111 protein-coding genes, 2 tRNA genes and 1 pseudogene (1 of these 114 cut by a window edge) are annotated in these 109004 nt (G+C 70.9%); 58 read left to right on the top strand and 56 right to left on the bottom strand.

The annotated features are described in order from the left end of the window. Positions 1 to 716 (top strand): hypothetical protein (locus BLR02_RS10930; protein ID WP_456303796.1); only part of this gene is annotated, 716 nt, incomplete at its 5' end. Between the two features lie 12 nt (positions 717 to 728). On the opposite strand, the gene BLR02_RS10935 is transcribed toward BLR02_RS10930, so the two are convergent. Both BLR02_RS10935 and BLR02_RS29435 read right to left on the bottom strand, forming a co-directional pair. Then, positions 729 to 2207, bottom strand: coding sequence for a protein adenylyltransferase SelO (locus BLR02_RS10935; RefSeq protein WP_090663056.1), 1479 nt, complete (start codon positions 2205 to 2207; stop codon positions 729 to 731). A gap of 99 nt (positions 2208 to 2306) precedes the next feature. Next, complete coding sequence (locus BLR02_RS29435) at positions 2307 to 3677, bottom strand: NYN domain-containing protein (protein ID WP_218127914.1); 1371 nt, start codon at positions 3675 to 3677, stop codon at positions 2307 to 2309. Positions 3678 to 3822: 145 nt separating this feature from the next. On the opposite strand from BLR02_RS29435, the gene thrS reads away from it, so the two are divergent. Continuing rightward, entirely contained in the window at positions 3823 to 5781 is a 1959-nt protein-coding gene (gene thrS / locus BLR02_RS10945; protein ID WP_090663057.1) for a threonine--tRNA ligase, read from the top strand. Positions 5782 to 5834: 53 nt separating this feature from the next. Further along, positions 5835 to 6374 carry a translation initiation factor IF-3 gene (gene infC / locus BLR02_RS10950; protein WP_090663059.1) on the top strand — a complete coding sequence of 180 codons (540 nt, stop codon included), beginning with the start codon at positions 5835 to 5837 and terminating at the stop codon, positions 6372 to 6374. Positions 6375 to 6469: 95 nt separating this feature from the next. On the opposite strand, the gene BLR02_RS28575 is transcribed toward infC, so the two are convergent. Next, positions 6470 to 7282 (bottom strand): hypothetical protein, encoded by an 813-nt coding sequence (locus BLR02_RS28575; RefSeq protein ID WP_143018101.1) that lies wholly within the window; start codon positions 7280 to 7282, stop codon positions 6470 to 6472. Between the two features lie 358 nt (positions 7283 to 7640). On the opposite strand from BLR02_RS28575, the gene ffh reads away from it, so the two are divergent. The 9 genes from ffh to BLR02_RS10995 all read left to right on the top strand — a co-directional run bounded on the left by ffh (position 7641) and on the right by BLR02_RS10995 (position 14480). After that, positions 7641 to 9038: a signal recognition particle protein gene (gene ffh / locus BLR02_RS10955; RefSeq protein WP_090663062.1), complete on the top strand. Its 1398-nt coding sequence runs from the start codon at positions 7641 to 7643 to the stop codon at positions 9036 to 9038. A gap of 27 nt (positions 9039 to 9065) precedes the next feature. After that, positions 9066 to 9398: a 30S ribosomal protein S16 gene (rpsP, locus tag BLR02_RS10960; RefSeq protein ID WP_090567960.1), complete on the top strand. Its 333-nt coding sequence runs from the start codon at positions 9066 to 9068 to the stop codon at positions 9396 to 9398. A 13-nt stretch (positions 9399 to 9411) separates the two neighbouring features. After that, the gene (rimM, locus tag BLR02_RS10965) at positions 9412 to 9924 is read left to right on the top strand and encodes a ribosome maturation factor RimM (protein WP_090567963.1); all 513 of its coding nucleotides are present in this window, start codon (positions 9412 to 9414) and stop codon (positions 9922 to 9924) included. After that, positions 9921 to 10676 (top strand): tRNA (guanosine(37)-N1)-methyltransferase TrmD, encoded by a 756-nt coding sequence (gene trmD, locus BLR02_RS10970; protein ID WP_090567966.1) that lies wholly within the window; start codon positions 9921 to 9923, stop codon positions 10674 to 10676. Before rimM ends, trmD begins: the two co-directional genes overlap by 4 nt. A gap of 27 nt (positions 10677 to 10703) precedes the next feature. Further along, positions 10704 to 11090, top strand: a complete 387-nt coding sequence (gene rplS / locus BLR02_RS10975) for a 50S ribosomal protein L19 (RefSeq protein ID WP_090567969.1) — start codon at positions 10704 to 10706, stop codon at positions 11088 to 11090. Positions 11091 to 11151: 61 nt separating this feature from the next. After that, a complete protein-coding gene (leuC, locus tag BLR02_RS10980) occupies positions 11152 to 12582 on the top strand; it encodes a 3-isopropylmalate dehydratase large subunit (RefSeq protein WP_090567972.1) in 1431 nt (476 codons plus the stop codon). Continuing rightward, positions 12582 to 13193, top strand: coding sequence for a 3-isopropylmalate dehydratase small subunit (gene leuD / locus BLR02_RS10985; protein ID WP_090567976.1), 612 nt, complete (start codon positions 12582 to 12584; stop codon positions 13191 to 13193). The genes leuC and leuD overlap by 1 nt, the downstream gene beginning before the upstream one ends. A 24-nt stretch (positions 13194 to 13217) precedes the next feature. After that, entirely contained in the window at positions 13218 to 14333 is a 1116-nt protein-coding gene (leuB, locus tag BLR02_RS10990) for a 3-isopropylmalate dehydrogenase (RefSeq protein ID WP_090663065.1), read from the top strand. A 70-nt stretch (positions 14334 to 14403) separates the two neighbouring features. Next, positions 14404 to 14480 (top strand) — tRNA-Arg (locus BLR02_RS10995). Between the two features lie 66 nt (positions 14481 to 14546). Here the strand turns inward: BLR02_RS10995 and BLR02_RS11000 are convergent. Continuing rightward, complete coding sequence (locus BLR02_RS11000; RefSeq protein ID WP_143018102.1) at positions 14547 to 14828, bottom strand: hypothetical protein; 282 nt, start codon at positions 14826 to 14828, stop codon at positions 14547 to 14549. Between the two features lie 306 nt (positions 14829 to 15134). Between BLR02_RS11000 and dctP the strand changes: the two genes are divergently transcribed. Further along, on the top strand, positions 15135 to 16178 hold the full coding sequence (gene dctP, locus BLR02_RS11005) for a TRAP transporter substrate-binding protein DctP (protein ID WP_176849503.1): 1044 nt from the start codon (positions 15135 to 15137) through the stop codon (positions 16176 to 16178). Positions 16179 to 16197: 19 nt separating this feature from the next. Here the strand turns inward: dctP and BLR02_RS11010 are convergent, their stop codons facing one another. Next, complete coding sequence (locus BLR02_RS11010; protein WP_176849504.1) at positions 16198 to 16671, bottom strand: Lrp/AsnC family transcriptional regulator; 474 nt, start codon at positions 16669 to 16671, stop codon at positions 16198 to 16200. Between the two features lie 119 nt (positions 16672 to 16790). Between BLR02_RS11010 and BLR02_RS11015 the strand changes: the two genes are divergently transcribed. Both BLR02_RS11015 and BLR02_RS11020 read left to right on the top strand, forming a co-directional pair. After that, a complete protein-coding gene (locus tag BLR02_RS11015; protein WP_090567987.1) occupies positions 16791 to 17036 on the top strand; it encodes a DUF6356 family protein in 246 nt (81 codons plus the stop codon). A 33-nt stretch (positions 17037 to 17069) separates the two neighbouring features. Next, the gene (locus BLR02_RS11020; RefSeq protein WP_090663071.1) at positions 17070 to 18509 is read left to right on the top strand and encodes an NAD(P)-binding domain-containing protein; all 1440 of its coding nucleotides are present in this window, start codon (positions 17070 to 17072) and stop codon (positions 18507 to 18509) included. On the opposite strand, the gene BLR02_RS11025 is transcribed toward BLR02_RS11020, so the two are convergent. The 7 genes from BLR02_RS11025 to BLR02_RS11055 all read right to left on the bottom strand — a co-directional run bounded on the left by BLR02_RS11025 (position 18506) and on the right by BLR02_RS11055 (position 24085). Further along, positions 18506 to 18703: a DUF2934 domain-containing protein gene (locus BLR02_RS11025; RefSeq protein ID WP_090663072.1), complete on the bottom strand. Its 198-nt coding sequence runs from the start codon at positions 18701 to 18703 to the stop codon at positions 18506 to 18508. The genes BLR02_RS11020 and BLR02_RS11025 overlap by 4 nt on opposite strands. Before the next feature lie 26 nt (positions 18704 to 18729). Then, positions 18730 to 19578 carry a metallophosphoesterase family protein gene (locus BLR02_RS11030; protein WP_245704736.1) on the bottom strand — a complete coding sequence of 283 codons (849 nt, stop codon included), beginning with the start codon at positions 19576 to 19578 and terminating at the stop codon, positions 18730 to 18732. After that, positions 19578 to 20228 carry a phosphonate ABC transporter ATP-binding protein gene (locus tag BLR02_RS11035; RefSeq protein ID WP_090663075.1) on the bottom strand — a complete coding sequence of 217 codons (651 nt, stop codon included), beginning with the start codon at positions 20226 to 20228 and terminating at the stop codon, positions 19578 to 19580. Before BLR02_RS11035 ends, BLR02_RS11030 begins: the two co-directional genes overlap by 1 nt. Then, positions 20228 to 20974 (bottom strand): phosphonate ABC transporter, permease protein PhnE, encoded by a 747-nt coding sequence (gene phnE, locus BLR02_RS11040; RefSeq protein ID WP_090568001.1) that lies wholly within the window; start codon positions 20972 to 20974, stop codon positions 20228 to 20230. The genes BLR02_RS11035 and phnE overlap by 1 nt, the downstream gene beginning before the upstream one ends. Beyond that, entirely contained in the window at positions 20971 to 21840 is an 870-nt protein-coding gene (locus BLR02_RS11045; protein WP_090663077.1) for a phosphate/phosphite/phosphonate ABC transporter substrate-binding protein, read from the bottom strand. Before BLR02_RS11045 ends, phnE begins: the two co-directional genes overlap by 4 nt. Before the next feature lie 87 nt (positions 21841 to 21927). Then, positions 21928 to 23109, bottom strand: a complete 1182-nt coding sequence (locus tag BLR02_RS11050; RefSeq protein WP_090568006.1) for an acyl-CoA dehydrogenase family protein — start codon at positions 23107 to 23109, stop codon at positions 21928 to 21930. Between the two features lie 79 nt (positions 23110 to 23188). Beyond that, positions 23189 to 24085, bottom strand: coding sequence for a LysR substrate-binding domain-containing protein (locus BLR02_RS11055; RefSeq protein WP_090568009.1), 897 nt, complete (start codon positions 24083 to 24085; stop codon positions 23189 to 23191). 220 nt (positions 24086 to 24305) lie between these two features. On the opposite strand from BLR02_RS11055, the gene katG reads away from it, so the two are divergent. Beyond that, positions 24306 to 26546 carry a catalase/peroxidase HPI gene (gene katG, locus BLR02_RS11060; protein WP_143018103.1) on the top strand — a complete coding sequence of 747 codons (2241 nt, stop codon included), beginning with the start codon at positions 24306 to 24308 and terminating at the stop codon, positions 26544 to 26546. Positions 26547 to 26591: 45 nt separating this feature from the next. Here katG and BLR02_RS11065 read toward each other — a convergent pair whose 3' ends face one another. Genes BLR02_RS11065 through BLR02_RS11080 form a run of 4 tightly spaced genes read right to left on the bottom strand, consistent with a single transcriptional unit; the run spans position 26592 to position 29633 of the window. Next, the gene (locus BLR02_RS11065) at positions 26592 to 27518 is read right to left on the bottom strand and encodes an ABC transporter ATP-binding protein (protein ID WP_090663080.1); all 927 of its coding nucleotides are present in this window, start codon (positions 27516 to 27518) and stop codon (positions 26592 to 26594) included. Continuing rightward, positions 27515 to 28141, bottom strand: coding sequence for an ABC transporter permease (locus BLR02_RS11070; RefSeq protein ID WP_090568019.1), 627 nt, complete (start codon positions 28139 to 28141; stop codon positions 27515 to 27517). The genes BLR02_RS11065 and BLR02_RS11070 overlap by 4 nt, the downstream gene beginning before the upstream one ends. After that, positions 28141 to 28758 carry an ABC transporter permease gene (locus BLR02_RS11075; protein ID WP_090663082.1) on the bottom strand — a complete coding sequence of 206 codons (618 nt, stop codon included), beginning with the start codon at positions 28756 to 28758 and terminating at the stop codon, positions 28141 to 28143. Before BLR02_RS11075 ends, BLR02_RS11070 begins: the two co-directional genes overlap by 1 nt. After that, on the bottom strand, positions 28758 to 29633 hold the full coding sequence (locus BLR02_RS11080) for a glycine betaine ABC transporter substrate-binding protein (RefSeq protein WP_090568025.1): 876 nt from the start codon (positions 29631 to 29633) through the stop codon (positions 28758 to 28760). The genes BLR02_RS11075 and BLR02_RS11080 overlap by 1 nt, the downstream gene beginning before the upstream one ends. 64 nt (positions 29634 to 29697) lie before the next feature. Here BLR02_RS11080 and BLR02_RS11085 point away from each other — a divergent pair, with 64 nt between their 5' ends. Both BLR02_RS11085 and BLR02_RS11090 read left to right on the top strand, forming a co-directional pair. Further along, the gene (locus BLR02_RS11085) at positions 29698 to 30501 is read left to right on the top strand and encodes a class II glutamine amidotransferase (protein WP_090568028.1); all 804 of its coding nucleotides are present in this window, start codon (positions 29698 to 29700) and stop codon (positions 30499 to 30501) included. Further along, positions 30498 to 31346 carry a uroporphyrinogen-III synthase gene (locus BLR02_RS11090; protein WP_090663085.1) on the top strand — a complete coding sequence of 283 codons (849 nt, stop codon included), beginning with the start codon at positions 30498 to 30500 and terminating at the stop codon, positions 31344 to 31346. The genes BLR02_RS11085 and BLR02_RS11090 overlap by 4 nt, the downstream gene beginning before the upstream one ends. On the opposite strand, the gene BLR02_RS11095 is transcribed toward BLR02_RS11090, so the two are convergent. The 4 genes from BLR02_RS11095 to BLR02_RS11105 all read right to left on the bottom strand — a co-directional run bounded on the left by BLR02_RS11095 (position 31329) and on the right by BLR02_RS11105 (position 34563). After that, complete coding sequence (locus tag BLR02_RS11095) at positions 31329 to 32267, bottom strand: peptidoglycan-binding protein (RefSeq protein WP_176849505.1); 939 nt, start codon at positions 32265 to 32267, stop codon at positions 31329 to 31331. The genes BLR02_RS11090 and BLR02_RS11095 overlap by 18 nt on opposite strands. After that, positions 32264 to 32824, bottom strand: a complete 561-nt coding sequence (locus BLR02_RS29440; RefSeq protein WP_176849506.1) for a hypothetical protein — start codon at positions 32822 to 32824, stop codon at positions 32264 to 32266. Before BLR02_RS29440 ends, BLR02_RS11095 begins: the two co-directional genes overlap by 4 nt. Next, the gene (locus tag BLR02_RS11100) at positions 32821 to 34059 is read right to left on the bottom strand and encodes a hypothetical protein (RefSeq protein ID WP_090663088.1); all 1239 of its coding nucleotides are present in this window, start codon (positions 34057 to 34059) and stop codon (positions 32821 to 32823) included. Before BLR02_RS11100 ends, BLR02_RS29440 begins: the two co-directional genes overlap by 4 nt. Before the next feature lie 132 nt (positions 34060 to 34191). Beyond that, positions 34192 to 34563, bottom strand: coding sequence for a hypothetical protein (locus BLR02_RS11105; RefSeq protein ID WP_090568039.1), 372 nt, complete (start codon positions 34561 to 34563; stop codon positions 34192 to 34194). 133 nt (positions 34564 to 34696) lie between these two features. Between BLR02_RS11105 and BLR02_RS11110 the strand changes: the two genes are divergently transcribed. The 3 genes from BLR02_RS11110 (at position 34697) to BLR02_RS11120 (ending at position 37530) form a co-directional block, all read left to right on the top strand. Further along, positions 34697 to 35824: a patatin-like phospholipase family protein gene (locus tag BLR02_RS11110; protein ID WP_090663090.1), complete on the top strand. Its 1128-nt coding sequence runs from the start codon at positions 34697 to 34699 to the stop codon at positions 35822 to 35824. A 79-nt stretch (positions 35825 to 35903) separates the two neighbouring features. After that, positions 35904 to 36878, top strand: coding sequence for a cyclase family protein (locus tag BLR02_RS11115; RefSeq protein WP_090663092.1), 975 nt, complete (start codon positions 35904 to 35906; stop codon positions 36876 to 36878). 67 nt (positions 36879 to 36945) lie between these two features. Further along, positions 36946 to 37530, top strand: coding sequence for a DNA/RNA non-specific endonuclease (locus BLR02_RS11120; protein WP_090663095.1), 585 nt, complete (start codon positions 36946 to 36948; stop codon positions 37528 to 37530). Positions 37531 to 37740: 210 nt separating this feature from the next. On the opposite strand, the gene rsgA is transcribed toward BLR02_RS11120, so the two are convergent. From rsgA to BLR02_RS11135, 4 genes are all read right to left on the bottom strand, one after another. Continuing rightward, complete coding sequence (gene rsgA / locus BLR02_RS11125) at positions 37741 to 38823, bottom strand: ribosome small subunit-dependent GTPase A (protein ID WP_218127915.1); 1083 nt, start codon at positions 38821 to 38823, stop codon at positions 37741 to 37743. A 329-nt stretch (positions 38824 to 39152) separates the two neighbouring features. Beyond that, positions 39153 to 39293, bottom strand: coding sequence for a hypothetical protein (locus BLR02_RS29445; protein WP_176849507.1), 141 nt, complete (start codon positions 39291 to 39293; stop codon positions 39153 to 39155). Positions 39294 to 39520: 227 nt separating this feature from the next. Beyond that, positions 39521 to 40120 carry a DedA family protein gene (locus BLR02_RS11130; protein WP_090568055.1) on the bottom strand — a complete coding sequence of 200 codons (600 nt, stop codon included), beginning with the start codon at positions 40118 to 40120 and terminating at the stop codon, positions 39521 to 39523. Continuing rightward, positions 40117 to 41805, bottom strand: a complete 1689-nt coding sequence (locus BLR02_RS11135) for an ArnT family glycosyltransferase (protein WP_090663099.1) — start codon at positions 41803 to 41805, stop codon at positions 40117 to 40119. Before BLR02_RS11135 ends, BLR02_RS11130 begins: the two co-directional genes overlap by 4 nt. A 48-nt stretch (positions 41806 to 41853) precedes the next feature. On the opposite strand from BLR02_RS11135, the gene BLR02_RS11140 reads away from it, so the two are divergent. The 9 genes from BLR02_RS11140 (at position 41854) to BLR02_RS11180 (ending at position 49582) form a co-directional block, all read left to right on the top strand. Continuing rightward, positions 41854 to 43098 carry an RsmB/NOP family class I SAM-dependent RNA methyltransferase gene (locus BLR02_RS11140; RefSeq protein ID WP_090663101.1) on the top strand — a complete coding sequence of 415 codons (1245 nt, stop codon included), beginning with the start codon at positions 41854 to 41856 and terminating at the stop codon, positions 43096 to 43098. A gap of 121 nt (positions 43099 to 43219) precedes the next feature. Continuing rightward, positions 43220 to 43900: a ribulose-phosphate 3-epimerase gene (rpe, locus tag BLR02_RS11145; protein ID WP_090568064.1), complete on the top strand. Its 681-nt coding sequence runs from the start codon at positions 43220 to 43222 to the stop codon at positions 43898 to 43900. After that, the gene (locus BLR02_RS11150; protein WP_176849508.1) at positions 43900 to 45555 is read left to right on the top strand and encodes a heparinase II/III family protein; all 1656 of its coding nucleotides are present in this window, start codon (positions 43900 to 43902) and stop codon (positions 45553 to 45555) included. The genes rpe and BLR02_RS11150 overlap by 1 nt, the downstream gene beginning before the upstream one ends. Before the next feature lie 21 nt (positions 45556 to 45576). Continuing rightward, positions 45577 to 46686 (top strand): glycosyltransferase family 4 protein, encoded by a 1110-nt coding sequence (locus tag BLR02_RS11155; protein ID WP_090663103.1) that lies wholly within the window; start codon positions 45577 to 45579, stop codon positions 46684 to 46686. A gap of 39 nt (positions 46687 to 46725) precedes the next feature. Beyond that, the gene (locus BLR02_RS11160) at positions 46726 to 47205 is read left to right on the top strand and encodes a YcgN family cysteine cluster protein (protein WP_176849509.1); all 480 of its coding nucleotides are present in this window, start codon (positions 46726 to 46728) and stop codon (positions 47203 to 47205) included. Next, a complete protein-coding gene (locus BLR02_RS11165) occupies positions 47202 to 48140 on the top strand; it encodes a dihydrodipicolinate synthase family protein (protein WP_176849510.1) in 939 nt (312 codons plus the stop codon). Before BLR02_RS11160 ends, BLR02_RS11165 begins: the two co-directional genes overlap by 4 nt. Positions 48141 to 48148: 8 nt before the next feature. Then, positions 48149 to 48451 carry a cupin domain-containing protein gene (locus tag BLR02_RS11170; RefSeq protein ID WP_245704738.1) on the top strand — a complete coding sequence of 101 codons (303 nt, stop codon included), beginning with the start codon at positions 48149 to 48151 and terminating at the stop codon, positions 48449 to 48451. Positions 48452 to 48506: 55 nt separating this feature from the next. Continuing rightward, positions 48507 to 49205, top strand: coding sequence for a M48 family metallopeptidase (locus BLR02_RS11175; RefSeq protein ID WP_090568335.1), 699 nt, complete (start codon positions 48507 to 48509; stop codon positions 49203 to 49205). Between the two features lie 26 nt (positions 49206 to 49231). Further along, on the top strand, positions 49232 to 49582 hold the full coding sequence (locus tag BLR02_RS11180; RefSeq protein WP_090663105.1) for a DUF952 domain-containing protein: 351 nt from the start codon (positions 49232 to 49234) through the stop codon (positions 49580 to 49582). Here BLR02_RS11180 and BLR02_RS11185 read toward each other — a convergent pair. Continuing rightward, a complete protein-coding gene (locus tag BLR02_RS11185; RefSeq protein WP_176849511.1) occupies positions 49489 to 50451 on the bottom strand; it encodes a DMT family transporter in 963 nt (320 codons plus the stop codon). The genes BLR02_RS11180 and BLR02_RS11185 overlap by 94 nt on opposite strands. Before the next feature lie 102 nt (positions 50452 to 50553). Here BLR02_RS11185 and BLR02_RS11190 point away from each other — a divergent pair, with 102 nt between their 5' ends. From BLR02_RS11190 to BLR02_RS11200, 3 genes are read left to right on the top strand one after another with little or no spacing between them, the layout of a single operon-like run. Then, a complete protein-coding gene (locus BLR02_RS11190) occupies positions 50554 to 51597 on the top strand; it encodes a quinone-dependent dihydroorotate dehydrogenase (RefSeq protein ID WP_090663107.1) in 1044 nt (347 codons plus the stop codon). A 13-nt stretch (positions 51598 to 51610) separates the two neighbouring features. Then, positions 51611 to 52471, top strand: coding sequence for a TIGR01459 family HAD-type hydrolase (locus BLR02_RS11195; protein WP_090663109.1), 861 nt, complete (start codon positions 51611 to 51613; stop codon positions 52469 to 52471). 53 nt (positions 52472 to 52524) lie between these two features. Beyond that, complete coding sequence (locus BLR02_RS11200) at positions 52525 to 54108, top strand: ABC transporter substrate-binding protein (protein WP_090663114.1); 1584 nt, start codon at positions 52525 to 52527, stop codon at positions 54106 to 54108. Positions 54109 to 54204: 96 nt separating this feature from the next. On the opposite strand, the gene BLR02_RS11205 is transcribed toward BLR02_RS11200, so the two are convergent. Both BLR02_RS11205 and BLR02_RS11210 read right to left on the bottom strand, forming a co-directional pair. Further along, positions 54205 to 55623: an amidase family protein gene (locus tag BLR02_RS11205; protein ID WP_090568090.1), complete on the bottom strand. Its 1419-nt coding sequence runs from the start codon at positions 55621 to 55623 to the stop codon at positions 54205 to 54207. Beyond that, on the bottom strand, positions 55598 to 56323 hold the full coding sequence (locus BLR02_RS11210; protein ID WP_090568094.1) for a pyridoxamine 5'-phosphate oxidase family protein: 726 nt from the start codon (positions 56321 to 56323) through the stop codon (positions 55598 to 55600). The genes BLR02_RS11205 and BLR02_RS11210 overlap by 26 nt, the downstream gene beginning before the upstream one ends. A gap of 95 nt (positions 56324 to 56418) precedes the next feature. Here BLR02_RS11210 and pdxR point away from each other — a divergent pair, with 95 nt between their 5' ends. Then, a complete protein-coding gene (gene pdxR, locus BLR02_RS11215; protein ID WP_090663116.1) occupies positions 56419 to 57831 on the top strand; it encodes a MocR-like pyridoxine biosynthesis transcription factor PdxR in 1413 nt (470 codons plus the stop codon). A gap of 52 nt (positions 57832 to 57883) precedes the next feature. Continuing rightward, positions 57884 to 59116 (top strand): multidrug effflux MFS transporter, encoded by a 1233-nt coding sequence (locus BLR02_RS11220; protein ID WP_090568099.1) that lies wholly within the window; start codon positions 57884 to 57886, stop codon positions 59114 to 59116. Positions 59117 to 59156: 40 nt separating this feature from the next. On the opposite strand, the gene BLR02_RS11225 is transcribed toward BLR02_RS11220, so the two are convergent. Then, positions 59157 to 59759 carry a YqgE/AlgH family protein gene (locus BLR02_RS11225; RefSeq protein ID WP_090568340.1) on the bottom strand — a complete coding sequence of 201 codons (603 nt, stop codon included), beginning with the start codon at positions 59757 to 59759 and terminating at the stop codon, positions 59157 to 59159. Between the two features lie 167 nt (positions 59760 to 59926). Between BLR02_RS11225 and BLR02_RS11230 the strand changes: the two genes are divergently transcribed. Both BLR02_RS11230 and BLR02_RS11235 read left to right on the top strand, forming a co-directional pair. Continuing rightward, entirely contained in the window at positions 59927 to 60409 is a 483-nt protein-coding gene (locus BLR02_RS11230; RefSeq protein WP_090568102.1) for a peroxiredoxin, read from the top strand. Positions 60410 to 60425: 16 nt separating this feature from the next. Beyond that, a complete protein-coding gene (locus BLR02_RS11235; protein WP_090568105.1) occupies positions 60426 to 60692 on the top strand; it encodes a hypothetical protein in 267 nt (88 codons plus the stop codon). Here BLR02_RS11235 and BLR02_RS11240 read toward each other — a convergent pair. From BLR02_RS11240 to BLR02_RS11250, 3 genes are all read right to left on the bottom strand, one after another. Further along, the gene (locus BLR02_RS11240; protein ID WP_176849512.1) at positions 60679 to 61890 is read right to left on the bottom strand and encodes an MFS transporter; all 1212 of its coding nucleotides are present in this window, start codon (positions 61888 to 61890) and stop codon (positions 60679 to 60681) included. The genes BLR02_RS11235 and BLR02_RS11240 overlap by 14 nt on opposite strands. Beyond that, the gene (locus BLR02_RS11245) at positions 61887 to 62744 is read right to left on the bottom strand and encodes an MBL fold metallo-hydrolase (protein ID WP_090663121.1); all 858 of its coding nucleotides are present in this window, start codon (positions 62742 to 62744) and stop codon (positions 61887 to 61889) included. Before BLR02_RS11245 ends, BLR02_RS11240 begins: the two co-directional genes overlap by 4 nt. Positions 62745 to 62813: 69 nt before the next feature. Then, positions 62814 to 63026 (bottom strand): DUF2934 domain-containing protein, encoded by a 213-nt coding sequence (locus BLR02_RS11250; RefSeq protein WP_090568111.1) that lies wholly within the window; start codon positions 63024 to 63026, stop codon positions 62814 to 62816. 140 nt (positions 63027 to 63166) lie between these two features. Between BLR02_RS11250 and BLR02_RS11255 the strand changes: the two genes are divergently transcribed. Genes BLR02_RS11255 through BLR02_RS11265 form a run of 3 tightly spaced genes read left to right on the top strand, consistent with a single transcriptional unit; the run spans position 63167 to position 64694 of the window. Next, on the top strand, positions 63167 to 63424 hold the full coding sequence (locus tag BLR02_RS11255) for a hypothetical protein (protein ID WP_090568114.1): 258 nt from the start codon (positions 63167 to 63169) through the stop codon (positions 63422 to 63424). A gap of 36 nt (positions 63425 to 63460) precedes the next feature. Then, the gene (locus tag BLR02_RS11260) at positions 63461 to 64018 is read left to right on the top strand and encodes a nucleoside 2-deoxyribosyltransferase (RefSeq protein ID WP_090663123.1); all 558 of its coding nucleotides are present in this window, start codon (positions 63461 to 63463) and stop codon (positions 64016 to 64018) included. Between the two features lie 25 nt (positions 64019 to 64043). Then, positions 64044 to 64694, top strand: a complete 651-nt coding sequence (locus BLR02_RS11265) for a hypothetical protein (protein WP_245704739.1) — start codon at positions 64044 to 64046, stop codon at positions 64692 to 64694. A 6-nt stretch (positions 64695 to 64700) separates the two neighbouring features. Here BLR02_RS11265 and rnd read toward each other — a convergent pair whose 3' ends face one another. Next, positions 64701 to 65885, bottom strand: a complete 1185-nt coding sequence (gene rnd / locus BLR02_RS11270; RefSeq protein WP_090663125.1) for a ribonuclease D — start codon at positions 65883 to 65885, stop codon at positions 64701 to 64703. A 111-nt stretch (positions 65886 to 65996) separates the two neighbouring features. On the opposite strand from rnd, the gene aspS reads away from it, so the two are divergent. Further along, on the top strand, positions 65997 to 67799 hold the full coding sequence (gene aspS, locus BLR02_RS11275; protein WP_090663126.1) for an aspartate--tRNA ligase: 1803 nt from the start codon (positions 65997 to 65999) through the stop codon (positions 67797 to 67799). 29 nt (positions 67800 to 67828) lie between these two features. Continuing rightward, positions 67829 to 68641 carry an EipB family protein gene (locus tag BLR02_RS11280; protein WP_090568124.1) on the top strand — a complete coding sequence of 271 codons (813 nt, stop codon included), beginning with the start codon at positions 67829 to 67831 and terminating at the stop codon, positions 68639 to 68641. A gap of 3 nt (positions 68642 to 68644) precedes the next feature. On the opposite strand, the gene BLR02_RS11285 is transcribed toward BLR02_RS11280, so the two are convergent. Both BLR02_RS11285 and BLR02_RS11290 read right to left on the bottom strand, forming a co-directional pair. Next, positions 68645 to 70228 carry an ABC transporter substrate-binding protein gene (locus BLR02_RS11285; protein ID WP_090663127.1) on the bottom strand — a complete coding sequence of 528 codons (1584 nt, stop codon included), beginning with the start codon at positions 70226 to 70228 and terminating at the stop codon, positions 68645 to 68647. A gap of 53 nt (positions 70229 to 70281) precedes the next feature. After that, complete coding sequence (locus BLR02_RS11290) at positions 70282 to 71892, bottom strand: hypothetical protein (RefSeq protein WP_090663129.1); 1611 nt, start codon at positions 71890 to 71892, stop codon at positions 70282 to 70284. Positions 71893 to 72135: 243 nt separating this feature from the next. On the opposite strand from BLR02_RS11290, the gene BLR02_RS11295 reads away from it, so the two are divergent. Further along, a complete protein-coding gene (locus tag BLR02_RS11295) occupies positions 72136 to 72990 on the top strand; it encodes a TauD/TfdA dioxygenase family protein (RefSeq protein WP_176849513.1) in 855 nt (284 codons plus the stop codon). Here the strand turns inward: BLR02_RS11295 and dut are convergent. Then, a complete protein-coding gene (dut, locus tag BLR02_RS11300) occupies positions 72987 to 73454 on the bottom strand; it encodes a dUTP diphosphatase (RefSeq protein ID WP_090663133.1) in 468 nt (155 codons plus the stop codon). The genes BLR02_RS11295 and dut overlap by 4 nt on opposite strands. Positions 73455 to 73632: 178 nt before the next feature. Between dut and BLR02_RS29450 the strand changes: the two genes are divergently transcribed. The 3 genes and pseudogenes from BLR02_RS29450 to BLR02_RS30395 form a co-directional block, all read left to right on the top strand. Further along, the gene (locus BLR02_RS29450; RefSeq protein ID WP_176849514.1) at positions 73633 to 73917 is read left to right on the top strand and encodes a hypothetical protein; all 285 of its coding nucleotides are present in this window, start codon (positions 73633 to 73635) and stop codon (positions 73915 to 73917) included. A gap of 68 nt (positions 73918 to 73985) precedes the next feature. After that, positions 73986 to 74330, top strand: coding sequence for an Hpt domain-containing protein (locus tag BLR02_RS30390; protein ID WP_245704740.1), 345 nt, complete (start codon positions 73986 to 73988; stop codon positions 74328 to 74330). A gap of 49 nt (positions 74331 to 74379) precedes the next feature. Continuing rightward, positions 74380 to 74592 (top strand): annotated as a pseudogene (locus tag BLR02_RS30395) (sigma 54-interacting transcriptional regulator); the annotation flags it as partial. A 99-nt stretch (positions 74593 to 74691) separates the two neighbouring features. Here the strand turns inward: BLR02_RS30395 and BLR02_RS11315 are convergent. Beyond that, on the bottom strand, positions 74692 to 75564 hold the full coding sequence (locus BLR02_RS11315) for a LysR substrate-binding domain-containing protein (protein ID WP_090663140.1): 873 nt from the start codon (positions 75562 to 75564) through the stop codon (positions 74692 to 74694). A 104-nt stretch (positions 75565 to 75668) separates the two neighbouring features. On the opposite strand from BLR02_RS11315, the gene BLR02_RS11320 reads away from it, so the two are divergent. Further along, positions 75669 to 76289 (top strand): pyridoxamine 5'-phosphate oxidase family protein, encoded by a 621-nt coding sequence (locus tag BLR02_RS11320; protein ID WP_090663142.1) that lies wholly within the window; start codon positions 75669 to 75671, stop codon positions 76287 to 76289. Between the two features lie 13 nt (positions 76290 to 76302). On the opposite strand, the gene BLR02_RS11325 is transcribed toward BLR02_RS11320, so the two are convergent. Together BLR02_RS11325 and BLR02_RS11330 are read right to left on the bottom strand one after the other, a co-directional pair. Continuing rightward, a complete protein-coding gene (locus BLR02_RS11325) occupies positions 76303 to 77292 on the bottom strand; it encodes an MORN repeat-containing protein (RefSeq protein ID WP_090663144.1) in 990 nt (329 codons plus the stop codon). Next, positions 77289 to 79070, bottom strand: a complete 1782-nt coding sequence (locus BLR02_RS11330; RefSeq protein ID WP_176849515.1) for a serine/threonine-protein kinase — start codon at positions 79068 to 79070, stop codon at positions 77289 to 77291. The genes BLR02_RS11325 and BLR02_RS11330 overlap by 4 nt, the downstream gene beginning before the upstream one ends. A gap of 373 nt (positions 79071 to 79443) precedes the next feature. On the opposite strand from BLR02_RS11330, the gene BLR02_RS11335 reads away from it, so the two are divergent. Next, positions 79444 to 80493, top strand: coding sequence for a glycosyltransferase family 2 protein (locus BLR02_RS11335; RefSeq protein ID WP_176849516.1), 1050 nt, complete (start codon positions 79444 to 79446; stop codon positions 80491 to 80493). 10 nt (positions 80494 to 80503) lie between these two features. On the opposite strand, the gene BLR02_RS11340 is transcribed toward BLR02_RS11335, so the two are convergent. The 12 genes from BLR02_RS11340 to BLR02_RS11395 all read right to left on the bottom strand — a co-directional run bounded on the left by BLR02_RS11340 (position 80504) and on the right by BLR02_RS11395 (position 93231). Next, positions 80504 to 81610, bottom strand: a complete 1107-nt coding sequence (locus BLR02_RS11340) for a glycosyltransferase family 2 protein (protein WP_176849517.1) — start codon at positions 81608 to 81610, stop codon at positions 80504 to 80506. Beyond that, the gene (locus BLR02_RS11345) at positions 81597 to 82301 is read right to left on the bottom strand and encodes a GNAT family N-acetyltransferase (RefSeq protein ID WP_090663150.1); all 705 of its coding nucleotides are present in this window, start codon (positions 82299 to 82301) and stop codon (positions 81597 to 81599) included. Before BLR02_RS11345 ends, BLR02_RS11340 begins: the two co-directional genes overlap by 14 nt. After that, positions 82298 to 83470 carry an acyltransferase family protein gene (locus BLR02_RS11350; RefSeq protein WP_090663152.1) on the bottom strand — a complete coding sequence of 391 codons (1173 nt, stop codon included), beginning with the start codon at positions 83468 to 83470 and terminating at the stop codon, positions 82298 to 82300. Before BLR02_RS11350 ends, BLR02_RS11345 begins: the two co-directional genes overlap by 4 nt. Positions 83471 to 83494: 24 nt before the next feature. After that, entirely contained in the window at positions 83495 to 85198 is a 1704-nt protein-coding gene (locus tag BLR02_RS11355; protein ID WP_090663154.1) for an alpha/beta fold hydrolase, read from the bottom strand. A 19-nt stretch (positions 85199 to 85217) separates the two neighbouring features. Beyond that, entirely contained in the window at positions 85218 to 86156 is a 939-nt protein-coding gene (locus BLR02_RS11360; RefSeq protein ID WP_090663156.1) for an amino acid--[acyl-carrier-protein] ligase, read from the bottom strand. After that, complete coding sequence (locus tag BLR02_RS11365; RefSeq protein ID WP_245704741.1) at positions 86153 to 86467, bottom strand: acyl carrier protein; 315 nt, start codon at positions 86465 to 86467, stop codon at positions 86153 to 86155. Before BLR02_RS11365 ends, BLR02_RS11360 begins: the two co-directional genes overlap by 4 nt. Positions 86468 to 86658: 191 nt before the next feature. After that, positions 86659 to 87726 (bottom strand): hypothetical protein, encoded by a 1068-nt coding sequence (locus BLR02_RS11370; protein WP_090568171.1) that lies wholly within the window; start codon positions 87724 to 87726, stop codon positions 86659 to 86661. A gap of 4 nt (positions 87727 to 87730) precedes the next feature. Continuing rightward, entirely contained in the window at positions 87731 to 87979 is a 249-nt protein-coding gene (locus BLR02_RS11375; RefSeq protein ID WP_090568173.1) for an acyl carrier protein, read from the bottom strand. Beyond that, the gene (locus BLR02_RS11380) at positions 87976 to 89889 is read right to left on the bottom strand and encodes an HAD-IIIC family phosphatase (RefSeq protein WP_090663159.1); all 1914 of its coding nucleotides are present in this window, start codon (positions 89887 to 89889) and stop codon (positions 87976 to 87978) included. The genes BLR02_RS11375 and BLR02_RS11380 overlap by 4 nt, the downstream gene beginning before the upstream one ends. A 7-nt stretch (positions 89890 to 89896) precedes the next feature. Beyond that, complete coding sequence (locus BLR02_RS11385; RefSeq protein ID WP_218127916.1) at positions 89897 to 91420, bottom strand: MBOAT family O-acyltransferase; 1524 nt, start codon at positions 91418 to 91420, stop codon at positions 89897 to 89899. Positions 91421 to 91671: 251 nt separating this feature from the next. After that, positions 91672 to 92658, bottom strand: a complete 987-nt coding sequence (locus tag BLR02_RS11390; protein WP_090663161.1) for a hypothetical protein — start codon at positions 92656 to 92658, stop codon at positions 91672 to 91674. 36 nt (positions 92659 to 92694) lie between these two features. Then, complete coding sequence (locus tag BLR02_RS11395; protein WP_090568183.1) at positions 92695 to 93231, bottom strand: adenine phosphoribosyltransferase; 537 nt, start codon at positions 93229 to 93231, stop codon at positions 92695 to 92697. Between the two features lie 132 nt (positions 93232 to 93363). Between BLR02_RS11395 and BLR02_RS11400 the strand changes: the two genes are divergently transcribed. Then, positions 93364 to 93555, top strand: coding sequence for a DUF2842 domain-containing protein (locus BLR02_RS11400; RefSeq protein WP_143018106.1), 192 nt, complete (start codon positions 93364 to 93366; stop codon positions 93553 to 93555). Between the two features lie 49 nt (positions 93556 to 93604). Here the strand turns inward: BLR02_RS11400 and BLR02_RS11405 are convergent. After that, positions 93605 to 93681 (bottom strand) — tRNA-Pro (locus BLR02_RS11405). A 65-nt stretch (positions 93682 to 93746) separates the two neighbouring features. After that, positions 93747 to 94334, bottom strand: a complete 588-nt coding sequence (locus BLR02_RS11410; RefSeq protein WP_090568189.1) for an LOG family protein — start codon at positions 94332 to 94334, stop codon at positions 93747 to 93749. 150 nt (positions 94335 to 94484) lie between these two features. Here BLR02_RS11410 and BLR02_RS11415 point away from each other — a divergent pair, with 150 nt between their 5' ends. The 8 genes from BLR02_RS11415 (at position 94485) to BLR02_RS11445 (ending at position 102170) form a co-directional block, all read left to right on the top strand. Then, positions 94485 to 94907: a c-type cytochrome gene (locus BLR02_RS11415; RefSeq protein ID WP_176849518.1), complete on the top strand. Its 423-nt coding sequence runs from the start codon at positions 94485 to 94487 to the stop codon at positions 94905 to 94907. A 35-nt stretch (positions 94908 to 94942) separates the two neighbouring features. Beyond that, a complete protein-coding gene (locus tag BLR02_RS30850) occupies positions 94943 to 95068 on the top strand; it encodes a hypothetical protein (protein ID WP_281201047.1) in 126 nt (41 codons plus the stop codon). A 71-nt stretch (positions 95069 to 95139) separates the two neighbouring features. After that, on the top strand, positions 95140 to 96495 hold the full coding sequence (lysA, locus tag BLR02_RS11420; RefSeq protein ID WP_090663163.1) for a diaminopimelate decarboxylase: 1356 nt from the start codon (positions 95140 to 95142) through the stop codon (positions 96493 to 96495). A 23-nt stretch (positions 96496 to 96518) separates the two neighbouring features. Further along, positions 96519 to 99086, top strand: coding sequence for a DUF4175 domain-containing protein (locus BLR02_RS11425; RefSeq protein WP_342670575.1), 2568 nt, complete (start codon positions 96519 to 96521; stop codon positions 99084 to 99086). Beyond that, on the top strand, positions 99086 to 100048 hold the full coding sequence (locus BLR02_RS11430; protein WP_090663167.1) for a cation diffusion facilitator family transporter: 963 nt from the start codon (positions 99086 to 99088) through the stop codon (positions 100046 to 100048). The genes BLR02_RS11425 and BLR02_RS11430 overlap by 1 nt, the downstream gene beginning before the upstream one ends. A gap of 84 nt (positions 100049 to 100132) precedes the next feature. After that, entirely contained in the window at positions 100133 to 101302 is a 1170-nt protein-coding gene (locus BLR02_RS11435; RefSeq protein WP_090568204.1) for a zinc-dependent alcohol dehydrogenase, read from the top strand. Further along, entirely contained in the window at positions 101299 to 101823 is a 525-nt protein-coding gene (locus BLR02_RS11440) for a hypothetical protein (RefSeq protein WP_090663169.1), read from the top strand. The genes BLR02_RS11435 and BLR02_RS11440 overlap by 4 nt, the downstream gene beginning before the upstream one ends. An 86-nt stretch (positions 101824 to 101909) precedes the next feature. Beyond that, complete coding sequence (locus tag BLR02_RS11445) at positions 101910 to 102170, top strand: hypothetical protein (RefSeq protein WP_090568210.1); 261 nt, start codon at positions 101910 to 101912, stop codon at positions 102168 to 102170. A gap of 73 nt (positions 102171 to 102243) precedes the next feature. On the opposite strand, the gene BLR02_RS11450 is transcribed toward BLR02_RS11445, so the two are convergent. From BLR02_RS11450 to BLR02_RS11465, 4 genes are all read right to left on the bottom strand, one after another. Then, positions 102244 to 102660 (bottom strand): tellurite resistance TerB family protein, encoded by a 417-nt coding sequence (locus tag BLR02_RS11450; protein WP_090568213.1) that lies wholly within the window; start codon positions 102658 to 102660, stop codon positions 102244 to 102246. Between the two features lie 63 nt (positions 102661 to 102723). After that, entirely contained in the window at positions 102724 to 105516 is a 2793-nt protein-coding gene (locus BLR02_RS11455; protein WP_090663171.1) for an ATP-dependent DNA helicase, read from the bottom strand. Positions 105517 to 105693: 177 nt separating this feature from the next. Continuing rightward, complete coding sequence (gene cuyA, locus BLR02_RS11460; protein WP_090663173.1) at positions 105694 to 106710, bottom strand: D-cysteate sulfo-lyase; 1017 nt, start codon at positions 106708 to 106710, stop codon at positions 105694 to 105696. An 81-nt stretch (positions 106711 to 106791) separates the two neighbouring features. Next, the gene (locus BLR02_RS11465; protein ID WP_090663175.1) at positions 106792 to 107793 is read right to left on the bottom strand and encodes an aspartate-semialdehyde dehydrogenase; all 1002 of its coding nucleotides are present in this window, start codon (positions 107791 to 107793) and stop codon (positions 106792 to 106794) included. Between the two features lie 151 nt (positions 107794 to 107944). Here BLR02_RS11465 and BLR02_RS11470 point away from each other — a divergent pair, with 151 nt between their 5' ends. Further along, positions 107945 to 109004: the 5' portion of a lysine--tRNA ligase gene (locus BLR02_RS11470; RefSeq protein WP_090663266.1), read on the top strand. 533 nt of this gene lie beyond the right edge of the window; 1060 of the gene's 1593 nt are visible here — the first part of the coding sequence; the start codon lies at positions 107945 to 107947; its stop codon lies beyond the right edge, outside the window.

The following is a 109004-nucleotide window of genomic DNA, read 5'->3' on the forward strand; positions in this document are numbered from 1 at the left end:
CGCCTGGGCCAGCCAAGGGTCCGGAGGATCACGCCGCCTCGGGCGGGGCTGGCGGCAACGGGAATGCGCCGGTCGATAGGCCCGTGCCGGGCAAAGCCGTTGATGTGGCGGCACCGAGCCCGGTTTCGGGCAAGGCCGGCAGCGCTCCGCATCTCCCGGCTGTCGGCGACATCGTCGACCAGGTGACGCCGGGCGCGGCGACGGAAGCGACGGAGGTTGCGGCCTCAGGTCAGGCGGAGGCTGGCAGCCAGCCGAAGGGCGCGGACCCGACCGGGACCGGCGCGGCTGACTCAGCGCCGGTGGTGGCCGATCGCACCGATGCGCCGGAGCCGGTGAAGGCGGGCGCGGATCACGCGGCGGGCGGGCCGGGCAGCGGCAGCCAGGCTGTGGTGGAGAAGCCCCTGGCCGTGCCCGTAGCGGCCGAGGAGGCGGGCTTGGCCAAGGCGGCGCCCGCCGAGGGGGGCGGCGAGCTGGTGATGCCGGCCGTGGCCGATCATCACGGCCCTGCCAAGGCCGCCGATGCCGATGCGTCCTCGCTGCCGGACCTGTTCATCTTTGGGGACATGGCGCCGCAGGAGCCCGGCCCGCACGTCACCGACATGCCGCTGATGATGCCGGCTGCCATGGAGCCGATGCCGGGCCATGACCTGCTGCCCGCGCATGAGCCGCTGCCGGAGCACCTCCTCCTGCCGGATGCCCATTTGATGCTGCTGTAGCGGCCTGCCTGATCAGGTGCCGCAGAAGGTCTGCAGCACCCGCTGCTCCGGCTCCGGCGGGGCGGCGTAGCGGGCCTGGCCGGGCTGGTCCTCGAAGGGGCGGGCCAGCACGGCCAGCAGCGCCTCGAAGGGGGCGAAATCCTCGCCTTCCGTCGCTGCGGCGAGCGCGGCCTCGACCTGGTGGTTGCGCGGGATGAAGGCGGGGTTCACGGCGCGCATGGCCGTGGCGCGGGCGGTGGGGGCGAGGGATTCGGCCTCCAGGCGCTGGCGCCATTGGGCGGCCCAGGGGGCATAGCCGCCGGTCTTCTCGAACAGGGCCGCGAGGGAGGCGTCGGCGCCAGGGTCGGCCGCCGCCTCGGCGAGCAGGCGGAAGGTCAGGGTGAAGTCGGCACCGGCTTCCTGCATCGCCCCGAGCAGGCCGCCGATCAGGGCGGCGTCCCCGTCCTCCGCCGTGGCCAGGCCGATCTTGCGGCGCATGCCCTCCAGCCAGGCGGCCTGGAAGAGCGGGACGAAGCCGCCCAGTGCCTCCTGCGCGATCTCGACGGCCTTCTGCTCGTCCTCGGCCAGCAGGGGCAGCAGCGCCTCGGCCAGGCGGGCGAGGTTCCACTGCATGATGCGCGGCTGGTTGCCATAGGCGTAGCGGCCGGCATGGTCGATGGAGCTGAAGACGGTCGCCGGGTCGTAATGGTCCATGAAGGCGCAGGGGCCGTAGTCGATCGTCTCGCCGGAGATGGTGGTGTTGTCGGTGTTCATCACGCCATGGATGAAGCCGACCAGCATCCACTGCGCGACGAGGGCGGCCTGGCGGGCGATGACGCCCTCGAGCAGGCGGAGATAGGGCGCGTCGGCGCCGGCCACCTCCGGGTAGTGGCGGGCGATGACATGGTCGGCAAGCAGGCGCACCGCCTCCTCGTCGCCGCGGGCGGCGAAGAACTGGAATGTGCCGACGCGGATATGGCTGGCGGCGATGCGGGTCAGCACCGCGCCGGGCAGGGCGGCCTCGCGGAAGACCTGCTCGCCGGTCAGCACCGCGGCGAGCGAGCGGGTGGTCGGGATGCCGAGGGCGAACATCGCCTCGCTGATGATGTATTCCCGCAGGACCGGACCGATGGCGGCACGGCCGTCGCCGCCGCGCGAGAAGGGCGTGCGGCCTGAGCCCTTGAGCTGGATGTCGCGCCGCTGGCCGTCCCGCCCCACCACCTCGCCGAGCAGGATAGCGCGGCCATCGCCGAGCTGCGGGTTGAAATGGCCGAACTGGTGCCCGGCATAGGCCTGGGCGATGAAGTCCGAGCCCTCGGCGATGCGGTTGCCGGCGAGGATCTCGACACCCTCGGGGCTGGCGAGGACCTCAGGGTCGAGGCCGAGGCCCTCGGCCAGGGGGAGGTTCAGCTTGACGAGGCGGGGTGCCGCGACCGGCTTCGGCTCCATGCGATGGAAGAAGCGGTCGGGGAGCCGGGCATAGGTCGTGTCGAAGGGAATCTGGACGGGCATCGGGGGCGGGCTCCTCGGCCATGCCGGCCTGTGCAGGACCGCTGGCCATGGTCTCCGTGATCGGGTCGTCGCGCGATTCGGGTTCAACGCCGGGTGGGCTCAGGGTTCCTCGGCGGGGCGCGCGGGGGCGAGGCCGACCCAGCCGCGCAGCGCGGCGAGCGTCGCCGGGGGAAGCCGCGTCCCGGCCGCGGCGGCCTGGCGGGTGAGCTCGGCATAGAAGGCGCGGGCGAGCCGGGCGGCGCTGTCCTCCGGCGCGGCGGCGGGCTGCCAGTCGACGCGGGCGCGCACCAGCCATTGCACGAGCTGGTCCACCGCGCGGGCGGACAGGTCGAAGCCGGCGGCCTCCGCCTCGGCCAGCAGCGCGGCGCGGGCCTCGGCGCCGGGCGGGCCGGGCAGCGGCAGCAGCCGGGCGAGGTGGCGCAGCAGGAATTCCAGCGCCTCGGCCCCCAGGGGCGGCAGGTCGAGCCCCTCGCCGAGCGCGGCCCGCAGCTCGGGCGGCGCGCCTGGTTCCGGCTCCGGGTCGGGGGGGAGGTCGGGCTGGTTGAACGAGGGGGGCGCATGGCGGCGCGGGTCGTAGAGCCAGCCGCCGCCGGGGCCGGCTTCCAGCACCAGGTCCTCGGTGCCCTCGATGAGGCGGGCGAGGGTGCCGGCGCCGCCGAAGCGGCTGCGGCGCACCCAGCCGCCCAGCTCGTGATGGATGCGCTTACCGAGCGCCGGCAGGTGCAGCGGCGTGGCGGAGGCGGCGACCAGCCGGCGCAGGGCATCGAGGATGGCGTCACGCTGCGCCGAGGGTTCGACCGGGTCGGCCACGGCATCGCCGGCGGTGGCGGCCGGCTCCTGCATCGGTGCGGGGCCGGGTCCAGGGCCGGACCCGGCGTCGGGCGCGGTGTCGGCCTCGGCCTCGGCGGGCGGCAGGCAGGCCGTGGCGAAGTCGGTGAGGGGGATGGTGCGGTCGGCGGCGGCGCGCAGGGCGGCGGTGGCGCTGTCCGGGGCGATGACCAGGATGCGCCGGTCATGCTCGCGCAGCCGGTGCAGCAGGGGGGTGAAGTCGCTGTCGCCGGAGAGGATGACCATCTCCTCGAAGCGGGTCGGGTGGGCGAGGGCATCGAGGATGTCGAGCGCCATCACGATGTCGGCGGCGTTCTTCAGCCGGGCGAGGCGTGGGCAATCGACCACCGAGAAACCGGCGCGGACGAAATCCGGGCGGAAGCGGCTGTAATAGAGGCGCGGCCGGCCGAGCCAGGTGGCGAGGTCGCCGCCCGGGTCGGGCTCCGACCAGCCGGCGGGGTTCAGGTAGCAGCGGCGGACCAGCAGCCGGCGCGGGCCACCCGGGGCGGCCTCGGCCAGCCAGTTGAGCCAGCGGGCGGGGTGGGTGGCGAAATTCCAGGCGGCCCATTCGTCGATGGCGGCAAGGCCGGCGAAGACATTGTCGAAGTCGACATAGAGCGCCGCACGGCGCGGTTCGGTCACGAGGCGCCACTCCTCCCCCTGGATTGGCGGACTAAATGGGACAAGGGCGTGCCGCGGGCAAGCGTGGCGCTTGACGAGCGCGGGCGAGGCTGCCCATGGTCCGCCCCCTTTCCTGCCCCCTTTCCTGAAGGACACAGCCAGAGCCATGCCTGCGATCACCCTGCCCGACGGTTCCGTCCGCGCCTTCGATGGGCCGGTGACGGGGACTACCGTGGCGGCGGCGATCGGCCCTGGCCTCGCCAAGGCGGCGCTCGCCATGCAGGTGGATGGGGTCACGCGGGACCTCGCCATGCTGATCGAGCATGATGCGAGCCTGCGCTTCATCACCCGGCGCGACCCCGAGGCGCTGGAGATGATCCGGCACGATGCGGCGCATGTGCTGGCCGAGGCGGTGCAGGCGCTCTATCCCGGCACGCAGGTGACGATCGGGCCGTCGATCGAGAACGGCTTCTACTACGACTTCGCCCGCAACGAGCCCTTCACACCGGAGGATTTCGGCGCGATCGAGGCGAAGATGCGCGAGATCGTGGCGCGCAACGCGCCCTTCGTGCGATCCGTCATGCCGCGCGAGGAGGCGATCGCCTTCTTCGAGGCGCGGGGCGAGAAGTACAAGGCGCAGCTGATCCGCGACCTGCCGGAGACGGAGGAGATCAGCCTCTACTCCCAGGGCGACTGGATCGACCTCTGCCGCGGCCCGCATATGCGCGGCACGGGCGATGTCGGCACCGCCTTCAAGCTGACCAAGGTGGCCGGGGCCTATTGGCGGGGCGACCACCGCAACGCCATGCTGAGCCGCATCTACGGCACCGCCTGGCGGGACCAGAAGGAGCTCGACGCCTATCTCCATCAGGTGGAGGAGGCGGAGAAGCGCGACCACCGCAAGATCGGCCGCGAGATGCACCTCTTCCACCTGCAGGAGGAGGCGACGGGGAGCATCTTCTGGCACCCCAAGGGCTGGAAGCTGTACCGGGTGCTCGAGGACTACATGCGCCGGCGGCTGGACGGGACGGCCTATCAGGAGGTGCGGACGCCGCAGCTGCTGGACCGGAAGCTCTGGGAGGCCTCGGGCCACTGGGAGAAGTTCCGCGAGGCGATGTTCATCGCGCGCGTCGAGGACGAGTCGGAGAAGGACCGCGTCCTCGCGCTGAAGCCGATGAACTGCCCCTGCCATGTGCAGATCTTCAACCAGGGTCTCCGCAGCTACCGCGAGCTGCCGCTGCGCATGGCGGAGTTCGGCAGCTGCCACCGCTATGAGCCGTCAGGCGCCCTGCACGGCATCATGCGGGTGCGTGCCTTCACCCAGGATGATGCGCATATCTTCTGCACCGAGGAGCAGATCGCCGCCGAGACGGTGGAGTTCGTGGCGCTGCTCTCCTCGGTCTACCGCGATCTCGGCTTCCCCGAATTCCGGGTGAAGTTCAGCGACCGGCCGGCGATGCGGGCGGGCACGGACGAGGTCTGGGACCAGGCGGAGGGGGCGCTGCGCGAGGCCTGCCGGACGGCCGGCGTCGAGTACACGCTGAACCCGGGGGAGGGCGCCTTCTACGGGCCGAAGCTGGAATTCGTCCTCCGCGACGCGATCGGCCGGGACTGGCAGTGCGGCACGCTGCAGGTGGATTTCGTTCTGCCGGAGCGGCTGGGGGCCGAATATGTGGCGGAGGATGGCAGCCGCCGCCGGCCGGTGATGCTGCACCGGGCCATCCTCGGCTCCTTCGAGCGTTTCATCGGCATCCTGATCGAGCAGCATGCCGGGCGCTTCCCGCTCTGGCTGGCGCCGGTCCAGGTGGTGGTGACGACCATCGTCTCCGATGCGGACGACTATGCGCGGGAGGCGGCGGCGGCGCTGGCCAGGGCCGGCATCCGCGTCGACCTCGATCTGCGGAACGAGAAGATCAACCGCAAGGTGGTGGACCATATCGACCAGCGCGTGCCGGTGCTGGCCGTGGTCGGGCGGCGCGAGGCGGAGGAGCGGACGCTCGTGCTGCGCCGCCTGCCGGGCCGCGAGCAGCAGGCGATGCCGCTGGAAGAGGCGGTCCGCTCACTGGCCGCCGAGGCTTTGCCGCCGGATCGTGCAGGGGCCGCTCCGATGGTTGCAGCGGCGTGAGGCAAGCCCCATAAAGTAACGCTCCACCCCTTTCACAACGACAGGAGACGACCATAGCCAGAGGCCCCGTTTCGAATCAGCCGCCGACCCGCGATGGCCCACGGGTCAACGAGGATATTCGCGTTCCCCAGGTGCGGCTCATCGACCAGGATGGCGAGATGATCGGCGTCATGTCCGCGCGCGATGCGCTGCTGCGGGCTTATGACGCCGGGCTTGACCTGCTCGAGATCAGCCCGAATGCCGTGCCGCCGGTGTGCAAGATCACCGATTACGGCAAGTTCAAGTACGAGCAGCAGAAGAAGGCGAACGAAGCCCGCAAGCGGCAGAAGGTCGTCGAGATCAAGGAAGTCAAGGTCCGCCCGAACATCGATGACCATGACTACGAGGTCAAGATGCGCCAGATGAAGGGCTTCATCGGCGAAGGCGACAAGGTGAAGGTCACGCTCCGCTTCCGCGGTCGCGAGATGGCTCACCAGGATCTCGGCATCAAGGTACTGGAGCGGATCCGCGTGGAACTTGGCGAGACCATCAAGGTCGAGCAGATGCCGCGTCTGGAAAACCGCCAGATGATCATGGTGCTGGCGCCGAAATAGTTACTTTCCAACTTTCGCGAAGTGCAACAGCTCAGGCTGTTGCAGCTTCACGGTCTGTAGTTTTGGTAGTTTTTGCCTCGAGTTAAGTGTTAATTTCAGTGGGGTCTGTTACGAGTTCGGGCTCTTGGCTGTGCTGCGTCTGCGTTGAGCGTGGCACGACCCAAAACCTCCCCCGAGGGTTGATGATAGAGAAGAATGTGGGTTGGGACCACAGCAAGCAGAATCGATGTAGAAACAAACTCATGAGGATGGTTGAGGCTGGGTCGATAGGAGCGACTTGGACCTTGAATTACCCCGATTTCTAAATCTAATTTGCAAAAAATCAGAAAACGTAGTCCTGCAGCCAGCTGCATAGCGCGATTAAGATCAATAACAACGGGAGGGGTCTTGTGTGTCTTACATGGTGGTCGTACCGGGCCAAGTCCGGTCCAAGGCCTTGAAAAATATTGCCGATCCATTCGTTCTCGGTCAGCATCACTCTTGTCTCTGGCAACACAAACTAATATACTAAGTATGTTCTCTTCGGTTCGCCTAATGAGAACCTCAGTGCCAAGAAAATTTTGTCCTACATAAAATGACTCTCGTGTTGTTTTTTGCCAATCAAAATATGAAATTGTTGTATACTGACGTCCGTTTAATCTAATTGCCGGTTCGCTGCTGTCTCTTTCCTTCTCGGCTACTGGAGACCAGTTTGGGAAATCAAAAGCCCTACGGTCAGCATCATACCTTGGGCCGTTGATGCGAAAAACAAAGGTCGCGTCACGGTCCAGTCCTGGAGCTAAAGGGGCTGAATTAAGGCTTCTCTTACGTTCGTTGAAAGCTTCAGTTGTTTCAAATTCGCCTTTTTGAAGGTTTTCGACTCTGCGCTGCCAATTTCGCACTAATTTCTGTATCTCCTCTAAATCCATACCGTCATAATGTGGCGGCAAAGCGTTGCTGTTAGTTGGCGGAGGAGGGGCGAGATTGGGCGCGCTTAGCCCGACGCGTGGCCCCAAGTTTAAGATTAAACCACAAAGAAGCAGGACTGTGTATTTTCTCATATCGTAATGGTACGCTGCTGGACTTGCTGTGGTAAAGCTCCTTAAGGCCGGCGAAGCCCAGGTTGGTTCCGCTTGACAGGGCGAGCAAACAGTCTTACTTGGCTGTCTCCTCTTAAGGTCTCTTGCTAGTCAAGAGGCTCCGTCGCTCCGCGAAGTCTCGCGCAGCGACGCAATGTCACTTGGAAATACGTGAATTTTCGCCAAACCGTGGAGGCATGCAGGTCAAGTGTTCGAGGCATTGTCCAGCAAGCTGAACGGGGTCTTCGACCGGCTGCGCCGCCGTGGCGCGCTGTCGGAGGCTGACGTGAACGAGGCGCTGCGCGAGGTGCGCGTGGCGTTGCTGGAGGCCGATGTCGCCCTGCCGGTGGTCAAGGACCTCACGGCCAAGGTCCGGGAACGGGCGGTCGGCGTCGAGGTGCTGAAGAGCGTCTCGCCGGCCCAGCAGGTCATCAAGATCGTCAACGACGCGCTGGTCGAGGCGCTGGGCGGGGGCGAGGGCGATACCGGCGCGCGGGGGCTCGACCTCAACGCGCCGTCGCCGGTGCCGATCCTGATGGTCGGGCTCCAGGGCTCGGGCAAGACCACGACCTCGGGCAAGATCGCGCTGCGGCTGAAGAACCGCGACAAGAAGAAGGTGCTGCTCGCCTCGCTCGACGTGCACCGTCCGGCGGCGCAGCTGCAGCTGGAGACGCTGGCGCGGCAGGTGGGCGTCGCCAGCCTGCCGATCGTCGCCGGGGAGACGCCGCTGCAGATCGCGGCCCGCGCCATGGATCTCGGGCGGCGCGAGCTGTTCGACGTGGTGGTGCTGGATACCGCCGGGCGCCTCGCCATCGACGAGGCGTTGATGGACGAGGTCGCGCAGGTCAAGGCGGCGACGCGGCCGCATGAGACGCTGCTCGTCGTCGATGCGATGACCGGCCAGGACGCCGTCAACACGGCACGGGCCTTCCAGGACAAGGTCGGCGTCAGCGGCATCGTCATGACGCGAATCGACGGCGATGCGCGGGGTGGCGCGGCGCTGTCCATGCGGGCCGTCACCGGCGCGCCGATCAAGCTGCTGGGCGCGGGCGAGAAGCTCGACGCGCTGGAGGATTTCCACCCCGACCGCATCGCCGGGCGCATCCTCGGCATGGGCGACATCGTCTCGCTCGTCGAGCGGGCCGCCGAGACCATCGACCAGGCGGAAGCCGAGAAGATGGCGGCCCGGATGCAGAAGGGCCAGTTCAATCTGGAAGACTATGCCAATCAGCTGAAGCAGATCGGCAAGATGGGCTCGCTCTCGGGCATTCTCGGCATGCTGCCGGGCATCGGCAAGATGAAGCAGCAGATCGAGGGCGCCAATCTCGACCAGACCATCCTCAAGCGCCAGGCCGCCATTATCGGCAGCATGACGCCGAAGGAGCGGCGGGCGCCCGACATCATCAAGGCCTCCCGCAAGCGGCGCATCGCCGCCGGCAGCGGGGCCACGGTGCAGGAGGTCAACCGCCTCCTCAAGCAGTTCGACGAGATGTCCGCGATGATGAAGCGGATGAACAAGCTCGGCCAGAAGGGGCTGATGCGGGGTGGCCTCGGCGCCCTGCTCCCCAAGGGGATGAACCTCCCCGGTGGCCGGAAGCCTTTCTAGAACCCAGTACGGAGTAGAACCAGGACCATGGGTCTCAAGATTCGCCTCGCCCGCGCCGGCGCCAAGAAGCGTCCCTACTACCACATCGTCGTGGCCGACAGCCGCAGCCCGCGCGATGGCCGCTTCATCGAGAAGGTGGGCAGCTACAACCCGATGCTGCCCTCCGACCATGCCGACCGCATCCGGCTGCTCGATGAGCGGATCAAGCATTGGCTGGGCGAGGGCGCCGTCGCCACCGACCGCGTCGCGAAGTTCCTCGGCCGCGCCGACCTGGCGCCGATGCCGGAGTTCCGCGAGCAGCCGAAGCAGTCCGCGCCGAAGAAGAAGGCGCAGGAACGCGCCGCGGCCGCGGCTGGCTGATAGGGGGTAGCCCGTGGCCGGCAAGCGCATCCTGGTGGGGGAGATCGGCAGGCCGCACGGTGTGCGCGGCCTGGTGAAGCTGCGCAGCTTCACCGCCGACCCCGCCGCGATCGCCGGCTATGGCCCGCTGACCGACGAGGCCGGCACGCGGCACTTCGCCCTCACCCTGCTGTCCGAAGGGCTGGCGCGGGTCGAGGGCGTCGGCGACCGGGATGCCGCCGCGCGGCTGACGGGCACCCTGCTCTATGCCGAGCGGGACAGGCTGCCGCCGGCCGAGGAGGAGGAATACTACCTCGCCGACCTGATCGGCCTCAGGGCCGAGACGGAGGCGGGGGAGAGCCTCGGCGCCGTGCGCGCGGTGGAAGACCATGGCGCCGGTGCCTTCCTGGTGCTGGAGGGGCCGCCCGAGCGGCTGCTGCCCTTCACCCGGGCGGTGGTGCCGGTGATCGACCTCGCCGCGGGACGGCTCACCATTGTCCTGCCGGAGGAGGTGGTGGTGCCGCCGGGTGCGGAGGACGCTGCATGACAGCCGCCTCTCCCCCTCCCTCTCCCTGGCAGGCCTCCGTCCTTACCCTCTTCCCCGAGATGTTTCCCGGACCGCTCGGCCAGTCCCTGGCCGGCCGGGCGCTGCGCGAGGGGCGCTGGGGGCTGGATGCCATCGATATCCGCGGCTTCGCCACGGACCGCCATCGCAGCGTGGATGACACGCCCTGCGGCGGCGGGGCCGGGATGGTGCTGCGGCCGGATGTGGTGGATGCGGCCTGCGCCGCGGCGCTGGCGGCGGGGCCGGACCGGCCGCTCGTCGTCCTGACCCCGCGGGGCGTGCCGCTCGACCAGCGGATGGTCCGCGGCTTCGCCGAGGGGCCGGGGGTCGTCCTGCTCTGCGGGCGGTTCGAGGGCATCGACCAGCGCGTCATCGAGGCGCGGGGGATGCTCGAGGTCTCGATCGGCGACTACGTCCTCTCGGGCGGGGAGCCGGCGGCGCTGGTCCTGCTCGATGCCTGCGTGCGGTTGCTGCCCGGCGTCATGGGCGCCGCCGCGAGCGGGGAGGAGGAGAGCTTCTCGGCAGGCCTCCTCGAATACCCGCACTATACCCGCCCGACCCAATGGAACGGCCTCGCCGTGCCGCCCGTGCTGCTCTCCGGCAACCATGCCGAGGTGGCGCGCTGGCGGCGGGAGCAGGCCGAGATGCTCACCCGGACCCGCCGCCCCGACCTGTGGGCACGGCATGGCTCCGCCACCCCACACGCGCTGGACGGCCAGGTCAACGCCGCCTAGACATCGGACTGTAAAGGACAACGCACCATGAACCTGCTTCAGCAATTCGAGGCGGACCAGCTCGCCCGCCTTTCCGCCCTTCGCGGCGTGCCGCAATTCGGCCCGGGCGACACCGTGCGCGTCATGGTGCGGGTGGTCGAGGGCGAGCGCGTCCGCAGCCAGGCCTATGAGGGCGTGGTGATCGCCCGCAGCAACAAGGGCGTGAACAGCAACTTCACCGTCCGCAAGCTCTCCTATGGCGAGGGCGTGGAGCGCGTCTTCCCGCTCTACTCCCCCTCCGTGACGGAGATCGCGGTGGTCCGCCGTGGCAAGGTGCGGCGCGCGAAGCTCTATTACCTCCGTGGCCGGACCGGCAAGGCCGCCCGCATCGAGGAGAAGCGCGAGGTCCGTCCGACGGCCGAGGCGCAAGGCTGAACCTATGGCGTCCCCGGGCCGGCCTGGCCCGGGGCGCCAGTCAGAGAGTTTGGGGAACGTCATGTCAGCGCAGAAACCGCGCACGCTGTTCGACAAGATCTGGGATGCCCATGTCGTCGAGACCCTGCCCGACGGCACCGCGCTTCTCTACATCGACCTCCACCTCACCCATGAGGTGACGACGCCCCAGGCCTTCGACGGGCTTCGCGCCGCCGGCCGCCAGGTGCGGCGCCCGGATGCGACGCTTGCGGTCATCGACCACAACATCGCCACCGATGCCAGCCGCTACACCGGGATCGTCGATCCCGAGAGCCGGCTGCAGGTCGAGACGCTCGAGAAGAACGTCGCCGAATTCGGCGTGCCCTTCATCCCGCTGCTCGACCAGCGCCAGGGCATCGTGCATGTGATCGGGCCGGAGCTCGGCCGCTCGCTGCCGGGCATGACCATCGTCTGTGGCGACAGCCACACCTCGACGCATGGCGCCATGGGCGCGCTCGCCTTCGGCATCGGCACCTCCGAGGTGGAGCATGTGCTGGCGACGCAGACGCTGCTGCAGAAGCCGGCGAAGAACATGCAGGTCCTGGTCGAGGGCAACCTCGCCGTCGGCTGCTCGGCGAAGGACATCACCCTCGCCATCATCGGCCGGATCGGCACCGCGGGCGGCACCGGCCATGTGATCGAGTATGCGGGCGACGCCATCCGCGCGCTCGACATGGCCGGGCGGATGACGCTCTGCAACATGTCGATCGAGGGCGGGGCGCGGGCCGGCATGGTGGCGCCGGACCAGACCACCTTCGACTACATCGCCCGCACGCCGAACGGCCCGAAGGGCGCGGCGCTGGAGCGTGCGATCGAGTGGTGGCGGACGCTGCCGACCGACCAGGGTGCGCATTTCGACCGCATCGTGACGCTCGCCGCGCATGAGATCGCGCCGCAGATCACCTGGGGGACGAGCCCCGAGGACGTGCTGCCGGTGACCGGCACCGTGCCCGACCCGGAGGCGCAGGAGGATGAGGCGCGGCGCGCCCAGTTCCGCCGCAAGATCGAGTATATGGGCCTGACGCCGGGGCAGAAGCTGCAGGACCTGCCGGTCGATGTCGTCTTCATCGGCTCCTGCACCAACAGCCGGATCGAGGATATCCGCGTCGCCGCCAGCATCGCCCGTGGCCGCAAGGTGGCCGATGGGGTGCGGGCGCTGGTGGTGCCGGGCTCCGGCCTGGTGAAGCGGCAGGCGGAGGAGGAGGGGCTCGACCGCATCCTGCAGGAAGCGGGCTTCGAGTGGCGCGAGGCGGGCTGCTCCATGTGCCTCGGCATGAACCCCGACAAGCTGAAGCCGGGCCAGCGCTCGGCCTCCACCTCGAACCGCAATTTCGAGGGGCGGCAGGGGCCGGGCGGGCGGACGCATCTCGTCTCGCCGGCGACGGCGGCGGCGAGTGCCCTGGCCGGGCATCTGGCCGATGTGCGGGACTACCAGCCGAAGGATGCCGTCTGATGGAAGCCTTCACGACGCTCACCGGCATCGCGGCGCCGATGCCGAAGGCCAATGTGGACACCGACCAGATCATCCCGGCGCGGTTCCTCAAGAGCATCAGCCGGACGGGCTTCGGCAAGAACCTCTTCGCCAATTTCCGCTACCGGGAGGACGGGTCGGAGAACCCCGACTTCGTCCTCAACCAGGAGCCGTACCGCAAGGCCGAGATCCTCATCGCTTTCGAGAATTTCGGCTGCGGCTCCTCCCGCGAGCATGCGCCCTGGGCGCTGCTCGACTTCGGCATCCGCTGCGTCATCGCCCCCGATTTCGCCGACATCTTCCACAACAACAGCTTCAAGAATGGCGTGCTGCCGGTGAAGCTGCCGCGCGAGGTCTGCGCGCAGCTGATGGAAGACGCGAAGATGGGCGGCAATGCGCGCATCACCGTCGACCTGGAGCGGCAGGTGGTGGTGCGGCCGACAGGCGAGGAGATTCCCTTCCAGATCGACCCGCTGCGCCGGCACCTGCTGCTGAACGGCCTCGACGATATCGGCCAGACCATGCAGCACGCGGGCGCGATCGACGGGTTCGAGGCGAAGCAGAAGGCGGCGCAGCCCTGGCTCTACGGCTGACGGCGCAAGCGGAGAGAGAAGTCGATGGCTGCGAACAAGACGCTGCTGGTGCTGCCGGGTGACGGCATCGGCCCCGAGGTCATGCGCGAGGTTCACCGCGTCATCGACTGGATGGACCGCCGCCGGAGCGTGACCTTCCGGATCGAGGAAGGGATGGTTGGCGGCGCGGCGATCGATGCCGTCGGCTCGCCCTGCCCGGATGAGACGGTGGCGAAGGCGCGCTCGGCGGATGCGGTGCTGTTCGGCAGCGTCGGCGGGCCGAAATGGGACAGCCTGCCCTTCGACCAGCGGCCGGAACTCGGCATCCTGCGGCTGCGCAAGGACCTTGGCCTCTTCGCCAACCTGCGCCCGGCGCTGGTGATGGAGCCGCTGGTCGAGGCCTCCTCGCTGAAGGCCGACATCGTCCGTGGCGTCGACATCATGGTGGTGCGGGAGACGGTGGGCGGCGTCTATTTCGGCGAGCCGCGCGGCGTCGAGACGCTGCCGGACGGCAAGCGCCGTGGCTTCGACACCGATGTCTACCATGAGGACGAGATCGCCCGCGTGGCGCGCGTCGCCTTCGACCTGGCACGCAAGCGCCGGAACAAGGTGACCAGCGTCGAGAAGGCCAATGTCATGCAGTCCGGCCGGCTCTGGCGGGCTGTGGTCGGCGAGGTGCAGCGGGCCGAGTACCCGGATGTCGAGCTCGAGAACATGTATGCCGACAACTGCGCCATGCAGCTCTGCAGCCGGCCGAAGCAGTTCGACGTCATCCTCGGCAGCAACCTCTTCGGCGACGTGCTGAGCGACCTGGCGGCGGCGCTGACCGGCTCGCTCGGCATGCTGCCCTCGGCGACGCTCGGCGCCGTCGATCCCACCAGCGGCAAGCGCTACGCGCTGTACGAGCCCATCCACGGCTCGGCACCGGATATCGCCGGGCGCGGCATCGCCAACCCATGTGCGCAGATCCTGTCCTTCGCCATGCTGCTGCGCTGGTCCTTCGGCATGGAGGAGGATGCGGCGCTGGTCGAATCGGCGGTCGAGAAGGTGCTCGCCGGTGGCCTCCGCACCGCCGACATCATGCAGCCCGGCATGGCGCGGGTCGGCACCAGCGTCATGGGCGAGGCGGTGGTGCGGGAGTTGGAAAAGCTCTCGCTCTAGATGCCGGATTGGGGGTTGCGCCGCGGCGCAGCCTCCGCTATTTCGCCCACCTCGCCGCTTCGGTGGCTGCGCGCCCGTAGCTCAGCTGGATAGAGCACCAGACTACGAATCTGGGGGTCAGGAGTTCGAATCTCTTCGGGCGCGCCATTTCTTCCTCATTGCTTCCGATACCGGTGTTGTACGGCGCAGCAGGCGCCGGTTACATGGCACCGCTCATGAGCGTGTCGCCGTTGCGGCTTGGCCGGCCGATATGCCGGTGCCGCCGATGAACTCGAAGCCGGCCTCATCGCCCCGCTGCCAGCGGCAGCGCGCGGTGTGGATGACGCCATCGGGCAGATGCGGCGCCATCATCCCCGGCAAGTCGATGCCGCAGGGAAGGGCGATGCCGGCGCCTGGCGCCGACAGGTTCAGCGGCACGCCACCAGGTCGCATCCGCCCGAACAGGACATCCTCCGGCGGTAACAGGCCCTGCCTCGGCTTGCTGCGCCGCTTCATCCGCGTCTCCAAGGATTGCCCCGTCGCCCGGGCCTGCGGCTTCCGGTTGCCGACCGCCAATGAAAAGACACTGCTTCCGTTACAAGGTCGTGGACGCCGGCCCGACCTGGCGCGGACTCAGCGAGCCAGCCAACCGGGTGGAACTCGAGGGCCTGCCATTGCCATCGCGCCATGCAGCCTTGCGGCCAGGGTCGCTGCGGCGCCCCGCTCTCGAAAACGTGAAATTACTGGACGCCCAGGCAGGTCCGGCGTCTATGGTCCGCTATGAATGCCAGGGCAGGCGGCAGAGGTATGGTGAGGCTTTCCGTGCGGCTTCTGGTCATCCTGCTGGCACTGCTCTGCGGGCCGGCCGGTGATGCCTGGGCCGAACAAACCGCCACGATCCGCGTGCGGGTGATCGGCGGTTTCGCCAGGACCCGGCAGTTCGACCAGATCGAAGTCCCCTTCTGGACGCAGCGCGTGCCGAGCCTCACCGGCGGGCAGATGCTGGCCACCATCCAACCCTTTGCCCAGGCCGGCGTCGAGCCGGGGCAGATGCTCAGCGTGATGCGCAGCGGCGTGGTGATGTTCGGCACGCTGGAGGCGAATGCCGTGGCGCTGGCCGAGCCGGAACTCGCTGCCGCCGACCTGCCCCTGCTGTCGAGCGATCTCGGGGAGCTGCGCCGTTTCATCAGGGTCTGGGAGCCGAGGGTCCGTGAAATCCTCTCGGAGCAATACGGGGCGGAGTTGCTGGCGACCCTCGTGCGCCCGCCGCAGCTCCTCTTCTGTCGCCAGGCCTTCACCGGGTTGCGGGACCTGAAGGGGCGGCGCATCCGCGTCGCCTCGGTCAACCAGTCGGATCTGCTGCTTGCCCTTGGGGCGCAGCCGGTGGTGCTGGAATTCAGGCGCGTCCAGGCCGTCCTGCAGGATGGTACGGTCGATTGCGCGGTGACCGGCGGCCTGCCGGGTCATGCGATCGGCCTGCACCGGATCGCCACCCACCTGTCCACCCTGCCGCTCGGCTGGGCGATGTCCTTCCTCACCGCGCATCAGAGGAGCTGGCAGGCGCTGCCGGCCGCGATGCGGGACAGCCTGCAGGAGGGCTTCGCCGCCCTGCAGGCCGACATATGGCAGGCGGCGGAGGAGGACCGGGACCAGGGCGAGGCCTGCAATTTCGGCGAGCCGCGCTGCAGGGTGGCCGATCGCGGGCGGCTGGTACCGGTGCGGGAGGATCCGGCGAGCCTCGCGGCCATCCGGGCCCTGTTCAGCTCGGCGGTGCTGCCGGGCTGGGCGCAGCGCTGCGGGCTGTCCTGCGCCGAGAACTGGAATGCGGTGGTGGGCCCCTCGCTCGGTACTTTCGCTCGCTGGTAGCGCCTCGTGGCGCATGACCTCAGGGCGCGTAGTCGGTCGGCAGGGCGGTGGTGTACTTGATCCGCTCCATCGAGAAGCTCGAGCTCACATCGAGCAGGTCGCCGACCGCGATCAGCCGCTTGTAGATCGCGTCATAGGCCGCGATGTCGGGCACCACGACGCGCAGCAGGTAGTCCACCGTGCCGCTCATGCGGTGGAACTCCACCACCTCCGGAATGGCGGAGACGGCGCGGCAGAAGCGCTCAGCCCAGGCGGCATTGTGCTGGCTGGTGCGGATGCTGACGAAGACGGTGACGCCGACGCGGAGCTTCTCGGCATCCAGCAGGGCGACCCGGCGGCGGATGACGCCCTCCTCCTCCAGCCGGCGGATGCGCCGCCAGCAGGGCGAGGCGGAGATGCCGGCGCGCTCCGCCACCTCGGCGACGGAGAGTGTCGCATCCTCCTGCAGGCTGGACAGGATGCTGCGGTCTATCCGGTCCAATTGGAATCCCATGCCTCGAAACCCAGCTTGACTGGTATGGCCTTGCCGAAGTCTTTCGTTGGCGGGCTGAATTTGCAAGCCACAACCAGCATGGGCGGGCGATGATCTCCCGGTTTCGAGAGGAAGCTTCCATGGCCCGCTGGTCCTTCACCCACCACCCCGCTTCGGTCAACGAGACCTATCTCGAGCATATGGCCACGGCGGCGAGCTTCGGCTGGCGGATGCTGACCGCCTCGCTCGCCTGCTTCCTGCATGCGCTGCTGCCCTTCGCCTTCGAGAAGACCGGCTCCACCGCCATCCGCGAATTGCACGACCGCATGGTGGCCAACCGCATCCGCCACGCGCCGCCGGCCGCCGAGGCGCAACGGGCGGGCTGACCGCGGGCGCCGCCGGGTTTATGCTGCGGCGCAATGGACAGCCTTCCTCCCCCGCCTGACCAGCTGGCCGCGCATGAGCGCGGCGTGGCCCGCGACCTCGAGCTGCTCGGCTTGCCGCCGGCGAACTGGCCGGCGACGGTCACAGGGCCGGATGGGGCGGCGGTGCTCGACGTGCTGGTGGTGGGCGCCGGGATGTATGGCGTGGCCGCCGCCGGGGCGCTGCGGCTGAAGGGCATCGGCAACATCCAGGTGATCGACGCCGCGCCGGAGGGGCTGGAAGGCCCCTGGGTGACCTATGCGCGGATGGAGACGCTGCGCAGCCCGAAGCACCTGCCGGGCATCGCGCTCGGCATCCCGAGCCTCACCTTCCGCGCCTGGTACGAGGCGCGCTTCGGCGAGGCGGCCTGGGCGGCGCTCTACAAGATCCGCAATGCCGAGTGGCAGGACTACATCCTCTGGGTGCGGCGGATGCTGGGCCTGCCGGTGCGGAACGGGGTGGCGCTGCGGGCGCTGCGGCCGGGCCCGGCGATGGTGGAGGCGGTGCTCTCGACCGGCGAGACGCTGCTGGCCCGGCGCGTGGTGCTGGCGACCGGGCGGCCGGGCACCGGCGGCTTCGCCCTGCCGCCGGGGATCGACCCCGCGCTCTGGCCCGACCGCGCGGCGCATACCGGGGAAGCGATCGAGTTCAGCCGGCTCGCCGGGCGGCATGTGGCGGTGATCGGGGCCGGCGCCTCGGCCTGGGACAATGCGGCGACGGCGCTGGAGCGCGGCGCGGCGCGGGTCGACATGCATGTGCGGCGGGAGAGCCTGCCGCAGATCAACAAGGGGCGGGGCTCGGCCAACCCCGGCTTCTTCGAGGGCTGGGCGGGCCTGCCGCCGGCCGAGAAATGGAGCCTGCTGGTCTATCTGGACCTGGTGAAGGCGCCGCCGCCGCATGAGACGGTGCTGCGGACGCTGCGGAACCCGGGCTTCCACATCCATTTCAGCAGCCGCGTCGGGACGGCGCGGCGAGGCACGGATGCGGTGGCGCTGACCTTCGAGGATGGGCGGGAGGAACGGGTGGATTTCCTCATCCTCGGCACTGGCTTCGCCATGCGGCTGGAGGGGATGGCGGAGCTGGCGGGGCTGGTGCCGGCCATTGCGACCTGGGGCGACCGCTATGTGCCGCCGCCCGGGGAGGCGAATGCGGGCCTGGCGGGCTTCCCCTGGCTCGGCGAGGGGTTCGAGCTGGAGGAGCGGGCGACGGGTGCATGCCCGGGCCTGTCGCGCATCCACCTCTTCAACCATGCGGCGGCGGCCAGCATCGGGTCGGTCGCCTCTGACATCCCCGGCGCCTCGGTCGGGGCGGAGCGGCTGGCGCATCGCATCGCGGCGCATATCTTCCGCGAGGATTTCCCGGTGATGCGCGCCCGGCTGGAAGCCTTCGACGAGCCGGAGCTGGAGCCGACGCCCTTCTTCATCCCGCGGGGCTAGTTCTTCGCCTCAGGCAGCGGCGAGGCGCCGGTCTCGCCGGCGAATTCCTGCGGGGCACGGGCGGCGAGATCGATCTCCTGCCGGGCGCGGTGCCAGAACTCCTCGGCCCGGCCCTCGGGGCGGCCGGCCTCGCTCCAGAGCGCATGGGCGCGCTGGCGGATGCGCTCCTCCAACTCGCCTTCGTCCTCGGGCATGGGCTGGCTCCTTCCTCGCTCGGGACTCAGCGCGTGGCGGAGGCGAAGGTTGGCACGTTCCAGAGAACCGGCGGCAGGTCCAGGGGCTGGCCGCGCCGGGCGCGTTCGGTGGGCGGGAGGATATCGGCCGAGGGCCAGGTCCCGCTGCCGAGCGCCGCGGCATAGCCCTCGGCGAGGCCGGCCCCGCGCATGGCCCGGGCGGCCGCCTCATGGTCGTAGCGCAGGGCGTGGTGCTCGATGCGGAGGCCCCGCGCCTCGGGGATCAGCAGCGAGAACCAGACCCGTGGCGTGCCGTCATCCGCCGGCATGCCGATGGCGCCGGCATTGTGCCAGAGCCGCCCCCCGATCAGCCGGGTGAAGGGGATGCCGCAATGGCCGGCCAGCACGCCCTCCGCCCCCGTCCCGTCGATCTCATCCGCCAGGACGGCGTCGGGGGCGGAGGCGAAGAGGAAGCGGTTGATGCTGGCCGCGCCGCCATGGACCGCGGCGAGGCGCCGCCCGCCCAGGCGAAGGCCGATGCGGCGCGGCAGGCTGCCCATCCAGGCGCGGTGGGCCGGCGTGACATGGCGGGAGGCATGGGCGAACCAGCCGCGGGAGAGCAGGTCGCAGGCCGTGCCCTCCTCGAAGCCGCAGCCGCAATCCTCGCCGCCCGCGGCCAGGCTCTCCTCGCAATTGCCCATCACGGTCGGGATGCCGGCGCCGATCATCAGGTCGAGCGTCGCGGCGGGGTCGGCGCAATAGGCGACCACATCGCCGGTGCAGAGCATGCGCCCGGGCGGGATGCCGAGCCGCGCCGCCGCCTCCAGCAGGGCCTCGAGCGCCTGGCGGTTGGAATAGGGGCCGCCGAAGCAGAGCAGGGGGGCGTCGGTGTCCATCAGGTCTCCCATAGATGCCCCTCCGCGATCCGCAGCCGCCGGTCGGCGAAGCGGCGGGCGAGTTCCGGCTGGTGCAGGCTGACCAGTATGGCGAGGCCTCCCTCCCGTGCCAGCCCGCGCAGCAGGGTGAGGATGGCCTCGGCATTCGCCGGGTCGAGGCTCGCCACCGGCTCATCGGCCAGCAGGACGGGGGCGCGCTGCAGCAGGGCGCGGGCGATGGCGACGCGCTGGCGCTGGCCGCCGGAGAGATGGGCGGCGCGGCGGCCGCCGAGCCCGGCGAGGCCGACGCGGGCGAGGCAGGATTCCGCCGCCGCGACCTCCGCCGCCGGCCAGACGCCGAGGGCCGGGCGCCAGAAGCCGAGCCGGCCGAGGGCGCCGACCAGCACATTGCCCCGGGCCGTCAGCCGGCCGGCCAGCGCATGCTGCTGGAAGACGAGGGCGGGGCGGCCGCCATCAGCGAGGACTTGCCCGGCATGGGGCAGCAGCCCCGCCGCGGCGCGCAGCAGGCTGGTCTTGCCGGCGCCGGAGGGGCCTTCCAGCGAGACGACCTCGCCGGGGGCCACATCCAGCGAGATGTCGCGCAGCACCATCCTGCCGCCGAGGGAGAGGCCGAGGCCACGCAGCACGAGGCCGCGCCGCGTCTCCAGCATCAGGCGAGCCTCCGGCGGAGCAGGACGGAGAGGCGGTCGGCGGCCAGCACCAGGGCCACGATGATGATCAGGATCGCCAGGACGCGGGCGAAGTCGAGCAGGTCCACCGCGTTCTTCAGCTCCTGCCCGAGGCCTCCGGCACCGACCAGGCCGAGCACGGTGGAGGCGCGGATGTTGAACTCCCAGACATAGAGCAGGGCGGAGGCGGTCTGCGGCAGGGTCTCCGGCAGCAGCACCACGGCCGCCGCCTGGGCGCGGCTGCCGCCGGCGGAGAGTGCCGCCTCGACGGGGGCGAAATCGGCCGTCTCCAGCGCCTCGGACCAGAGCTTGGCGATGGAGCCGGCGGAGTGGAGCGCGATGCCGAGCATGCCGGCGAAGGGGCCTAATCCGACCGCGGCGACGAAGATCAGCGCGAAGACGAAGCCGTCGATGCCGCGCAGCGCGTCGAGCAGCCCCCGTGCGGGATGGTAGAGGGCGGGCAGCGGCGCCACCGGCCGGGCGGCGAGCAGGGTCAGCGGCAGGGCGAGGAGGGCGGCGAGGCTGGTGCCGAGGGTGGCGATCGCCACCGTCTCGGCCGCGCGGCGCAAGAGGTCCGGCAGGCCGGAGAAATCGGGCGGGAAGGCCCCGGCCAGCCAGCGCAGCAGACGGGGCAGCCCGGCCCAGAGGCGTGGCAGGTCGGGCTGCACGAGCGCTATGCAGGCGGCATAGAAGGCCGCCAGCACCAGCAGCCACAGCAGTCGCCTCATCCGCCGCCGATGCGGCCAAGGGCGCGGCCGGCGGCCTCGATCGTCGCATAGCTGTCCGGCGTGGCGGCGACCCAGCCGGTGTAGCTCGCGGGCATTACCTGTGACGCCGTCGCGGCATCGATGCCGAGGGCGGCCTCGCGCAATGCGGATTTAAGCCCGGGATCGAGCCCGTCGCGCACCGCCAGCGCGTCGTTCGGCAGCGGCTCGGAGCGCCAGACGATCTTCACCTGGCCCTCCTGCAGCCGCCCGGCGGCGAGCATGGCGGCGAGGTTGCGGTCGTAATCCGTCGCCAGGTCCACCTGGCCATTGGCCACGGCGAGGTCGTTGGCGGCGTGGGAGGAGCCGTCGCGGTAGCGGAAATAGCTCCGCGGGTCGATGCCCTGGGTCTTGAACCAGTAATGCGGCACGAGCCAGCCGCTGGTGGAGCCCGCATCGGCGAAGGAGATGGACATCCCCTTCGCATCCTCGGGGAAGCGGGCGATGCGGAGCTCGGGCCGGGCGATGATGATCGCCCGGTAGGTTGGCCGTCCCAGATACTGCACCACGGCGAGGGCCCCGGCCCGGGCGCGGTGCTTGGCCAGGACGTAGCCCCAGGGGCCCATCCAGGCCAGGTCCACCTGGTCGTTGGAGAGGGCGACGGCGATGCCGGCCCAGTCGGTGGTGACGGTGAGGTCGAGCGGGCGGCCGACCGCCCTGGCGAGATGGCCGAAGAAGGGTTCGTAGGCGCGGCGGGTATCGCCGGCCGTCGGCTGGAAGGGGCCGACGGCGCAGCGGAGCGGGGCACCCTGCGCGAGGGCCGGGGTGGCCAGCACAGAGGTGGCAAGCAGCGGCGCCGAGGCCAGGGCCAGGCGGCGGGACAGGGTCATGCAGTCATCCTCCTGCCGACCTTTCGCCCAGGGCCGGCCGGTGGATGCTGCATGGCGGCAATTTCATCCGCCTGTCGCCCGAATTCGTCAGCCTTTCAGCATGCGGCGAGCGATGGCCATGCGGTGGACCTCGCTCGGTCCTTCATAGATGCGCTGGACGCGGACCTGGTTGGCCATGAGCTGCAGCGGCAGCTCCTTCGTCATGCCCATGGCGCCGAAGGTCTGCATGGCGTTGTCCAGCACCTCCTGCGCCATCTCGGTGGCGTAGACCTTCAGCATCGAGGCCTCGGTGCGGACATCCTGGCCGGCGGACATCTTGGCGGCGGCGTCGCGGACCATGAGGCGGGTGGTGTGGATCTTGGTCGCGGCCTCGGCGACCCACCACTGGATGGCCTGGCGGTCGGCCAGGCGGACGCCGAAGGTGCTGCGGTTCCGCGCCTGCTCGCAGAGCATGTCCAGCGCGCGGCGGGCCATGCCGGTGCAGCGGGCGCCCATCTGCAGGCGGCGCACATTGAGGCGGAGCTGCATCGGCGCGTAGCCGGCGCCGAGCTGGCCGAGGATCTGCCGCTCATGGACGCGGCAATCCTCGAATACCAGCTCGTAGGTCCGCCGGCCGCCGATCATCGGGATCTCGCGCTCGATGATGAAGCCGGGGGTGCCGCGCTCGACGATGAAGGCGGTGACGCCCTCCTGGCGCTTGCCCTCGCCGGTGCGGGCCATGAGGATGATGAAATCCGCACGCGGCACGCCGCTGACCCAGATCTTGCGGCCGTTGATGACCCAGTCCTCGCCATCCTTCACCGCGCGGGTGGTCATCCCCGCCGGGTCGCCGCCGGCGCCGGGCTCGGAGATGGCGATGGAGGAGCGCATCTCGCCGCGGGCATAGGGGTCGAGATACTTCATCCGCTGCTCCGGGTTGGCGACGGCGAGCAGCATGTGGAGGTTCGGGCTGTCGGGCGGGAAGATGAAGGGGGTGACGGTGCGGCCCATCTCCTCCTCGATCGCCATCAGCGCGGAGATGGGCAGGTCGGCGCCGCCGAATTCCTCCGGCACGTCGAGGCCGTAGAGGCCGAGCTCCTTGGCCCTGGCGAGCAGCGGGCCTTCCTCCTCCGGCGTCAGGCCGTAGCGCTGGCCCTCGGACTCGCGCTTGAGGACGGCGGCCTCCAGCGGCATCAGGTCGCGCTCGACGAAGCGCGCGACCAGGTCGCGCACCATGCGGTGCTCCTCGGCGAGGGGCGGAATGGCGATGCCGTCGGTGTCCAGGGCCATGGTTTCTCTCCCGCGAGGCTGGTTTGGCCAGAGGCTAGACCGGTGCGGCGGGGGCGCCCATCCCCCTGTCCGGCGAGGCTCAGATCCTGGCCGCTTCCGCGAAGCCGCGCAGGCGGTCGCCGATCACCTTGCCGACGGCCTCCGCCGCGGCCCGGCGCGGGAAGCTCGACCGCCAGACGAGGCGGACGGTCCGCCCGGTGCGTTCCTTCAGGGGGCGCAGGACGATGCCCATATCCTGCGCCGTGCCGGCCGCGAGGCCCGGGATCAGCGTTGTCCCGTAGCCCGCGGCGACCATGCTGAGCAGCGTCGAGAGGCTCGCCGCGCGCAGCGTGCCGCCGAGCGCGCCGCTTTGGCCGCAGGCGGCCAGGGTCTGGTCGCGCAGGCAGTGGCCATCGGCCAGCACCAGCACATCCCGCGCGAGCTCGGCTTCCGCCACCACCTCGCGGGCGGCGAGCGGATGCTCAGGCGGCAACGCGGCCAGGAAGGGTTCGGCGAAGAGCGGCAGGCTGGCGAATTCCGGCTCGTCCACATCGGTCGCCAGCAGCGCCGCGTCCAGCTCATGGGACCGCAGCCGCTCGAGCAGCGTCAGCGTCTGGTCCTCCCACGGCTCCACCAGAAGCGTGGGCAGCGCCTCGCGCAGCGGCGCGAAGACCAGCGGGAGCAGATAGGGCGCGAGCGTCGGGATGATGCCGAGGCGAAGGCTCCCGGCCAGCGGGTCGCAGAGGTCGCGCGCGGCGGCGAGGATCGCATCGACCTCGGCGACCGCCGTGCGGACATGGCCGATGAGGCGCGCGCAGGCGCCGGTCGGGACCACCGTCTTGCGGTCGCGCTCGAACAGCGTGAGGCCGAGCTGCTCCTCGAGCTTGCGGAGCTGGACCGAGAGCGTCGGCTGGCTGACGCCGCAGGCCTGGGCGGCGCGGCCGAAATGCCCGTATTCGGCGACCGCCAGCAGGTAGCGGAAATCCTTGAGGTTCATCGGGGGCGATGCGCCTGTCCTGATAGCCAGCGCCTATCACGCCGGTTGATATTTTATGCTTACCCCTATCCCACCGAGGCGGCTAGCGTCGCTTCGGGCCATGAGGGAGGCAACAAGGACGGACCAGGGCCCCTGGCTATCCAGGCTTGCAGCAGGCCGTTGCGGCGCCTCCCGGCGCGCGCAGCCCTCAACAACGAACAGAATGGCAGAGGAGAGAACCATGGACGGCAATCAGAGCCCCGAAGCCGGCAAATGCCCGGTGATGCACGGCGCCGCGCCTCGGCACACATCCTTTGGCGGCCGGTCGAACCGTGACTGGTGGCCGAATGCGCTGAATCTCAGGATCCTCCATCAGCATTCCAACCTGGCCAACCCGCTGGGCGAGGCCTTCGACTACGCGAAGGAATTCGAGACACTCGATCTCGAGGCGCTGAAGCGGGACCTCTTCGCGCTGATGCGGACCTCGCAGGACTGGTGGCCCGCGGATTATGGCCATTACGGCCCGCTCTTCATCCGCATGGCCTGGCACAGCGCCGGCACCTACCGCACCGGGGATGGCCGCGGCGGCGCGGGCGGCGGCACGCTGCGCTTCGCGCCGCTGAACAGCTGGCCGGACAACGGCAACCTCGACAAGGCGGTCCGGCTGCTCTGGCCGGTCAAGAAGAAGTACGGCCGGAAGATCTCCTGGGCCGACCTGATCGTCTTCGCCGGCACCTGCGCCATCGAGTCCATGGGGCTGAAGCCCTTCGGCTTCGCCGGCGGGCGCGTCGATCTCTGGGAGCCGCCGGAGGACATCTACTGGGGCGCCGAGGACACCTGGCTCGGCGACAAGCGCTACACGGGAGACCGCGAGCTCGAGGCGCCGCTGGCCGCGGTGCAGATGGGCCTGATCTACGTCAATCCCGAGGGGCCGAACGGCAAGCCGGACCCGGCCGCCTCGGCACGCGACATCCGCGAGACCTTCGCCCGCATGGCGATGAACGACGAGGAGACCGTCGCGCTCATCGCCGGCGGCCACACCTTCGGCAAGTGCCATGGCGCGGGCAGCCCGCAGGAGCATGTCGGGCGCGAGCCGGAAGGCGGCGAGGTCGAGGAGATGGGCCTCGGCTGGAAGAACAAGCTTGGCAAGGGCCACAGCATCCACGCCATCACCAGCGGGCTCGAGGGCGCCTGGACCAACAACCCGATCCAATGGGACAACGGCTACTTCGACAACCTCTTCAGGTACGAGTGGGAGCTGACCAAGAGCCCGGCCGGCGCCTGGCAATGGACGCCGACCGACCCGGCGGCGAGGACGACCGTGCCGGATGCGCATGACCCTTCGAGGCGCCATGCGCCGATGATGGCGACGACCGACATCGCGCTGAAGGTCGACCCGAAATACGCCGAGATCTCGAAGCGCTTCCACGAGAACCCGGACCAGCTGGCGGATGCCTTCGCGCGGGCCTGGTTCAAGCTGACGCATCGCGACATGGGGCCGCGCTCGCGCTATCTCGGCCCGCTCGTGCCGCAGGAGGTGCTGCTCTGGCAGGACCCGATCCCGCCTGTCACCCATGAGCTGATCGACGCCGGGGACATCAAGGCGCTGAAGGGCAAGCTGCTGGCCTCGGGCCTCTCCATCCCGGATCTGGCGGGGACGGCCTGGGCCTCGGCCTCGACCTTCCGCGGCTCCGACCGGCGCGGCGGGGCGAACGGGGCGCGCATCCGCCTCGCGCCGCAGCGGGACTGGGAGGCCAACGAGCCGCAGCGCCTGGCCGGCGTGCTGGCGAAGCTCGAGGCCATCCAGAAGGAGTTCAATGCCGCGCAGCCGGCTGGCGGCAAGCAGGTCTCGCTCGCCGACCTGATCGTCCTCGGCGGCTGCGCCGCGGTGGAGGAGGCGGCACGCAAGGCGGGAGTCAGCATCGAGGCGCCCTTCACCCCGGGCCGCACCGATGCCTCGGCCGAGCAGACGGATGCGGAATCCTTCGAGGTGCTGGAGCCGGTGGCGGATGGCTTCCGCAACTACCTCAAGAAGGACTACAGCGCCCCTCCGGAGGAGCTGCTGGTCGACCGGGCGCAGCAGCTGATGCTGACCGCGCCCGAGATGACGGTGCTGCTGGGCGGCCTGCGGGCGCTCGGCATCAACCATGGGCGGACGAAGCACGGCGTCCTCACCGAGCGGCCGGAGACGCTGACCAACGACTTCTTCGTCAACCTGCTCGACATGGGCACGGTCTGGACGCCGTCGGAAACCGCCAAGGGCGTGTATGAGGGCCGCGACCGGGCGACGGGGGAGCCGCGCTGGACGGCGACGCGCATCGACCTGGTCTTCGGCTCGAACACGCAGCTCCGCGCGCTGGCGGAGGCCTATGCCTGCGACGACTCGCAGGAGGCCTTCCTGCGGGACTTCCTGCGGGTCTGGACGAAGGTGATGAACCTCGATCGCTTCGACCTGGTGCGGAAGGCGCTGGATCGCAGCTGATCCTCCACTCCTGCCGCGGCCGCATGATCGGCCGCGGCAGGAGCTTCAGCCCCGGCCGGCGAAGGCCAGCAGGTCGGCGAGGGTGACGGAGCCGCTGCCGGGCAGGCCGGCGCTGGTGGTGCCGGTTTCCAGCATGCGCGCCAGGGCGTCGCGCAGGGTCGCGCCGTCCGGCAGCGCGGGGCCGGGGGCCGGCGCCGCATGCCGGGGCAGGGCGGAGAGCGGGAACAGGGCGAGGCGCAGCAGCATGCGGTCGGCGCCGAGGAATTCGGCGGCGAAGGCATCGGCGGGGCGGGCCAGAATCTCGGCCGCGGCGGCGTGCTGGACAAGGCGCCCGTCGCGCAGCAGCGCCACGGCATCGCCGAGCCGCACCGCCTCCGCCACGTCATGGGTGACGAGGAGGACGGTCTTGCGCAGCTGCTGGAGCAGGCGCAGCACCTCCTCCTGCAGGCGGCCGCGCTGGACGGGATCGACGGCGCCGAAGGGCTCATCCATCAGCAGCACGGGCGGGTCCCCCGCCAGGGCGCGGGCGACGCCGACGCGCTGGCGCTCGCCGCCGGAGAGCTCATGCGGGCGGCGGGCGGCGAAGCGGCCGGGGTCGAGGCCGACCAGGGTGAGGACCTCCTCGACCCGCGCCTTGATGCGGGCGTGGTCCCAGCCGAGCAGGCTGGGGACGGTGGCGATGTTGGCGGCGACGTCCCAGTGCGGGAAGAGGCCGACATCCTGGATGACATAGCCGATGCGGCGGCGGAGCCTGGTGGCGTCCATCGCCCGCGCATCCTCGCCGCCGATGCGGATGGTGCCGGCGCTCGGCTCGACCAGGCGGTTGACCATGCGCAGCAGCGTCGTCTTGCCGGAGCCGGAGGGGCCGATCAGGGCGCAGCTCGTGCCTTCGGGGACGGTGAGGGAGATGCCGTCGACCGAGGCGCGGTCGGCGCCGGGCCAGCGCTTCGAGAGGCCATCGATCTCGATCATGCGCCGCGGACCCGGGTGGCGAGATGGCGTTCCAGCATGCCGAGCGCGGCCTCCGTCGCAAGGGCGAGCAGGGCGATGGCGATGGCGCCCACCAGCATCCGCCCGGTATCGAGCAGGGCGAGGCCCTGGGTGACGAGGTCGCCGAGCCCGCCGCCGCCGATGAAGGTGGCGAGCGCCGCGGCCGAGACCACCTGCACGGCGGCGACCCGAAGCCCCGAGAAGATCAGCGGCGCGGCCAGCGGCAGCTCCACGCGTAGCGCACGTTGCAGGCCGGTCATGCCGAGGCCACGCGCTGCCTCCAGCGCGGCACGGTCGGCGGTGCGGATGCCGATGACGGTGTTCACCAGCACGGGCGGCAGGGCGAGCAGGGCGAGGGCGATCACCGAGGGGGTGAAGCCGACGCCGAGCAGCGGCAGCAGGGCGGCAAGGACGGCAAGGCTCGGGATGGTGCGCAAGGCCCCGGCGAGCATGATCGACGCCTCCGCGAGGCGCGGGCGGTGGGCGAGGGCGATGCCGAGCGGCAGGGCGAGGGCGATGCCGATGGCAAGCCCGGTCAGCGACAGCAACAGGTGGTCGCCGACCGCGCCGAGGAAGAGGCCGGGGTTGGCGCGCAGCCACTCCATCAGCCGCTCGCCGGCAGGCGGCGCTGCAGGGCGCCGAGCGTCCCGTCGATCAGCAGGGCGAGCAGGGTGACGAGGCCGGCGCCCACCAGGATCTTCTCGGTATGGCCCTGGTCGAGCCCGCTCAGGATCAGCGTGCCGAGGCCGCCGGCGCTGATATAGGCCGCGACCGTCGCCGCCGAGACCAGGGTGACGGAGGCGACGCGGAGGCCGCCCAGCAGCGCCGGGAGGGCGAGCGGCAGCTCCACCCGGAACAGGCGCTGGCGGTGGGTGAGGCCCATGCCCTCCGCCGCGTCCACCACGGCCGGCGGCACCGAGGCAAGGCCCGCGAGGAGGGCGCGGAGCAGGACGGGCACGGCATAGGTGACGAGGGCGAGCAGCGCCGGGGCGAAGCCGAGGCCGAGCACCGGCACCAGCAGGGCGAAGAGCGCGAGGGTCGGCAGGGAATAGAGGATCGAGGCGGAGCCGAGCAGGGCGGTGCGGAGGCCGGGGCGGCGGGCGACCAGCAGGCCGAGGGGGAGGGCGATCAGCAGCGCCAGGGCCAGCGCGGCGGCGACCAGCTCCGCATGGGTAAGCAGGGCGGCGCCGATCGTATCCAGGTTGCGGCTGGTCCAGCGCATCAGGCGAGGCCCTGCCGCTTCAGGAAGCGGGCGGCGACCTCGCGCGGCTCGTCGCCATCCTGGTCCACCTGGCGGTTCAGCTCCTGCATCACGGCATTGTCGAGCCTGGCGCCGATGGCGAGGAGGGGCGGGGCGAGGCCGGGGAAATCCCGCAAGGCCTGCTGCCGGACCACGGCGGCGAGCTGGTAGGGCGGCCAGAGACGCCTGTCGTCGCGGAGCGTGGTGAAGCCGTAGGTGGCGATCTGCCAATCCGTCGCATAGGCGTTCACCACATCGGCCTGGCCGTGGTTCAGCGCGGCATAGCGGAGGCCGAGGGCGGCGAATTGGCGGAAGCGGCGGAATTCCATGCCATAGACGCGGCGGAGGCCGGGCAGGCCATCGGCCCGGTCGGCGAATTCGTTGCCGGCGGCGAGGGTGAGCTGCGGCGCGGCGCGGGCGAGGTCGGAGAGGGTGGCGAGGCCGTGGCGGCGCGCTGTCTCCGGCAGGACCAGCAGGGCATTGCCGTTGTCGATGCCGGAGGGGTCGAGCCAGTCGAGGCCGAGCGGGGCATAGCCGGCGCGGACCTTGGCCAGGACCTCGGCCGCATCGCCCTGCGGAGGCTGCCTGAGGACGACGCCTAGGCCGGTGCCGGTATATTCGGGGTAGAGGTCGATCTCGCCCGCCAGCAGTGCCTGCTGGGCGATGGCGGTGCCGCCGAGATTGACCCGGCGCTGCACCGTGGCGCCGGCGCGCTCCAGCGCCTGGGCGAAGAGCTCCGCCACCACCAGCTGCTCGGTGAAGTTCTTCGACCCGACGCGCAGCAGCGGGGCCGCCCGGGCCGGACTGAAGGGCAAGCCATGGGCGGCCAGCGCGCCGAGGAGGAGACGTCTCCGCATCCGGTGACCCTAGCCCGGCGGAACGGTTGGACAAATCGGTCGCGGCCCGGTCTAGGCTGGTGGGATGTGTGAACTTCTCGGCATGAGCGCCAATGTCCCGACGGATATCTGTTTCAGCTTCGCCGGGTTGATGCAGCGGGGCGGCAAGACCGGGCCGCATGCGGATGGCTGGGGCATCGCCTTCTATGAAGGGAAGGGGGCGCGGGCCTTCCATGACCCGCACCCCTCGGCGAGCTCAGAGGTGGCGCGCTTCATCCGCAACCACCCGATCAAGAGCTGCACCGTGCTCTCGCATATCCGCCGCGCCAACCGGGGACGGGTGGCGCTGGAGAATACCCACCCCTTCCAGCGGGAGCTCTGGGGGCGGCTCTGGACCTTCGCCCATAACGGGCAGCTCGCCGGGGTGAAGCGCTGGCCGCTGCGGCACTACCACCCGGTCGGCACCACGGACAGCGAGCATGCCTTCTGCTGGATGCTCGACCGGCTGCGGGAGGAATTCCCCGCCTCCCCGCCCGCGCACCGGCTGGCCTCGATGATCGAGGCGCTGTCGCGCAGGCTGGCGGCGACGGGTGTCTTCAACATGCTGCTGAGCGACGGGCGGTGGCTCCACTGCTTCTGCGGCAAGCGCCTCGCCTGGCTGACGCGGCGGGCGCCCTTCGGCCCGGCGACGCTGATCGACGAGGATCTCAGCGCCGACTTCGCCAAGGAGACCACGCCGCGCGACGTGGTGACGGTGGTGGCGACCCGGCCCCTGACCCGGGACGAGGCCTGGACGGTGATGGAGCCGGGCCAATACGTGGTGTTTCGAAGGGGCGAGCGCTGGATGCACCGGCGGGTCCCGACCCCGGCACTGGAGCAGGCGGCATGAGCGAGACAGAAACCCAGTCCATGGCCGGGCTCCGCGTGGTGGTGCCGGAGACGCGGGAGCTCGAGGTGCTGGCGCGGATGCTGGAGCGGCAGGGGGCGGAGGCGATTCGCTGCCCGCTGGTCGCCATCATCGACGCGCCCGACCCGGTGCCAATCGAGGCCTGGCTGCGGCGCTTCATCGCCACGCCGCCGGACGACCTGATCCTGCTGACCGGGGAGGGGCTGAACCGGCTGCTCGGCGTCGCGGCGCGGGCCGGGATCGAGGCCGAGTTCCGCGCCGCGCTGGCCGGCGTCCGGCGCATCTGCCGCGGCCCGAAGCCGAGCCAGCGGCTGCGGAGCATCGGCCTCGGCCCCGACCTGGCGCCGGAGCCGGCGACGACGGCCGGGATCATCGCCGGGCTGGAGGCGCTCGACCTGCGCGGGCGGCGGGTGGCGGTGCAGCTCTATCCGGACAATCCCAATGCGCCGCTGCTCGACTTCCTGGCGCGGGCGGGGGCTGAGGCAGACCCCATCCTGCCCTACGCCTATGCGACGCGGGCGGAGGATAGGCGGGTGCTGGAGACGCTCGGCGCGATGGCGGAGGGGCGGGTCGATCTCGTCGTCTTCACCAGCACGCCGCAGGTGCGGCGGCTGGTGAGCCTGGCCGAGGCGGCGGGGCGGCAGGCCATGCTGGCCGAGGCGCTGGCGCGGACGCGGATCGCCGCCGTGGGCCCCGTGGTGGCGGAGGCGGTGCGGGCGGCGGGCGGCCAGGTGGCGGTCATGCCGGAGGAGAATTTCCACATGAAGCCGATGGTGAACGCCATCCTGGCCGGGCTGCGGGATGGTGCCTCATCCGGGCTCCGGTGAGGCGCCCGGGATCAGCGCGGCGAAGGCCGGGGCGCCGCCGGCCAGGGCCGGCTCCCGCCGGAGCAGGCCGAGCCCGGCATTGAAGAAGCCGCAGAAGCGGTCGGCATGGACGCTGGTGCCGAACGGGTATTGCAGCATGCGCCAGCGATTGCCGGGCGAGGGGTCGTGGCGGACGGCGCCCGCATTGTAGGCGCAGGCGACCACGGGCGGGTCGAGCAGCGTCCGCGATGCGGCTTCCGCCATGCAGGCGGCGCCGGCCTCGATCGAGATGTCCGGGCGGCGCAGCTCCTCCGCCGTGACGCCGCGGCCGAGCAGGGCGGAGGCGGTGGAGAGCAGGGTCTGCATGCAGCCGACCGAGACGCGGTGCGGCGTCGCGGCATAGCTGCGGAAGCCGGGCTCGTGCCGCTCCGCCAGGGGGTCGCCGCCCGATTCGGTGCAGATGCAGGCGGCGATCAGTTCGACCGGCAGGGCGTGGCGGCGAGCGGCGGCCTGGATGGGGGCGGCGAAGGCGGCGAGGACGCGGCGCATCGCCGCCGCCTCGGCTGCGCCACTGGCGGTCTCGCCGGCTTCGAGCCGGATTCCCGCGCTGCCGAGCGACCAGCGGGTGCCGCCGCCGAAGCGGGCATGCGGGCGTGCCAGGGCCGCCAGCGCCGTGGGAGAGAGCGGGGGCGTGGCGGCGGGCTGGTCGGGGCGCAGGCGGGACCAGAGGGCGGGGCCGACAACGCCATCCACGGCGAGGCCGAGCAGCCGCTGCAGGGCGGCGACCGCGGCTGCGGTGCGCGGGCCGAATAGCCCGTCCGCGGCGCGGACCAGGCCGGCGACCGAGGGCGGCCAGCCGCCCGATTGCAGGCGCCGCTGGAGCCAGAGCACATCCTCGCCGCGCATCATCGGCTGGGTGAGGCGGAGGGTGCGGGGGGTCATGGGCAGCTCCGGTGCTGGGCGGCGAGGGCGGCGGCGAGCCGGCGGGACTGTGCCTCGCGGCCGGGGACGGGGGCAGCATGGCGGCACTCGGCCGGCAGGGTGGCGAGGATGGTGCAGCGGGCGGGGCCCGGCGCGGCGAGCAGTGCCAGGGCCAGCCGGGCGGAGGCGGCATGGGCGCAGCCTTCCGGGTCGGCGGGCCGGCCGCGGCGCAGGGCCTCGGCGGCGGCGAGCTCGGCTTCGGCATTCCGCGCCGGGTCGCCGGCGCCCGTGCTGATCGCATCCTGCGCCGCGGCGGCGAGGTTGAGCGGGATGCGGCGCGGGCTGTCCGGCGCGAGGGCGGCGGACCAGGCGGCGATGGCGCAGGGCAGGTCGCCCTGGCGGCGGCAGGCCTCGGCGCGGATCTCCTGCGCCTGGCGGCATTCCGGGGCCAAGCCGGCGCAGGGCGGTGCCTCGGCGGCGAGGCGGGCGGTCTCGCCGCGGGCCAGCAGATCCTTGTCCGCCGCCAGCCGCTGCGTGGCGCAGCCGGCGAGCAGCAGCAGGGCGAGCAGCGGCCTCATGGCGCGGCCGCCGCGAGCTGCTGGCGGAGCAGCCCGGTGGCCTGGGCGCGGGTGAGGTCGGGGTCGGCGGCGCGATCCGTCAGCAGCAGCACCAGCTGGTCGAGGTCGCGGCCGGCGGGGTCCTGGCGCAGGGCGGCGAGCGCCTCGCGCAGCATCGCCTGCGGCACGGGCGGGGCGGCGAGGCCGGCCGGGGCGAGGTCGATCGGCGCGGCATCGACCGCATCGAGCGCACCATCCAGCAGCCGGCCACGGAATTCCTCGAGACCGGCCGCGAATTCGTCCGGGCTGGCGAAGCGGCCGGGCGTGTCGAGCGCGGCGCGGGCCGCCTCGGTCTCGCCTCCGGCCAGGGTGGCGAGGCGGGTGGCGGCGGCGAAGCGGCCGGCGGGGGTCAGGTCGGGGGTGAGGAAGGCCCGGGCGAAGATGGGTGAGAGCTCGAGCGCCGAGAGGGCGACGGCGCCATCGACCGGGCCGGGCGGGAAGAGGTTGGTGGTGTAGGGACGGTCGAGGATGCGGGCCCGCCAGCGCTCGAAATGCTCGGTGCCCCGGCCGATGGCCTGGATGGCGCCGAGGCCGATGGCGGCGACCAGCCCGGCGGGGCCGCCGAGGCCGAGCAGGGCGGGGCTGGCCCGGAGGGCGGCCATGGCATCGCCGATCAGGCCCGTCGCCGGTCCCTGAGGGCCGAGGGCGGCGGCGAGGGTCGCCCCGGCGGCCGTGACGGCCCCGGCAATGGCGGTGGCATCGAGGGTCTGGGCCGCGCCGGTGGCGACGGCCCCGGCCTGCCGGGCGGTGGCGGCGCCCGGCTCGGGCAATGCGGCCGGGGCGGCGGATTGGCGCGACTGCTCGCTCTGGCGGGTGGCGAAGTAGAAGCTGATGACGGCGCCGATAAAGCCGGTCAGCGCCTCGGCGCTGGCCAGGCCGAGCGGCCGCTGCAGCCCGATCAGCAGGAAGCCGAAGATCACGATGAAGCAGGAGATCAGCGCCCGGATGGTGCCGTCCGGCACGCCGCAGGGCAATTCGGTGAGGCGGGTGAAGGCCGGGGCGCCGGCGGCGCGCGCCTCGGCGAGGAGGCGGCGGGCAAGGGCGGCCAGCAGCCAGGCCGTGCCGGCGACGAAGACCACCAGCGCGCCGATGACGAGGAGGATGGACCAGGCGGCGATGGGAGACGGCGCGGCCTCCGCCAGGCCCTGGAAGGGCTCGGCGAGGATGGCGGGGATGGCGTTGGGGGGGTGGCGCATCGGGCCCTCCTGCTGGATGCAGGAGGGAACGTATTGGCAACAAAATCCGATGTAAAGCTTATTTTCCTACGAGGCACCATGCGGCATGGCCCGGGACGATCCCGGCCATGCCAGAGGTGCGGCCGCCTGCCGTCACTGGGCTTCCGGGCTGCGCTCCAGCAGCGACTTCAGCCGCTCGGCATCGGCGCGCGGCGCGGAGACGCGCAGCGAGGCCTTGTCGCCCTCATGGGTGATCTCGGCGCCGCGGCGGTCGATCGGGCCCTCGCGCACCAGGGTCTCGAGCGCCAGCTTGGCACTGGCCTGGTTGGGGAAGGACATCGAGAAGCTGACCAGGTCGGCGCCCTCGGTAGAGGCGGCCTTGGGCATCATGTCCTGGGGCGGGACGGCGCGGGAGCCCTGCGAGGTGGTGTTGCCCACCGGGTCGCTGGCGGGGAAGGTATCCTCGACGGCAGCCTCGACATTGGCGTCGCGGGTCTGGTCGGGGCGATCCTGGGTGTGGCTCATGGGTCTTCCTGTTCCGCTATCGGGATCGGAACGCCGGTGACGGGGATCGGTTCGGGCGGCGGCCGGCGCATGGGCGAGGTTGCAGTGCAGCGCGTTCCGGTGCAGCAACCGCCAAAGCCTGTGGAGAGATGCGATGGACCCCATCCCTTGCCCCTTCAGTCGTATTGCGCTGGTGCTGCAGGGCGGCGGAGCGCTCGGCTCCTACCAGGCGGGCGTCTATCAGGCGCTGCACGAGGCGGGGCTGGAGCCGGATTGGCTGGCCGGCGTCTCGATCGGCGCGATCAATGCCACGATCATCGCCGGCAACCGGCGGGAGGACCGGCTGCCGCGGCTGCGCGCCTTCTGGGAACGGGTGACGGAACGCCGGCTCTGGCCCTTCAACCCCTTGGGGGATGACCTGCGACGGCTGCGCAACGGGCAGAGCGCGCTGTCCACCATCGCGCTCGGCACGCCGGGCTTCTTCGCGCCGAACAGCGTGAATCCCTGGCTCGCCCCACGCGGGGCGCCGGGGGCCACCGCCTTCTACGATACGGCGCCGCTGCGGCAGACGCTGCAGGAGCTGGTGGACTGGCAGCTGCTGGCGGAGCCGGGCGGGCATCCGCGGCTGGCCGTCGGGGCGGTGAACGTGACCACCGGCAATTTCCGCTTCTTCGACAGCGCCGAGATGCGATTGGCGCCGGAGCATGTCATGGCCTCGGGCGCGCTGCCGCCGGGCCTGCCGATGGTGAAGGTGGAGGGCGCCTGGTACTGGGATGGCGGCCTCGTCTCCAACACGCCCCTGCAATATCTGCTCGAGGACGAGATGGACAGCCGGGATGCGCTGGTCTTCCAGGTCGACCTCTTCCCCGCCCGCGGCGCCCTGCCGCGCAGCATGGAGGATGTGCTGGGGCGCGAGAAGGACATCCGCTATTCCTCGCGAACCCGCATGAACACGGATGCCTTCACCGCCCGCCGGGAATGGATGGTGCGGTTGCGCCAGATCCTCGCCAAGGTGCCGGAGGAGGCGCTGACCGAGGAGGACCGGGCGCTGCGCGAGAGCCTCGCGCGGCTGCCGCGGCTGGCGATCCTGCAATTGGTCTATCAGGCGCGCGCCTATGAGGGGCAGTCGAAGGATTACGAATTCGGGCCGGAGACCATGCGCGAGCACTGGGCGAGCGGCTATGAGGACACGGTGCGGACCCTCTCGCATCGCGACTGGCTGCAGCTGCCGCCGGAAGTGCCGGGGATCGTGACCCACGACCTGCACCGGGAGGCCGAATAGCCCCGCTCGCACCAGCGTGACCGCTGGCGGGCCCCGGGCTCCCGCTATCCTCCCGGTGTTGTCATGGGAGGACACAAGAATGGGACCCTTCGGCAAGGCTGCGCGGGCTGCGTTGATGCTCGCCCCGCTGGTGGCGCCGCTGACCGCCCTGGCGCAGCCGGCGGCGGCGCCGCAGCCCGGCCAGTGGCATCCCTCGCGCTACGGGGCGGGGGACCAGATCGGGGCGATGAACCTGCTCAACCCGCAGAAGGTGCTGGAGGCGGCGCGGCTGGTGCAGCGTGGGCAGGTCTATCGCCTCGGCGTCCCGGTCGGGCGCGAGACGCCGGCCTTCCCGCCGCGCAGCGCCGCGGTCACGGTGATGATGCCCGACCAGTTCGAGGGGGCGACCGTGCCGTCTGAGAACCGCATGTCCTATGCCGACGACATGTTCACCGGCTGGCTCGGCGTCGGCAGCCAGATCGACAGCTTCGCGCATCTCGGCATCGACAACGTCTTCTACAACGGCAACCACGCGCGTGACTTCATGCGCACCACGGGCGTTACGCGGCTCGGCATCGAGGGCATCCCGCCGATGGTGACGCGCGGCGTGCTGGTCGACATGACGCGCGCCCGCAACAAGCCGATGCTGGAGGAGGGCGAGATCATCACCGCCGACGACCTGCGCGCGGCGATGAGGGACCAGGGCGTCGAGGTGCGGCAGGGCGATGTGGTGCTGATCCATACCGGTTGGGTCGAGCTGCTGGAGCGAGACCCGGCGCGGTTCGGCAAGGGAGAGCCCGGCATCGACAATGGCGCGGCGGAGTTCCTCGCCGGGCTCGGCATCGTCGCGGTGGGTGCCGATACCTGGGGCGTGGAGGCGGTGCCCTTCCAGAACCCGAACCGCATCTGGGAGGGCCATCAGACGCTGCTGGCGAAGAACGGGGTGCATATCCTCGAGGTGATGGACACCCGGGCGCTGGCGCGGGACGGGGCGCGGGAATTCCTCTTCGTGCTCGGCCAGCCGCTGCTGAGGGGGGCGGTGCAGGCGATCATCAACCCGATCGCCATCCGGTGACGCGGCGCGGCGCGGCCCTCGATCGGGGTCACGCCGCCGGCTCGGGGCGCTTGTCGGGAGGGCAGGCATGGAAGTCTACCGCAAGGTCGCGGCGGGTGCCGCGCAGCCGGTCGGACGTGACGCCGTCATCGCCTATCTGAACGAGGTCCTGCCGCCGATATGGGCGGAGGGCTACCCCGCCACGGGTGGCGAATTGCTGACCGTCACCCAGGGCGGGACGCAGGGCGAGAACGGCGTGGTCAGCACGATGTTCGACCTGCAGCCGAAGGGATCAGGAACCGAGGACCGGGTGGTCGCGGTCTGGGGGCTGTCGAAGGCCGAACCGGCGGGGACGCGCGATACGGGCCGCATGGCGGGCTTCCTGAACGGCGTGTGGTCGGCGACCTATCCGGGCCGCGACCGCGGGCATTTCTTTGCCCATACGATGGGAGGCGGGACGGACATCAACCTGTTCCCGCAGCTTGCCTCGGTGAACCGCGGCGGGGAGTGGCGGCGCATGGAGCGCCATGCCGCCGCGAATCCCGGCACCTTCTGCTTCATCCGGCCGATCTACCGGGGGTCGGGCTGGACGCCGGCGGAGCTCGAATACGGCATCTACACCCTGCCGCCGGCGGAGGCCTTCCGCTTCTGGGGCAACGTCTTCCCCAATTGATGGCCGGCGCGCCTAGAGCAAACTCCGATCAGACAGCATCATCTGACCGGAGTAATTTGCTTGTAAAACAACAAGCTAGAGCGGCGTCCATGAGCCATGGCGAACGGAAACCGCTCTATGCTTCAAACTCAATCAGGAATGGCAGAGATGGGTGGGGAGCGGACATCGACAGTACCGTGCTCCTTCGTACGCCTTCATTGCCGGCAGAGTTTAGAAGCTCGGGTCTCGCAGATCTTTCTTCGACGACCGATACGCTCTTTGCAGCGCAGCCAGGCGACGGCGTTCAACCTCCTGCGCCGTCCGGTCTTTCGTCAGATCCAACGCTGCCAGTTCCCGGCCCAGCTTCTGGAAATGCGCCCAGCGGTCGGCGTCGAGGCGGCCCCCGTCCAGCGCGTCGCGTACCGCACAGCCGGGTTCGGTGGTATGCCCGCAGTCGCGAAACCGGCAATTCTGGGCCAGGCGCTCGATGTCGTCGAAGACCGTGCTGAGACCCGCATCAGCGTCGATCAGGCCCACTTCGCGGATGCCAGGCGTGTCGAGGAGCATCCCTCCGCCAGGGAGCAGGATGAGTTGGCGATGGCTGGTGGTGTGACGCCCCCGGGCATCCGTCGCGCGGATGTCCTGGGTCGCCATCCGCTCCTCGCCCAGCAGGGCATTCACCAGAGTGGATTTGCCCACGCCGGAGGAGCCGATCAGCACACAGGTCTCGCCCGGCTTGATGTGATCCATCAGGCCGCCCAGGCCAAGGCCCTGGCGTGCCGAAACGACGAGCACCGGGCAGCCCGCCGCCAAGGTGGCGATTTCGGCGGCCTGGCCTTCGGGTTGCTCGCACAGGTCGGCCTTGGTCAGCACCACCACCGGCCGCGCACCGCTCTGCCAGGCAGCCGCGAGGAAGCGCTCGAGCCGACGCGGATTGAGATCGGCGTTCATCGAGGTCACGACGAAAACGACATCGATGTTGGCGGCGATGACCTGCAGTGTCTGCACGCTGTCGGCCGCCCGACGCACGAAGGCCGTACGGCGAGGCAGGACGGCATGGATGGTGGCAGTACCTTCGCCGACGTTTGCCGACAAAGCCACCCAGTCGCCGGCGGCCGGATGGCCCGCCTCCCGAGCCTCGTGCCGCACGCGTCCGGAAAGTCTGGCGCTCAGGGTGCCGACATCCGTAACCACCAGATTTGCTTCGCGCTGCTGGACGATGATGCGCCCGGGACGGTAGCCGGCACGTGCATGGGGCTCAAATGCCAGCCGCAGCTCATCGCACCAGCCATACTGTTCGATCAAAAGCGACACCCTCACACAGAATGGGCACCCTAGCACCGACCGGGCGGCAAACCGTCCCTTTGAAATGTGGCCCGGACGGTCATTAGCCCAGCACTGCACGAGAAGGGTGTATTGCGCCGACGATGGCGTGCCGCCATGCCCTGCTAAGGGACTGGCGTTGACCCGCCGGACAATAGCCCCGTCGGTTGCCTCAGCATAATTACTGTTGGCGCTACATCCCAACGGGCGAGAGGCAGCTTCACTCCGGCGGCAGCCTGAAAGGCGCCGTTCTGCTTCGGCCAGGTTCGGTCATGGCAGCTTCGTGCCCTTAGCCGTCCAGGATCGCTCAGAAGACTGCGTCAGACTTCCTCATCGACGCGGTTCTGTTCGATGGCCTGAAGTGGCGTCAGCCCTGCGTCGAAATACTTCCGCCATAGCTCCGCATCCACATCGAAGGTTACGACAGCCTCAATCTCAGCGATCCAGGTCTCGAAGTTCATGCACTTGCTCCCGGTGTATGACCAAGTCGCTGCGGAAGCCGCCTTACCCGATCGCTAATCATAGGAGCTTTCTCCAAAGGTCTGCACAGGGGTCGTGAGCGGCCGGCCCACCGGACCGCAGGTGACAGAAGCGGCCGGTCCGCTTCCGGCCAGACATGGCCGTTCGAACTGTCGCCAAGAGGGTCCGCAAAGGGTCGGAAGCAGCCATCGCTGATTGGGTTTTCGCCCTAGCCCGCCCGCCGCGCCCGCAGGATGCGCAGCGCGATCACGCTGAACACCAGCACCATCAGCCCGATGCCGACCGGGCCGGCCCAGTCCTCGATCAGGTAGAAGCGGTCCTCCAGCGCGTAGCCGGCCCAGGCGAGGCCGCCGGTCCAGATGCCGGTGCCGAGGGCGGTGAAGCCGTAGAAGACCGGGCGGGGAAGGTGGATAAGGCCGGCCGGGACGGAGATGCCGGTACGGATGCCGGGCATCATCCGGGCAAGGCAGACCGCGGCGGCGCCGTTGCGGCGAAGCGCCACCTCGGCGCGCAGCAGGGTTTCGCGCGTCAGGCCGACATAGCGGCCGTAGCGGTCGGCGAGGCGGCGCATGCGCTCGGCGCCGAAGGCGCGCGCCACCTCGTACCAGAAGGCATTGCCGAGGAGCGAGCCGCCGATCCCGGCGGCGATCACGCTGCCCAGCGAGAGCTGGCCGCGGGCGGCGGCGAAGCCGGCGAGCGGCATGATCACCTCGGAGGGGATCGGCGGGAACAGGTTCTCCGCCACCATCAGCAGGAAGACGCCGGCAAGGCCGGCCGAGACCACGAGCCCCGAGGCCCATTCCATCATGATGCGAGCCTGTAGAGCAGGAGGGTGACCCAACGGCCGCGAGAGTAGTTGAAGCCGGTGACGCTGGCGATCTCCTCCGGCATCAGGGCCAGCCCGGTGGCGCGGCGGCGGAAATCGGCCTCGGCACGGTCGCCGACCGCGACCACGCGGCCCGGGCCGCCGGCGAGGAATTCGGCGGCATCGGTGCCGGTGCGGAGCAGGCGCACATCCTGGCCGATGGCGAAGAGCACCGAGGGTTCCGAATGGCCGGTGATGCCGAAGTGGCCGGCGGGCAGGCCGGGCGCGCGGGCCTCGACCGCGGCGGCGAGGCGCGGGGCGATCCAGAGCGGGGTGAGATGGGGCGCGACGCCCTCCAGCACCGCGGCATAGAGCGGCACGGCGAGCAGGGCGCCGAGCAGCCCGGCGCGGCCCCAGGCGCGGAGGCGGGCGGCGCGCAGCAGCAGGAAGACGAGGACGCCCGCCGCCGGGATGGCCAGCAGGCCGGCGGGCAGCAGGCGGCGCTCGAGATACCAGGGCGCCCCCAGCGCCAGCCCAGCCAGCCCGGCGGCGACGCCGACCAGCCCGGCGATGCCGATCCAGCGCCACCAGCGGCCCGGCGGGCTGCGCATCGGGTTGATCGCCCAGGCGGCGCCGAGCAGCATCAGCGCCGGGTAGAGCGGCAGGGTATAGTGCGGCAGCTTGGTCTGCACCGCCTCGAAGACCAGCCAGGACGGTACCACCCAGGCGAGCAGGAAACGGGTCGGCGGGTTGAGCCGGTCGTGCCAGGCATTGGGCAGGGCGGCGAGCACGATCCAGGCGCCGGGGAAGGCGGCGATGCCGAAGGTCAGCAGGTAGTAGCCGGGCGGGCCCCAGTGCTTCTCCTCGCCGGAGCCGATCTTCGACAGCATGTCGCCGCCGACCGCCTGCTGGAAGAAGCGGCCCTCCGTCGCGATGCCGATGGCGATGAACCAAGGGGCGGCGGCGGCGAGCATCAGGGGCACGCCCCAGCCGGGCCGCAACGCGCGCAGCCAGGACGCCTCGCGGTCGCTGACCGCCAGGGTGATGCCGGCGAGCAGCGGCACCATCGGGCCGATCGGCCCCTTCAGCAGGATGCCTAGGCCCAGCAGCAGCCAGAAGCCCGCCGCCTGCCGGGCGCTGAAGGCGGTGGGGCGGAGATAGGCCTGGCCGAACAGGCCCATGGCGCCGGCGATGGTCGCCAGCAGCGCGGCATCGGTCTTGGCGATATGCGTCTCGGCGACCAGCACGAGGCAGGAGGCGAGCATGGCCGCGCCGAGCAGCGCCGCCCGACGCCCGACCATGGCGCGGCCCCAATGGAAGGTGGCGAGCACCGCGAGCAGCGCGCCGGCGAGGCTCGGCAGGCGGTAGGGCCAGATCATGTCCCGCGTGCCGAGCCGCGTCGCCTCCACCACATGGACCGAGGCGGATTGCAGCCAGTGGATGCCGGCGGGCTTCTTGTTGCGCTCCTCCTCGCCGAAGCGGATGCGGACATGGTCGCCGCTCTCGACCATCTGCCGGCTGGCCTGGGCGAAGCGGGCCTCGTCCCGGTCGGTCGCCGGCAGGGTGAAGAAGCCGGGCAGCCAGAGCAGCAGGCAGAGCAGGGCCAGGAACAGCTTCGGCCGGCGCTGCAGCGCATCCGGCAGGAGGCCGAGCGAGGGGTCCGGGCTGGAGGGGGCCGACAGATGCATGGGGGCGCACTAGCATGCGGAGGGGACGGGGGCCATAAACCCGCTCTCATGTCCTCCCATCTCGGTTCCCCCACCCGCCGCGCCGCGCTCTCCCTCCTGGAGGCGGTGATGACCCGTCACCGCTCGCTCGAGGAGGCGCTGGATGCGCTGCCCAAGGGCATCGCCCCGCGCGACAAGGCCGCGGCGCACCGGATCGCCGGCGCCGTGCTGCGCCGGGCGGGCAGCCTGGATGCGGTGCTGGAGCCCTTCCTGCGGCGGGAGCCGCCCTCCGAGGTCCGCCAGGCGCTGCGGATGGGTGTGGCGGAGCTGCTGCTGCTCGGGACGCCGGCGCATGCGGCGGTGGCGAGTTCGGTGACGCTGGTGCCGAAGCCCTTCGCCGGCCTCGCCAATGCCGTGCTGCGGCGGGTGGCGGAGGCGGGGTCGGCCGCGCTGGAGGGGCTGGATGCGGAGCGGCTGGATACGCCGCCCTGGCTCTGGTCGGCCTGGCATGCGGCCTATGGGCCGGCGGTGCGGGCGATTGCCGCGGCGCATCGCGAGGAGGCGCCGCTCGACCTGTCGCTCGCGCCCGGCACCGCCGCGCCGGAGGGCGGCGAGCCCCTGCCGACCGGGAGCTGGCGCTACCCGCCGGGGACGCGGGTCGCGGAGATGCCAGGCTTCGCCGAGGGTGGCTTCTGGGTGCAGGACGCCGCCGCCGCGCTGCCGGCCCGGCTGCTGGATGTCCGGCCAGGTGAGCGGGTGCTCGACCTCTGCGCCGCGCCGGGCGGCAAGACGGCGCAGCTGGCCGCGGCCGGCGGGCAGGTGGTGGCGGTGGAGCGGGAGCCGCGGCGGGCGGCGCGGCTGCGGGAGAATCTCGCCCGGCTGCGGCTCTCGGCCGAGGTGGTGGAGGCGGATGCGACGCAATGGGATGCCGGCGGGGCGGTGTTCGATGCCGTGCTGCTCGATGCGCCCTGCACCGCGACCGGGACGATCCGGCGGCACCCGGACGTGCCCTATCTGAAGCGGGCGCGGGATGTCGGGCCGATGGCCGAGCTGCAGCGGGCCCTGCTGGCGGCGGCGGCACGGCGCGTGGCGCCTGACGGACGGCTGGTCCTCGCCACCTGCTCGCTGCAGCAGGAAGAGGGCGAGGCGCATGCGGCGCCGGCGGGATTCGTGGCCGACCCGGTGAGGCCGGAGGAGCTGCCAGGGCTGGAGGCGGCGCTCACCGCGGCGGGAACGGTGCGGACCCGGCCGGATCTCTGGGCCGGGCGGGGCGGGTTGGATGGGTTCTTCATCGCCCGCTGGCGGCGCGGGTGAACCTGTGGCGCATATTATGGCACCGATTCACAACTTATGGTGAATTAGGGCCGATTCCTGCGTGCTGCGGCGCGTGACGGCGCCTTGCCCGCTGCCTCCCGCCGCCGCTAGAACCGCCGGGATGCCAAGCCGCCCTGTCCGGATCGCCCCCTCCCTCCTTGCCGCCGATTTCGCCCGCCTCGGTGAGGAGGCGCGCAGCGTCGCCGCTGCGGGGGCGGATTGGTTGCACCTCGACATCATGGATGGGCATTTCGTGCCGAATATCAGCTTCGGCCCGGTGGTGGTGAAGGCGCTCCGGCCGCACCTCTCCATTCCCTTCGACGTGCATCTGATGATCGCGCCCGCCGACTCCTACCTCGAGGCCTTTGCCGCGGCGGGGGCCGACATCATCAGCCTGCACCCGGAGGCGGGGCCGCATCTGCACCGAAGCCTGCAGACCATCCGCGCGCTCGGGCGACGGGCGGGCGTGGTGCTCAACCCGGCGACCCCGGTCTCGGCGGTGGAGAACGTGCTCGACCTCTGCGACCTCATCCTCGTCATGTCGGTCAATCCAGGCTTCGGCGGGCAGTCCTTCCTCACCAGCCAGCTCGGCAAGATCGCGGCGTTGCGGCGGATGATCGACGCGCATGTCGCCGCCGGTGGCCAGCCGATCGACCTCGAGGTCGATGGCGGGGTGACGGCTGAGACGGCGCCGCTTTGCATCGATGCCGGGGCGGATGTGCTGATCGCCGGCACCGCCGTCTTCGGCAAGCCGGACTATGCCGCGGCCATCCGGGCGCTCCGACCCAAGGTTCTTGCCTGATGCGCGACATCATCCGCGGTACGCGGCGCTTTATCTCCGGCCTCCGCCCCGTGAAGGTGCCGGATGCCCCGGCGCGGGCCTTCCGCGATCTCTGGCCGGGCGACGCGAATCGCGGAGCGCGGCTGCTGCGGGGGGAGTTCGAGCATCTCGGCACCACCCACCGGCTGGACCCGGCGCCGGAGGCGGCCTCGGGCTGGGACGACAGGGCCGGGCCGGCCACCTGGCGGGCGGCGGCGCATGGCTTCGCCTGGCTGCGCGACCTGCGCGCCCTCGGCACCGATGCGGCGCGGACCCGGGCGCGGGACCTGGCCGAGGATTGGCTCGGGCGGGGCGCCGAGGAGGAGCTGGCCCAGGCGCCGGATGTGGCGGCGGCGCGGGTCTCGGCCTGGCTCGGCCATTGGGACTTCGTGGCGGCGACGGCGGAGGACGGGTTCCGCAAGCGGCTGCTGGTGCGGCTGGCGCAGGATGCGCGGGGCGTCGTCGCCTCGCTGCCGGCCGAGGCGATGCATCGCGGCGCGCTGGTCACGCTGAAGGGCGCCATCGCCGCCGCCGTGGCACTGGAGGAGGAGGCCTGGATGACCCGGGCGCTCCGCTTCCTGCCCGGTGAGCTCGAGCGCCAATTCCACCCCGATGGCGGGCATGTCGAGCGCTCGCCGGCGCAGCAGCTGCTGGCGATGCAGGACCTGATCGAGATCCGCAACCTGCTGCATGGGGCGGGGATCAGCCCGCCGGCCCTGCTGGCGACGGTGCTGGAGCGGGCGGGGCAGGCGCTCCGCCTCTACCGGCATGGCGATGGCGGGCTCGCCCAGTTCAACGGCACGCGCGAGGAGGGGGCGGGGCTGGTCGATCTGGTGCTGACCCAGGGCCAGGCCCGCGGCCGGGCGCCGATGCTGCTGGAGGAGACCGGCTTCCACCGGCTTCAGGCCGGGCGCACCCTGGTGATCGCCGATGCCGCGGCGCCGCCGCCGGCCCGGGCGCGGGATGCCGGCACCGGCCTGCCGCGCGGGGCGGACCGCTACGCCCATGCCGGGACCCTGTCCTTCGAGATGTCGGTCGGGCGGGACCGGCTGGTCGTCAATTGCGGCGCGGCGCCGGGGGCCGAGGGCGCCTGGCGGGATGCGCTGCGGGCGACGGCGGCGCATTCCACCCTGATCCTCGCCGATACCAACAGCAGCGAGCTGAAGGAGGATGGACTCGGCCGGCGGCCGGAGCGCGTCGAGCAGGAGCGGCACGAGGCCAACGGCGCGCAGTGGCTCGAGTCGAGCCATGACGGTTGGCGCAAGCCCTTCGGCGCGGTGCACCGGCGGCGGCTCTACCTCGCCGAGACGGGGGACGACCTGCGCGGCGAGGACATCATCGAGATGCTGGAGCAGGGGGCGAAGCCGCCCAGCTTCGTGCTGCGCTTCCACCTGCATCCCGGCGTCACCGCCAGCCTGCAGGAGGAGGACCAGGCGGTGCTGCTGCGCCTGCCCTCGGGCCAGGGCTGGCGGCTGCGGGCCAAGGGGGCGGCGGTGAGCCTCGAGGAGAGCCTCTACCTGGGCGGCGAGCAGCGGCGGAACAGCCAGATCGTGCTCACCACCGAGGCCGGGCAGGATACGGTGCAATGGGCACTCGGCCGGGTGGCAGCGGTGCCGGGCGAGGCGGCGGAAGCCTGACCTCGCCCTGAGGATCGCCCCCTGAAGATCGCCGAAGTCACCAATGTCGATTTCTCGCTGCGGCACTTCCTGCTGCCGCTGATGCGGGGCGCCCGCGCGCGGGGGCATGAGGTCGTGGGGCTTTGCGCCGAGGGGCCGCTGCTGGACCAGCCGCGGGCGGAGGGGTTCCGCGTCATCCCCATCCCCATGGCGCGCAGCCTGAACCCGGTGGCCCAGGCGCGCTGCCTTGCCGCGCTGCACCGGGTGTTCCGGGCCGAGCGCTTCGACCTGGTGCATGCCCATATGCCGATCAGCGGCCTGCTGGCGCGGGCGGCGGCGCGGGCGGCCGGGGTGCCGCGCATCGCCTATACCTGCCACGGCTTCCTGTTCAACCAGCCGGGCCCGGCCTGGCGGCGGGAACTTGCGCTGGCGCTGGAGCGGGCGGCGGGGCGGATCACCGGTACCTACCTCACCGTCAGCGAGGAGGAGGCGGGGGATGCGCGGCGGCTCGGCATCCATCCGGGGGCGACGCCGGTGCTGAACGGGCGGGACCCGGCGCTGTTTCGGCCGGATGCGGCGGCGCGGGCCGAGGTCAGGGCGGAACTCGGTGCCGGGGAGGGGGAGTGCGTGGTGCTCGCCGTCTCCAGGCTGGTGCGGCACAAGGGGTATCCCGAGCTGCTGCAGGCGATGGAGGCGGTGCCGGGCGCCGTCCTCTGGGTGGTGGGCGAGCGGCTGGCCACCGACCATGGCGAGGATCTGGAGCCGTGGTTCGCCCGCGCCGAGGCGGCGATGCCGGGGCGCATCCGGCGGCTCGGCTACCGGCACGACGTGGCGCGGGTGATGGCGGCGGCGGATGTCTTCACCCTGCCGAGCCATTTCGAGGGGCTGCCGATGTCGGTCATCGAGGCGATGCTCTGCGGCCTGCCGGTGGTGGCGACCGACATCCGCGGCTCGCGCGAGATGGTGGTGGAGGGGGAGACGGGCTTCCTGGTGCCGCCGGCGACCGTCCCGCCGCTGGCCGAGGCGCTGGGGCGGCTGGCCGGCGATGCGGCGCTCAGGGCGCGGATGGGGGCGGCCGGGCGCGCCAGGGCCGTCGAGCGGTTCGACGAGGCCAAGGTGGTTGGCCGAAGCCTCGACCTGCTGGGGCTGTAGCCCGGCGCCTCAAGGGTCTAAGGTGTCCCGGTGAATCACATGCCGCCTTTCTGGAAGACCAAGCCGCTCCAGGCGATGAGCCGGGCCGAATGGGAGAGCCTCTGCGACGGCTGCGGCCGGTGCTGCCTGCATAAATTGCGGGACGAGGACACCGAGGAGGTGGTCTTCACCAATGTCGCCTGCCGGCTGCTCGATACGGGGAGCTGCCGGTGCGGCGACTATGCGAAACGGAAGCAGCATGTGCCGGATTGCGTGAAGCTGACGCCGGCGCGGATCGCCGCGATCGACTGGCTGCCGCCAAGCTGCGCCTACCGGCTGGTGGCGGAGGGCAGGGACCTGCTCTGGTGGCATCCGCTGGTCTCCGGCTCGCCGGAGACGGTGCATGAGGCCGGGATTTCGGTACGTGGCCGTGCGGTGACGGAGCGCGAGGCCGGTGCCCTCGAGGATCATGTCGTGGAATGGCCGGGACGCCTGCCGCGCCGTGCGCGGCTGCCCGGAAAGAAAGGAGATATGCCATGAAGGATGCCCTGTTCGGTGGCGTGAACGCCGCCGTGCTGACCGCGATGACGCCTGACCTCTCGCCCGACCCGGCGCGGATGGCCGGGCATGCCAAGTGGCTGCTGGCGAATGGCTGCAACGGGCTCGGCGTGCTCGGCACCACGGGCGAGGCGAACAGCTTCGGCCTGCATGAGCGGAAGCAGATCCTCGAGGGGTTGATCGAGAACGGCATTCCGGCTTCGGCGATGATGCCGGGCACGGGGACCGCCTCGCTCACCGATACCGTCGAGCTGACGCTGCACGCGAAGGCGCAGGGCTGCCGCGGCGTGCTGGTGCTGCCGCCCTTCTACTACAAGAACCCGAGCGATGACGGGCTCTTCGCCTGGTTCTCCGAGGTGATCCAGCGCGTCGGCGGCGGCATCGCGATCTATCTCTACCACTTCCCGCAGCAATCGGCGGTGCCCTTCAGCCTCGACCTGATCGGCCGGCTGCTGAAGGCCTTTCCCGGTGCGGTGAAGGGCGTGAAGGACAGCAGCGGCGACTACGCCAATATGAAGGCGATGATCGACGCCTTCGCCAAGGATGGGTTCGAGGTCTATTCCGGCTCGGACGAGTATGTGCAGCGCATCCTCGCCGAGGGCGGCGCGGGCTGCATCACCGCGGCGAGCAATGCGAACAGCCATTGGGGCGGTATCGTCTATGCGAAGCGCACCGGCGCGGAGGCGGATGCGGCGCAGCAGGTGCTGACCGCGACGCGCAAGGCGGCGACCAGCGCGCCGCTGATCCCGGGCCTGCGGGAGATCATCGCGCGCAGCACGGGCGATGATGGCTGGCGCACCATCCGTCCGCCGCATCTCAAGCTCGGGAAGGCGCAGGCGGATGCGGTCTGGGCGGCATGGCAGGCGGCGGGTGCCTTGCCGCTGCCGGGGCTCGGCGTGAAGGCCGCCGCCGAATGAGCGAGCCGATGCGGTGCCGCGAACCCGCGGTGGGCACCGTGCAGATCGACAACGAGCATGTCCGCGTCACGCGCTGGGATTTCAATCCCGGCGCGGAGACGGGCTGGCACCGGCATGGCTGGCTCTATGTCGTCGTGCCGGTGCATGACGGCACGCTGCTCGTCGAGCTGCCGGGCGGCGAGACGATGACGGCGGAGCTGAAGGCGGGCATGTCCTACACGCGCGGCGCCGGCGTCGAGCACAACGTCGTCAATGGCGGCACCGCGCCGCTGTCCTTCGTCGAGACCGAGCTGAAGGCCGTGCCGGGTTGATACGCAGGAAGGTCAGGCGTTGAACCCGCTGCCGCTTGCTGCGCAATGTGGTTCGATGAACGATGGTGACGACTCCCCGCTGCACGCGGCTGACTTCCCCGGTCCCGTGCAGTGGCGGCGCTCGGCCCGGGCGCGGCGCGTGAGCCTGCGCATCGATGCGCGCAGCGGCGCGGTGGTGGTGACGCTGCCGCTGCGTGCCGGGCGGCCGGCCGGTGTCGCGCTGCTGGCGACGCATGCGGCCTGGGTGCGCGAGCGGCTGGCGGCGCTGGCGCCGCACATCCCCTTCCAGCCGGGGGCGGAGCTGCCGCTGGGCGGCCTGCCGCATGTGCTGCGCCTCGTGACGCAGCGCGAGGGCGAGGCTTGGCTGGAGCCGGGGGCGATCCTGCTCGGTGGCGATGCGGATGTGCCGGCACGGGTCATGGCCTTCCTGCAGGGCGAGGCCCAGGCGCGGATCGGCCTGCTGGTCGAGCGGCATGCGGCGCGGCTCGGCCTCGCGGCGCGGCGCATCCGGCTGAAGGACACCAAGAGCCGCTGGGGCAGCTGCGCGCCGGACGGCACGCTCGCCTTCTCCTGGCGGCTGGTCATGGCGCCGGAGTGGGTGATGGATTACGTCGTCGCGCATGAGGTGGCGCATCTCGGCGAGATGAACCATTCGCCGGATTTCTGGGCCCTGGTGGAGCGGCTGGCGCCGCAGCGCCATGCCGCCGTTGCCTGGCTCAAGGAGAACGGGCCGGGGCTGCTGCGCGTCGGCTGACGAGAAACCCACCGGACCGACTGCCCATGACCGAGAGCATCTACACCATGGTCCGCCACGCCGATTGGCAGGTGGCGGCGGAGGCCGGCGCCTATCACGGCAGTGCCGATGACCGGCGCGACGGCTTCCTGCATTTCTCGACCGCCGCTCAGCTCCGTGCCAGCGCGGCCAGGCATCGCGCGGGGGAGAGTGACCTGCTGCTGGTCGAGGCGGTGGTGGCGAGGCTCGGCGAGGCGCTGCGCTGGGAGAAGGCGGGCAGTCGGCCTGGCCTCTTCCCGCATCTCTACGGCGCCTTGCCGCTCTCCGCCGTGCGCTCCGTGACGCCACTGCCGCTCGGCGCCGATGGCGCCCATGTGTTTCCTGCCGGAATCGACTGAGCCGGCATCGATTGCGGCAGGGCGCGGCGGCGCGCCCGCTCGCTCATCACGCAGGCGAAGACCACGACGGCACCACCGAGCAGCAGCGCCAGGTCCGGCCAGCGGCCCCAGAAGGCGATGTCGAGCAGGACGGAGACCGGCAGCGCGGCGAAGCCCCAGGGGGCGAGCCGTGCCGCATCCGCATGGCGGAAGGCGGCGGCGGTGCAGAGGACGGCGCCACCGGCCAGCAGCCCGTTCGCCAGCATCCGCATCATGTCGAGCGGCGGGCCCGGCACCCAGGCGAGCGCCGCCATCGGGCCGAACAGGGCGAGGCCGAGCAGGCTCGGCCAGAGCACCAGCCCGGCCATGCCCGCCTCGCCGCGCAGCCTGCGGTTCAGCGTCTGGTTCACCGCGAAGGCCGTGGTCGAGACCAGGATGATGAGGTAGCCGGAAAGCGGCCCCTCCACCCCGCCGAGCTTCGGCGCCACCGCCAGCAGCACCCCGGCGAATCCCATGGCGCACCAGGCCCAGGCGGCGCGCGGCACCGCCTCGCGCAGCACCAGCGCGGCCAGGGCCAGGGTGAGGAAGGGGGCGGTGAAGAAGACGAGATAGCCCTCGCCGAGCGGCAGGTGGCGGAAGCCGAGGAAGAAGCCGCCGGCCGAGACCATCATCGTGCAGGCCCGGATTGCCTGGAGCCGGGGGTGCCGGGTGGCGATCGGCCCGCCGAAGCCGGGCATCAGCAGGCGCGCCAACAGGAAGGCCGGCAGCAGCATGGTGTAGCGCAGCAGCAGCACCTGACCGAGGCCGTATTGTCCCGAGAGCAGCTTGCTGTTCGCGTCGTTGAGGGCGAACAACAGAATGCCGGCCAGCAGGAATGCCGGTCCCTTCACGCCGATTTCCTCCCGGGCTTTCTCCCCCTGGTTGTCGCGGGCGGCGCCGGGGCCGTCAACCGCGCTTCCCAACCCGGCCCGGCTCGGGCACACAGCGGCGCCATGACCCCGCGCCTCGCCTCCCTCGCCACGCCGCTGCTCCGCCGCCTCGATGCCGAGACGGCGCATGGGCTGGCGCTCCGGGCCCTGTCCGCCGGCCTCGCCGGCCGGGCCATGGCGGCGCCGGACCCGATCCTCGCCACCAGGGCGCTCGGCCTCCGCTTCGCCAACCCGCTCGGCCTGGCGGCGGGGTTCGACAAGGATGCGGTGGCGGTGCTGCCGCTGATGCGGCTCGGCTTCGGCTTCGTCGAGGCGGGCACGGTCACGCCGCGGCCGCAGCCGGGCAACCCGCGCCCGCGGCTGTTCCGGCTGGCGGAGGATGCCGCCGTCATCAACCGGATGGGTTTCAACAATGGCGGGGTGGAGGCCTATCTGGCGCGGCTGCGGGCGCTGCCGCGGCCCCTGCCGGCGGTGTTCGGCGCCAATATCGGCGTGAACAAGGAGGGGGCGGACCCGGCGCGGGACTATCCGGCGCTCTATGCCGCGCTGGCCGGGCTTGCCGACTACGTCACGGTCAATGTCTCCTCGCCCAACACCCCTGGCCTGCGCGACCTGCAGGGGGAGGAGCGGCTGGCGCAGATCCTCGCCGGCATCGCCGCCATCGAGGGCCCGCCCGTGCTGGTCAAGATCGCCCCCGACCTGTCGGACGAGGCGCTCGGCCCGGTCATCGAGACCTGCGTGGCCCAGGGCGCGGCGGGGCTCATCGTCTCCAACACCACCATCGCCCGGCCGGCGGGGCTGCGGTCGGCGCATCGCGGCGAGGCGGGTGGGCTGTCGGGTGCGCCGCTGCGCGAGCGGGCGACGGCGGTGCTGCGGCAGTGCCACCGGCTCGCGGCGGGGCGGCTGGTGCTGATCGGCGTCGGCGGCGTCGCCAGCGGGGCGGATGCGCTGGAGAAGATCAGGGCCGGCGCCAGCCTGGTGCAGCTCTACACCGCCTTCGCCTATGCCGGGCCGGCGCTGGTGCCCGTCATCCTCCAGGACCTCGCGGCGCTGCTGCGGCGGGAGGGTTTCGCCAGCGTCGCCGAGGCGGTCGGCACCGCAGCCTGAAGGAAAGAGAGCCATGGACATCCTGGACGGCATCGCGCCGCTGGCGGACCGCTATGACGGCTATGTGCTCGACCTCTGGGGCGTGGTGCATAACGGCCAGCAGCTCTATCCCGGCGTGCCGGAGGCGCTGGCGCAGCTGAAGGCGCGGGGCAAGCGCGTCGTCTTCCTGACCAATGCGCCGCGCCGCGCCTGGTTCGTCCAGGGCATGCTGGACCGCATGTCGCTCGATCGCGCGCTCTATGACGGCATCATGTCCTCGGGCGAGATCGCCTGGCGGATGCTGAAGGAGCGGCGGCATCCCTTCTTCGCGCCGCTCGGCCGGCGGGCCTTCCATATCGGGCCGGAGCGGGATCTCTCGGTGATCGAGGAGGGCGTCGCCGAGGTGGTGGACAGCGCGGCCGATGCCGATTTCCTGCTCAACACCGGCCCCGACCCGGAGCGCGGCTCAGGCGACCCGGCGCCCTATCGCCCGGCGCTCGAGGCCGCCGCCGCCCATCGCCTGCCGATGGTCTGCGTCAACCCGGACCGCTTCGTGATGGTGGGCGAGGACCGGCTGATCTGCGCCGGCGCGCTGGCCGATATCTATCTCGGGCTCGGCTGCCCGGTCTTCGAGGTCGGCAAGCCGGACCCGGCCGTCTACGACCCGGTGATGGAGCTGCTCGGCCTCGCCGACCGCAGCCGCGTGCTGGCGATCGGCGATACGCCGCATACCGACCTGGCCGGTGCCCAGGCGGCGGGGATGGACGCGCTTTGGGCGATGACCGGCCTCGCCGCCCACGCCCATGGCGCGAACCCGGATCCGGAGCGGCTGCGCCGGGTGGCACTGGACGAGGGCGTGGACCCGATCGCCGCCATCCGCGCCCTGCGCTGGTAGCGCGCCTTCCATTCCGGCCTATGCTGCCCGCGATCGGCAGCGGGAGGTCAGGAATGATAGATCGGCGCAGGCTCCTTCAGGCTTCGGCCCTCACCCTCGCCGCGCCGCGGCTGGCCGGCGCGCAGGGTGGCGCGAAGCTGCTGCGCTTCGCCCCGCAGGCCGACATCGCCATCCTCGACCCCATCGTCACCACGGGCTTCGTCACCCGCAACCACGCCTTCCTCGTCTTCGACACGCTCTATGGCTGGGACGAGCAGTACCGGGCGCAGCCGCAGATGGTGGAGGGCCATGTCGTCGAGGATGACGGGCTGACCTGGACGATGACGCTGCGCGAGGGCCTCCGCTTCCATGATGGGGAGCCGGTGCGGGCGCGGGATGCGGTGGCGAGCGTGAAGCGCTGGGGGCAGCGGGACAGCTTCGGCCTTGCCCTGATGGCGGCGGTCGAGGAGATCACCGCTCCCTCCGACCGGGAGATCCGCTGGCGGCTGAAGCGGCCCTTCCCGCTGCTGCCGGATGCGCTGGGCAAGGTCGGCGCCAATGTCGCCTTCATCATGCCGGAGCGGCTGGCGAGCCTGGATGCGGCGATGCCGGTCCCGGAGATGGTTGGCAGTGGCCCCTTCCGCTTCGCCGCCAGTGAGCGCGTCCCCGGCTCGCGGGCGGTCTACACGAAGTTCGAGGGCTACGTGCCGCGCCCCGAGGGCACGCCGAGCCTGCTGGCCGGGCCGAAGCGTGCCTATCTCGACCGGGTGGAATGGCTGACGCTGCCGGATGCCACCACGGCCGCCGCCGCGCTGCGCCGTGGCGAGATCGACTGGTGGGAGCAGCCGACGACCGACCTGCTGCCGACGCTGCAGCGCGGCCGCGGCATCAAGGTGGAGACGCTCGACCCGACCGGGGCGATCGCCATGCTCCGCTTCAACCACCTGCATCCGCCCTTCGACAACCCAGGCGTCCGCCGCGCGGTGCTGGGCGCGATCAGCCAGGAGGATGTGATGACCGCCGTCGCCGGCAATGACCGCGCGCTGTGGCGGGACGGCGTCGGCTTCTTCGCACCAGGATCGGTCATGGCGAGCGACGAGGGCATGGCGGCGCTGGGCGGCCCGCGCGACATCGCCGCCTCGCGCCGGGCGCTGGAGGCGGCCGGCTACAAGGGCGAGACGGTGCTGCTGATGGCGCCGACCGACTTCCCCGCCATCAACGCGATGAGCGAGGTGGTGGGCGACGTCTTCCGCAAGCTCGGGATGAAGCTCGACTACGTGGCGATGGACTGGGGCAGCGCGCTGCGGCGGCAGGCCAACCGCGAGCTGCCCGAGCGGGGCGGCTACAACGCCTTCTGCACCTACACGGCGGGGGTGAACCAGTTCAACCCGGCGGCGCACAACTTCATCCGCGGCAGCGGCCTGACCGCGACTTTCGGCTGGTCCACCAGCCCGGAGCTCGAGGCGATGCGGGATGAATGGCTGCGCTCGACCGACGAGGCGGTGCGGCGGGATATCGGCCGCCGGATGCAGCGCCAGGCCTTCCTCGATGTGCCCTATGTGCCGCTCGGCCAGTTCTACCAGCCGACCGCCTACCGCGAGGATGTCTCCGGCCTGCTGAAGGGGCTGCCGCTGTTCTGGAACGTCAGGCGGGGCTGAGGCACCGCGGCCCTATCACGGTCGAGGGCGCGGACGGAAGCGCGGGGCTTCCGTCCGGTATTGTCCCCGACTGAATGTCGGTCGAGCGGGGCCGGATCAGGCCTTGGCCGGCCGCACCGTGAAGGGTTGGGCGGCCAGGAAGCCCGCCCCGGCCCGGAGCACCAGCGCATCAGCTAGGCGTGGTCCGGCGAGCTGCAGCCCGACCGGCAGCCCCGCCTCCGTCACGCCGCAGGGCACCGAGATGGCCGGGCCGTGGGAGAGGTTGAAGGGGTAGGAGAATTCCGCCCAGACCAGCCAGTCCCAGTCATGCGGCGGCCAGTGCGGCGGGCGCTGCAGCCCGACCGGGAAGGCGGCGACCGAGGCGGCGGGTGTCGCCAGCAGGTCGAATCCGGCCTCGCCGAACCAGGCATTCACCGCCGCGGCATAGGCGAAGCGCCGGGTCTGCGCGGCATGGGCCTGCATGAAGCTGAAGCCGCGATAGGCCTCGGTGCAGGCGACGAGGCCGGGGTCCATCTCCGCCGCGGCGGCGGCATCGGGGGCGAGGAAGGGGCGCATGGCGCCGCCCCAGAGGTCGCGCTCCAGCGCCGGGCCTTCCGGGCCCCAGGGCGGCGTCACCTGCTCGACCGTGGCGCCGGCCGCCTCCAGGGCGCGGACCGCCTCGGCCACCAGCGCGGCCACCTCGGGGTCGACCCGGGCATGGCCGAGATCGGGGCTGTAGGCGATGCGGAGGCCGCGCAGCCCGCCCGGCTCCACCTCCGGGGCGAAGCGGTCCGGCAGGGTGGTGTGGTCGAGCGGATGCGGCCCGGCGAGGACGGAGAACATCAGCGCCGCATCCTCGGCGCTGCGGGTGATCGGCCCGGCATGGGAGAGGGCGCCGTTGTTCGGCACCGGCACATAGGGCACCCGGCCATAGGTCGGCTTGAAGCCGACCGCGCCGCAGAAATGCGCCGGCAGGCGGATGGAGCCGGCGCCGTCGGTGCCGAGATGCAGCGGGCCGCAGCCGGCGCCGGCCAGCGCCGCGGCGCCCGAGGAGGAGCCGCCGGCGGTCATGCCATGGGCCCAGGGGTTGTGCGTCGCCCCCGTCAGCGGGTTGTGGCTGACGGCGGTCCAGCCATTCTCGGTGCTGGTGGTCTTGCCGAGGATGATGGCACCGGCCTCGCGCAGCCGGGCGACCAGCGGCGCGTCCCCGGTGGCCGGGGTGGCGTCGGATAGGCGGGAGCCGCGCCGGGTCGGCAGGCCGCGCACCGCCTGGATGTCCTTGATGGTGACGGGCACGCCATGCAGCGGGCCGAGCGTGGCCCCCCGCATTACGGCGGCCTCGGCCTCCCGCGCGGCGGCGCGGGCGCCCTCGGCATCGAGGGCGACGAAGGCGTTCAGCCCCGGCTCCTTCGCGGCGATGCGGGCCAGCACGGCCTCGGTGATCTCGACGGGCGAGGCGCGCCGCTCGCGCACCATCGCCGCCATATTGACCGCCGAGGCGGTCGCCAGGTCAGTCGTCGCCGTGTCCTGTGCCATAGGTCGTCCGGTAGCTCTCGGTCATGATCTCGTCGAGCCTACGACCAGGCGTGAAGCCTGCCAAACCGGGCGGGGTGGGGACGCCCTCCGGCATGCGGGGGCAGGGCTCGGCGGCGCCGATCACCTGGGTCACCGGGAAGCGGGCGGCGTAGATGGGGAGGGCATAATCCTCCTCCTCGTCGCCGACGCCCTTGGCGCGGATCTTCCCGCTGGCTTCCTCGATGGTCATGCCGATGACCATGGTCGCCTTCAGCTCCTGCGTGGTGCTGGGGCGGAGCTCGGCATTCCGGCCGGGGTAGAAGCGGTCGATCATGATATCGAGCGCCTTCGACTTCTCCTCCAGGTCCTCGACGATATGCGCGGTGCCGAAGCACATGGCGGAGCGGTAGTCGACCGAGTGGTTGAAGCCGCAGCGGGCGAGGACGAGGCTGTCGAGATGCGTCACCGTCAGGCAGACCGGGATGCCCGGCTTCTGGACGCGCAGCATCCGGCTGGCCGAGGAGCCGTGCCAGTAGAGGTGGTTGCCCTCGCGCCAGAAGGCGGTCGGGGTGCAGTAGGGCTGGCCATCGATGACATAGGCGATGTGGCAGATCATCGCCGCATCGAGGATGGCGTGCACCGTCTCGTGGTCGTAGCGGCCGCGCTCATGCAGGCGCTTCACCCGGTTGCGGGGCGTGACGGGATAGGCGGTCTCTGACATGGGGCTTCTCTCGCATGGGGCGACGGGTTCATATGACAGGCTCGATTGGTCCGGCGTGAGGGCCAATCTTGTGCCCCGAGGCTGGACCAATCGCCATGGAAGCCGACCTGCTGCTGATCCCGATCGATCGCGCCAGCCCGGAGCCGGTGCTGCGCCAGGTCTATCTGGCGCTGCGCCGGGCGATCCTCTCCGGCGCCATTCCGGCGGGCGGGCGGCTGCCACCGACCCGGGCGCTGGCGGCGCGGCTCGGGATCGCCCGCAATTCCGTGGTGGCGGCCTATGAGCAGCTATTGGCCGAGGGTTTCATCGAGGGACGGGTCGGCGCCGGCAGCTATGTGGCAGGCGACCTGCCGGAGCCGCTGGAGCTGCCGCCCCCGGCCGCGCCGGCGCCGGCGCCGGTGGTGCCGCATGCCGGGCTCTATGGCGCGGCGCCCTTCAACACCGGCCGCTGCACGCTGGACGACCGGACGCTGCAGGTCTGGCGCGGGCTGACGGCGCGGCGGCTGCAGCGGCCGGACCCCGCGCTGCTCGGCTATGCCGACCCGCGCGGCTCGGCGGCGCTGCGCGGGGCGGTGGCCCGCTACCTGCGCGCGGCACGGGCGGTGCGGTGCGAGCCGGAGCAGGTGGTGGTGACGGCCGGGGCCCAGCAGGCGATCGACCTGGTGCTGCGCGTGCTGCTGCGGCCGGGCGATGCGGCCTGGATGGAGGATCCCGGCTATCCGGCGGTGCGGGCGGCGCTGGAAGCGGCGGGGGCGCGCATCGTCCCCGTCCCGGTCGATGGGCAGGGGATGGATGTGGGGAGCGGCATCGCCGCGGCGCCGGAGGCACGGCTCGCCTATGTCACGCCCTCCTCGCAATATCCGCTTGGCGTGGTGCTCTCGATGGCGCGGCGGCTCGAGCTGCTGGCCTGGGCGAGACGGGCCGGCGCCTGGGTGCTGGAGGATGATTACGACAGCGAGTTCCGCTATGCCGGGCGGCCGCTCGCCTCTCTCCAGGGCGTGGATGAGGCGGGGCGGGTCATCTATGTCGGCACCTTCAGCAAGGTGCTCTTCCCCGGGCTGCGGCTCGGCTATGCGGTGCTGCCGCCGGCCTTGCTGGAGGGTGTGCTCTCGACCCGGCTGCTGAGCGACTGGCACCCGGCCGCCCTGCAGGAGGGCGTCGTCACCGACTTCATCGAGGAGGGGCATTTCGCCCAGCACCTGCGGCGGATGCGTCAGCACTACCGCGGCACGCGGGACGCGCTGGTGGCGGCGCTGCGCGAGCACCTGCCGGGGCGGCTGGAGGTCGAGGTGCCGGACCAGGGGATGAAGCTGCTCGCCCGGCTCCGCCCTGGCCTCCTCGACACCGCGGTGGCGGCGGCGGCGGCGCGGCGCGGGATCATCGCCCGGCCGGTGAGCCCGATGTTCCTGGCGGCGCCGCCGGTCCAGGCGCTGATGCTCGGCTTCTCGGGGCATGAGCCGGGGGCGCTGCGCTGGGCGGCGCGGGAGCTGGCCCTGGCGATGGCGTAATTATGCGCCTACCTGTCTGGGCAGCCAGGCCGGTGCCGCCTAGAAGCAGCGGGTGAGTCCGCGTGACATCCCGGAGGGCGACCCTCCTCCCGCCGCCACCCTGTCGCCGCCGGCGCGCCTGAAGCCATCCATGCTGCTGCTGGTGGCGATGACGGGCATCGGCCCCTTCACCATGCAGATCCTCATCCCCAGCCTGCCGGCGCTGGCGGAGGCGCTGTCGTCCAGCTACGGCACGGCCCAGCTGACGCTGACGCTCTATCTGGCGGGGGTGGCGGTGGCGCAGCTCATCTATGGGCCGCTTTCCGACCGCTACGGGCGGAAGCCGCTGCTGCTGGGCGGGCTGGTGCTCTATTGCCTGGGCAGCCTGGGCGCGGCGCTGGCGCCCTCCATCCATGGGCTGATTCTGGCGCGGGTGGTGCAGGCGGTGGGCGGTTGCGCCGGGCTGGTGCTGGGCCGCGCGATGATCCGCGACGCCTATCCGCGGGAGGAGGCGGCAAGCCGGCTCGGCATCGTCAGTACGGCGATGGCGGTCGCGCCGATGATCGCGCCGCTGCTCGGCAGCCTGCTCGAGACCGAATTCGGCTGGCGCGCGCCGATGCTCGCCTGCCTTGTCTTCGGCCTGCCGCTGCTGGCCGCGATCCGCCTTCGCCTGCCGGAGACGCTGGCCGAGCCGGCGCCGCTGCCGGGCCTCGCCGGGATGCTCGGCGCCTATGCGTCGCTGCTCAGGCTGCCGGCCTTCCGCGCCTATTGCGGCATCACGGCCTTCGCCACGGGGATGTTCTTCGCCTTCGCCGGGGGCGCGCCGCTCGTCGTCATCAAGGGGCTTGGCTACAGCTCGACCGCCTATGCCGTGGCGATGATGACGACGCCCTTCGCCTGGAGCTCCGGCACCTTCATCGCGGCGCGGCTGACCGGGCGGGTCGGCATGGCGCGGATGATGGCACTCGGCACCGGCGTGATGGTGACGGGCGGGCTGCTCGCGGTGCTGCTGCCGCTGCTGGTGCCCGGGCATATCGCGCTGATGTTCCTGCCCATGGCGGTCTCGGCCTTCGGCAACGGCATGACCCAGCCCAATGCCATCGCCTGCGCCATCAGCGTGCGGCCCAACCTGGCGGGCACCGCCTCGGGCTTCATCGGCGCGGCGCAGATGGGCTGCGGCGCGCTGATGACGGTGCTCTGCGGCATGACCGAGACGGGATGGGGGCTGGCGACGGGTTTCTGGATGCTGGTCTCGGCCCTGGCGACGCTCTGGGCGCTACTGGCCTCGCGGCGCCTGAAGGCCTGAGCGGCGCCGGATGGCCGGGTCGGGCCCGGCCATGGTGGCGTCAGGCGTGCCCGGCCGCGCCTGACAGCAGCAGGGGGTCGATGCGCAGCTTGGCCATGGCCTGGCGCCACTTGTCGTCATGCCCCTCGCCGAAGAGCAGCGCCTCGTCCGGATCGACCGAGAGCCAGGAATTGGCCTGGATCTCGTCCTCCAGCTGGCCCGGTCCCCAGCCGGCATAGCCGAGCGCCAGGATGCCGCTGCGCGGGCCGCCGCCACCGGCAATCGCCTTCAGGATGTCGACGCTGGCGGTCAGCGCGAGGTCCTCGGCGACGGGGAGGGACGCGTCGCTGGTCCAGTCCTTGGTATGGAGGACGAAGCCACGGCCGCCTTCGACCGGGCCGCCCTGGATGAGGGCGATGCGCCGTTGCGGCGGCACCGGTTCCAGCTCGAGCTGCTTCAGCAGCTCGTCGAAGGACATGCCCTCGATGGGCTTGTTGATGATGATGCCCATGGCCCCTTCCGGGGAATGGGCGCAGAGGCAGATCACGGAGCCGGCGAAGCGAGGATCCTGCATGTTCGGCATCGCGACCAGGATCTGGCCGCTGAGATAGCCTTCCTCGTGGCTGGCCTGGGCTGTCGGTCGGGTGCGTGCGCGTTTGGCCATGGGCACAAGATGGCGGGTGGGCCGGGGCCACGCAAGCAGGCCGGGGGCTGCGCGCGAGGGGGTGACGACGCTGCCGTTCACGTCAGCGCTGCCTCCCGGCGCCGGCCATGCGGTGACAGCGGCCGGGGAAGCGACTACAGGAAGACACCTCGGAGGAGAGAACCCCCATGACCATCCAGGTTGGCGAGAGCATTCCCTCGGCGAAGCTGGTGCAAGGCACCGCGGAAGGCCCGAAGGAGATCACCACTGAGGAGTTGTTCGGCGGCAAGACGGTGGTGCTGTTCGGCGTGCCGGGAGCCTTCACGCCCACCTGCTCGGCCAAGCACCTGCCCGGCTATGTGACGCAGTACGATGCGCTGACGGCCAAGGGCGCCGATGTCGTCGCCTGCATCGCGGTGAATGACGCTTTCGTCATGGGCGCCTGGGGCAAGGACCAGGGCGTTGGCGACAAGGTGGTGATGCTGGCCGATGGCAGCGCCGAATTCACCAGGAAGCTTGGCCTCGAGCTGGACCTGACGGCGCGTGGCCTCGGCGTCCGCAGCCAGCGCTTCGCCCTGGTGGCGAAGGACGGCAAGGTGACGCATGTGGCCGTGGAGGCGCCGGGCGCCTTCGAGGTGAGCAAGGCCGAAGCCATCCTGGCCGTCCTCTGAGCGAAAGGCCGCGGCCATGAACCCCTTCACCGCCGCGGCCTTTGCCTGGCAGACGGCCTTCGTCTTCACGCTCCGCAGCGCGCAGCTCTGGGCCCAGCCGGCGGAGGCGCAGACGCGGCTCACCGGCTATGTGCTGGAGAAGCAGCGGGCCTTCACCTCCGGCGCCTTCGCGGCCGGGCAGGCGGCGCTCTCGGGTGCCGGGGCCGAGGCGGTGATGGCAGCGGCCATTGCGCCTGCGCATCGCCGGGTGCGGGCGAATATGCGGAAGATCATCCGGGGCTGAGAACCGGCGCGCCCCTCCGCCGCAGCGCGAGGCCGCCGAGCAGCGCCAAGGCCGCCAGGTTGCAGGCGATCCCCGCCTGCCAGGCGATGGTGTAGAAGCCGAAGCGGTCATAAAGGAAGCCGGCCAGCCAGGCGCCGGCCGCCATGCCGGAGAGGCTGAGGAAGAGCAGCGCCGGCACCCGCCAGGCCGCCTCCCGGGCCGGGAACAGCTCCCGCACCGTCATCACATAGGCGGGCACGATCCCGCTGAAGCCGAGGCCGAAGCCGGCCGCGACCAGGAAGAGCCCGGCCTCGTCCTGGGTCGTCAGGAAGGCCGCCATGCCCACCGTCTGGCACAGGTTGCCGGCGATGACGGTGTTCAGCCCGCCGATCCGGTCGGAGAGCCAGCCCCAGAATTGGCGGGCCAGGAAGGCCATGCTCAGCAGCAGCGAGAGCATCAGCGCCCCCTCCCGCGCGCCGATGCCGAGATCGCCGCAGAAGGCGACGAGATGGGCAGCGGGCATCGCCATGGGGATGCAGCAAAGGAAGGAGGCCAGGGCCAGCAGCCCGAGCGCCAGGTTGGGGGCGAGGCCGAGCACCTGCGCCGGGCGGGCAGGGCCCGTCACCGCCACATCGCCGGCCAGGGGGGCGGGTGGCGGGCGCAGCACCAGCGCGGCCAGCGGCAGGATGGTGGCGGCGGCGAAGAGCCCGTAGCCGAGCATCACCCGCTGCCAGCCATGGGCGGCGATCAGCCGCTCGAACAGCGCCGGCCAGACCGCGCCGGCCACATACTGGCCGGAGGAGACGAGGGCGAGGGCCGCGCCGCGCCGCCGGTCGAACCAGAGCGAGACATAGGTCATCATCGGCGGATAGAGCGCGCCATTGCCGAGCAGCCCGACCAGCAGGCCGAAGCCGAGCAGGAGCTGCCAGGCGGCCCCACCCGAGGCCAGGGCCAGCCCGGCACAGACCATGCTGCCGCCCAGCAGGGCGACGAGCCGGGTGGAACTGCGCCCGGCGAGCCAGCCCATCAGGATGCCGCCCGCCCCGGCGCCGAGATAGGCGAGGGAGGAAGCGAGGGCAGGGATGGCCCGGGCATCGCCCAGATCGGCGGCGATGGGGCGGAGCGCCACCACCACCAGCAGCGGCGCGCCGAAGGAGACCGAGAGGATGGCGACGGCGGCGAGGGCGACGAGCCAGGAAGCGCGGCTCTCGATGCTCACCAGCACATCAGCATCCGCAGCCCGTCCGCGTCGCGCACCACCCGCCCGGCGGTGCGGCCGGCGAAGTGGGTGCCGATGACGAGCACGGGCTTGCCGGCGAAGCCGCCGAAGATGGCGCGCCGCGTCGCTTCCGCCTGGGCAGGGTCGGCATCGGCGGTGGAATTCCAGTGCGGGCGGGCAAGCTGGCAGGGGTGGTGGGCGATGTCGCCGGTGATGAAGCCCTGCTCGCCCGCGGATTCGATCAGCACGCTGACATGGCCGGGCGTATGGCCGAAGCTCGGCACCAGCCGGATCTCGGGGCAAAGCCGGTGGTCGGCCTCGACCAGCTCGTGCAGCCCGGCCTCGACGATGGGCTGGACGGAATCGGCGAAGACCGCGGCCTGGGCGGCGTCGCCGGCGCCTTGCGACCAGTGCTCGAATTCCTGTCGGCCGAAGAGGTAGCGGGCGCGCGGGAAGCTTGGCACCCAGCGGCCCTCCACCAGCCGCGTGTTCCAGCCGACATGGTCGACATGGAGATGGGTGCAGAGGACGGTGTCGATGCTCTCGGGCGGGAAGCCGGCCTCGGCCATCTCCTCGAGGAAGCGGGACTGGCGGGCATTCCAGTGCGGGATCTTGCGGCCCTGCTTGTCATTGCCGAGGCAGGTATCGACGAGGATGCGGCGGCCCGGCGCCTCGACAACCAGCGCATGGATGCTGAGGCGGAGACGCCCGGCCTCATCGGCGAAGTCCGGCATCAGCCAGTCGATCTTGCGGACTTCCTCGGGCGTTGCCTGCGGCAGCAGGAAGCGGCTGCCCCCGGTCGCCTCCAGCTCGACGAGCTTGGTGACGGTGACCTGACCGATGGTCCAGCGCATGTGATGGCCTCCCCACCGCCATAGCAGCGGCGGTGGGCCGAGGCGTCAAGCATCGGAGGCCGGGCGGCGTCAGGACGGCGTGCCGACCCCGGTGATGCCGCTATGGGCCGGCGGGTCGCTGGCGGGGAAGCTCTCCTCGCTGGCCTCGTCGGTGGCTTCGTCCTCCTCGGCAGCCATGGCGCGGCGCCAGTGCTCCTCCGCCAGACCGTGCGGCTGGCCGTCGCCGATCCAGAGAAAATAGGCGCGCTCGCGGATGCGGGCCTCGCGGTCCTCGTCGGTCATGCAGGGGGTCCTCCTCCTGGTGCGGGCTCAACCCTTGCCGCGTCGCCTGGTTGCACTGATCCGCGATGCACGGGCGCTTGAATGGTACGGAACGATCGCACCGCACAAAATCATGGCGGCAACGGCATGATGGTCGAGCAGTGCAGGACATCCTTGATAGACGGAGGACGGAGGCCGCGCAGGCGCTCCGCCCCAACCCCACCGCCTGGCAGCAGGCCCGCCCGCGGGCCGTGGCGGTGGTGGAGTCCCGGCCTGCAGGGCCGCGGCTGGGCGAGCTGGTGCAGCGCCTGCTGCTGCAGGGCGCGTCCGGCAACCCCAAGGCGATGCTCGGCGCCGCGACCCTGGCCTGGACGGCGGCGCTGCTGGGCGTGGCCTGGCTGTTGGACGTGTTCCCCTGATGACAGGCGGCGGCGCCTCCTGTTGACTGCCGCCGCATGAGCATCACCGCCTATCTCGCCGGCCCCGACGTCTTCCTCCCCGATGCGGAGGCCCATGCCGCCCGCAAGGTGGCGATCTGCGCCGGCTTCGGCATCACCGGCCGGCCGCCGCTGAACGAGGATGTGGAGAGCCTGAAGGCCCTGCCGGAAAGCCGGCTCTGGCGGGTGATCTTCGACAAGGATGTGGCGATGATGGAGGCATGCGACATCATCATCGCCAACCTCACCCCCTTCCGCGGCCCCTCGGCCGATGCCGGGACGCTGGTGGAACTGGGCTGGTTCCTCGGCCGCGGCAAGCCGATCTTCGCCTATTCCAACACGGCGACGCCCTTCGCCGAGCGCAGCCGCCGGCATCTGGCGGCGCAGCCGGACCCCATCCCGGGGCTGATGGTCGAAGGGTTCGGCCTGCCCGATAACCTGATGGTGCCCGGTGCCGTGCTGCAGGGCGGCGGCCACCCGATCGTGCTGCCGGCGGATGGGCGGGACCGGGACTTCGACTCGCTCGAGGTCTTCGCCGAATGCGTGCGCCTCGCCGCCGAGGCCTGCCGCCGCTGACCGGCCGGCCGCGTTACGGCGCGGCATGACGCTCTATCTCGACCTCGATGGCGTGCTCGCCGATTTCGATCGCGGCGTGCAGGCGGTGACCGGGCAGCGGCCGGAAGCGCTGCCGCTGAAGACGATGTGGACGGCCCTGGCCGGGGCGCCGCGCTTCTTCGAGACCCTGGAGATGATGGAGGATGCCCGGCACCTCTGGGAATTCTGTGCCCCGCTCCGCCCGACCATCCTGACCGGCCTGCCGCGCGGCGCCTGGGCGCCGGAGCAGAAGCGGCGCTGGGTGGCGCGGGTGCTCGGCGCCCATGTGCCCGTCATCACCTGCATGAGCCATGAGAAGCCGCGCTGGTCCGGCCCCGGCCATGTGCTGGTCGATGACCGTGCCTCCGCCCGCGAGGGCTGGGAGCGGAAGGGCGGGCAGTTCGTCCACCATGTCTCGGCGGAGCGCAGCATCGCCGCGCTGCGGGCGCTCGGCTTCGGCGGCCACCCGGGCGCGGCTCGCACGTTGGGCGCCGAGGATAGCGGAGGGCGCGACATGACCAGCGGGAAGGACGAGGACCAGGCGAAGCCGGGCCCGCCGATGGAGCCGCAGCCCCAGCAGCCCTCCGGCACCGGGGGCGGCGCGAAGGGTGGGCCAGCCTCCGGGCCAGTACCTGGGCCGGTCAGGCCCGGGGGCTGACCGGGCTCAGCGGGCGGCGATCAGCCTGATCCGGCGCCCCTCGACGCCAAGGGCGACCTTGCCGGCCTTGAGCGCCAGCGCCGCCTCGCCGAAGACCTCGCGCCGCCAGCCATGCAGGGCGGGCAGGTCGGGATCGGCCTCCGTCGCAAGCCGGTCGAGATCCTCGCTGTTCGCCAGCAGCTTGGGCGCCACGTGGTGTTCCTCCGACTTGGCGGCGAGCAGCACCTTCAGCAGCGCGACCAGGGCGGGTGAGGGCGAGGGGCCGCCGCGGTCCTTCGGCGCCTCGGGCAGAGCCGAGTCCGGCAGGGCCTTGGCCGCCTTGATGGCGGCGATCAGCCCGGCGCCGCTCCGTCCCTTGGCGAAACCCTCGGAGATGCCGCGGGCGCGGGCGAGGTCGGCCGGGTTCTCCGGGCCGGTGGCGGCGAGCTCCAGCAGCGTCTCGTCCTTCACCAGGCGCTGGCGGGGGATGTTGATTCGTTGCGCCTCCCGCTCCCGCCAGGCGGCGGCGGCCTGGAGCAGCCCGAGGAAGCGGCGGTTGGTGGTGCGCGGGCGGAGGCGTTCCCAGGCGGTCTCGGGGTCGACGCGGTAGGTCTCCGGCCGGTCCAGCACGGCCATCTCCTCGCCGACCCATTCCAGCCGGCCCTCGCGCTCCAGCCGCTCCCGCAGGGCGACATAGATGCGGCGGAGATGGGTGACATCGGCCGCGGCATAGGCGATCTGCGAGGCGGAGAGCGGGCGGGCCGCCCAGTCGCTGAAGCGGTGGGCCTTGTCGATCTGGGCATTGGCGAGCGAGCGGCAGAGCTGGTCATAGCTCACCTGGTCGCCGAAGCCGGCCACCATAGCGGCCACCTGGGTGTCGAAGAGCGGCGCCGGCACCGCATCGAATTTCAGCAGGAAGATCTCGACGTCCTGCCGGGCGGCGTGGAAGACCTTCACCACCTCGGGGTCGGCCAGCAACGCGCCGAGCGGGGCAAGGTCGAGATCGGGGGCGAGGGCATCGACCACCGCCGTCTCCCGCTCGCCCCCGAGCTGGATGACGCAGAGCTCGGGCCAATAGGTCCGTTCCCGCATGAACTCGGTATCGACGGTGACGAAGCTTTCCTGCCGCAGCCGCTCGCAGAGGGCGGCGAGGGCCTCGGTGGTGGTGACGAGGGCTGGAATCGGCTCGGCTTCGGGAGAACGACGGCTCATCCGAGGCTTCTAGACCCGGGCGGGGCCGGGGGAAAGCCATGCGAGCTTGACAGGACCGCCCCCCGGCCCCTCTTACGGGCGCTTCGATTGCCAGCGCAGGTCCCGAACTCCATGCATGCCTATCGCACCCATAGCTGCGGCGCCCTCCGCGCCACCGATGCCGGCAATACGGCACGCCTCTCCGGCTGGGTGCACCGGAAGCGGGACCATGGCGGGCTGCTCTTCCTCGACCTGCGCGACCATTACGGGTTGACGCAATGCGTGGTGGCGCAGGGCTCGCCGGTGTTCGAGATGGCGGACCGGCTGCGGCCCGAGAGCGTCGTCACCGTCACCGGCGAGGTGGTGCACCGTGAGGCGGGCACGATCAACACCAAGCTGCCGACCGGTGAGATCGAGCTGCGGGTGCGGGAGCTGGTGGTGCAGTCCACCGCCGACGTGCTGCCCTTCCAGATCGCCACCGAGCAGGAGTATCCGGAGGAGATGCGGTTGCGCTACCGCTTCCTCGACCTGCGGCGGGAGCGGCTGCAGCGGAACATGATCCTCCGCGCCCAGATCATCCAGGACATCCGCGAGCGGATGATCGCGGCCAGCTTCAATGAATTCCAGACGCCGATCCTGACCGTCAGCAGCCCCGAGGGCGCGCGGGACTTCCTGGTGCCGGCCCGTCTGCATCCCGGCAAGTTCTACGCCCTGCCGCAGGCGCCGCAGCAGTACAAGCAGCTGACGATGGTGGCGGGCTTCGACCGCTACTTCCAGATCGCCCCCTGCTTCCGCGACGAGGCCGGCCGTGCCGACCGCACGCTGATGTTCTACCAGCTCGATGTCGAGATGAGCTTCGTCACGCAGGAGGACGTGTTCACCACGATGGAGCCGGTGATCCGCGGCACCTTCGAGCGTTTCGCCGCGGGGCGTGCGGTGGATGCCGGCCCCTGGATCCGCATCCCCTACGCCCAGGCGATGCTGGACTACGGCTCCGACAAGCCGGACCTGCGCAACCCGCTGGTGATCCGCGACGTGACGGAGCAGTTCGCCGGCTCCGGCTTCGGCCTCTTCGCCAAGATCGCGGCCGGGGGCGGCGTGGTGCGCGCTATCCCGGCGCCGGGCGCGGCGGGCAACCCGCGCAGCTTCTTCGACAAGATGAACGAGTGGGCCCGCGAGCAGGGCGCCGGCGGCCTCGGCTACATCACCTTCGAGGCGGACGGCGCCAAGGGGCCGATCGCGCGCAACCTCGAGGCCGCGCGGGCCGAGGCGATCCGCGAGGCGTGCGGCCTGAAGGCGGGCGATGCGGTGTTCTTCGCCGCGGGCAAGCCAGCCGATGCCGCGAAGCTCGCCGGCCAGGCGCGGCTCAAGCTCGGCCACGATCTGGGCCTTTCGGCGAAGGAAGGCTTCCGCTTCTGCTGGATCGTCGACTTCCCGATGTTCGAGCTGAACGAGGAGACCGGGCAGGTCGATTTCAGCCACAATCCCTTCTCGATGCCGCAGGGCGAGATGGAGGCGCTGGAGACCCAGAACCCGCTGACCATCCCGGCCTACCAGTACGACATCGTCTGCAACGGCTACGAGATGGCCTCGGGCGCGATCCGCAACCACAAGGCCGAGATCATGGTGCGCGCCTTCGGCATCGCCGGCTATCCGCCCGAGGCGGTGGAGGAGCGGTTCGGCGGCATGCTGAACGCCTTCCGCTTCGGCGCCCCGCCCCACGGCGGCATGGCCGCTGGCATCGACCGCATCGTCATGCTGCTGGCGGAGGAGCCGAACCTGCGCGAGGTCAACCTCTTCCCGATGAACCAGCAGGGGGAGGAGCTGATGATGGGCTCGCCCTCCACCGTCGAGCCGGCCCGCCTCAAGGAATTGCACATCCGGCCGGAACTGCCACCCGCCAAGGGGGCTGCGGCTGGGACCAAGACGCCCTAGATCAAGACTTCGCTTCGAAGGACAGAGTAATGCCGCTGCGCCGCCCCCTGATCGTCGCCGCCTTCCTCGCTGCCTGGGTGGCGCCCGTGGCTGCGGAGCCGGGGGTGGAGGCGATGGTCGGCCATCGTGCCGCCTACCAGCTCACGCTCGACCGGGTGCGGGAGAATTCCGACATCGCCCGGGCCGAGGGGGCGATGCTGTATGAGGTGGTCGATGCCTGTGACGGCTGGGCCACCCGCCAGCGCTTCCAGCTGACCATCACGGACCGCGACGGGACGGAGGTGGAGACCACCTCCGACTACTCGACCTATGAGACGAAGGATGGGCGGAGCATCCGCTTCTCCCTCACCCAGACCTCGCAGGGCGCCGTCTCGCAGCGGATTGCCGGCGAGGCGGCGGTGACGCCGGAGGGTGGCTCGGTGCGCTATACGGAGCCCGAGGCGAAGCAGGTGGCCCTGCCGCCGGACACGCTGCTGCCGACGCTGCACACCATCCGTGCGCTGGCGGCCGCCAGGGCGGGGCAGCGGCTGCTGGTCGTGCCGCTCTTCGATGGGACCAGCGCCGATGGGGCGCAGGACACCACCTCCGTGCTGCAGGCCTGGCAAGGCCCGCAGGCGAATGAGCGCTTCCCGACCCTTGCGCCGCTCGGCAGCGCGCGGATGCGCATCGCCTTCTTCGACCGTACGCCGGGCAGCAATGCCGGTGGCGCCAGCGCCCCGGATTACGAGGTGGGGCTGCGTTACTACGAGAATGGCGTGGCGGATGAGCTGAAGATGGAATTCGGCGATTTCAGCGTGAATGGCCGGATGCGCGAGCTGGCGGTGCTACCCAACCCGTGCTGATCCTCATCCCCGCCTGAGGTTCCAGGGGAAGGGGTTTGGCCCCTGGAGCACGCCCGTCAGCTCCCGCCGGAAGGCGGTGCGCAGGCGGAAGAGCCCGGTCGGGGCGAAGGGCACGCTCTCCCAGGCGGCCTCCTGCAGCGCCGCCATGGCCGTGGCCTGGGCGCCCGCATCGGCGGCGCCGATCCAGCCTTCGACTGCCGCCTCGCTTGCCGCATCGGTGGGCCAGCCGAACCAGGCACGGTCGCCATGGCCGCGGATGATGGGGCTGACCGCCGGGTTGGCGATGGCCGCGGCCGGGAAATTGGTGTTGTGCAGGTTCCAGCCGCCGGCCTCCGGTGCCGCCCGGCTGGAGCGGCGGGCGATGGTGCCGGCCCAGTCGCTCTCCACCAGGTCGATATTGACGCCGAGCCGCCGCATCAGGTCGGCGGTGACGCGGCCCTGCTGGGTGACGGCGGGGAAGTCGCTCGGGTTGATGAGCACCACCCGCTCGCCCCGGTAGCCGGCCTCGCGCAGCGCCGCCCGGGCACTGTCGAGGGCTGCCGCATCTGGCGGCGTCGCCGGGAATTCCTTCACCTGGGGCAGTCCACAGGGGAAGACGGCATGGCATTCCCGCCAATCGCCGGGCAGGGCGACGGCGGCCATGTAGTCCGGCTGGGCCAGGGCGTCGCGTATGGCGCGGCGCACCCGCACATCGTTGAATGGCGGATGGAGGTGGTTGAAGCGGAGAAATCCGAGGAAGCCGTTCGGGTCGTAGATCTGGGTGGTGACGCCCGGCGCGCGGTCGAGCAGCGGCACGAGATCGGGCAGCGGATACTCGATCCAGTCGATCTCCCCGGTGCGGAGCGCGGCGGCGGCGGTGCCGCCATCGGGGATCCAGATCAGCTCCAGCCGGTCGAAATGCACGTGCTTGCCGCCCGAGGCGGCCTCGGCCGGCTCGCCACGGGGGGTATAGGCCTCGTTCCGCGCATAGGCGGCGCGGGTGCCCTGGCTGAACTCCTCGGCGAGGAAGCGCCAGGGGCCGCTGCCGACCATCTCGGTGATCGGGCGGTCGGGCGGCGTCGCGGCCAGGCGTGCCGGCATGATGAAGGCGGGGCTCGCCCCCGGCTTGGCCAGGGCGTCGAGCAGGGCGGGGAAGGGGCGGTGCAGCCGGATCAGCAGCGTGCTGTCGTCGGGCGCGGCCCACTCCGCCACGGCGCGCGCCAGCACCTGGCCGAAACCGTCGCGCACCGCCCAGCGCTGGAGGGAGGCGATGCAATCCCGCGCGCGGACCGGCTCGCCGTCATGGAAGCGGAGCCCCGGGCGCAGGCGGATGGTCCAGGCAAGGCCATCGGCCGAGACCTCATGCCCCTCCGCCATCTGCGGACGGGGGCGGAAGGCGCTGTCGCAACCATAGAGCGTGTCGAAGACGCAGTAGCCATGCGTCGTCGCGATGGTGGTCGGGTTGAAGATCGGGTCGAGCACCGCGGGCGCCGCCTGCGGCATGAAGCGGAGGGTGCGGGCCCGGGCGCCCTGCGCCAGCGCCGGTACCGTCAGACCCGCCATGGCGGGGGCCAGCCCCGCCAGTTGCAATACCTGCCTCCGCCGCATCCGCATTCTCCCTTGGCAGCCGGATAGGCCAGGCGGGGCGTGGGCGGAAGGGGTCAGCGATGCTCGGCAAGGCGTTCGGCGGCCAGGGCAGGCCGGCGGACGCGGTAGAGGGCGGCCATGGTGCTGCGGTTCACCGGCTCCAGCCGCGCCTCGGCATAGGCAGGAAGGGTCTGGGCGCCGCCGGCGAGCAGCAGCAGGACATAGTCGAAATGGTCCTGCCAGTCGGCCAGGTAGGGCTGGCGCCGGAGCTTCGGCGGTGTCGGCTCCGCCGGGTCGAGCAGCGTGTAATTGGGCAGGTAGCCGGCCGGCTGGGAGATCGCCGCATAGGGTGGCAGCACCCGCAGCGGCTGCTGGCTGGCATTGGTGAAGACCATCGGCCAGAAGGCATGCCGCTCGATCGTCAGCAGTGAGCCGAGATGCTGGTCGGTGCGGCAGAAATCGGCGATGACGAGGCGCCTGCCGTGCTGGCGCCAGAAATCGGGGTTGCTCCCGGGGTCGACGGTCAGCACCAGGACGCGGCTGCCCGGCTGGACCGGCTCGATGCTGCGGCGGATCTCGGCGACATCCTGCCCATGCCCCGACCAGACCGCCGAGACGATGCCCATGCGGACGAGGAAGAGCGCCGCCAGCGCGAAGCCCACGGCGCGCGCCGGCCGTGGCGGCAGCATGGGCAGGGCACCGGCGAAGAGCAGCATCCCCAGCATGATCGGGAAGCGTCCATCGATGAAGGCCGCCTCCTTCAGCGTCATCGGCATGACGAGGTAGAGCAGGAAGCAGATCGCGGCCGCGAGCAGGCTGGGGCCATGCACCCGCAGCATGCGCAGCGCCAGGCAGGTCAGCACCAGCAGCAGGATGGAGAGCGCCGTCAGCCGGTCGAAGGCGGCGTAATAGTTCATGAAGGGTTCGGTGAGGTTCGCCAGCTTCGTCAGCGGGCCATTCCAGGTGACCGGACCTTCATCCGAGGTGGCCAGCGGCGCGCCGAGATAGAGGATCGCCGAGGGCAGGAAGACAAGGCCGGCAGCGATGGCGCGGCGGAGCAGCGGCGCCCAGCGCCGCATCCGCAACGCCTCCCACATCAGCAGCAATTCGCGCGAGCCGATCAGCACGGCACAGAAGACCACGCCGAAGATGTGGCAGAAGAAGACGAGCGTTGCCGCGCAGGCTGCCGCAATGACGGTCGCGACCGGGAACCGCTCCCGGAAGGTGTTCCAGCCTGCGGCCGTCAGCATCGCCAGCGCGATGCCCACCTGATAGTTCATGAAACCCATCAGGAAGAGGGCATGGTAGCCCATCAGCGCCGCCGCGACGGGCCACCAGGACCAGCGACCGAAGACCGAGCGGCTGTAGAGGATGATGGCGGCGTAGTTCAGCACGAGGATGAGGCCCAGCATCACCCGGCCGGCGACGTGGAGTGGCAGCACCGTCACCAGGGCCGTCATCACCACATCGATCGCGAGGTTCGGGATGATCCGCCAGTCCTGCGCGTACATCGTCGAGAGCACGGGATCCTGCTGGCCGAAGGCGAGCAGGTAGGTGCGTGCGAGATGGTTCGGATAGTCGAGCAGCGGCGGCATCTCGGTGATGAACAGCGGCGCCAGCAGCACCAGCAGGGCTCCGAAGCAGACCAGCCAGCGCAGACGTGGTTGTGGCACCGCATCGCCCATGCGCCTCGCTCCTTTTCATTATCCCAGACAGAGACTGCAATGTCACTGAATGCTGCAATGCGGCAACAGAGCTTTCGCCGGATGAACCAACTGTGTGCCGTGTTGCGTCTCAGGGGTTGGACGGGACTTCCGTCCTTCCCTGCATTGGCGTCATAGTGACCGCAGCCGTCGCAGAACGGCCCGCCCGTCACCGGTCCTGTCGCCACAGCCAATGAAAAGGCGCAGCCGGCCATGGATATGATGATGCCGACCCTTCTCGAGGAACATCCGCTCGGGGCAAGCTTCGGCGCCGAGTTGAGAGGCCTGCGCATTGCGGGCGACCTCCCGGAGGATGCCTTCTCCGCCTATATGGCGGCCTTCCATCGCCACCACCTGCTACTGGTGCGCGATGTGCCGCTCGACCCTGCCGCGCATGTCGCCTTCAGCCGCCGCATGGGCAAGCTCGAGTTGCATGCGCAGAGCCGCTTCACCCATCCCGAGCATCCCGAGATCTTCTGCGTCGGCAACTACACGGTGAATGGCGAGCTGCGGGCCAATTTCGCCCGTGGCGTCGAGCAATGGCATGCCGATAGCAGCTACCGCGAGGTGCCGAGCGCCGCCTCGCTTTTCTACGGCGCGATCTGTCCACCCGAAGGGGGCGAAACCTGGTTCATCGATGCCGCCGGCGCCTATGACGCCCTGGCGGACGAGACGAAGCTGCGCATCGAGGCGCTGCGCACGGTGCATTCCCTGGCGACCCTCGCCGAATGGGGGCGCCAGCACAACCCGGACCGCCCGCCGCTGACGGAGGAGCAGACACGGCGCTGGCCGCCGGTCTCGCAGCCGCTGGTGCGTGTCCATCCGGTGACGGGGGTGAAGTCCCTCTTCCTCTGCCCCGCCGTCATCAGCCATGTCGAGGGAATGGCGCCGGAGGAGGGGCGGGCGCTGATCGCCGAGCTGATGGCCCATGCCAGCCAGGAGCGCTTCGTCTACCGCCATCGCTGGCGGGAGGGCGACCTTGTGATCTGGGACAACCGCTGCATGCTGCACACGGCGACGCTCTTCAACCACGAGAGATACGTCCGGCTGATGCACCGGACGACCGTGGCGGGCCCCTAACCGGTTGAGCCGAAGCCGCCCGCGCCGCGGGCGGAGGCCGCGGTGAACTCCTCCACCACGGTGAATTCCGGGCGCAGCACCGGGACGAAGACCATCTGGGCGAAGCGCTCGCCCGGTTCGATGGTGATGGCCTCGCCGCCCGGCGGGTTGCGGTTCCAGGCGCTGACCAGCACCGGGCCGGTGTAGTCGGCATCGATCAGCCCGACGAGGTTGCCGAGCACCAGCCCCTTGCGGTGCCCGAGGCCGGAGCGCGGCAGCACCAGCGCCGCCATGCCGGACCGGGCCATGTGCAGGGCGATCCCGCTCGAGATCAGGGCCGGTGCCGTGCCTGGCTGCAGCACCAGCGGCGCGTCGAGGCAGGCATGCAGGTCGATGGCCGCGGCCATCCCCGTCTGGTAGCGGGGCAGGCCCCATTGCCGCAGCCGCTCATCCAGCAGCTTCAGCTCGATCATCGGGTCGCCCATGCCTGCCTCTCCCTGCCGCGGCCCCGCTGATAGAGCAGGCGCATCGTCGCCACCAGCGGGCAGCCCTGGTCGATGGGGATGGTGGCGGCATGGGTGTAGCAGTCATGGGGCTACCTCCTGCTGACCTGACCCATTCCATGAGCACGCCCGCCCATGGGTGCCTGCCCAAGGCACCGGCATGGCCAAGGCCCTGGCGGGGATGGATGTGGCGAGGCTTTGGGCGGCTGCTCCCAGAACAGCCGCATGCCAGGCCAAGGCGAATTCCATTCGCAATCCGCGACTTGCCTTGCCGCCGGAATTGCAAAATGCATCATCACCTCGGCATTACAGCCTGCCTTTCATGTCGCCACGGCCCACCGCCAAGTTTGCTGTCGCATCTCATATATTGGAAAAATATCATGAAATTCGGCAGCGGGCTATTTTCTGCGCGTCGCCATGGGCAGAGCGAGGTGGAGCAGCATGAAGGATATTGTTGCGCTGCCATCCAGTTCGCGATTGACGCAAAATGACAAAAATGCGACTCGATGCGGCGTGAGCGCGATCGATCCCAACATCGCCGAGCAATTGGCCCAGGACCTGCCCCCGGCCGATTTCCGGCGCATCATCGAGACCTTCGAGGATGACCTCGGCCGGCTGGCGCATCAGTTGGAAGCCGCCGCCATCGCCGGGAATTGGGACAACTACCAGAGGGCGGCGCATAGCCTGGCCGGGGCGGCGGCGGCGGTCGGCGCCATCCCGCTGGAGCAGGCGGCGCGTGTCGCCATGGACCCGCAATCCCCGCATCCTCCCGCCGTGGTCGTACCGGTCATCCGCGACCGGGCGATGGCGGCGCTGCAGGAATTGTCGGCCCTCGTCGCACGCTCGCCCGGCCGATGAGCGTCGCCGCCGGGCGCGTCCTCCTGGTGGAGGACATGCCCACCCGGGCGGACCCTTCGTCGCCCTCAATTGCGGCGCCGTCCCGCGTGACCTGCTGGAGAGCGAGATCTTCGTCCATGTGAAGGGGGCCTTCACCGGCGCGACCGAGAGCCGTGCCGGCGCCGCAAGGCAGGCGGATGGCGGCACGCTCTTCCTCGACGAGATCGGCGGGATGCCGCTCGAGATGCAGGTGAAGCTGCTGCGCTTCGTGCGGACCGGACAGGACGTGCCGCGCGCCGCTTCGCTGCTGGAGATCAACCCCTCCACCATCTATCGCAAGCTGCAAGCCTGGCGGGGGCCGAAGCGGGCAGCGGGCTGAGCCTCAGTCGAGGGTCGCGCGGAGCCAGGCGAGGAAGGCGCGCGCTGCCGGGGACTGGGCGCGGGCCGAGGTCGGCAGGGCGGCCAGCCCTTCGGGGAAGGGCACGAAGCCGCAGGGCGCCCGCAGGCGTCCCGTGGCGAGTTCCTCCCGCACCAGGCGCTGCTCCACCAGGGCGAGGCCGAGCCCGGCCAGGGCGGCTTCGATGCAGAGATGGGTGTGCGGGAAGCGCAGCTCCTCCTGGCAGTCCAGCGCCCGGCCCGCGCGCGTCTGCCACATCGCCCAGCTCTCGCCAAGATGCTCGTGGTCGATGCGGGTAGGGGCGGCGAGGTGCGACGGGCCGGCGGTGACGGGATAGTCCGGCGCACAGACGGGCCCGAAGGCGATGGCACCGAGCGGGATGGCGCGGGCCTGTTCGGCGGCCGGGTAATGGCCGCGCGCCCAGGCGATGACCAGATCGGCGCCCTCATGCCGCAGCGCCCGCGCCGTGGTCATGGACAGGCGCAGCCGGACCATGGGCTGGGCGCGGTAGAAGCCAGGCAGGCGGGGGACCAGCCAACGCATGGCGAAGCTGGCGCTGCAGGCGACATGCAGGGCAGGCCCACCGGCTTCCTCACGCAATGCGGTCCAGCCGCTTTCCAGCCCGTCCAGCGCCGCGGCGACCGTCCGGCGCAGCGATTCGCCCGCCGCGTTCAGCCGGAGGCCGGTGCCGGCCTTGTCGAACAGGGGCAGTCCGGCGGCGTCCTGCAGCGCGCGGATCTGCCGGCTGACTGCGCCATGGGTGCGGCCCAGCTCCTCCGCCGCCCGGGTGACGGAGCCGAGCCGTGCCGTTGCCTCGAAGGCACGCAGCGCGGCGAGCGGCGGCAGGCGGCGGGACATCGGGGTCCTTTCGTGAGTTCGGCTCACCGATCAGGCAGCCGAACTCGATAGTCGCCGGGCGCCGTTCTCGTCTAGCCATGGGCCTCGACGAAGGAGGGCGCGGCATGGCGGCGATCACCAGCATGGCGGAGCTGGAGGCGATCTACGGGGCGCTGGACAGCGTTGGCGAGGCCTCGATGGCGAAGGTGGCGGACCATGTGACCCCGGCCTATCGCCGCTTCATCGAGGCGGCGCCCTTCCTTGCCCTGGCGACGGCCGGGCCGGAGGGGCTGGACTGCTCGCCGCGCGGCGACCGGCCGGGCTTCGTCCGCATCGCCGATCCGCGGACGCTGCTGCTGCCTGACCGCCACGGCAACAACCGCATCGACAGCCTCCGCAACCTGGTGCGGGACCCACGGGTCGGGTTGATGTTCCTCATCCCCGGCAGCGGCAACGCGCTGCGGATCAATGGCAGGGCGGAGATCGAGACGGATTCTGGCCTGCTCGCCTCCTTCGCGGTGGAGGGCAGGGCGCCGCGCACGGTTCTCGTGATCCGGGTCGGCGAGGTCTATTTCCAATGTGCCCGGGCGATCATCCGTGCCGGGCTCTGGGATGCGGGGAGCCAGGTCGATCCACGCAGCCTGCCGACGCCGGGCGCCATCCTTGCCGAGATGAGCGAGGGCCGGGTCGGCGGCGCGGCCTATGACGCGGCCTGGCCGGCGCGGGCACGGGAGAGCCTGTGGTAGCCGACGGAGCCCCTCAGCAGGCGCCGGGGCCGGGCAGGATGCGGTAGGTGCCGCGCTCGGTGACGAGGCAGCCGCCGGTCATGCGGCCCTCGAAGCGTGTGCCATCGGCCGCGATCAGCACGCCTGGCCCGTTCGGCAGGTCGTCGGCGAATTGGCCGACGAAGCGGCTGCCGTTGCGGTAGGCCTCGGTGCCCTGGCCGTTGCGCCGGTCACCGCGCCAATCCCCCTCATAGACGCCGCCGGACCAGGTCATGATGCCGCGGCCCTCGCGCTTGTCGTCCCGCCAGTCGCCCTCGTAGCGGTCGCCGCTCGGGTAGATCTGCAGGCCGCGGCCGTTGCGGCGGTCATTGCGCCATTGCCCGGAATAGATGCCGTAGCCGTCCTGCTGGCGGCCCTCGCCGGTGCGCACGCCATTGACCCATTGGCCGTCGTAATCCGGCCCGCGCGGCCAGGAGCGGGAGCCGCGGCCATTCGGCATCGCATGGCGGATCTCGCCGCGATAGGTGCTGGCATCGCCGAAGCGGATCGTGGCGGTCTTGGCCTCGCCGGCGGCGAAGTCCGCCTCGACATGCGTGCCGCCGGGGAGGGCGATGGTGGCGGGGCCTTCGAGCTTGCCATCCTTGAACTGCCCCTGGGTCAGGCTGATGACCGCCTCCCCCTTCCGCCGCAGCAACTCACCCGTGCCATTGGCCGCGCCGCCGCGGCAGGAGCCGGACCATTCCAGGCTCTCGCCTGGCTGCAGGTCGGGTGCCCAGATGCCACAGCGGGACCGGGCATCGGCGACCAGCCCACGCGCCGGCTCGGCCGCCGGCGCCTGAGGCTGGGTCGGGGTGGAAACCTCCTCCCGTGGCGGGCGGGGCCGCAGTGCCGGGCGGGGCGGCGGCGGCAAGCTGGGCCGGGCCGCTGGCGGTGGGGGCGGGGCCGGCGCCTCGTCATCCATGGTTATGGCGGCCAGGGCGGGCGAGGCCAGCAGCAGCAGGGCGGCCAGGAGCATGCGCCTCATCGCGCCACCGTCCGCAGCAGCGCCACCCGCGCGGCGAGCCGCCCCGACTCCTGCGCGTCGCGCAGGGCGCCGGCCAGGGCGATCTCGAACTCCTCGAGCCGCTCGCCGCGCCGCCGCTGTGCGAAGAGCGGAGCCTCCGAGGCGATGACGACCAGCATATCCGTGCCGAATGGGGCCGTGGCGGACCAGCGCGTGCCGTCGCCGAAGGGAACGGCGCCATTCGGCGGCTGCGGCGGGCCGCCCTGGACGAGGTGCCCGACATCGCCGGATTCGGTCACATAGGCCACATGCAGCCGTGCCGGCCAGGCGGGCGTGCTGACGGTGAAGCGCAGTCCCTGTCCTTCGCGCAGCGGGTTGCTGCTGGTGAAGACCAGATTGGGCGGTGCATCGCCGAGGGCGGCGACGGGCCGGAGAAGGTCGAGCGTCCCGCAATAGGGCGCCTCGAAACTGTCGAGGGCGAGCGTGACCGCGCCGGAGGGCAGGCCGGGGAGGGCGAGGCTTCGCCGCATGGCATCGGCCGAGGCGGCGCTGGCCAAGCCGGCGACCGTGGCGGTGCGCCCGGCACTCGTCACCTGCACCAGGTTGCAGGGCAATTGCCGGAGCGAGGCGGCGATGGCGTGGGCATCGGGAGCCGGCAGCGGAGCAGGGCTTGGTGGGGCGGGCATCGGCGGTGGGGTGGGGGTGGCGATCTGGGTCGGCTGCACCGGCGGCGGCGGGGGGGCCGCCGCGGCCGGCGGCGCGGTGCCGGGGGGGCGGTCGCCGCCGAGCATCAGGCTGCCGCCGACCAGCAGGGCAAGGACCACCACGCCGCCGCCGAGCGCCGGCAGCAACAGGCGCCGCGGGCGGGGCCGCTCCGGCGGCATCATGCGGGGAGGTGGCGGGCGGATGACGGTGCCGTCATCAGCCGGCTCCGGCGGCGGCCGGTGGAAGGGCGAGGCGGCCTGGGCGGCGGGCGCCGCAGCCCGTTGCAGCGCGGCGCTGAACTCCGCCGCGGAGGCAAAGCGGTCCTCCGGTGCCTTCGCCATGGCGCGGCTGACGACCGCATCGATCTCGGGCGTCCCGGTCGGCGGCACGCCGAAGCGGGAGGGCGGCACCGGATCGGTGTTCAGCACCTTCTGCATGATGGAGGTGATGCCGCCGGCGAAGGGCTTCTCGCCGCTCAGCAGCTGGTAGAGCACGACGCCAGCCGCCCAGAGATCGGCACGCTGGTCCACCGGCTCGCCGCGCAGCTGCTCCGGGGCCATGTAGGCGGGCGTGCCCATCATGGTCCCGACATGCGTCATCGAGGAATTCTCGAGCCGGGCGATGCCGAAATCGGCAATCTTCAACGTGCCGGACGGGGTGAGCATCAGGTTGGCTGGCTTGACGTCGCGGTGGACGACGCCCCTGGCATGGGAATAGCCGAGCCCATCCAGCAGCTGCGTCATGAGCTGGACGACCCGAGGCAGCGGCAGCCGCTCCCCGGTATCGAGCAGGCCCTTGAGCGAGCCGCCCTCGACCAGCTCCATGATGATCCAGGCCTGCTCGGCATTCTCGCCGTAGTCGAAGACGGCGACGATGTTGGGGTGGTTGAGGCCACCGGCGGCCCGGGCGCCGCGGCGGAAACGGGCGATGGCGTCGGCGGTCTCGGCATCCTCCACCGGCGGCAGGTTCACCACCTTCACCGCGACACGGCGTTCGATCAGGCGATCGAAAGCATCATAGACGATGGTGCCGGCGCCGGTACCGAGCGTGCCGTGCAGGACATAGCGTCCGGCGATCTCCGCCTGGGCGCTCATCGCCCGGTCCGGCCGCCGGGCCGGTCGGCGATTCCTGCCATCCGCACACCATCCCCAAGCATAGCCAGTCACCAAATACGGAGCGAGGAGAGCTTGCCGCTGCAGCAAGATGCGAGCAAGCACTTGCACCGAAGCCGGATGGTACATGGCCAAATTGTTACTGGGCAGGCTGTAAATTTCGCCGGGTGGTTCGGGAGCGGGGGCGGAAATTCGCTCGTAGAGGTGGATGCGTATGCCTCTCCGTAACGTGACGCTCAAGAAGCGAGCGGCAGCAACGTCCCCGAATTTATCACGGGCTCGTCGATTGCGGCGACGGAACAGCGGAACGACATTCGCCACAATATCAACCTGGATACGAACAGCAGAAATGTCCATGACCTTCTCAGGACGCCTGAGTGGCGACATGCCGCAGGGACAGGGCGTTTCGGTGACCGCCTGCATCTGCACCCACAACCGGACCCACTATCTCAGCCATTGCCTCGAGAGCCTGCGCCACCAGACAGTCGGTCTGGATGCCTTCGAGATCATCGTGGTGGACAGCAACTCCTCTCCGGCCGCGGCAACGGAGATGCAGCGGCTGGTGGCCGGATTGCCCAATGCACGGCTGCTGCGTGTCGAGGAGATCGGCATCAGCCGGGCACGCAACGCCGGCGCGGCTGCCGCCTCGGGCGATTACGTCGCCTATATCGACGATGATGCGCTCGCCGCGCCCGACTGGATTGAGCAGATCATGCGGGTCGTGGAGGAGCAGCCGGTCCGGCCGGCCGTGCTCAGCGGCCGTGCGCTGCCGGTCTGGGAAGCGCCTCTGCCCGATTGGTGGCCGGAGAGCCTGCGCGGCATCCTCACCATCACCGAATGGGTCGGCCGTGGCGAGTACCGCACCTCCGAGGTGCCGGCCGGGCTTGGTCCCTATGGCGCCAACCTGATCGTGGAGCGCGCGGCGCTTCTTTCCATCTCGGGCTTCGCCGAGGATCTCGGCCGGCGCGGCGGCATGCTGCTGTCGGACGAGGATGTGCATCTCGCCTGGAAGCTGCAGGACAGCGGCCGCTCGGCCCGGCACGACTCGCGCATCACCGTGCACCACTGCATCCAGGCGCAGCGGCTCTCGCCATCCTGGCTGCTGCAGCGGCTTTACTGGCAGGGCGCCTCCTCCGTCCTGACACGCCTGATGCTCGGTCATCCAGGCCTTGTCTGGGGTGAGTTTCCGCGGCGCCTCGGTCTCGCCATGCTGCTGGCGCCGCTGGCGCTGATCCCTGCCTCGAGCACCGCGTTGATCGGCCTGCGCTGGCGCCTGGCCTATGCCCAGGGCTATGTGCGGATGGTGATCGGCGAATTATTGCCGCGTCCCGAGGCGCCGAGCCTGCCGCGCAAGGCCTGCGGCCTTGCGGAGAATGCGTCGGCAGCGCGGGAGGCGATGGGCTGAGGCCTTCGCCTCAGCCCGGCTCCACTGCCAGGGCCGGCTCCGTGCCGGCCGTTTCCAGCCTCCGCGCAGCTGCCCAGGCCGGCGTGTCACGCAGGAGGCCGAGCGCCGCCAGCTGCTCCGGGCCGGCATAGCGCAAGCTGCGCGGGCCGAAGAGCGTGAAATCCGGGTTGCGCTTCAGCGCCGCAAGGTAGCGGCGATACTCGGCGGAGCCGTTGTAGTGCGCCCCGCGCGCCACCGCATCCAGCACGCGCGCATGGAAATCCTGCAGGAACTTGAAATGCAGCAGGATGCCACTCGGCTGCTCCGCCGTGAGGGCGAGTGGCGTCAGCGCATGCGCCGAGCGGAACGCCATGCCTTCCCGCCAGCGCACCAGCGGAAGCTTGGTGAGGTTCGGCGAGCGGCGGGGCGCGAGGCCCGCATACCAGGCCGCCTGCCGCAGGGCCGGCAGCCGCCATCCCGCATTGTAGAGCTTCTGGTGCAGGAAGCGCCCCGGCCGCGTCGGGATGGTCTCCGGGAAGAACAGCCGTTCGCGGATGCCGCCATAGGTGGCGATATGGGGGAAATCCGGCTCGCGCTCCTGCCGCAGCTGCGGCGGCTCGAACCAGGGCGCGGCATCGAGCAATTCCTGCCCCGGCGCATAATGGGTCGCATGCAGCGGCTCGCGCGGGAACATGTCGAGCATGAAGGTCAGCAGCCCCTCCGCGCCCAGCCCGTCGAGATGGGCACAGAGGCGGGGCAGCGCCCCGGGGCTGTCGCTGCCGGGGAAGACCAGCATCTCATCGGCATCGAACATCAGCACCCAATGGCCGTGGGCAAAGCGATGCAGCAGCGCATTCACCCAGTCGATGCCGAAATTCGAGTCGGCGAAGCTGCCTAGCGCCTCGACCACATGAACCCGCGAATGGGCGAGCGCGACCTCCCGCGTGGCATCCGTCGAGAGATTGTCGATCAGGATGATGGGGCCGACGCCAAGGCGGCGTGCATGGCGGATGGCCGCGCCGAGCCGCAGCGCCTCGTTGCGGGCAATGACGATGCCGAAGGCCTCGCCTGGCCGCGGCGCGGGCGGCGGCCCGACGAGCCTCAGGCCGAAGGGTAGCGCTTCCTCACGACCGGGCATCGCTGTCCTCATGGCGTTGCAGGGACTCGATCGCCCGGCCGTCGGCACCGAAATTGGCATCGCGGAGCCAATGGGCGAGGGCGGCGCGGCGCTCCGGCCACTCGCTGTCGAGCATGGAGTAGTAGGCCGTGTCACGGCGATGGGCGCGCACCACCATATGGGCGCGCAGCACGCCCTCGAAGCGGAAGCCGAGCCGTTCGGCGGCGCGGCAGGAGGCCGTGTTCCGCGTGTTGCATTTCCAGGCCATGCGGCGGTAGCCGAGGCGGAAGGCATGGTCGAGCAGCAGGAACATCGCCTCGGTCGACGCGCGGGTACGGGCGAGGCCGGGCGGGAACCAGATATTGCCGAGCTCGATCGCCGCATCCGCGGGGCGGATGTCGAGCAGCGCGAGCCAGCCGGCAGCAGGACCCGGCTCGCCATCCGGCCCATGCGGACGGACGACCCAGACCAGTTCGGCCTTGCTGACGGCCATGAAGCGGAGATAGCCGGCGAAGGCTGCACGGTCGGCGAAGGGGCCGAGGGGCAGCCACATCCAGCTGTCCGGGGCGTCGCGCGCGACCTCCCACAGATCATCGGCGTGGCGCGCGGCGAGCGGCTCCAGCGTCAGGCTGGCGCCGCGGATCACCGCATGCTCCGGCCGCGGCCGGGGAGTGGGATCGACGGGCTCGCCGAGCGCGTGCGTCCCGCTCATCCGACGAACCTGCGGCCGCCGGCGAGGAAGGCATAGGCATTGGGCGAGATGCGGAAGATCAGCGCGGCGCCGGCCGCGGCGATGGCGATGGTGACCGCGACGCTGGCGGCGTAATGCGTGAGCATCCAGGCATCCGTCTCCTCCGGCACCATGCGCCAGAGCGCATACTTGACGAAGATGATGATCGGAAAATGTGCGGCATGGAGGAAGAAGGCAAAGCCGCCATAGCGCGCGAAGAAGCCGCCGAGCTGCGTCCTCGCCAGCCGCAACGCGAGGCCCCAGCAGGCGATGACCCCAAGCGGGCGGGCGAGCCGGGTAACCAGATCGAGGAGATCCTCATGCGGCGGTGCGCTCGGGTCGACCACGAGGGGGGCCAGCGCGCGGGCCGCCATCAGCAGCGCATAGGCCAGCAGAAGCAGCCTGGCGGTGCGCCAGGGGATGTCGAGTGGCGTCTCCCGCACGCGCGCCAGGCCGCCGAGGAAGAAGAAGAACAGCACATCGGTGCGGGTGAAGATCCAGAAGTCGAAATCCATCACCCAGGAGGCGCCAAGCACCACGACACCGGCCAGCGGCGCATGGCGCAGCACGAGCCAGAGCAGCGGGCTCAGCAGCACCGAGAGGAACAGGTCCCGGACGAACCAGAACTGGAAGGCGATCGGCAGGCCCGTGATACCGAAGACGGCGTCGAGCACGCCGAAGGCGTTGGGCTCGCCAAAGTCGAAGCGGAATTCGCCCAGCAGGCCCGAGGTCGGGGCGATGGCGTAGAGGGCGAAGCCGGCCGCGATCGTGGCAAGGTTCCAGGTGACGAGCGGCATCAGGAGCGAGCTGAAGCGCCCGCGCATCCGTCGCAGGATCGTCGCCATGGGATGGGCCGCGAGGCCGAAGAACAGCCAGCCTGCGATGGTGCTCAACAGCGGCACAGCGCTGAAGAAGAACAGCAGCACGAAGCTGTTGATGAAGGTGGCGAAGGGATGGTGGTCGGGATCGAAGCCGGTGAAGGGCGAGGTCCGGCTGTTCGGGAAGGAGAAATAGTGCAGGAAGACGAGCCCGATGACCAGCATCACCCGCGCCACCTCGATGGTGGTCGGAAGGCTGGCCGGGAGGCTTCGCGCCCGACTGGTGGCGGCGACGTGGTCAGCTCGGAGAAGCGTGGGCTGGAGAATGGCCATTTTCGGTGTCCCGGCTTTGTTTTGTTAGGCCATGGTTGCGGAGATGGTGACGGCTGGGGGCGCCCGGCTGGCGAGGCCGAGGGCCGGCAGGGGCAGGCAGGGCGTGGCGGGGCCTTGCGCGTGGTGGCGGCGCAGCTCCTCCTCGATCTCGGCGATGAATTCCCGCTGCATGGACTGCGGGTTGATGGCGTGGTCGGTACCGCCGAGCACGACGGTGCGGACGGGCGCGCGCTGCGGCAGATGCCGCCCGCCCCGGCCGAAATGGGCCCTCAATTCACGCAATGCGCGGTCGCGGCTGCTATAGGCGAGGAGGGTGGTGGTGCCGCGCGACTGGAGGCGGCGCAGCCAGCCGCCGGCGCGATCGAGGCCTGGCTCGATTCCAAGCCTTTCCGCCACGATGCGGTCGATCTCCGCCAGTGCGCGGCGCATGGCCATGCGTGGCTTGCGCAGGGCGGCGATCTCGCCTGGAGGCGGCCCGCCATCGAGGTCGGGCGCGCCACCCGCCGCGCGGTCGAAGGCGGGCAGGTTGGCGAGGGCGAGGCCGACGATGCGCGGGTCCCGCAAGGCGGCCTGGAAGGCGTGATGGGCGCCGGAGCAGACGCCGACCGCGACGCAGCGGCGGAAGCCTTGCTGCTCCAGCGCATCGAGGCCGGCCAGCGCATCCTCGGTCGGACCTTCGCTGAACAGGGCCGCTACGCGTTCATCGGCCATGCCGCCAGCGCTTTCGCCGACGCCCGCCGCATCCATGCGCAGAGAGGCGAAGCCGAGTGCGGCCAGGCGGCGAGCGAGGCGAACGGCGATGCGGCCATTGCCGATATGGTGGTTGGCGCCGGTGTTGAGGATCAGTACCGCCGTGGGCAGCGCCTCGGCCGGGCGGCAGAGGATGCCTGCAAGGTTGCGTGCGGGGCCGAAGCGCAGCGTCTGCTCCTCGGTTCCCGGCCCGACGGGGAGGCGGTCGTTCAGCAGGCCAGGGGCAACAGCGCGGCGCGGCGCGATGCCCTCCGCCATCCATCGCGCCACCGACTCGAACAGGGGTGCGGGCGGGATGCTGAGATGGGCATGGCGCAGGAATGCGGCGTAACCATCGAAGGGCAGGGCCGTCACGGGCGCGTTGGCACTGGGCTGGACCCCGGCGCCCGGGCGTGGTGGCTCGGCCAGCAGTATGCGCTGCGGGCGTGCGGCTTTCAGCAGGGTGGCAAGGTCGAGGCCGCGCAGCGCCGCGATATCGCTGTCATGCAGCCGGAAGCCGGCGGCTTCCAGCCAACCCGGCTCGGCGGAGTTCTCGCCGGCGGCACGGGCGCCGAGCAGCAATTCCCGTCCATAGGTACGGCCCGACCAGACCGGCGCCAGCAGGACGAGGTCGGCGATGCGGCCCGGGGACCGGACCGCGCTGGCGGCAGCGAGCAAACCGCCCAGGCGCAGCCCGCCAAGGCTGATGGCCTCCAGGCCGAGCGTGCCGCGCAGCCAGTCCGCGGCCGCCGCGATGCTGGCGAGCCAGTCCTCGAGTCGACCCGGAGCCTCCTCGCCGGCGGAATCACCCGTGCCCGGATAGTCGATGCGGAGAACGGTTGTGCCTGCCGCCGCGAGGCCTTCGGCGAGGCTGCGCAGCCCGAGCTGGGTGCAGATCAGCTCGTAGCCGAAGGGCGGGCAGAGGACCATGGCCCGCCCCGTCGGCCCGGCCGCCAGGTGCAGCCAGCTACGGCACCCATGGATGGCGACCGGGATCATGTGCGGCTCGGCCTTCTCTTCAGGACTGGGGCCAGAGGGTCGCGCGCACCGTCTCCGGCCAGGCTTCCGGCGAGAAGCCGTGCTGGCGCAGCAGGGCGAGCGCGACGCGCTCCAGGCCAAAGCCGGCGCAGCCGGTATGCGCAGCCTCACCATCCGCTCCGATGATGCCATAGGCATCGGCGAAGTGATGGACATGGTAGTTGAAGCTGCCGCAGGCGCTGAGCCGGTCCGGATCCGAGATCGGGACCAGGATCTCGAACTTCAGCCGCTGGCTGCGCTGGCCATTCGCCATGAGCTGGCCGGGCCGGCCGAAGAAGGGGTCATTCGCCAGATCCGTCGTCGCCGGCAGGCCCATCTGCCGGAACATCTCGAGCGCGCGGGTCATCCAGTGCGACTGGAAGGCGCGGATGCGCTCCGGCGTGCCGAAGCAGACCTGCTCGCGCTGGCGGAACATCTGCATGCGCGCGGGGTCGACCGAGGGCTCGTGCCGGAAGCAATAGGAGGAGGAGTCGACAAGCCAGCCCTCGGCCGGCAGCCGACCGCGCCCGGCGATGATCGGATAGACCGGATAGCAGGAGGCCGGGGTGAGCACGACATCCGAGGGCTGCTGCGCGGCGAGCCAGCCACCTTCGGCCGGCGAGCAGGACAGCACCCGCTTGTGCTCGCGGTCGTCGCCGCAGAAGCAATGCACCGTGCCGACGAGCTGCGGCATGTTCTTGAAGTAGCCGCTCGCCTCGAAGCCCGTGCGGGTCATGATCGGCGGGAAGCGCATGATCTCGGCGCCATCGCCAACGGAGAGGCGGCCGATGAGCCGGTCGACGGCATCGACGAGGCCTTCGAAGACCGCGCTGCGGCCATAGAGCCCATCGACGCCGGTGGGAAGGAGGAGGCCGCGCTCGAAGAGCTCCTGCCGGAAGGCATCGGCGCTGAGGCGGGGCGCGAGTTCAAGGGTGCTCATCGTGCGGTCTCCGTGGCCACGGGCCAGCCATTGGCATCGACGGCGTCGCTGCCGGCAGCCGGCATGGCAGTGGCCGGACGCAGCGTCTGCAGCACGCGCACGAGGGCGTTGATGGAGGAGAAGGTGTCGCGCGTCAGCATCTGCTCGGGGAATTCGATGCCGAGCGCGCTCTCGAGGCCGACCATCACCTCGACCGTGCCGTAGGAGGAGAGGCCCGCCTCGAACAGGTCGGCATCGTTGCCGAGCGTATCGACGGACGACGCGACATCGTCGATGCGTCGCAGGACGTTTCGAACGGTTTCATGCAGCACGGTGCAGCCTCCAGGGAACTGCAATCGTTATTTGTGAGAACAGGCCACCTGGGCAACTCAAGATGGCTTTATCTGGCGGGGGGGATTATCAACCGTAGCGGCGCGAAGCCCGGCGGGATGCGGTGGACCCGCCGGGCTTCTTCACGGCCCATACCGAGATGGGCCGTGAAGCACCTCCTGGCGCTGCCCCTTCAGTCCGTGACGAGGCGATCCGATGCCTGCAGCGGCAGTTCAGTGTTGAGCACGAGGCTCGACTGCACCCCAGGCGTCGCCTGGGCCGCCGTCATGTCGAAAGCGCGCACCAGCGCCTCGGTGAAGCGCGGCACGCCGATCCAGCGCAGATGGATGGCGTCGAAGAATTCCCAGTCGTTCAGGGCAAGGGACTGGTTGCTGTCCCAGACCTGGGCACCGTGGCCATTGAGGGCCGTGCGGATGCTGCCGGCGAAGCGGCGGAGCAGCCTGCCGTCCGGATCATGCCGCTGCCTCCACTGCGGATGCATCGGCGTGACGGCCACGAACAGCCGCCGCCCCTCCTCGTGCAGCCGTGCCGCCAGCTGCGACAATGCCGTGAGGCAGGCGGGGTCCGGCTGTTTCATCTCGCCGTAGAGCAACTCGCCCCGGCCCCCGTCGGTCCCGAGCGGCCCGCTGCCGAACTGGTCGAAGACCAGCGGGTCCACCTTGTCGGCGCCGGACCGCCTGCCGGCGATCTGGGAGGCATTTCGCGTCAGAGAAACAAGCGAGAAATATCGCGTGTAGTAGAACCAGGGGGAGGCATCACCAAAGACATAGTCGTCCACATCGGCGCGGTCGAAGAAGGCGGTGGGCTTGCCGGTGCACCCATCGAAGTCCTGCGGCGCCGTGATCATGACCACGTCTTGGACGTTCTTGTAGTGATCGAGCAGCCAGGCTGTCGCATAGGCGGTCTGGTTGACGCTGAGGCCGCAGAGCCCGCCATTGAGCGGGACGAGGCCGGGCGCGTCCCGCACCAGGGTGCGGCCGTCGAAATGCCGCCATGCGACCGAGGAGCCGACCACGAGGAGGTTCGGCTCGGCCAGCCGTTCCCGGCGGAGAAAGTCGAACTTCTCATCGATGCAGAGCGAGTTGGTGAAGGCCGGCGGCGGCAGGTTGCCCGTGGCCGACAGCGTCAGCAGCACCCCGTAATAGAGCGCGAACATCCCAACCAGCGAGCCGAGGAAGGCCAGCAGGTAACCAGGCCGCACCGATCTCGGTGAGGCCTCAGCATTCGGCGTACCGGACATGGCCTCATGCGCCTTTCCGCTTGGTGGCGATCAGCTGGACGAAGTCGCCTACGTTATGCAGCGACTCCAGCTCGGCCGTGCGGAAGCGGATGCCGAAGCGCGTCTCGGCCGCAACCACGAGATTGACATGCGCCTGGCTGTCCCAGCCTGCGATGTCATCCGCAGTGGTCGCGGGTGAAAGCGTGATGTCGTCATCGTCGAAGACGTCGCGGAAGACCTGTGTCAGCGCCGCGTAAATCTCATCCTCTGTCATGTCAGATCCAGTGCGATGGGGTGGACGAACGGCGTCGCGCCGCGAGTCTCGTACCGCCAGACCAGCGTCCCTTCGGGGCGATCAGGCAGGGGCGCCATTGGCTTGAAGCCAAGGCGCGAATAATGGTCGGCCACCATCCCGTTGCGGGCGGTCGGCCGGTATTCGCCAATGAGGGCGTGGATGCCCTGCTGCGCGGCGAGGGTCGTGAGGACCTGCATCGTGGCGGCCTCCACCTGGCGGCCAAGGACGCGGCAGCTCATCAGCCAGGTATCGATCAGCCATTCCCCAGGGCGGAGGGACGCATCCGGCCGCGCCAGGATTACGCTGATGAGGCCGTTGTCGCCGAAGCGATCGGTCAGGCGCAGGGCCAGCGCCAGCGAGGCGGGGTCATCGGCCAGGGCCTGCACCTCGGCCTCGGTGTAGCGGCGGGTGGTGAGGTTGAACTGGTTGGTCTTGTTGATGAGCTGAGTGGCGCGAGGCAGTTCGGCGGGGCCGATGCGCCTCGCCGTCAGCACCATCTCGAGGCTGCGGAGATAGCTTTCGAGATCCGTCGTCTGCTCGAGCGCTGCCTGGCGCGCCGCGTTCAGGGCGTAGCTGCGCCCGCGCGCCGCATCGTCGGCGGTGAAGCCGACCGTCTCGAAATAGCCGGCGGCGCCGAGCCAGGCCGGGTAGAGCGCCACATCCTCCGGCAATTCGGGCACGGCCACGCCGGGCAGTTCGCGCCGGACGATGTCGCGCTCGGCGGGGTTGTCGTCGAGGAAGACCAGGGCATCGAGGCCGATATTCAGCTGCTTCGCGATCTGCCGCAGATTGCCGGCCTTGTCGCTCCAATTGGCCACGAAGGCGGCGATGTCGCCGCGCCGGAGGGCCATTTCCGGGTGGTTCTCGAACACCGCCTCGGCGACGGCCATGTCGTTCTTGCTGCAGACGGCGAGGATGATGCCACGCTGGCCAAGCTGCGCCGCATAGCGCTGCACGGCAAGGAAGGCCTCGCCGGTCGGGTTGCCCTGGCCGAGCTTGATCCCCTCGATGCCGTCATCGCCGATGACGCCGCCCCAGAGCGTGTTGTCGAGGTCGAGCACCAGGCATTTGCGCGCCCGCCCCAGCACCGCACCGGCGATGCGGGCGATGAGGTCGCCATGCAGCGGCGCCATCACCGGGCTGACGAGCTGCTTCGCCTGATGCCAGCGCACCGGGTCGGCGAGGCCATCGGCCGGGCCCTGGCCGGCCATCTGCGCGGCGAGGTCGAGCAGCAGCACGCCATCCTCGCGCGCGGCGTGGCGCAGGGCGGCGTTCAGGCGCTCGAGCACCGTGCGCGGGGCCGCCGGCACCATGGCTTCGTAGCTGCCGAAGAGCGGCGGCGTCGTCGCGACCAGCAATTGCTGCACGACCTGGGCATTGAACCGCTCCCGAGCGCGGCGCCAGAGATGGCGCAGCTCCGCGACGCGGGCGGCGACGGCCTGCTCGACATCGGCTTCGGAGGCACCGAGCGGCAGTGCGATCGGCGAGTCCTGGGCATCGAGCGCCAGCAGCACGAGCTGCGGCGCGAATTCGGCCAGCGCCGGATCCTCGCCCAGCAAGGCCTGCCGGTAGTTGCCGTAAGGCGCGACATGAACCGAGATGGCGAGGCCGCGATGCAGGCCGGCAACGCGGATGCCCGGCACCAGATGATCGACGGTGTGGGAGGCGAGGATGGCGAGGCGCAGCGGCACGAGCCCAAGCTCGGCCGGCGGGGCGGCGAGGCCGGCCTCGGCCAGGCGCTCGATCCGGCCGGTCGCGGTGAAGTCGCGCCGGAAGCCCGAGAGATGCATCGCCCGCGCCAGCCTCTCGGCCGGGTCGGCGATGCGTCGCGCGGCGGAAAGGGCCGCGCCGAGATCCTCATGGACCGGTAGCCAGGCGAGCTGTTCCATCCTGCCCTCAGAACTGGAAGTAGAGGAATTCGGTCGGTGCGGAGGAGAAGGTCCGCATCAGCACGAAGAAGCAGAGGACGCCAAGGGCGATGCCGTAGAGCGGCGCCGGCCGCCAGGTCATGGCCGGCAGTGCCGCCTGCAGCCAGGCCGGCCGTGCGCGCCAGCCGAGCGCAGTGCGCACATGGAGCATGAACTGCTGGGTGTTCGGCATGATCCAGACGAAGGCGAGCAGGCCGATGATCATCGCCCAATCCAGGATCTGGAAGAACTGGCCTGCGCCCACCTCCAGCCCGTAGCGGTCGACGAGGGCGGAGAACAGTGGCAGCTCGGCGAAGGTCGCGGGCACGACGACGCCGTTCAGGCCGACCATGCCGCCGAGCACCGTCAGCGCCGTCGGCACGTCCGGGGCACGGAAAAAGACCAGAGCCACGACGACGCAGAGGAAGGTGAGCAGCACCGCGGCCGCACGCGGCAGCGGCCGCTTGTCGTCGAGGGTCCAGCCGCGGCTGACCTTGAAGGCCCGCCAGCCATGCGCGACGACCAGGTAGATGCCGTGCAACACGCCGAAGACGACGAACTGCCAGCCGGCCCCATGCCAGACGCCGGAGATGAACATGGTCAGCAGCGTCGGGTAGGCGACGAGGACGAGGAAGGTGCCGGGCGTCATCCGCCCGCGCCGGGGCAGGGGCTTGCCAGCCTCCGCCCGCGCCCGCGTCGCCCGCAGCACGATGGGGTTGTAGATATAGGCCGTCAGGAACCGGGTCAGCGTCATGTGCCAGCGGGACCAGAATTCGATGACGTTGCGCGCCTTGAAGGGGCTGTCGAAATTCGGTGGCAGGCTGATGCCGAAGAGCAGGCCGAGGCCGATCGCCATGTCGGTGTAGCCGGAGAAGTCGAAATAGATCTGCAGCGCATAGGCCAGCGCGGTGCCCCAGGCGTCGAGCAGGGCAAGGCCTTCCCCGGCGGAGGCGGCGGCGAAGGCGGGGCTGACCTCGGCGCCGAGCGGATCCGCCAGGAGGACCTTCTTCGCCAGGCCAAGGCCGAACAGGGTGAGGCCGATGGAGATATTGTCGAAGCGAGGCCGGAAATTTTCCGGGTTGGCGAACTGCTCCAGCATCTCCCGGTGGTGGGTGATGGGGCCGGCGATCAGATGCGGGAAGAACGTGATGAAAAGGCAATAGTTGAGGAAGTCGTTCTCGACCACTGCCCCATCATGCGAATCGCTCAGATAGGCGATCTGCTGAAAGGTGAAGAAGGAAATCGCCAGGGGCAGGACGATTTCATGGATCTCCCAGTCGAGGCCAAAGGTGGCGTCAATATTGGTCAACAGGAAGACGGTATATTTGAAGTATATGAGAGGAACGAGATTGGCTATTATTCCTAAAATAAGTACGGTGCGGGATGGATTCCGCTGGAGATATCCGCCCAGAAGGTAGTTGGCGATGATGCTGGCGCCCAGCATCGGGACGCAATAGGGATTCCACCATCCGTAAAAGACGAGTGAGGCCAGGGTAAGCCAGCCCGCCGCCATCCTTTGTCGTCCGGTCCCGGCGAGTACAAGGAAGCCGAGAAGCACGACGGGTAGAAATCCAGCGATGAAAACAGCAGAACTGAAAACCATTGCACCGATCTTTTCTGAACTGGCTTCCACTGGGGCGATAGCCCCCCGCAATATATGCCAGTTCAAAAAGAGGCCGCTTCACAAACAGAAAAGCTTCGCCGTGATCACTTGATAAGTGATGAGACGCCAGCAATGCCGCCATGGCAATGACCCTGCCCCGGTCAGTCCGGCTTCCACCGCAGGCGGCGGAACAGCCACTCCCGATAGGCCAGGACAGCCATCGGCGGGGGCGCCAGCGGGCCGAGCACCGGCGTGAGATCGGCTCCGGCGCTGAGCCGGATGCCGGGTGCCAGCGAGGACCGTTCGTCCTCGAGCCAGCGTTGCGCCGCGGCACGCCACAGCGCGACGAGGTCGGCGGGCGTCAGGGCCGGCAGCAGCAGCGCGCCGAGCAGCCTGGCATTCACCGCGGCGGCAGTGAGTGCCGCCCGCAAGGCGGCATCGCCACCAGTGGCCAGTTCACCTGCGGCAGGGACATCCGGCAGGGCGGGATCCCGCGCCTCGTCGAGCACGAACCAGGGGCGGGCGCCGGCCGCGGCGAGTCGAGCCGGCAGTTCCCCTCCCTGGAACAGCACGGCATCCACCGCGCCCTGCGCCAGCGCCGCCTCGGCCCGCGCGCCGGCGAGGCCGAAGACGGGTATGGCCGCATGGCCGATCAGGTCGAGCCCGAGCAAGGCCGCGGTGCCGGCGTGATCGGGCGCGGCCAGGCCAAGCCGAATCGGCGCCATGCCGGTGGCCAGGCCCGCCCGCCTCGCCAGCACGACCGGCCCCTGGACGGCGCAGACCGGCACCCAGCCGGCGCCGTCGAATCGGGCGCGCTGGTCACCCACGAGACGTGCCTGGGCCGCGGCGCCGGGCAGCACCAGCAGGGTGCGCCCGTCCGGCGCCGCGGCGGTGGCGAAGCGATTGGCTGCGGTGACGCCATCCGGCCCGCCCAGGATGCTCCGCTCCAGCATCATGGCGGTCGAGGCGCCGCGCGCCAGGGCTGCGGCCAGGCGGCCGGACCATTCGGCCAGCGTCCCGTCCTCGGGGCCGGGGACCAGCAGCGTCGCCGTGGCCGGCAGCAGGGCAAGGGCGGGCAGGGGGAGCAAGGCCGCGAGGGCCGCAGTGGCCAGCAGGCAGCGGCGAGTCTGTCGCGGGCCTTGCGCCATCCTGTGCCTCCCCATCGCCTCAGGCGTCGCGGCCTGTCATTCGTCGTAGCGCAGCAGGGTCTCGCAGGGCAGGTCAAGCCGGTCGCGGCCGTTGAGGAAGGTGAGCTCGATCAGCGCGGCGACCGCGGGGACCTCCGCCCCGGCCTGGCGGAGCAGGCCGATCGCGGCGGCCATCGTTCCGCCGGTGGCGAGCAGGTCGTCGAGCAGGACCACGCGCTGGCCGGGCTTCACGGCATCCGCCTGCATCTCGATGCGGTCCGTGCCGTATTCCAGCGCATAGTCGAGGCCGATGGTCTCGCCGGGCAGCTTGCGCGGCTTGCGCAGCATGACGAAGCCGAGGCCGAGCTCCAGCGCCAGCGGGGCGGCGACGAGGAAGCCGCGGCTCTCGATGCCGGCCAGCATGTCGGGCTTGTAGGGGCGGATCATCGAGGCCAGCCGCTCCATCGCGGCGCGCCAGGCGGGCCCGTGCCGCAGCAGCGTCGAGATGTCGTAGAAAAGGATGCCGGGCTTCGGGAAATCCGGGATGCCGCGGATATGGTCGCGCAGGTCGAGGTCGGGATGGGTCTCGGGCATGGCCGGTCCTTCGGTGGGCGTGCCCCCGGGTCGCGGCGGCGGCGCCAATAAGCACCGGCTGCCACCACTGCGCAACGGCCAGGGGCCGATTCGGCCCTTGGCGAGGGCGCTGGCTTGCGCCATCTGCGGGACATGTCCCGCATCCCCATTGCCTCGCTGATCGGCCTTCTCGGCTTCCTGGCCTATGTCGTCGCGGTGGTGACGCTGGCCGACCATGTGCTGCAGATGCACTGGGTCGTGCAGGCGCTGTTCTTCCTGGTGGCCGGCACGGCCTGGGCCCTCCCGGCCAGCAAGCTGATGATCTGGGCCGCCGGGGGGCGCTAACGGAAAAACCCCGCCAGCAGGGCTGGCGGGGTTTCCGGCGAGGCCGACTTGGTCGGAGCGAGAGGATTCGAACCTCCGGCCCCTGCGTCCCGAACACAGTGCTCTACCAGGCTGAGCTACGCTCCGCTGGTCGGCTCGTCACCGCGGGAGGCGGCCATATAGCCGCCGCTCATCGGCGGGGCAAGAGGGGATCAGAGACGTTCGGCGGGGGCCGACACCTCGCTGGTCGGGCTCTGCTGCAGCAGCGCCATGGCCGCCGGCACGTCCGGCGCCACCGCGAAAAGGTCCCGCCCGTCCGGCGCGACGAAGCCGGCCTCGATCATATGCTCGACCAGGGCCAGGAAAGGCCGTGCCCAGCCGGCGATGTCGAGCACGATGATCGGCTTGTCGTGCAGGTGGAGCTGCCGCCAGGTAAGCACCTCCATCAGCTCGTCCATGGTGCCGAGGCCGCCGGAGAGGGCGATGAAGGCATCGGACATCTCGTACATGCGGGTCTTGCGGCTGTGCATGCTGCTGGTGACCTCCAGCTCCGCCACCGCCGGGTAGACGCGTTCGATCCGCGTGAGGAATTCCGGGATGATGCCGTGCACATGGCCACCTGCGGCGATGGCGGCCTCGGCAACCTGGCCCATCAGCCCCACGCCGCCGCCGCCATAGACCAGGGCAAGGCCGGCGGAGGCGATGGCGTGGCCAAGTTCCGCCGCCGCTGCCGCATGGGCCGGGTCGGTGCCGTGGCGGCTGCCGCAGAAGACGGCAACGGATCGGATCGGTTGGGGCATTGGACTACTCCTGGTAGGCTGTGCTGCAACCTGGCTGTCGTCTTGGTACTGGCAGCCAGGTTGCAGGACGGGCTTGTCATGGGATAGGGCAAGCGTGTCAGAACCGAAATGACGATCACGGGTTCAGGGGGTACTTGCATGACGTGGCGAATGGCGGTTTCGGCTCTGGTCTTCATGGCCCTGGCCGGAACGGCGCTGGCTCAGGGGGATGCCATTGCCGAAAGGCGGGCGGGGCTGAAGCGCATGGGCGCGCATATGGATGCGATCAAGCCCGTCGCGGATGCCCGTGGTGACGTCAAGGCGCTCGAGCCGCGGGTCGATGACATGATTGCCTGGTTCCGGACCCTGCCGCAGCGCTTCCCGCCCGGCTCCGACCGGGGCGATACCAAGGCGCAGCCGGCGGTCTGGTCCGACCGGGCCGGGTTCGAGGCCGCCAATGCCCGGATGCTCGGCCAGCTGGAGGTGCTGAAGACTGCCGCAGCGGCCGGCGACTCGGCCGGCTTCGTCACTGCCTTCCAGGCCACCGGTCCGCAATTCTGCGGCAGCTGCCACCGGACCTTCCGCGCGCGGTAAAGACCCACCGATGGATGCGCCGCCCATGAATGCAAGTGGCGGCTGAACGCACCGGTGCTGTAGCCAGGGCGCTGCGCACCGCCTCCGGCGGCCGGGCGCGCCAGGCGGAGACGACGCGCGGCAGGCCAGGCCATTTCCCCGGCTGCCTGCCGGCGGGCTGACGGCGCAGGGGCGGTGGCCGGGCCTCAGCTCCTGCTTGTCCGGAGGCCCTGCGGCACCCCACAATAGGTGGATGGCTGCCCCCCTTCCCATCGCATCCGCCGATGCCGACCCGAGTTTCGCTGAGTTGCTGGCTGCCCGGCCGCATCTGTCGCTCCATGCCCTGGACGGGCTGCTGGTGGAGGAGGTGCCGCTCGCCCGCATCGCCGCCGCTGTCGGGACACCGAGCTGGGTCTATTCCGCCGGGGCGCTGCGGCGCCGGGCCCGGGCACTGAAGGCGGCGCTGGCGGGGGCGGGGCTGCGGGCCTCGGTTCATTATGCCGTCAAGGCGAATGGCAACCTCGCCGTGCTGCGGGTGCTGGCCTCCGAGGGGCTGGGCGCCGATGTGGTGAGCGAGGGGGAATTGCGGCTGGCCCGGGCCGCGGGCATCCCCGCCTCCGCCATCGTCTTCTCCGGCGTCGGCAAGACGGAGCGGGAGCTGCGCCTCGCTCTCGCCGAGGACATCGCCCAGATCAATATCGAGAGCGCGGAGGAGGCGGCGATGCTCTCGGCGCTGGCCGCCTCGCTCGGGCGGGTCGCGCGGGTGGCATTGCGGGTCAATCCGGACGTGGATGCGCGGACCCATGCCAAGATCACCACCGGCAGGTCCGAGAACAAATTCGGCGTCGGCATCGATGACGCCCCAGCGCTCTATGCACGGCTCGCCGCGATGCCGGGGCTGCGGCCGGTTGGCATCGCGATGCATATCGGCAGCCAGATCACCAGCGGCATGGCCGCCTATCGCGCCGCCTATGCGCGGATGGCCGAGCTGGCCACGGTGCTGATCGGGCGCGGGCTGCCGGTGGAGCATCTCGATTGCGGCGGCGGGCTCGGCATCCCCTACCGGGACGAGCCGGCGCCGGCACCGGAGGCCCTGGCCGGCGCCATCGCCGCGACGCTCGGCCCGCTCGGCCTGCCGGTGATGCTGGAGCCCGGGCGCTGGATCGCGGGGCCGCCCGGCCTGCTTCTGAGTTCCGTCGTGCTGCAGAAGCAGGGCGCCGGGCGCCGCTTCCTGGTGCTCGACGCGGCGATGAACGACCTGGTGCGGCCGGCCATGTACGAGGCCTGGCATGGCATCCTGCCGGTCTCGCCGGCCGACTGCGCCGCCGCGCTCGCCCCCTCCGACGTGGTCGGGCCGGTCTGCGAGACGGGCGACACCTTTGCGCGGGGGCGGGCGTTGCCATCTCTGCAACCGGGGGCGCTCGTCGCCCTTCTCGATGCGGGAGCCTATGGCGCGGTGATGAGCAGCACCTACAACATGCGTCCCCTGGCGGCGGAGGTGCTGGTCGATGGCAGCCGCTTCGCCGTGGTGCGGGACCGCCAGGGCTATGAGGCGATGCTGGCCGGGCAACGGCTGCCGGACTGGCTGGCCGAGGGGGCTGTCCCCTGACCCCGGAGCGCCTCGCCGCGGCGCTGGCCCGCTGGCGCCTGCTGGCGCGGTTGGCCCTGCTGTGGGAGGGGCTATGGCCCCGGCTCTGGCCGGTGCTGGCAGTGCTTGGCCTGTTCCTGGCCCTGGCCCTGCTCGACCTGCCGCGGCAGCTCCCGGCGCTGGTGCACATCCTGCTGCTGATGGGCTTCGCCGCGGCACTCGGGCTGGTGGGGTGGCGTGCCTTCCGGGGCTTCGCCGCGCCGGGTGAGGCCGCGGCGGAGCGGCGGCTGGAGCGCGAATCGGGTTTGCGGCACCGGCCGCTCGCCGCCCTGGCCGACCGGCCGGCCGGTGACGATCCGGCGGCGCTGGCGCTGTGGCATGTGCATCAGCAGCGGGCAGCGGCCCAGCTCAGTCGGCTGAAGGTTGGCGCACCGCGTCCGGGCCTGCCGGCGCGGGACCCGCGCGCCTTGCGGGCGGGGTTGCTGGTCGGCCTGCTGGCGGCCTTCGTCGTTGCCGGTGGCGAGGCGGGCGAGCGGCTGCGCCGGTCCGTGACCCCTGCCTTCGCCGGCCCTGTCGCCGGTCCGGGGCTGCGACTCGAGGCCTGGGTGACGCCGCCGGCCTATACCGGCGCGCCGCCGATATTCCTCGACCCGGCTGGTGGCAGCGCCACGGTGCCGGCTGGCAGCCGGCTGCAGGTCTCGCTCTCGGGCGGTGGGGGCGGGGTGCCGGAGCTGGTGGCGGATGGGGCGGCAACGCCCTTCCAGGCCCTCGATATGGCGAGCTTCACGGCGGAGATGCCGCTTGATCGCGGGCTGCACCTGGCCGTTCGCCGGGGCGGCATGGAGCTGGCGCGTTGGGCGCTCGCGGTGCAGGCCGATGGGCCGCCGACCGTGGCCTTCGCCGAGCCGCCGGGCCGGGCCCCTCGTGGCCTCGGCGCCCGGATGCCCTGGCGGGCGGAGGATGACTGGGGACTCGCCACGCTGCGTGCCGAGTTGCGGCTGAAGGCGCGGCGGGAGGCGCCGCCCCTGGTGCTCGACCTGCCCCTGCCGGGCGGCGCGCCGAAGACGGCGCGGGGAACGGCGCAGCCCGACCTCTCCGCGCATCCCTGGGCCGGGCTCGAGGTCGAGGCGCGGCTGCTGGCGCGGGATGGGGCCGGGCAGGAGGGCGCCTCGGAGAGCGCCGGGCTGACCTTGCCCGAGCGGAGCTTCAATCACCCCGTGGCGCGGCGCCTCATCGCCATCCGCCGGGACCTGTCGGTCGAGCCGGACCGGCGCAGCCCGGCCCGGCGTGCGCTGGAGGAGGTCGCCCAGGCGCCGGAGGCCTTCGAGCACGATACCACCACCTATCTCGTCCTGCGCGTGGCCCGCGGGCGGCTGCTGTCGGACCGCCGGCCCGAAGCCGTGCCCGAAGTGCAGGAGATGCTCTGGCAGACCGCGCTTGCCCTGGAGGAGGGCCGGGACGGCCGCACGCAGCGTGCCCTGCAGCAGGCGCGCGAGGCCCTGCGCGAGGCGCTCGACCAGGCCGAGCGGCAGCAGCAGGAGGCGCGGGAGAACCCCGAGCGGGCGCAGGAGCAGGCCGAGCAGCGGGCTGAACTGCAGCGCCGGATCCAGGAGCTGCGGGATGCCATCCGCCAGCATCTCGAGGCGCTGGCCGAACGGCTGCAGCGCGAGAATGCCGAGGCGATGCCGGAAGGCAGCCAGAACCGGCTGATGGATCAGCGGGAGATGGACCGCCGCACCCGCCGCATGGAGGAGGCCGCGCGTGAGGGCCGCACCGAGGACGCGAAGAAGGAACTCGCCGAACTCGAGGAGATGCTGAAGGCGTTGGAGGAGGGCCGCAGCCAGCGTGCCGAAAGCCCCGAGCGGCAGCAGCGGCGCGAGCGCGGACAGCAGCAGATGGGCGTGGTGCAGGACATGGTGAAGCGGCAGAGCGAGATGCTCGACCGCAGCCACCAGCGCGCCGAGCAGGGCGAGCGCGACCGCAGCCAGCGCAGCCGGCCGCAGCAGCGCTGGCCGCAACAGCCCCCGCCGCAACAGCTTCAGCCGCAACAGAATGCCGAGGCGCAGCCGGAGGCGGGCCAGGATGGCCGCCGCCAGCGCGCCCTGCGCCGGGCACTCGGTGAGATGATGCAGCAATTCGGCGACCTGACCGGCGAGGTCCCGGAGGGTCTCGGCCGCGCCGATCAGGCGATGCGGGAGGCGCAGGAGGCGCTCGGCCGTGGTGGCGACCCACGGGATGCCCAGCAGCGGGCGCTGCGTGCCCTGCAGGAAGGTGGCAGGCAGATGGCGCAGTCCATGCAGCGCCAATTCGGCAGCGCCCAGCCGGGCGAGGGCGAGGAGGAGGGCGAGCCGGGCGACATGGCGGGCGACAACCAGCCAGGCGGCCAGGGGCAGGAGCAGGCGCAGGGCCAGGGCGAGGGACGTGACCCACTCGGCCGCCGCTCGCGCGACGTGAACGGCAATGCCGATAACGGGGCGGATACCCGTGTGCCGGAGGAGGCGGAGATGCTGCGCACCCGCAAGCTCCAGGATGAGCTGCGGCGCCGTGGTGCCGAGCGGGAACGCCCGGTCGAGGAACTGGACTACATCGACAGGCTGCTGAAGCGCTTCTGATGCCGCATGGCGACCACCACCATCATCACGGGCACGACCATGATGGCCATAGCCATGGTCATGGCCATGGCCACGCGCATGGGCCGGCGCCGGGCGAGCGGGGCTTCGCCCTCGGTGTCTCGCTCAATCTCGGCTTCGTCGCGCTGGAGGTGGTCGCAGGGCTGATCGCCGGCTCCCTGGCGCTGTTGGCGGATGCGGGACACAACCTCTCCGACGTGCTCGGCCTGGTGCTGGCCTGGGTGGCGGTGCGGCTGGCCCGGCGCCTGCCCGGTGGGCGACGGACCTATGGATGGCATCGCGGCACCATCCTGGCGGCGCTCGCCAATGCCATGCTGCTGCTGGTCGCGGTCGGCGCCATCGCCCTGGAGTCGGTGCGGCGGCTGATGGAGCCCGCGCCGGTCGCCACCGGCTTCATGATGGCCGTGGCGGCGGCCGGCATCCTGGTGAATGGCGGCACGGCGCTGCTCTTCGCCCGAGGACGGGAGGAGGATATCAACCGCCGGGGTGCCTATCTGCACATGATGGCGGATGCCGGCGTCTCGGCCGGCGTGGTGCTCGGCGGGCTGCTGATCCGGCTGACCGGGTGGGACTGGGTGGACCCCGCCGCCGGGCTGGTCATCGCCGCGGTGATCCTGATCGGCACCTGGGGCTTGCTGCGGGAGTCGGTCGATCTCGCCATGGACATGGTGCCGCGCGGAATCGACCCGGAGGCGGTCGGCGCCTGGCTGGCAGGGCAGCCCGGCGTCGCCGAGGTGCATGACCTGCATATCTGGGCGCTCTCCACCACGGAGACGGCCCTGACGGCGCATCTGGTGCGGCCTGGGGCGCTGGTGGATGACGGCTTCCTCTGCGCGGTGCAGCAGGGGCTGCAGGAGCGTTTCCGGATCAGCCATGCGACCCTGCAGGTGGAGCAGGGAGACCCAGCCTATCCTTGCGCGCTGGCGCCTGCCGAAGCGCTTTGACCCGTTCCGCCCCCGGCCCGACAACCCGGGCCGGTAGCATCGCGTTCCTGCTGGCGACTGAGCCGAGGACGGGAGAGACAAGCGATGCGGGCATTATGTTGGCACGGCAAGCAGGATATCCGCTGCGATACCGTCCCCGATCCGAAGATTGAGCATCCGCGCGACGCGATCATCAAGGTCACGTCCTGCGCCATCTGCGGCTCCGACCTGCACCTGTATGACAACTTCATGCCGGGCATGGAGAATGGCGACATCATGGGCCATGAGACCATGGGGATTGTCGAGGAGGTCGGGTCCGAGGTCTCGAACCTGAAGAAGGGCGACCGTGTCGTCATCCCCTTCACCATCTTCTGCGGCGAGTGCGACCAGTGCCGGCGCGGCAATTTCTCGGTCTGCGAGCGGAGCAACCGCAACAAGTCGCTGGCCGACAAGGTCTTCGGCCACACGACGGCAGGCCTGTTCGGCTACACGCACCTGACCGGCGGCTATCCGGGCGGGCAGGCCGAGTATCTGCGGGTGCCCTTCGCCGACAGGACGCATATCAAGGTACCGGGCGGCATCCCGGACGAGACGCTGCTCTTCCTCAGCGACATCTTCCCGACGGGCTGGCAGGCCGCGGTGCAATGCGACATCCAGCCGGACGACACCGTCGCCATCTGGGGCTGCGGGCCGGTCGGGCAATTCGCCATCCGCTCCGCGCTGCTGCTGGGCGCGAAGCAGGTCATCGCCATCGACCGGGTGCCGGAGCGGCTGGCGATGGCGGAGGCGGGCGGCGCGACCGTCATCGACTTCTCGAAGGAGAGCGTGGTCGAGCGGCTGAACGAGCTGACCCGCGGCAAGGGCCCGGAGAAGTGCATCGACTGCGTCGGCCTCGAGGCGCATGCCACGGCAACCATCGACAGCATGTATGACCGCGCCAAGCAGGCGGTAATGCTGGAGACCGACCGGCCGCATGTGCTGCGGGAGATGATGTATGTCTGCCGCCCTGCCGGTGTGCTCTCCATCCCCGGCGTCTATGGCGGGCTGCTCGACAAGGTCCCCTTCGGGATGGCGATGAACAAGGGCCTGACCTTCCGCATGGGCCAGACCCATGTGAACCGCTGGACCGACGACCTGCTGCGGCGGATCGAGCAGGGGCAGATCGACCCGTCCTTCGTCATCACCCATACCGTCGGGCTGGCGGAGGGGCCGAACATGTACAAGACCTTCCGCGACAAGCTGGATGGCTGCATCAAAGTGGTGCTGAAGCCATGAGCCGCCCGGTGATCGCGCCGAAGCATGCGCGGGCGCTCGCGCAGGGGCTCGGCTGGTTCAGCATCGGCCTCGGCGTGGCCGAGGTGCTGATGCCGCATCGCGTCACCCGTGCGACCGGTCTGCACGGGCATGAGAGGCTGGTCGCCAGCTACGGCGTGCGGGAGATCGCCACGGGGATCGGGCTGCTGACCTCCCGCGACCCGACGCCGTGGCTCTGGGGCAGGGTTGGCGGCGATGCGCTCGATATCGGGACGCTTGCCGCCGGGCTGCGGCCGGCCAACCGGGATCGGGAGCGGTCCGGGGCGGCGTTGCTGGCGGTCCTCGGCGTGGCGGCGCTCGACCTGGTCTGCGTGCTGGCGCTGAAGCCCTCGCGGCGACCGCCGCTGCCGCTGGCCGATTACCGACGCCGCAGCGGCCTGCCGCAGCCGCCTGGCGCTATGCGCGGTGCGGCGAGCGACTTCGTGGTGCCCGCCGATATGCGGACGCCACCGGCGCTGCGCTGGCCGGCAGAGGCGCGGTAGCACCGCAAGGCGGATCAAACTTGTCGCAGGCCGGGCCGTTGTCCTGCTGCTACCTGCGGGCAATTCCAGACACAGGATTGGTGACCATGAGCAAGCCCCATTCCCGCACCACGGAAAAGAACAACGACCATACCGGTGGCGGCCCGGGCAGCAGCCACCAGGGCGGATCGCACGGCCATGCCACGCGGTCCCAGGACAAGTCCAATAGCGACACCACGCCCGAGCCCGGCGCGCCGACCAACACCGACCGCTCCCACGTGTCCGGTGGCGGCGGGGAGCGCGATGTCGCGCATACGCATGACCATGTCTACAAAAGCTCCAAGCACAGCAGCTCCAAGGACGACTAGGAGCCCTGGCTGAACGGCGGCGCGTGGCCTGCTCCGGCGTGTTCCGTCACGCCGGAGAATGGCGCCGCCGGCCCTAGATCACCTGATACCGTGCCCGTGCCGCCCGCTCGATGGCGCCGGCGATGAGGCGGTCGATATCCATGGCGATGCGGAAGTCCTGGAGGAATTGCAGCTCCTCCTGCGTCAGGTCGCCATCTGCCGCGGCGACTTCGCAGGCCAGCAGATAGGCCGTTTCGCGCAGCCGTGGCGGCAGGGCCTCGCGGATCAGGGTGCAGGCGCGGTCCAGCCCGTCCGCCCGGTCGAGCAGGGTGAGGCAGGTCTCGGTCACGCTCGAGATGCCGTTCGGGTGGAAGTCGCTGAAGGCCGGCAGGGTCTGTACCAGCCGGGACATCATGGCGAGCTCGGCATCCGACATCATGCGGTCGGAGGCCGCCATCAGCACCATGGCGCAGACCAGCGCCTCCTGCGGATTGAAACGGGTATTGGGCATGGGGAGCCTCGCTTTCCGGCGGTTGGTCGCCCGGCCTGCGGGCGGCGTCAACCACTCAGCCTGTCACCCTTCTGCCAGGAAGGCACGCGTCTCCGCCACCACCTCGGCGAGGCCGGTCCGGCGGAGCGGCACGCCCTCGGGCAGGCCGGCCAGCAGGCGGGAGGGGCAGGAGCGGTCGAGCAGGACGAAGACGCCGCGGTCATCCGCCCGGCGGATCAGCCGGCCGAAGGCCTGGCGCAGCCGGTGGCGGGCCAGCGCGTCGTCATAGCCCTTGGGGTCGCCGCCGGAGAGGTGGACGCGGCGCTCCCGGTGCAGGATGGAGGGGCGGGGCCAGGGCACCCTGTCGAAAACCAGCAGGCGGAGGCTGCGGCCGGGCACATCGACGCCATCCCGCATCGCATCCGTCCCGAGCAGGCAGGAATTCTCCTCGGCGCGGAAGACATCCACGAGGGTGGCGTTGTCCATCGCGTCCATGTGCTGGGCATAGAGCGGGATGCCGGCCGCCTCCAGCCGGGGCGCCATGTGGCGGAACCCGTCCCGCAGCCGCCGGATGGCGGTGAAGAGGCCGAGGCCGCCGCCGCCGGCCGCCAGGAACAGCGCCCCCATCGCCGCCGAGATCTGGGCGGAGCGGGTCTTGTCCACATCCGTCACCACGAAGGCGCGGGTGCGGGCGGCATAGTCGAAGGGTGACGGGAAGGCCGCGCGGATGGCCGGCGTCGCCAGGTGGCTGGCGCCGGTGCGGGCCTCGGCGGCCACCCAGTCGGCTTCCTGGTCGCCGCCCAGCCCGGCATCGCGGAGCGTGGCCGAGGTCACGAGCAGGCCATGCGCCGGGGCGGCGACGGTCAGTGCGAAGGGCGTCGTCGGGTCGAGCCAGTGGCGGTGCAGGCCGGCATCCACCTCGCGGCCCTCGCGGCGGGTCAGCGCCAGCCAGTCGACGAAGGCGCGGCGCTCACCTGGGGAGGGGGGCGGCTCACGCAGGGCGCGGAGCATGCCCTGCCAGGCGGCGAGGGGCATCAGGGCACGGCGCTCGATCCCCTTGGCGGCGGTCTCGTAGCGGATGCGGTCAGTGGTCTCGAGCTCCTCCACCTCATCCTCGAGCCGGGCCATCAGCTTCTCGCGCAGACGGGCCAGCGGTTCCTCGATGCGCTTGAGGGCGCGCTCCAGCGCCTCGCCGGCCTCGGGCAGGTCCTCGCCGAGCGGGTGCAGGTCGCATTGCACGTCATAGAGGCCGTCCTCCTCCCGGGCGCGGGCGAGGACCTGGCGGCGGACGGCGCGGAGGAAGACCTCGGTCGGGTTGGATTGCCGCTCGGCCGCGGCTTCCGAGGCGGGCTCGCGCGGCTCCTCGGAGAGGCGCGTCACCCAGCCGAGGCCGGGGAGGGCGCGGGCGGCGTGGAGGGCGGCCTCCATCGGCGGCAGCAGGTCGGGCAGGTCGCCGGCCAGCTCCTCGATTCGCCGCCGGAGGCCCCGGGCGCGGCTGCGGCCGCCCTCGGCGCCGAGCAGCCAGCGGCGCATCTCCGCCGTCTCGCCGCCGCACAGCGCCGCGGAGAAGGCGGCGTCGGCGGCATCGAAGAGGTGATGCCCCTCGTCGAAGACGTAGCGCAGCGGCCGCACATCCTCCGCCCCGCCCTGCGCCGCCTGGACCATCACCAGCGCATGGTTGGCGACGACGAGCGTCGCCGTGCGGGCACGGCGGATGGAGTGCTCGACATAGCATTGCTTGTAGCGCGGGCAGGCCGAGCGGATGCACTCGCCCCGCCGGTCGGCGAGCGGCCAGATGCTGGCGGGGCCGTGCAGCTCCGCCACCCAGCCGGGGAAGTCGCCGGCCATAAGGTCGCCATCGCGGGTTGCCAGCGCCCAGCGGGCGACGAGGGCCAGCGGCACGGCCATGTCGGGGTGGGTGGCCTGGCCCAGCATCTCGTCGAGGTTCAGCAGGCAGAGGTAATTCTCCCGCCCCTTGCGGACGACGACCCGGCGGCGGCGCTCCTCCGGCTCCGGGTAGAGGCGGCCGAGCTCCTGGTCGATCTGGCGCTGCAGGTTGCGGGTGAAGGTGGAGATCCAGACCGGGGCGCCGTTCCGCTCCGCCCAGAGGCTGGCCGGGGCGATGTAGCCGAGGGTCTTGCCCGTGCCGGTGCCGGCCTCGGCGAGGACGATATGCGGCGTGCCGCGATCCTCGCGCGGGGCGAAGGCGCCGCTGGCGGCGGAGGCGTAGTCGGCCTGCTGCGGGCGCTGCTCGGAACCCTCGCCGAGGATCTGGGCGAGGCGGGTGCGCGCCTCGCCGGGCGAGACCTCGAAGCTGCCGGGTGGCTGGGCGGGGCCGGGATCCTCCCAGTCGGGCAGGCGGCGCCAGACCTTGTAGGGATCGAGCGAGGGTTTCTCCTGATCCGCGCCGAGGGCGGCGAGGACGGATTCGGCCCAGGCCCAGCCGGCCACCTTCTTCAGATGGGTGGCGAGGATGGCGGCGTCGCGGTTCAGCGGCAGGTGGCGGCCGGCGGCGAGGTGGCGCAGCAGGATGGTCGCCATCTCGGGCAGCTGGGCCGCCGCCGCCGCATCATCCGCCGGCGGGGTGAGGTCGAGCGCCATGGCGAGGCCGCGCGGCGTCGGCGCGGCCGGGCGTGCCGGCATGCAGAAGGCGAAGAGCTCCAGCAGGTCGAAGGCGGCGTCGAAGCGCGGCAGGTCCAGCCGGCGGGCGGTGGCGGGGGCATGGACCAGCAAGGGCGCGGCGCCGCCCAGCGCCTCGGCGAGGCCCGAGGCGGAGAGGGCCAGCAACTCGCCATCCGGGGTGAGCAGGGTGGCGCGGCCGAGGCCGGCGACCAGGGCCGGGGCGTCGGGCAGGAGGAGGCGCGGGGGCTGGGGCATGTGTTCGCGCTTTACCCCATATCCCGCACCGGGTCTTTAGAACTCCCCACAAAACCGCTTCGCGGCTTTGCGGGGCCCCGAATTGTCGCTCAATGCCCAAGGTCTCGCACAGCCTTCCGTGGCAAAGCCACGGAAGGACACCGGGCAGGAGCCGGTTTTGATCGCCGGCTTGATGGATCAGGCGGCGACGTCGCCGGGCAGGCCAAATGCCTCCGGGTAGCCGAACAGGCCGGCCTGGCCGCCGGTATGCAGGAAGACGATGTTCTGGTCCTTGGCGAAGTGGCCCCGCTGTATCAGGTCGATCAGCCCGGCCATCCCTTTGCCCGAATAGACAGGGTCGAGGAGGATGCCCTCCTTCTGCGCCACCAGCTTCACCGCCTCGACCATGCCCTCGGTCGGGATGCCGTAGCCCTGGCCGACATAGTCGCAATTGGCGACGACATGCTCTGCCTTGATGAGTCCCGGCAGGCCGAGATGGGCGGCGGTGCGCTCGGCCAGCGCCAGGACATTCGCCTCCTGCTTCGGCTTCGGCGCGCGGACGCCGATGCCGAGGACGGGGATGCCGCTGTTCAGCGCGACGAGGCCCGCCACCAGCCCCGCTTGGGTGCCGGCCGAACCTGTGGCGTGGACGAGGTGGTCGATGCGCAGGCCCATCTCGGCGGCCTGCGCCACCAGCTCCAGCGCCGCATTGACATAGCCGAGCGCGCCGACCGGGTTGGAGCCGCCGCCCGGGATGACATAGGGCTTGCGTCCCTTGGCGCGGAGGTCGGCGGCGACGGCTTCCATCTCCGCCTGCATGTCGGCCCCGCCGGGGCGGCGGGCGACCTGGGCACCGTGCAGCCGGTCCATCAGCACGTTGCCGGACTGGGTATAGGCCGGGTCGGTGGAGCCGGTGCGGTCCTCCAGCAGGATCAGGCAGTCGAGGCCGAGCTTGGCGGCGGCCGCGGCGGTCTGGCGGGCATGGTTGGACTGGGTGGCGCCCTGGGTGATGAGGATGTCGGCGCCCTGGGCCTGCGCATCGGCGCAGAGGTATTCCAGCTTCCGCGTCTTGTTGCCGCCGGTGGAGAGGCCGGTGCAGTCGTCCCGCTTGATCCAGAGCCGCGGGCCGCCGAGGTGGCGCGAGAGCTGCTCCATCGGCTCCAGCGGCGTCGGCAGGTGGCCGAGGCGGATGCGCGGGAAGCGGGCGAGGTTCATGCGGGACGTGTCCTTGCTTGGCCGTGTCCCGCCGAGGCTAGAGCGGTCCACCCGTGGCGTACACGGGTGAACCGCAGGCGGTCAGCCCGCCAGCCGGAGCCGCTCGGCGATCTGCACGGCATTGAGTGCCGCGCCCTTCAGCAGCTGGTCGCCGCAGAGGAAGAGGTCGAGGCCGCAATCGCCGAAGACCGGGTTGGCCCGGATGCGGCCAGCCTCGACATCGTCCTGGCCGGTCGCGGTGATCGGCATCGGGTAGAGCTGGGCGGCGGGGTCGTCCACCACCTTCACCCCGGCGGCCTTGGCGAGTACGGCGCGGGCCGCCTCCGGCGTCACCGGCCGCTCGGTCTCGATCGTCACCGCCTCGGCATGGACGCGGAAGGTCGGGATGCGGACGGCGGTGCAGGAGATCAGCAGGTCCGGCAGGCCCATGATCTTCCGGCTCTCCCAGGCGACCTTCATCTCCTCCCGCGTATAGGCGTTCGGCTGGAAGCTATCGATCTGGGGGATGACGTTGAAGGCGAGGGGGTGGGCGAAGACCTCATGCCCGGCCGGGCCGCCCTCCAGCAGAACCCGGCGCGTCTCCCGCTCCAGCTCCGCCATGCCCTCGGCGCCGGCGCCGCTGGCCGCCTGGTAGGTGGAGACGATGACGCGCCTGAGGCCGAAGGCCTGGCGCAGCGGCTCCAGCGCGACCACCAGGATGGCGGTGGTGCAATTGGGGTTGGCGATCAGCCGGTGGTTGCCGATGGCCGCGGCATTCACCTCCGGCACCACCAGCGGAACGTCCTGCTCCAGCCGGAAGGCAGAGGAATTGTCCACCACGGCGACGCCCGCCTCGGCCAGGGCGCGCGCATGGGCCTTGGCGAAGTCGCCGGAGACGGCGAGCAGGGCGAGGTCCAGGTTGCGGGCCGCCTCAAGGCTATAGGCCTCGATGGTGATCTCGCCCCAGGGCGTTTTCTGCTTGGTGCCGGCGCTGCGGGTGGAGGCGAAGAGGCACAGCTCCGTCACGGGGAAGCGCCGCTTGGCCAGCACCTCCACCAATTCCTTGCCGACCGCGCCCGTGGCTCCGATCACGCCAACCCGCATGGCACCCTTCTCTCCTGTGTAGGTCCTGCCCGATTAGCGCAGGCCGGCTCTCAATTCTACAAAGGCCTGACCCCGGCCCGGGCCGGTCTGCCATGCATCGGGGGCGGTGTCCTGCGTTGACCGCACCGCCGCCCCCTGCCATCTGCCCTGCATGAGCGCCGATCCATCCCTCCGCAACGTCAAGGCCTGGCCCTTCGAGGAAGCCGCCAAGGTCGCCGACCGGCTGGCCGCCGCGCCGAAACCGGAGGGCGGCCCGAAGGGCGCCTTGTTCCAGACCGGCTATGGCCCCTCCGGCCTGCCGCATATCGGCACCTTCGGCGAGGTGGCGCGGACCACCTGGGTGCGGCGCGCCTTCGAGCGGATGACCGGCCTGCCCGCCCGGCTGCTGGCCTTCTCCGATGACATGGATGGGTTGCGGAAGGTCCCGGACAACGTGCCGAACAAGGCGATGCTCGCCGGGTATCTCGGCCGGCCGCTGACCGCCATCCCCGACCCCTTCGGGACGCATGACAGTTTCGGGGCGCACAACAATGCCCGGCTGCAGGCCTTCCTCGATACCTTCGGCTTCGATTACGAATTCGCCTCCTCGACCGACTACTACCGCAGCGGCCGGTTCGATGCGGCCCTGCTGCGGATGGCGGAGCGGCATGAGGAGGTGCGGGGAGTGATCCTGCCGACCCTCGGCCCCGACCGCCGCGCCACCTATTCGCCCTTCCTGCCGATCCATCCCGAGACCGGCATCGTCATGCAGGTGCCGATGGAGGAGGTCCGTCCGGCGGAGGATCTGCTGGTCTGGACCGACCCGCAGACGGGCAAGCGTCATGGCACGCGCATCACCGGCGGCCATGCCAAGGCGCAGTGGAAGGCGGACTGGGCATTGCGCTGGTACGCGCTTGGCGTCGATTACGAGATGTCGGGCAAGGATCTGATCGATTCCGTCCGCCTCTCGGGGCAGATCTGCCGCATCCTCGGCGGAACTCCGCCGGCTGGATTCACCTATGAACTGTTCCTGGACGAGCAGGGGCAGAAGATCAGCAAGTCGAAGGGCAACGGCCTCACCATCGAGGAATGGCTGCGCTACGCTCCGCCCGAGAGCCTCGCCCAGTTCATGTACGGCCAGCCGCAGCGGGCGAAGCGGCTGTTCTTCGACGTCATCCCCCGCGCGGTGGACGACTACCTGGCCAATCTCGAGAAGCTGAAGGCGGCATCCG

This window comes from Belnapia rosea (assembly GCF_900101615.1).
Classification (GTDB): domain Bacteria; phylum Pseudomonadota; class Alphaproteobacteria; order Acetobacterales; family Acetobacteraceae; genus Belnapia; species Belnapia rosea.

Coding starts and splice junctions, on each gene's coding strand:
- BLR02_RS11265 (WP_245704739.1), top strand. CDS start 64,044: ATGACGCTCTATCTCGACCTCGATGGCGTGCTCGCCGATTTCGATCGC.
- BLR02_RS11235 (WP_090568105.1), top strand. CDS start 60,426: ATGAACCCCTTCACCGCCGCGGCCTTTGCCTGGCAGACGGCCTTCGTC.
- BLR02_RS11250 (WP_090568111.1), bottom strand. CDS start 63,026: ATGACCGACGAGGACCGCGAGGCCCGCATCCGCGAGCGCGCCTATTTT.
- aspS (WP_090663126.1), top strand. CDS start 65,997: ATGCATGCCTATCGCACCCATAGCTGCGGCGCCCTCCGCGCCACCGAT.
- thrS (WP_090663057.1), top strand. CDS start 3,823: ATGCCTGCGATCACCCTGCCCGACGGTTCCGTCCGCGCCTTCGATGGG.
- BLR02_RS11375 (WP_090568173.1), bottom strand. CDS start 87,979: ATGACAGAGGATGAGATTTACGCGGCGCTGACACAGGTCTTCCGCGAC.
- BLR02_RS11315 (WP_090663140.1), bottom strand. CDS start 75,564: ATGTCCCGCCGCCTGCCGCCGCTCGCCGCGCTGCGTGCCTTCGAGGCA.
- BLR02_RS11085 (WP_090568028.1), top strand. CDS start 29,698: ATGTGTGAACTTCTCGGCATGAGCGCCAATGTCCCGACGGATATCTGT.
- BLR02_RS11135 (WP_090663099.1), bottom strand. CDS start 41,805: ATGCATCTGTCGGCCCCCTCCAGCCCGGACCCCTCGCTCGGCCTCCTG.
- BLR02_RS11095 (WP_176849505.1), bottom strand. CDS start 32,267: ATGACCCCCCGCACCCTCCGCCTCACCCAGCCGATGATGCGCGGCGAG.
- BLR02_RS11070 (WP_090568019.1), bottom strand. CDS start 28,141: ATGGAGTGGCTGCGCGCCAACCCCGGCCTCTTCCTCGGCGCGGTCGGC.
- BLR02_RS11370 (WP_090568171.1), bottom strand. CDS start 87,726: ATGTCCGGTACGCCGAATGCTGAGGCCTCACCGAGATCGGTGCGGCCT.
- BLR02_RS11180 (WP_090663105.1), top strand. CDS start 49,232: ATGACCGAGAGCATCTACACCATGGTCCGCCACGCCGATTGGCAGGTG.
- trmD (WP_090567966.1), top strand. CDS start 9,921: ATGACAGCCGCCTCTCCCCCTCCCTCTCCCTGGCAGGCCTCCGTCCTT.
- BLR02_RS11230 (WP_090568102.1), top strand. CDS start 59,927: ATGACCATCCAGGTTGGCGAGAGCATTCCCTCGGCGAAGCTGGTGCAA.
- BLR02_RS11165 (WP_176849510.1), top strand. CDS start 47,202: ATGAAGGATGCCCTGTTCGGTGGCGTGAACGCCGCCGTGCTGACCGCG.
- BLR02_RS11465 (WP_090663175.1), bottom strand. CDS start 107,793: ATGCGGGTTGGCGTGATCGGAGCCACGGGCGCGGTCGGCAAGGAATTG.
- BLR02_RS11410 (WP_090568189.1), bottom strand. CDS start 94,334: ATGCCCCAACCGATCCGATCCGTTGCCGTCTTCTGCGGCAGCCGCCAC.
- BLR02_RS29440 (WP_176849506.1), bottom strand. CDS start 32,824: ATGAGGCCGCTGCTCGCCCTGCTGCTGCTCGCCGGCTGCGCCACGCAG.
- BLR02_RS11335 (WP_176849516.1), top strand. CDS start 79,444: ATGACCTTCTCAGGACGCCTGAGTGGCGACATGCCGCAGGGACAGGGC.
- BLR02_RS28575 (WP_143018101.1), bottom strand. CDS start 7,282: ATGGATTTAGAGGAGATACAGAAATTAGTGCGAAATTGGCAGCGCAGA.
- leuD (WP_090567976.1), top strand. CDS start 12,582: ATGGAAGCCTTCACGACGCTCACCGGCATCGCGGCGCCGATGCCGAAG.
- BLR02_RS11075 (WP_090663082.1), bottom strand. CDS start 28,758: ATGCGCTGGACCAGCCGCAACCTGGATACGATCGGCGCCGCCCTGCTT.
- BLR02_RS11055 (WP_090568009.1), bottom strand. CDS start 24,085: ATGAACCTCAAGGATTTCCGCTACCTGCTGGCGGTCGCCGAATACGGG.
- BLR02_RS11345 (WP_090663150.1), bottom strand. CDS start 82,301: ATGAGCGGGACGCACGCGCTCGGCGAGCCCGTCGATCCCACTCCCCGG.
- BLR02_RS11350 (WP_090663152.1), bottom strand. CDS start 83,470: ATGGCCATTCTCCAGCCCACGCTTCTCCGAGCTGACCACGTCGCCGCC.
- BLR02_RS11100 (WP_090663088.1), bottom strand. CDS start 34,059: ATGCGCCACCCCCCCAACGCCATCCCCGCCATCCTCGCCGAGCCCTTC.
- BLR02_RS11160 (WP_176849509.1), top strand. CDS start 46,726: ATGCCGCCTTTCTGGAAGACCAAGCCGCTCCAGGCGATGAGCCGGGCC.
- BLR02_RS11445 (WP_090568210.1), top strand. CDS start 101,910: ATGAGCAAGCCCCATTCCCGCACCACGGAAAAGAACAACGACCATACC.
- BLR02_RS11205 (WP_090568090.1), bottom strand. CDS start 55,623: ATGGCACAGGACACGGCGACGACTGACCTGGCGACCGCCTCGGCGGTC.
- BLR02_RS11380 (WP_090663159.1), bottom strand. CDS start 89,889: ATGGAACAGCTCGCCTGGCTACCGGTCCATGAGGATCTCGGCGCGGCC.
- BLR02_RS11030 (WP_245704736.1), bottom strand. CDS start 19,578: ATGGACACCGACGCCCCCCTGCTCTGCTTCGGCGGCCCCTATTCCAAC.
- BLR02_RS11035 (WP_090663075.1), bottom strand. CDS start 20,228: ATGCTGGAGACGCGGCGCGGCCTCGTGCTGCGTGGCCTCGGCCTCTCC.
- BLR02_RS11430 (WP_090663167.1), top strand. CDS start 99,086: ATGCCGCATGGCGACCACCACCATCATCACGGGCACGACCATGATGGC.
- BLR02_RS11435 (WP_090568204.1), top strand. CDS start 100,133: ATGCGGGCATTATGTTGGCACGGCAAGCAGGATATCCGCTGCGATACC.
- BLR02_RS11050 (WP_090568006.1), bottom strand. CDS start 23,109: ATGGCCCTGGACACCGACGGCATCGCCATTCCGCCCCTCGCCGAGGAG.
- BLR02_RS11225 (WP_090568340.1), bottom strand. CDS start 59,759: ATGGCCAAACGCGCACGCACCCGACCGACAGCCCAGGCCAGCCACGAG.
- BLR02_RS11455 (WP_090663171.1), bottom strand. CDS start 105,516: ATGCCCCAGCCCCCGCGCCTCCTCCTGCCCGACGCCCCGGCCCTGGTC.
- BLR02_RS11320 (WP_090663142.1), top strand. CDS start 75,669: ATGGCGGCGATCACCAGCATGGCGGAGCTGGAGGCGATCTACGGGGCG.
- BLR02_RS11045 (WP_090663077.1), bottom strand. CDS start 21,840: ATGACCCTGTCCCGCCGCCTGGCCCTGGCCTCGGCGCCGCTGCTTGCC.
- dut (WP_090663133.1), bottom strand. CDS start 73,454: ATGGGCGACCCGATGATCGAGCTGAAGCTGCTGGATGAGCGGCTGCGG.
- BLR02_RS11330 (WP_176849515.1), bottom strand. CDS start 79,070: ATGAGCGCCCAGGCGGAGATCGCCGGACGCTATGTCCTGCACGGCACG.
- BLR02_RS11110 (WP_090663090.1), top strand. CDS start 34,697: ATGGACCCCATCCCTTGCCCCTTCAGTCGTATTGCGCTGGTGCTGCAG.
- BLR02_RS11400 (WP_143018106.1), top strand. CDS start 93,364: ATGTCCCGCATCCCCATTGCCTCGCTGATCGGCCTTCTCGGCTTCCTG.
- BLR02_RS11200 (WP_090663114.1), top strand. CDS start 52,525: ATGATAGATCGGCGCAGGCTCCTTCAGGCTTCGGCCCTCACCCTCGCC.
- BLR02_RS11065 (WP_090663080.1), bottom strand. CDS start 27,518: ATGATCGAGATCGATGGCCTCTCGAAGCGCTGGCCCGGCGCCGACCGC.
- BLR02_RS11390 (WP_090663161.1), bottom strand. CDS start 92,658: ATGGCGCAAGGCCCGCGACAGACTCGCCGCTGCCTGCTGGCCACTGCG.
- rpe (WP_090568064.1), top strand. CDS start 43,220: ATGCCAAGCCGCCCTGTCCGGATCGCCCCCTCCCTCCTTGCCGCCGAT.
- BLR02_RS11355 (WP_090663154.1), bottom strand. CDS start 85,198: ATGATCCCGGTCGCCATCCATGGGTGCCGTAGCTGGCTGCACCTGGCG.
- BLR02_RS29450 (WP_176849514.1), top strand. CDS start 73,633: ATGGCCAAGGCCCTGGCGGGGATGGATGTGGCGAGGCTTTGGGCGGCT.
- leuC (WP_090567972.1), top strand. CDS start 11,152: ATGTCAGCGCAGAAACCGCGCACGCTGTTCGACAAGATCTGGGATGCC.
- BLR02_RS11080 (WP_090568025.1), bottom strand. CDS start 29,633: ATGCGGAGACGTCTCCTCCTCGGCGCGCTGGCCGCCCATGGCTTGCCC.
- BLR02_RS11025 (WP_090663072.1), bottom strand. CDS start 18,703: ATGCCCGAGGACGAAGGCGAGTTGGAGGAGCGCATCCGCCAGCGCGCC.
- BLR02_RS11170 (WP_245704738.1), top strand. CDS start 48,149: ATGCGGTGCCGCGAACCCGCGGTGGGCACCGTGCAGATCGACAACGAG.
- BLR02_RS11450 (WP_090568213.1), bottom strand. CDS start 102,660: ATGCCCAATACCCGTTTCAATCCGCAGGAGGCGCTGGTCTGCGCCATG.
- rpsP (WP_090567960.1), top strand. CDS start 9,066: ATGGGTCTCAAGATTCGCCTCGCCCGCGCCGGCGCCAAGAAGCGTCCC.
- phnE (WP_090568001.1), bottom strand. CDS start 20,974: ATGAGGCGACTGCTGTGGCTGCTGGTGCTGGCGGCCTTCTATGCCGCC.
- rplS (WP_090567969.1), top strand. CDS start 10,704: ATGAACCTGCTTCAGCAATTCGAGGCGGACCAGCTCGCCCGCCTTTCC.
- BLR02_RS11395 (WP_090568183.1), bottom strand. CDS start 93,231: ATGCCCGAGACCCATCCCGACCTCGACCTGCGCGACCATATCCGCGGC.
- BLR02_RS11385 (WP_218127916.1), bottom strand. CDS start 91,420: ATGGCGGCGGGCTGGCTTACCCTGGCCTCACTCGTCTTTTACGGATGG.
- BLR02_RS11290 (WP_090663129.1), bottom strand. CDS start 71,892: ATGGGCGATGCGGTGCCACAACCACGTCTGCGCTGGCTGGTCTGCTTC.
- BLR02_RS11280 (WP_090568124.1), top strand. CDS start 67,829: ATGCCGCTGCGCCGCCCCCTGATCGTCGCCGCCTTCCTCGCTGCCTGG.
- BLR02_RS11440 (WP_090663169.1), top strand. CDS start 101,299: ATGAGCCGCCCGGTGATCGCGCCGAAGCATGCGCGGGCGCTCGCGCAG.
- BLR02_RS11015 (WP_090567987.1), top strand. CDS start 16,791: ATGGCCCGCTGGTCCTTCACCCACCACCCCGCTTCGGTCAACGAGACC.
- BLR02_RS11090 (WP_090663085.1), top strand. CDS start 30,498: ATGAGCGAGACAGAAACCCAGTCCATGGCCGGGCTCCGCGTGGTGGTG.
- BLR02_RS11210 (WP_090568094.1), bottom strand. CDS start 56,323: ATGTCAGAGACCGCCTATCCCGTCACGCCCCGCAACCGGGTGAAGCGC.
- BLR02_RS11190 (WP_090663107.1), top strand. CDS start 50,554: ATGACCCCGCGCCTCGCCTCCCTCGCCACGCCGCTGCTCCGCCGCCTC.
- BLR02_RS11130 (WP_090568055.1), bottom strand. CDS start 40,120: ATGATGGAATGGGCCTCGGGGCTCGTGGTCTCGGCCGGCCTTGCCGGC.
- lysA (WP_090663163.1), top strand. CDS start 95,140: ATGGCTGCCCCCCTTCCCATCGCATCCGCCGATGCCGACCCGAGTTTC.
- BLR02_RS11260 (WP_090663123.1), top strand. CDS start 63,461: ATGAGCATCACCGCCTATCTCGCCGGCCCCGACGTCTTCCTCCCCGAT.
- BLR02_RS11120 (WP_090663095.1), top strand. CDS start 36,946: ATGGAAGTCTACCGCAAGGTCGCGGCGGGTGCCGCGCAGCCGGTCGGA.
- katG (WP_143018103.1), top strand. CDS start 24,306: ATGGACGGCAATCAGAGCCCCGAAGCCGGCAAATGCCCGGTGATGCAC.
- BLR02_RS29445 (WP_176849507.1), bottom strand. CDS start 39,293: ATGAACTTCGAGACCTGGATCGCTGAGATTGAGGCTGTCGTAACCTTC.
- BLR02_RS11360 (WP_090663156.1), bottom strand. CDS start 86,156: ATGAGCACCCTTGAACTCGCGCCCCGCCTCAGCGCCGATGCCTTCCGG.
- BLR02_RS11340 (WP_176849517.1), bottom strand. CDS start 81,610: ATGCCCGGTCGTGAGGAAGCGCTACCCTTCGGCCTGAGGCTCGTCGGG.
- pdxR (WP_090663116.1), top strand. CDS start 56,419: ATGGAAGCCGACCTGCTGCTGATCCCGATCGATCGCGCCAGCCCGGAG.
- BLR02_RS11325 (WP_090663144.1), bottom strand. CDS start 77,292: ATGAGGCGCATGCTCCTGGCCGCCCTGCTGCTGCTGGCCTCGCCCGCC.
- BLR02_RS11245 (WP_090663121.1), bottom strand. CDS start 62,744: ATGCGCTGGACCATCGGTCAGGTCACCGTCACCAAGCTCGTCGAGCTG.
- BLR02_RS11415 (WP_176849518.1), top strand. CDS start 94,485: ATGGCGGTTTCGGCTCTGGTCTTCATGGCCCTGGCCGGAACGGCGCTG.
- BLR02_RS11140 (WP_090663101.1), top strand. CDS start 41,854: ATGTCCTCCCATCTCGGTTCCCCCACCCGCCGCGCCGCGCTCTCCCTC.
- BLR02_RS11195 (WP_090663109.1), top strand. CDS start 51,611: ATGGACATCCTGGACGGCATCGCGCCGCTGGCGGACCGCTATGACGGC.
- BLR02_RS11010 (WP_176849504.1), bottom strand. CDS start 16,671: ATGGGATTCCAATTGGACCGGATAGACCGCAGCATCCTGTCCAGCCTG.
- cuyA (WP_090663173.1), bottom strand. CDS start 106,710: ATGAACCTCGCCCGCTTCCCGCGCATCCGCCTCGGCCACCTGCCGACG.
- BLR02_RS10935 (WP_090663056.1), bottom strand. CDS start 2,207: ATGCCCGTCCAGATTCCCTTCGACACGACCTATGCCCGGCTCCCCGAC.
- leuB (WP_090663065.1), top strand. CDS start 13,218: ATGGCTGCGAACAAGACGCTGCTGGTGCTGCCGGGTGACGGCATCGGC.
- BLR02_RS11150 (WP_176849508.1), top strand. CDS start 43,900: ATGCGCGACATCATCCGCGGTACGCGGCGCTTTATCTCCGGCCTCCGC.
- rnd (WP_090663125.1), bottom strand. CDS start 65,885: ATGAGCCGTCGTTCTCCCGAAGCCGAGCCGATTCCAGCCCTCGTCACC.
- BLR02_RS11285 (WP_090663127.1), bottom strand. CDS start 70,228: ATGCGGCGGAGGCAGGTATTGCAACTGGCGGGGCTGGCCCCCGCCATG.
- BLR02_RS11020 (WP_090663071.1), top strand. CDS start 17,070: ATGGACAGCCTTCCTCCCCCGCCTGACCAGCTGGCCGCGCATGAGCGC.
- BLR02_RS11175 (WP_090568335.1), top strand. CDS start 48,507: ATGAACGATGGTGACGACTCCCCGCTGCACGCGGCTGACTTCCCCGGT.
- BLR02_RS11115 (WP_090663092.1), top strand. CDS start 35,904: ATGGGACCCTTCGGCAAGGCTGCGCGGGCTGCGTTGATGCTCGCCCCG.
- BLR02_RS11105 (WP_090568039.1), bottom strand. CDS start 34,563: ATGAGCCACACCCAGGATCGCCCCGACCAGACCCGCGACGCCAATGTC.
- BLR02_RS11295 (WP_176849513.1), top strand. CDS start 72,136: ATGCCGACCCTTCTCGAGGAACATCCGCTCGGGGCAAGCTTCGGCGCC.
- BLR02_RS11000 (WP_143018102.1), bottom strand. CDS start 14,828: ATGAAGCGGCGCAGCAAGCCGAGGCAGGGCCTGTTACCGCCGGAGGAT.